The organism is Sphingobacterium sp. UBA5670 (assembly GCF_002420705.1).
Classification (GTDB): Bacteria; Bacteroidota; Bacteroidia; order Sphingobacteriales; family Sphingobacteriaceae; genus Sphingobacterium.
Genome location: NZ_DIIM01000021.1, coordinates 462,252 through 577,594 on the forward strand (window position 1 = coordinate 462,252; position 115,343 = coordinate 577,594).

The 115,343-nt window shown below is 40.9% G+C and carries 89 protein-coding genes and 1 pseudogene (2 of these 90 cut by a window edge); 35 read left to right on the forward strand and 55 right to left on the reverse strand.

What is annotated here, in order from left to right:
- Both B3C94_RS20030 and B3C94_RS20035 read right to left on the reverse strand, forming a co-directional pair.
- Positions 1-1,301: the 5' portion of a RagB/SusD family nutrient uptake outer membrane protein gene (locus B3C94_RS20030; protein ID WP_293907020.1), read on the reverse strand. It extends 442 nt beyond the left edge of the window; only the first 1,301 of its 1,743 coding nucleotides appear in the window; it begins with the start codon at positions 1,299-1,301; the stop codon falls past the left edge of the window.
- 4 nt (positions 1,302-1,305) lie between these two features.
- Positions 1,306-4,572, reverse strand: coding sequence for a SusC/RagA family TonB-linked outer membrane protein (locus B3C94_RS20035; protein WP_293907022.1), 3,267 nt, complete (start codon positions 4,570-4,572; stop codon positions 1,306-1,308).
- A 515-nt stretch (positions 4,573-5,087) separates the two neighbouring features.
- On the opposite strand from B3C94_RS20035, the gene B3C94_RS20040 reads away from it, so the two are divergent.
- The 3 genes from B3C94_RS20040 to B3C94_RS20050 all read left to right on the forward strand — a co-directional run bounded on the left by B3C94_RS20040 (position 5,088) and on the right by B3C94_RS20050 (position 7,870).
- The gene (locus B3C94_RS20040; RefSeq protein ID WP_293907024.1) at positions 5,088-5,930 is read left to right on the forward strand and encodes an SDR family NAD(P)-dependent oxidoreductase; all 843 of its coding nucleotides are present in this window, start codon (positions 5,088-5,090) and stop codon (positions 5,928-5,930) included.
- A 70-nt stretch (positions 5,931-6,000) separates the two neighbouring features.
- Positions 6,001-6,936 carry a helix-turn-helix domain-containing protein gene (locus B3C94_RS20045; RefSeq protein WP_293907026.1) on the forward strand — a complete coding sequence of 312 codons (936 nt, stop codon included), beginning with the start codon at positions 6,001-6,003 and terminating at the stop codon, positions 6,934-6,936.
- Positions 6,937-7,033: 97 nt separating this feature from the next.
- Positions 7,034-7,870, forward strand: a complete 837-nt coding sequence (locus B3C94_RS20050) for a cold-shock protein (RefSeq protein WP_293907028.1) — start codon at positions 7,034-7,036, stop codon at positions 7,868-7,870.
- Positions 7,871-8,014: 144 nt separating this feature from the next.
- Here the strand turns inward: B3C94_RS20050 and B3C94_RS20055 are convergent, their stop codons facing one another.
- A complete protein-coding gene (locus B3C94_RS20055; protein ID WP_293907030.1) occupies positions 8,015-8,764 on the reverse strand; it encodes an SDR family NAD(P)-dependent oxidoreductase in 750 nt (249 codons plus the stop codon).
- A 79-nt stretch (positions 8,765-8,843) separates the two neighbouring features.
- Between B3C94_RS20055 and B3C94_RS20060 the strand changes: the two genes are divergently transcribed.
- Entirely contained in the window at positions 8,844-9,185 is a 342-nt protein-coding gene (locus B3C94_RS20060) for a winged helix-turn-helix transcriptional regulator (protein WP_293907032.1), read from the forward strand.
- A 71-nt stretch (positions 9,186-9,256) separates the two neighbouring features.
- On the opposite strand, the gene B3C94_RS20065 is transcribed toward B3C94_RS20060, so the two are convergent.
- Complete coding sequence (locus B3C94_RS20065) at positions 9,257-10,540, reverse strand: Gfo/Idh/MocA family protein (protein WP_293907034.1); 1,284 nt, start codon at positions 10,538-10,540, stop codon at positions 9,257-9,259.
- A gap of 346 nt (positions 10,541-10,886) precedes the next feature.
- Between B3C94_RS20065 and B3C94_RS20070 the strand changes: the two genes are divergently transcribed.
- The gene (locus B3C94_RS20070; protein WP_293907036.1) at positions 10,887-11,756 is read left to right on the forward strand and encodes a DMT family transporter; all 870 of its coding nucleotides are present in this window, start codon (positions 10,887-10,889) and stop codon (positions 11,754-11,756) included.
- Positions 11,757-11,853: 97 nt separating this feature from the next.
- Here the strand turns inward: B3C94_RS20070 and B3C94_RS20075 are convergent, their stop codons facing one another.
- Complete coding sequence (locus tag B3C94_RS20075) at positions 11,854-13,512, reverse strand: FAD-binding dehydrogenase (protein ID WP_293907038.1); 1,659 nt, start codon at positions 13,510-13,512, stop codon at positions 11,854-11,856.
- 338 nt (positions 13,513-13,850) lie between these two features.
- Between B3C94_RS20075 and B3C94_RS20080 the strand changes: the two genes are divergently transcribed.
- Complete coding sequence (locus B3C94_RS20080) at positions 13,851-14,834, forward strand: aldo/keto reductase (protein WP_293907040.1); 984 nt, start codon at positions 13,851-13,853, stop codon at positions 14,832-14,834.
- Between the two features lie 61 nt (positions 14,835-14,895).
- On the opposite strand, the gene B3C94_RS20085 is transcribed toward B3C94_RS20080, so the two are convergent.
- The 3 genes from B3C94_RS20085 to mgrA form a co-directional block, all read right to left on the reverse strand.
- Entirely contained in the window at positions 14,896-15,882 is a 987-nt protein-coding gene (locus B3C94_RS20085; protein ID WP_293907042.1) for a Gfo/Idh/MocA family protein, read from the reverse strand.
- A 91-nt stretch (positions 15,883-15,973) separates the two neighbouring features.
- Positions 15,974-16,456, reverse strand: coding sequence for a YdeI/OmpD-associated family protein (locus tag B3C94_RS20090; protein WP_293907044.1), 483 nt, complete (start codon positions 16,454-16,456; stop codon positions 15,974-15,976).
- Between the two features lie 9 nt (positions 16,457-16,465).
- Positions 16,466-17,473: an L-glyceraldehyde 3-phosphate reductase gene (gene mgrA / locus B3C94_RS20095; RefSeq protein WP_293907363.1), complete on the reverse strand. Its 1,008-nt coding sequence runs from the start codon at positions 17,471-17,473 to the stop codon at positions 16,466-16,468.
- Positions 17,474-17,702: 229 nt separating this feature from the next.
- Here mgrA and B3C94_RS20100 point away from each other — a divergent pair, with 229 nt between their 5' ends.
- From B3C94_RS20100 to B3C94_RS20110, 3 genes are all read left to right on the forward strand, one after another.
- On the forward strand, positions 17,703-18,743 hold the full coding sequence (locus B3C94_RS20100; protein ID WP_293907046.1) for a sensor histidine kinase: 1,041 nt from the start codon (positions 17,703-17,705) through the stop codon (positions 18,741-18,743).
- Entirely contained in the window at positions 18,733-19,422 is a 690-nt protein-coding gene (locus B3C94_RS20105; protein WP_293907048.1) for a LytR/AlgR family response regulator transcription factor, read from the forward strand. Before B3C94_RS20100 ends, B3C94_RS20105 begins: the two co-directional genes overlap by 11 nt.
- A gap of 125 nt (positions 19,423-19,547) precedes the next feature.
- Positions 19,548-22,079, forward strand: a complete 2,532-nt coding sequence (locus B3C94_RS20110) for a TonB-dependent receptor domain-containing protein (RefSeq protein ID WP_293907050.1) — start codon at positions 19,548-19,550, stop codon at positions 22,077-22,079.
- Positions 22,080-22,155: 76 nt separating this feature from the next.
- On the opposite strand, the gene B3C94_RS20115 is transcribed toward B3C94_RS20110, so the two are convergent.
- From B3C94_RS20115 to B3C94_RS20125, 3 genes are all read right to left on the reverse strand, one after another.
- Positions 22,156-22,866 carry an HAD family hydrolase gene (locus B3C94_RS20115; protein WP_293907052.1) on the reverse strand — a complete coding sequence of 237 codons (711 nt, stop codon included), beginning with the start codon at positions 22,864-22,866 and terminating at the stop codon, positions 22,156-22,158.
- A gap of 99 nt (positions 22,867-22,965) precedes the next feature.
- Complete coding sequence (locus B3C94_RS20120) at positions 22,966-23,415, reverse strand: DoxX family protein (protein ID WP_293907054.1); 450 nt, start codon at positions 23,413-23,415, stop codon at positions 22,966-22,968.
- Between the two features lie 51 nt (positions 23,416-23,466).
- Positions 23,467-24,033 (reverse strand): Crp/Fnr family transcriptional regulator, encoded by a 567-nt coding sequence (locus tag B3C94_RS20125; protein ID WP_293907056.1) that lies wholly within the window; start codon positions 24,031-24,033, stop codon positions 23,467-23,469.
- A 145-nt stretch (positions 24,034-24,178) separates the two neighbouring features.
- Between B3C94_RS20125 and B3C94_RS20130 the strand changes: the two genes are divergently transcribed.
- Both B3C94_RS20130 and B3C94_RS20135 read left to right on the forward strand, forming a co-directional pair.
- Positions 24,179-25,435, forward strand: coding sequence for a hypothetical protein (locus B3C94_RS20130; RefSeq protein ID WP_293907058.1), 1,257 nt, complete (start codon positions 24,179-24,181; stop codon positions 25,433-25,435).
- A gap of 32 nt (positions 25,436-25,467) precedes the next feature.
- Entirely contained in the window at positions 25,468-26,328 is an 861-nt protein-coding gene (locus B3C94_RS20135) for a helix-turn-helix domain-containing protein (RefSeq protein ID WP_293907060.1), read from the forward strand.
- Positions 26,329-26,396: 68 nt separating this feature from the next.
- Here B3C94_RS20135 and B3C94_RS20140 read toward each other — a convergent pair whose 3' ends face one another.
- The 3 genes from B3C94_RS20140 to B3C94_RS20150 form a co-directional block, all read right to left on the reverse strand.
- Complete coding sequence (locus B3C94_RS20140) at positions 26,397-27,983, reverse strand: glycoside hydrolase family 16 protein (RefSeq protein ID WP_293907062.1); 1,587 nt, start codon at positions 27,981-27,983, stop codon at positions 26,397-26,399.
- Positions 27,984-28,364: 381 nt separating this feature from the next.
- Positions 28,365-29,198, reverse strand: a complete 834-nt coding sequence (locus B3C94_RS20145) for a universal stress protein (protein WP_293907064.1) — start codon at positions 29,196-29,198, stop codon at positions 28,365-28,367.
- 81 nt (positions 29,199-29,279) lie between these two features.
- Positions 29,280-30,680: an inorganic phosphate transporter gene (locus B3C94_RS20150; protein WP_293907065.1), complete on the reverse strand. Its 1,401-nt coding sequence runs from the start codon at positions 30,678-30,680 to the stop codon at positions 29,280-29,282.
- Between the two features lie 355 nt (positions 30,681-31,035).
- Here B3C94_RS20150 and B3C94_RS20155 point away from each other — a divergent pair, with 355 nt between their 5' ends.
- Complete coding sequence (locus B3C94_RS20155) at positions 31,036-31,674, forward strand: YIP1 family protein (protein ID WP_293907067.1); 639 nt, start codon at positions 31,036-31,038, stop codon at positions 31,672-31,674.
- A gap of 148 nt (positions 31,675-31,822) precedes the next feature.
- Positions 31,823-32,773, forward strand: coding sequence for an alpha/beta hydrolase family protein (locus tag B3C94_RS20160; RefSeq protein ID WP_293907069.1), 951 nt, complete (start codon positions 31,823-31,825; stop codon positions 32,771-32,773).
- Positions 32,774-32,868: 95 nt separating this feature from the next.
- Here B3C94_RS20160 and B3C94_RS20165 read toward each other — a convergent pair whose 3' ends face one another.
- The 7 genes from B3C94_RS20165 to B3C94_RS20195 all read right to left on the reverse strand — a co-directional run bounded on the left by B3C94_RS20165 (position 32,869) and on the right by B3C94_RS20195 (position 40,291).
- A complete protein-coding gene (locus B3C94_RS20165; protein ID WP_293907071.1) occupies positions 32,869-33,351 on the reverse strand; it encodes a hypothetical protein in 483 nt (160 codons plus the stop codon).
- A gap of 20 nt (positions 33,352-33,371) precedes the next feature.
- Entirely contained in the window at positions 33,372-33,527 is a 156-nt protein-coding gene (locus B3C94_RS20170) for a hypothetical protein (protein WP_293907073.1), read from the reverse strand.
- 169 nt (positions 33,528-33,696) lie between these two features.
- A complete protein-coding gene (locus B3C94_RS20175; RefSeq protein ID WP_293907075.1) occupies positions 33,697-34,689 on the reverse strand; it encodes a hypothetical protein in 993 nt (330 codons plus the stop codon).
- An 18-nt stretch (positions 34,690-34,707) separates the two neighbouring features.
- Positions 34,708-35,382, reverse strand: coding sequence for a hypothetical protein (locus tag B3C94_RS20180; protein WP_293907077.1), 675 nt, complete (start codon positions 35,380-35,382; stop codon positions 34,708-34,710).
- Positions 35,379-35,717 carry a PadR family transcriptional regulator gene (locus tag B3C94_RS20185; protein ID WP_293907079.1) on the reverse strand — a complete coding sequence of 113 codons (339 nt, stop codon included), beginning with the start codon at positions 35,715-35,717 and terminating at the stop codon, positions 35,379-35,381. The genes B3C94_RS20180 and B3C94_RS20185 overlap by 4 nt, the downstream gene beginning before the upstream one ends.
- A gap of 448 nt (positions 35,718-36,165) precedes the next feature.
- On the reverse strand, positions 36,166-36,933 hold the full coding sequence (locus tag B3C94_RS20190; RefSeq protein WP_293907081.1) for a pentapeptide repeat-containing protein: 768 nt from the start codon (positions 36,931-36,933) through the stop codon (positions 36,166-36,168).
- 2,005 nt (positions 36,934-38,938) lie between these two features.
- Positions 38,939-40,291, reverse strand: coding sequence for a MutS-related protein (locus B3C94_RS20195; protein ID WP_293907083.1), 1,353 nt, complete (start codon positions 40,289-40,291; stop codon positions 38,939-38,941).
- Between the two features lie 511 nt (positions 40,292-40,802).
- Between B3C94_RS20195 and B3C94_RS20200 the strand changes: the two genes are divergently transcribed.
- Together B3C94_RS20200 and B3C94_RS20205 are read left to right on the forward strand one after the other, a co-directional pair.
- Entirely contained in the window at positions 40,803-41,378 is a 576-nt protein-coding gene (locus B3C94_RS20200; RefSeq protein WP_293907085.1) for a Crp/Fnr family transcriptional regulator, read from the forward strand.
- Between the two features lie 189 nt (positions 41,379-41,567).
- Complete coding sequence (locus B3C94_RS20205) at positions 41,568-42,266, forward strand: type 1 glutamine amidotransferase domain-containing protein (RefSeq protein WP_293907087.1); 699 nt, start codon at positions 41,568-41,570, stop codon at positions 42,264-42,266.
- An 89-nt stretch (positions 42,267-42,355) separates the two neighbouring features.
- Here the strand turns inward: B3C94_RS20205 and B3C94_RS20210 are convergent, their stop codons facing one another.
- The 6 genes from B3C94_RS20210 to B3C94_RS20235 form a co-directional block, all read right to left on the reverse strand.
- Positions 42,356-44,854 carry a sugar-binding domain-containing protein gene (locus tag B3C94_RS20210; RefSeq protein ID WP_293907089.1) on the reverse strand — a complete coding sequence of 833 codons (2,499 nt, stop codon included), beginning with the start codon at positions 44,852-44,854 and terminating at the stop codon, positions 42,356-42,358.
- A gap of 26 nt (positions 44,855-44,880) precedes the next feature.
- Positions 44,881-46,794, reverse strand: coding sequence for a family 43 glycosylhydrolase (locus B3C94_RS20215; protein WP_293907091.1), 1,914 nt, complete (start codon positions 46,792-46,794; stop codon positions 44,881-44,883).
- A 107-nt stretch (positions 46,795-46,901) separates the two neighbouring features.
- Positions 46,902-47,579: a DUF3823 domain-containing protein gene (locus B3C94_RS20220; RefSeq protein WP_293907093.1), complete on the reverse strand. Its 678-nt coding sequence runs from the start codon at positions 47,577-47,579 to the stop codon at positions 46,902-46,904.
- Between the two features lie 12 nt (positions 47,580-47,591).
- Positions 47,592-49,442 (reverse strand): RagB/SusD family nutrient uptake outer membrane protein, encoded by a 1,851-nt coding sequence (locus B3C94_RS20225; protein ID WP_293907095.1) that lies wholly within the window; start codon positions 49,440-49,442, stop codon positions 47,592-47,594.
- A gap of 1 nt (position 49,443) precedes the next feature.
- Positions 49,444-52,566, reverse strand: a complete 3,123-nt coding sequence (locus B3C94_RS20230) for a SusC/RagA family TonB-linked outer membrane protein (RefSeq protein WP_293907097.1) — start codon at positions 52,564-52,566, stop codon at positions 49,444-49,446.
- Between the two features lie 362 nt (positions 52,567-52,928).
- Positions 52,929-57,029, reverse strand: a complete 4,101-nt coding sequence (locus tag B3C94_RS20235) for a hybrid sensor histidine kinase/response regulator transcription factor (RefSeq protein WP_293907099.1) — start codon at positions 57,027-57,029, stop codon at positions 52,929-52,931.
- A 260-nt stretch (positions 57,030-57,289) separates the two neighbouring features.
- Here B3C94_RS20235 and B3C94_RS20240 point away from each other — a divergent pair, with 260 nt between their 5' ends.
- Positions 57,290-59,581: a family 20 glycosylhydrolase gene (locus B3C94_RS20240; protein ID WP_293907101.1), complete on the forward strand. Its 2,292-nt coding sequence runs from the start codon at positions 57,290-57,292 to the stop codon at positions 59,579-59,581.
- 134 nt (positions 59,582-59,715) lie between these two features.
- Positions 59,716-60,483, forward strand: a complete 768-nt coding sequence (locus B3C94_RS20245) for a DUF4382 domain-containing protein (protein ID WP_293907103.1) — start codon at positions 59,716-59,718, stop codon at positions 60,481-60,483.
- A gap of 163 nt (positions 60,484-60,646) precedes the next feature.
- Here B3C94_RS20245 and B3C94_RS20250 read toward each other — a convergent pair whose 3' ends face one another.
- Positions 60,647-63,100, reverse strand: a complete 2,454-nt coding sequence (locus B3C94_RS20250; protein ID WP_293907105.1) for a PIG-L deacetylase family protein — start codon at positions 63,098-63,100, stop codon at positions 60,647-60,649.
- 418 nt (positions 63,101-63,518) lie between these two features.
- On the opposite strand from B3C94_RS20250, the gene B3C94_RS20255 reads away from it, so the two are divergent.
- Positions 63,519-63,758, forward strand: coding sequence for a hypothetical protein (locus B3C94_RS20255; protein ID WP_293907107.1), 240 nt, complete (start codon positions 63,519-63,521; stop codon positions 63,756-63,758).
- A 13-nt stretch (positions 63,759-63,771) separates the two neighbouring features.
- Here the strand turns inward: B3C94_RS20255 and B3C94_RS20260 are convergent, their stop codons facing one another.
- Positions 63,772-64,485, reverse strand: a complete 714-nt coding sequence (locus tag B3C94_RS20260) for a LytR/AlgR family response regulator transcription factor (protein WP_293907109.1) — start codon at positions 64,483-64,485, stop codon at positions 63,772-63,774.
- Entirely contained in the window at positions 64,482-65,543 is a 1,062-nt protein-coding gene (locus B3C94_RS20265; protein WP_293907111.1) for a sensor histidine kinase, read from the reverse strand. The genes B3C94_RS20260 and B3C94_RS20265 overlap by 4 nt, the downstream gene beginning before the upstream one ends.
- Before the next feature lie 235 nt (positions 65,544-65,778).
- On the opposite strand from B3C94_RS20265, the gene B3C94_RS20270 reads away from it, so the two are divergent.
- A complete protein-coding gene (locus B3C94_RS20270) occupies positions 65,779-66,756 on the forward strand; it encodes a hypothetical protein (RefSeq protein WP_293907113.1) in 978 nt (325 codons plus the stop codon).
- 29 nt (positions 66,757-66,785) lie between these two features.
- On the opposite strand, the gene B3C94_RS20275 is transcribed toward B3C94_RS20270, so the two are convergent.
- Positions 66,786-66,971: a hypothetical protein gene (locus B3C94_RS20275; protein WP_293907115.1), complete on the reverse strand. Its 186-nt coding sequence runs from the start codon at positions 66,969-66,971 to the stop codon at positions 66,786-66,788.
- 286 nt (positions 66,972-67,257) lie between these two features.
- Here B3C94_RS20275 and B3C94_RS20280 point away from each other — a divergent pair, with 286 nt between their 5' ends.
- From B3C94_RS20280 to B3C94_RS20290, 3 genes and pseudogenes are all read left to right on the forward strand, one after another.
- Positions 67,258-68,244 carry a helix-turn-helix domain-containing protein gene (locus tag B3C94_RS20280; RefSeq protein ID WP_293907120.1) on the forward strand — a complete coding sequence of 329 codons (987 nt, stop codon included), beginning with the start codon at positions 67,258-67,260 and terminating at the stop codon, positions 68,242-68,244.
- A gap of 281 nt (positions 68,245-68,525) precedes the next feature.
- Positions 68,526-69,182, forward strand: a pseudogene (locus tag B3C94_RS20285) (SDR family oxidoreductase); the annotation flags it as partial.
- 12 nt (positions 69,183-69,194) lie between these two features.
- On the forward strand, positions 69,195-69,947 hold the full coding sequence (locus tag B3C94_RS20290) for an SDR family oxidoreductase (RefSeq protein ID WP_293907122.1): 753 nt from the start codon (positions 69,195-69,197) through the stop codon (positions 69,945-69,947).
- A gap of 126 nt (positions 69,948-70,073) precedes the next feature.
- Here B3C94_RS20290 and B3C94_RS20295 read toward each other — a convergent pair whose 3' ends face one another.
- The 4 genes from B3C94_RS20295 to B3C94_RS20310 form a co-directional block, all read right to left on the reverse strand.
- On the reverse strand, positions 70,074-71,285 hold the full coding sequence (locus tag B3C94_RS20295; RefSeq protein ID WP_293907124.1) for a GTP-binding protein: 1,212 nt from the start codon (positions 71,283-71,285) through the stop codon (positions 70,074-70,076).
- Between the two features lie 170 nt (positions 71,286-71,455).
- Positions 71,456-74,170, reverse strand: coding sequence for a GH116 family glycosyl hydrolase (locus B3C94_RS20300; RefSeq protein ID WP_293907127.1), 2,715 nt, complete (start codon positions 74,168-74,170; stop codon positions 71,456-71,458).
- Positions 74,171-74,391: 221 nt separating this feature from the next.
- Entirely contained in the window at positions 74,392-74,982 is a 591-nt protein-coding gene (locus B3C94_RS20305; RefSeq protein ID WP_293907130.1) for an outer membrane beta-barrel protein, read from the reverse strand.
- A gap of 578 nt (positions 74,983-75,560) precedes the next feature.
- A complete protein-coding gene (locus tag B3C94_RS20310; protein ID WP_293907133.1) occupies positions 75,561-76,010 on the reverse strand; it encodes a protein-disulfide reductase DsbD domain-containing protein in 450 nt (149 codons plus the stop codon).
- 470 nt (positions 76,011-76,480) lie between these two features.
- On the opposite strand from B3C94_RS20310, the gene B3C94_RS20315 reads away from it, so the two are divergent.
- Positions 76,481-76,633 (forward strand): lmo0937 family membrane protein, encoded by a 153-nt coding sequence (locus B3C94_RS20315; RefSeq protein ID WP_293907136.1) that lies wholly within the window; start codon positions 76,481-76,483, stop codon positions 76,631-76,633.
- A gap of 84 nt (positions 76,634-76,717) precedes the next feature.
- Here the strand turns inward: B3C94_RS20315 and B3C94_RS20320 are convergent, their stop codons facing one another.
- The gene (locus B3C94_RS20320; protein ID WP_293907138.1) at positions 76,718-77,224 is read right to left on the reverse strand and encodes a pyridoxamine 5'-phosphate oxidase family protein; all 507 of its coding nucleotides are present in this window, start codon (positions 77,222-77,224) and stop codon (positions 76,718-76,720) included.
- Positions 77,225-77,405: 181 nt separating this feature from the next.
- Between B3C94_RS20320 and B3C94_RS20325 the strand changes: the two genes are divergently transcribed.
- Complete coding sequence (locus B3C94_RS20325) at positions 77,406-78,659, forward strand: putative DNA modification/repair radical SAM protein (protein ID WP_293907141.1); 1,254 nt, start codon at positions 77,406-77,408, stop codon at positions 78,657-78,659.
- Positions 78,659-79,417: a TIGR03915 family putative DNA repair protein gene (locus B3C94_RS20330; protein WP_293907144.1), complete on the forward strand. Its 759-nt coding sequence runs from the start codon at positions 78,659-78,661 to the stop codon at positions 79,415-79,417. Before B3C94_RS20325 ends, B3C94_RS20330 begins: the two co-directional genes overlap by 1 nt.
- A 33-nt stretch (positions 79,418-79,450) precedes the next feature.
- On the opposite strand, the gene B3C94_RS20335 is transcribed toward B3C94_RS20330, so the two are convergent.
- The 4 genes from B3C94_RS20335 to B3C94_RS20350 all read right to left on the reverse strand — a co-directional run bounded on the left by B3C94_RS20335 (position 79,451) and on the right by B3C94_RS20350 (position 81,910).
- Positions 79,451-79,624 carry a hypothetical protein gene (locus B3C94_RS20335; protein ID WP_167512259.1) on the reverse strand — a complete coding sequence of 58 codons (174 nt, stop codon included), beginning with the start codon at positions 79,622-79,624 and terminating at the stop codon, positions 79,451-79,453.
- A gap of 533 nt (positions 79,625-80,157) precedes the next feature.
- Positions 80,158-80,649, reverse strand: a complete 492-nt coding sequence (locus tag B3C94_RS20340; protein WP_293907147.1) for a helix-turn-helix domain-containing protein — start codon at positions 80,647-80,649, stop codon at positions 80,158-80,160.
- Entirely contained in the window at positions 80,576-81,448 is an 873-nt protein-coding gene (locus tag B3C94_RS20345) for a FixH family protein (RefSeq protein WP_293907149.1), read from the reverse strand. Before B3C94_RS20345 ends, B3C94_RS20340 begins: the two co-directional genes overlap by 74 nt.
- Before the next feature lie 84 nt (positions 81,449-81,532).
- Positions 81,533-81,910 carry a hypothetical protein gene (locus tag B3C94_RS20350; RefSeq protein ID WP_293907152.1) on the reverse strand — a complete coding sequence of 126 codons (378 nt, stop codon included), beginning with the start codon at positions 81,908-81,910 and terminating at the stop codon, positions 81,533-81,535.
- Positions 81,911-82,074: 164 nt separating this feature from the next.
- On the opposite strand from B3C94_RS20350, the gene B3C94_RS20355 reads away from it, so the two are divergent.
- From B3C94_RS20355 to B3C94_RS20375, 5 genes are all read left to right on the forward strand, one after another.
- On the forward strand, positions 82,075-82,779 hold the full coding sequence (locus tag B3C94_RS20355; RefSeq protein ID WP_293907154.1) for a hypothetical protein: 705 nt from the start codon (positions 82,075-82,077) through the stop codon (positions 82,777-82,779).
- A gap of 73 nt (positions 82,780-82,852) precedes the next feature.
- Entirely contained in the window at positions 82,853-83,224 is a 372-nt protein-coding gene (locus tag B3C94_RS20360; RefSeq protein ID WP_293907156.1) for a hypothetical protein, read from the forward strand.
- Positions 83,225-83,300: 76 nt separating this feature from the next.
- The gene (locus tag B3C94_RS20365) at positions 83,301-85,442 is read left to right on the forward strand and encodes a TonB-dependent siderophore receptor (protein WP_293907158.1); all 2,142 of its coding nucleotides are present in this window, start codon (positions 83,301-83,303) and stop codon (positions 85,440-85,442) included.
- A complete protein-coding gene (locus tag B3C94_RS20370) occupies positions 85,442-86,572 on the forward strand; it encodes a PepSY-associated TM helix domain-containing protein (RefSeq protein WP_293907160.1) in 1,131 nt (376 codons plus the stop codon). The genes B3C94_RS20365 and B3C94_RS20370 overlap by 1 nt, the downstream gene beginning before the upstream one ends.
- A 62-nt stretch (positions 86,573-86,634) precedes the next feature.
- A complete protein-coding gene (locus B3C94_RS20375) occupies positions 86,635-87,321 on the forward strand; it encodes a class I SAM-dependent methyltransferase (protein WP_293907162.1) in 687 nt (228 codons plus the stop codon).
- Positions 87,322-87,455: 134 nt separating this feature from the next.
- Here B3C94_RS20375 and B3C94_RS20380 read toward each other — a convergent pair whose 3' ends face one another.
- The 5 genes from B3C94_RS20380 to B3C94_RS20400 form a co-directional block, all read right to left on the reverse strand.
- A complete protein-coding gene (locus tag B3C94_RS20380; protein WP_293907164.1) occupies positions 87,456-89,657 on the reverse strand; it encodes a TonB-dependent siderophore receptor in 2,202 nt (733 codons plus the stop codon).
- A gap of 21 nt (positions 89,658-89,678) precedes the next feature.
- Complete coding sequence (locus B3C94_RS20385; RefSeq protein WP_293907166.1) at positions 89,679-89,843, reverse strand: hypothetical protein; 165 nt, start codon at positions 89,841-89,843, stop codon at positions 89,679-89,681.
- A 2-nt stretch (positions 89,844-89,845) separates the two neighbouring features.
- Complete coding sequence (locus B3C94_RS20390) at positions 89,846-90,283, reverse strand: PepSY-associated TM helix domain-containing protein (protein WP_293907168.1); 438 nt, start codon at positions 90,281-90,283, stop codon at positions 89,846-89,848.
- The gene (locus tag B3C94_RS20395) at positions 90,267-90,965 is read right to left on the reverse strand and encodes a PepSY-associated TM helix domain-containing protein (protein WP_293907170.1); all 699 of its coding nucleotides are present in this window, start codon (positions 90,963-90,965) and stop codon (positions 90,267-90,269) included. The genes B3C94_RS20390 and B3C94_RS20395 overlap by 17 nt, the downstream gene beginning before the upstream one ends.
- A 244-nt stretch (positions 90,966-91,209) precedes the next feature.
- Entirely contained in the window at positions 91,210-92,103 is an 894-nt protein-coding gene (locus B3C94_RS20400; protein ID WP_293907172.1) for a sensor histidine kinase, read from the reverse strand.
- A 188-nt stretch (positions 92,104-92,291) separates the two neighbouring features.
- Between B3C94_RS20400 and B3C94_RS20405 the strand changes: the two genes are divergently transcribed.
- Complete coding sequence (locus B3C94_RS20405; protein ID WP_293907174.1) at positions 92,292-92,492, forward strand: hypothetical protein; 201 nt, start codon at positions 92,292-92,294, stop codon at positions 92,490-92,492.
- 160 nt (positions 92,493-92,652) lie between these two features.
- On the opposite strand, the gene B3C94_RS20410 is transcribed toward B3C94_RS20405, so the two are convergent.
- The 5 genes from B3C94_RS20410 to B3C94_RS20430 all read right to left on the reverse strand — a co-directional run bounded on the left by B3C94_RS20410 (position 92,653) and on the right by B3C94_RS20430 (position 102,282).
- Positions 92,653-95,049, reverse strand: a complete 2,397-nt coding sequence (locus tag B3C94_RS20410; protein ID WP_293907176.1) for a PQQ-binding-like beta-propeller repeat protein — start codon at positions 95,047-95,049, stop codon at positions 92,653-92,655.
- A 92-nt stretch (positions 95,050-95,141) separates the two neighbouring features.
- Complete coding sequence (locus tag B3C94_RS20415; RefSeq protein ID WP_293907178.1) at positions 95,142-96,956, reverse strand: RagB/SusD family nutrient uptake outer membrane protein; 1,815 nt, start codon at positions 96,954-96,956, stop codon at positions 95,142-95,144.
- A gap of 13 nt (positions 96,957-96,969) precedes the next feature.
- Positions 96,970-100,332: a TonB-dependent receptor gene (locus B3C94_RS20420; protein WP_293907180.1), complete on the reverse strand. Its 3,363-nt coding sequence runs from the start codon at positions 100,330-100,332 to the stop codon at positions 96,970-96,972.
- 252 nt (positions 100,333-100,584) lie between these two features.
- Positions 100,585-101,685: a FecR family protein gene (locus tag B3C94_RS20425; RefSeq protein WP_293907182.1), complete on the reverse strand. Its 1,101-nt coding sequence runs from the start codon at positions 101,683-101,685 to the stop codon at positions 100,585-100,587.
- 51 nt (positions 101,686-101,736) lie between these two features.
- Complete coding sequence (locus B3C94_RS20430) at positions 101,737-102,282, reverse strand: RNA polymerase sigma factor (RefSeq protein ID WP_293907184.1); 546 nt, start codon at positions 102,280-102,282, stop codon at positions 101,737-101,739.
- A 283-nt stretch (positions 102,283-102,565) separates the two neighbouring features.
- Between B3C94_RS20430 and B3C94_RS20435 the strand changes: the two genes are divergently transcribed.
- From B3C94_RS20435 to B3C94_RS20445, 3 genes are read left to right on the forward strand one after another with little or no spacing between them, the layout of a single operon-like run.
- Positions 102,566-103,660 carry a zinc-binding dehydrogenase gene (locus B3C94_RS20435; RefSeq protein ID WP_293907186.1) on the forward strand — a complete coding sequence of 365 codons (1,095 nt, stop codon included), beginning with the start codon at positions 102,566-102,568 and terminating at the stop codon, positions 103,658-103,660.
- The gene (locus B3C94_RS20440) at positions 103,660-104,943 is read left to right on the forward strand and encodes an MFS transporter (RefSeq protein ID WP_293907188.1); all 1,284 of its coding nucleotides are present in this window, start codon (positions 103,660-103,662) and stop codon (positions 104,941-104,943) included. Before B3C94_RS20435 ends, B3C94_RS20440 begins: the two co-directional genes overlap by 1 nt.
- Positions 104,944-104,949: 6 nt before the next feature.
- Entirely contained in the window at positions 104,950-105,987 is a 1,038-nt protein-coding gene (locus B3C94_RS20445; RefSeq protein WP_293907190.1) for a metallophosphoesterase family protein, read from the forward strand.
- A gap of 518 nt (positions 105,988-106,505) precedes the next feature.
- Here B3C94_RS20445 and B3C94_RS20450 read toward each other — a convergent pair.
- The 4 genes from B3C94_RS20450 to B3C94_RS20465 all read right to left on the reverse strand — a co-directional run bounded on the left by B3C94_RS20450 (position 106,506) and on the right by B3C94_RS20465 (position 113,262).
- Positions 106,506-108,479, reverse strand: a complete 1,974-nt coding sequence (locus tag B3C94_RS20450) for a beta-N-acetylhexosaminidase family protein (RefSeq protein ID WP_293907192.1) — start codon at positions 108,477-108,479, stop codon at positions 106,506-106,508.
- Between the two features lie 132 nt (positions 108,480-108,611).
- A complete protein-coding gene (locus B3C94_RS20455) occupies positions 108,612-109,436 on the reverse strand; it encodes a hypothetical protein (protein WP_293907194.1) in 825 nt (274 codons plus the stop codon).
- Between the two features lie 17 nt (positions 109,437-109,453).
- Positions 109,454-111,892, reverse strand: a complete 2,439-nt coding sequence (locus B3C94_RS20460) for a mechanosensitive ion channel family protein (RefSeq protein WP_293907196.1) — start codon at positions 111,890-111,892, stop codon at positions 109,454-109,456.
- 353 nt (positions 111,893-112,245) lie between these two features.
- Entirely contained in the window at positions 112,246-113,262 is a 1,017-nt protein-coding gene (locus B3C94_RS20465; protein WP_293907198.1) for a zinc-binding alcohol dehydrogenase family protein, read from the reverse strand.
- A gap of 498 nt (positions 113,263-113,760) precedes the next feature.
- On the opposite strand from B3C94_RS20465, the gene B3C94_RS20470 reads away from it, so the two are divergent.
- Entirely contained in the window at positions 113,761-114,627 is an 867-nt protein-coding gene (locus tag B3C94_RS20470) for an AraC family transcriptional regulator (RefSeq protein WP_293907200.1), read from the forward strand.
- Between the two features lie 45 nt (positions 114,628-114,672).
- Here the strand turns inward: B3C94_RS20470 and B3C94_RS20475 are convergent, their stop codons facing one another.
- Positions 114,673-115,343, reverse strand: partial view of an alpha-glucuronidase gene (locus B3C94_RS20475; protein WP_293907202.1) — the 3' portion only. Its footprint extends 1,369 nt past the window's final position; the window shows 671 of its 2,040 coding nt (coding positions 1,370-2,040); its start codon lies off the right edge, out of view; its stop codon occupies positions 114,673-114,675.

Here is a 115,343-nt window from a genome sequence, read left to right on the forward strand (position 1 = left end):
TTTGAATTAGCCTGCAGCAGATTTATATTAGGCATCCCCACACGATCTCTTATGAGTTTGATCGACTTATCCAGATCAGCCTGACTTAATATGCCCAACTCAGCCTTCGCTTCAGCATAATTTAACAACACTTCAGCATACCTAAATATTGGCATATCATTCTCTGAACGATTATAATTATCATACTTAACGTCTCCAACAAATTTAATCAATTGATAACCCGTCACAGAATTGCCAAAATTTGGAGCAATTGGAGCTGCCCCACCAATACGCTTATATCCTGGCGTACGGATGGTCTGACTCAAGCGAGGATCACGATTTTGCACCTCCTCTTTAAAAGTCATCGTTTGATAATTGGATTTATCCGTAAACCTTGTCCCATCTTTCATTAGATAAGAATCAACCAAATTTTTATCTAATCCCGGCTTTCCGTAGGATGCTGTAATCGTATAATAGTTTACGTTGTGCCAAATCTGCAATGCATCCGAAAATTTACGCGCTAAAATCACCTCCTGCGGCAAACTATTGACGCTATAAAACAACGCGCCATATGAATCTGTTCCGGCAGCATTGTACAAGCTATATTGTGCTCCTTCCATGAGCTTATTCGCAGCGTCGGCAGCTTTCTCCAATAGGCTGTTCGCCTCAGGCAAATTAAATTCAGTATGATATTTACGAAATGTACCTTCAAAAAGGGCCACACGAGATTTTAATGCTAATGCAGTCCATTTCGTCACCTTTTCATCACTTTTTGTAGCCGAGAGATTGGCAATAGCATAATCCAAATCAGCAAGGATGTTCGATACCACTAAAGTTCGAGGATCACGAGGCCTCTTAAGCTGTTCTTCATCATTTTGATCTATTACCTTGTCATACCAAGGTACATCTCCAAAACGTTTCAGTTTATCGAAATAAAAATAAGCCCGAAAAAAACGTGCTTCGGCAGCATAAGGCGCAGCAGTTGCCTCCGAAACGGTATTAAAGCAGTTTGCCAAAAAGTAATTGATATTCCGAAGATTCCCCCAAGTCCATCCGCCGCCACTTATCGGAACCTGTCTTTTTCCTGTCAATTCATCATCCAGCGTTGTTTTAACAATATTATCAACAGACTCATTGTATACACCCTCGGCCGATGGAAGTGCGACATCGTAGAAAGACTTCGTAAATAAAGCCAGATCTTTTTCTGTCTTAAAAGAAGCTTCAGGAGTGACTGCTGACTCAGGAAGACGCTCCAGATAATCTTTGCTGCAAGCCATCACACCGCAGCTTAACAATGCATATATATATATTATTTTTTTCATGATATTAAAATGTTAAATCTAGACCAAATGAGAATGTTTTAGAGACCGGATAAGATCTTCCATTGGCCTCTTGAGCAGACTGCTCGGGATCAATATATTTTGACCGAAGTTTTGTTGCTGTCCAAATATTCTCACCAGAGACATAAACTCTGGCGTTGGCCAGTTTAATACGTTTCAACCAAGCTTGAGGAACAGTATAACCGACGGTAAGATTCTTTAGACGTATATACGCTAAATCTTGTAAATATCGGTCAGATTTAACATTTAAAGATCCTCGATCGTTCAAAGCAATATACCCTCTCAATAGTGGATAATAGGCATTCGTATTTTCAGGAGTCCAAATATCTTCCTCAAAATCCTTTGGCACAAAAGAATAATAAGGTCTAGAATATGGTCCCCAAAATTTGTCAGCATTTGCTCCTGGCCACCAATATTGTCGTCCTATGCCTTGAAAAAAGGCGGAAATATCAAATCCTTGCCAATTTGCACCAAGATTAAAACCAAATGTGTAACGCGGCCTATTATTACCTATAATAACCTGATCTCCAGGATTCATCAATGTATTATCTCCAGCATCCACCTTCCCATCAGGAATGCCGTCTTTTCCACCTATATCTACGAACTTCAAATCACCCGGATGAAGTTTAGACCAATCTCCGGGGGCTGCCAGCCGTTGTTTGTCTACATAATCTTGATTAACTTTCCAATTGTCTATTTCAGCTTGTGACTGAAAGAATCCATCGGTCTTATACCCCCAGATTTCCCCAAGAGTCTGACCGACATAATAGTTACTCAACAACATTTCTTTGTTGTCAAAACGTGTAATCTTCGCTTTGGAATCAGACAATCCCAAACCTACATTGTAACCAAAAGGTTTTCCATCCAATTCAAACTGATCACGCCAAGCTACCGAAAGCTCCCACCCCTTGTTTCTTAAATCGCCTGCATTAGTTTTCGGTGAAGCCGAACCGAACACTGCGGGTAATGTCTTGCCCGGTATTAACATATCCAAGGTGTTCCGTATAAAGTAATCCGCAGACACACTCAAGCGGCTTCTAAAAAACTCAAGATCAGTTCCGAAATTTAACGTATTCGTTCTTTCCCATGTTAAATCGGATGAAACTGGAGTTGGAGAACTTAAATACTGTGTTTTTGTACCATTGGTGATATAATTTGACAATCCCGCATTCAGCAATTGGATATAACCATATTCCGCCGCTTCCTGCGCATTTCCAAGTGCCCCATAAGAAACACGAATTTTAGCTTCATTCAAAATCGGTTTCAGATTCGCCATAAAAGATTCTTCTGAAATCCGCCATCCTCCTGAAAAAGAAGGAAAAAATCCATACCGTTGATTGGAAGGAAATTTAGAAGTTCCATCGTAGCGACCATTCACCTCTAAAAGATATTTCCCTTTATAATTGTAATTTAATCTACCAAAATATCCTCGTAATGCCCATGTATTTGCATTACCAAGTAATTGCATTTGACCAGTCCCTAGTGCAAAGTCGTTTAGATCCTCTGACAACAAGTTGTTATGTGTTCCACCGATCCTTTTATAACCTGTAGTCTCTTGATTAAATCCGACAGTAGCCCCCAACTGATGATCCCCAAATTGCTTATTGTAATTTGCAAAGAGATTAAGTGAATGTTTAGGTCTATTAATGATCGTTTCAGTATACGTATCATTTCCTAGATAATTGATCACCCCAGGAAAAACAGACCAAGGAGCTGCTGTCCTTCTATTCCAATTATGGATAGGATTATAAGTAAATGTATAATTTCCTGTTAGCGTTAGGTTAGGGGCTAGCTGAAATACTGTTTCAAACATATTGATGAACTCATATTTATCTTCGCCACCTTTAGATTTCCCATGTAGCAAGTCCGCATAGATACCATCTCCAATATTATAATTATTGAGTTCAGTTCGATAAGTAGCTGTACCATCCGGATTCATTGGCACATACGAAGGCAAAGCATGAACAGTAGTGGAAATAAAATTATTGTTATTATCGGGACTTGTAGCCCATCCCGGATAAGTATAGTTTTGATAATTGAGTTGGGTATTTGCACTTACTTTAAGCCATGGCGTTACCTGAGCATTTATTCTTGATCGAACATTATAAGCGTCAAATTTATCCTGATTAATTTTCATCAATCCCCCTTTTTCATAGAGGCGACCTGAAACGTAATAATCGATCTTTTCACTCCCGCCCGAGAAATTCAGCGAATGCTCCATGGATGCCTGCGTTTTTCGGTACATCTCGTTCCACCAATCAGTATTGCCATAATATACATACTGATCTTTTCCATTTCTATTCTGGACAACAACTGATGGTAAACTTGGATCTGTTTTTCTTTTCAACAATTCCGCATAGTCATCTTCTGTGTAGCCGGTGTAACTATTACCGGTAGCCCGAATAAACGCTTCATCATTCAATTTGGCAGCATCATAGCCACTGGTCATGAAATCTGTGCGAACAGTTAACCCCGACCAACCAAAATTGTTGCTATAATTAATATTCATTTTCCCTGCTTTTCCTTTTTTAGTTGTTACGAGCATAACACCAAAAGCCCCTCTAGCCCCGTATATGGCTGCTGCAGATGCATCTTTTAAAACGGATATCGACTCTATATCTCGAGGGTTGATCGTATTGATATTTCCAGGAACTCCATCAATGAGAATGAGAGGTTGTGCATTGGCAGAGTTTATTGAAGCAAAACCGCGAATATTGACATTTCCCTCGCCTCCTGGCCTTCCGTTGGTAAAGGTAATATTCAGATTTGGTATTGCTCCTTGTAATGCCTGGGTAGCATTGGCGACTGGACGATTTTCGAGTACTTTCGAGTCGATTTGTGTAACCGCACCCGTGAGGTTTACCTTTTTTTGCTTGCCATATCCGACAACAATCACTTCATCAAGCGATTGATCTGTCGACACAAGACTGATAGTCAACGATATTGATTCAACTTTAACTTGCTGGGTTTCAAATCCTATTGTCGACACCCGTAGTGTCTGTCCGATTTTCCCTTCAATGACGAATGCTCCATTAGCATCTGTCTGCGTGGTTTTACTTGTAGATGAATTAAAAATGGAAGCCCCGGAGATCGGTTCACCGGAAGCTGTTTTTACAAAGCCCCTGATAGGCTCCTGAAATTTGGCAGAAATTTTAACATCGGGAATAGATGTCAGAAAGACAGGTTTGCTCCGCGCCCAAGCGCTCAGAGACATCCCGATCATTACAGGAAGTAATACGTGTTTCGTTTTCATGAATTTGGTTTTGTTTTTCTTCGCTTACAAAGAAAGGTTATTTAATATTTGTAAATTATTAACAAAGCATTACTAAACAATTAAAAAACAATTGGTTAAATCAATATTAAGATAATATAATTTTAACACGAATACGAATACCTTTTTTAATATTTTAACAAAACAATTAGTTCTTAAATTAAGAATAAAAATATAAAACATTATAAAACAGTATTTTACACAAAAAATATTTCATATATTCAAATCATGAATTGACGAAATAAAATGTAACATATTTGAAACAAAAAGACAATACTAAACATAATATATAATAATATAAAGAAATCAATAAAGCACTACCAACTTATTGCTCTCTCCACATAAGAAAAGTATGTACTCTAAAAATCCATAGATGCTACTACTTTTTCTCGTCCTGTCATAGATTTATCAAAACTCGTTTCGGATACACATCCCCTTAATTGGGCTAATTTTTTTGATCGTGGTTTCTAGAAATTTGTGTTATCAAAAGAAAAATTATGGCACAACAATCTGAAAATAAAATCTGGTTTATAACCGGAAGCTCGCGTGGATTTGGGAAAATCTGGACAGAAGCAGCCCTTCAAAGAGGCGACAAGGTCATTGCAACAGCTCGGAAACTTTCGGCAATAGCACATCTCAACGAAAAATATGGCGATAATGTATTGACGCTGGAACTCGATGTGACGGATACTGAAAAGGTGAGGACCGCTGTACAACAAGGATATGATCATTTTGGCCGCTTAGATATTGTCCTTAATAATGCGGGCTATTCGCTAGTTGGGACGATCGAAGAGGCGAGCATGGATAACATCAGAAAACTATACGAGACCAATATCCTTGGTCCCGTAGCTGTTATCCAAGCGGTCTTACCCATTTTACGCAAACAAGGACATGGTCACATTCTAGGAACATCAAGTAACCTCGGACACGTCACATTACCCGTCATCGGTTACTATTGTTCTTCAAAATGGGCCTTTGAAGCCTTACACGAAAGCCTGGCACTGGAAGTCAAAGATTTTGGGATCAAAGTCACGATTATAGAACCTGGAGCCTATGCCACCGAATTTGGAAGTAAGGAGTCCTTACAATTCGCAGCAGAACTAGACATCTACCACGATTTCAAAAGTCAATTTTTCAATGAATTGGGTCAGATGCAAAAAGGCGATCCAAATGCAACACCTGCTGCAATCTTCAGTATAGTTGATACAGCAAATCCTCCGTTACGGCTCAATCTTGGAAATGGAAACTTATCTTGGGTACGTGACATCTACGCTCAAAGGATAAGCACCTGGGAAGAATGGGACGCGATTTCGGCCCAAGCACAAGGACTCTCTATATAATCTGTAAGTCAATTATTCATTCTCGTTTACGATAGATTTCATCGTAAACGAGAATTATGTAAATTCAAGAATGAAAAAAGAACAAAAAGCATTTCCAAAAATGGAGTCTTTATCCGATATCCACCGTGCTTTGGGCCTCCCCATGCCTGCGCACCCTTTGGTCAGTATTGTCAATGGAACAACTAATCAAGTTCTGTTAAATCGCATGCCTCAACCGCATGTGCTCAATTTTTATAAAATATCCTATAAACCGCCTGTTACAGGAAAACTGCTATATGGACAAGGTTATTACGATTTTGACCAAGGTGGCCTTCTTTTTGCAGCTCCAAATCAAATCATTGGAAACCACGGTACCAATGATGCTGAGGTATGCTCCCGATACACCCTGTTGATACACCCCGATTTCCTATGGAATTATCCCCTTGCAAAGAAAATAAAGTATTATGGCTTCTTTTCTTATTCAATAAATGAAGCCCTGCATTTATCCGATAAGGAAAAAGACAGCATCATTGCTATCTTCCAGCGTATTGAAGAGGAATTAGCAAACCGAATCGACGACTTTAGCCAAGATGTTATAATTTCGTATATAGAATTATTATTAAACTATGCCAATCGTTTTTATAAACGGCAATTTATTACTAGAAAAGCCGTTAATACTGAGCTCATTGCAAAACTCGAAGGGCTACTTGAAGAATATTTCTCAAGCAACAAATCAATCGAACAAGGCATTCCTACAGTACAGTATCTCGCTCAGCAGCTACATATTTCTGCCAGTTACCTAACAGATATGCTGCGTCTTCAGACTGGTGAAAACACCCAGCATTTTATACAGCAAAAGATCATTGAAAAAGCAAAAGAGCAACTGTCCGTCACCAACTTATCAGTTAGTGAGGTCGCCTATGGATTAGGATTTGGACATCCACAATCTTTTAACAAACTATTTAAAGCCAAAACAAATATGTCCCCCCTAGCCTTTCGAAAATCTTTTCCACAGCCCATGAAGTAGATAAATTTTTCGAAAAAGACAGTCTTTTACAACAAATAATTGCAAATATTTCATTTTCAATACCTAATAAAGGCATTTATTCATTACCTTTATACTATTGAAACAAAACTCAACTCCAGCCATGTTTATCGGCGCTGTCAAATGGTTCGACAATAACAAAGGATTTGGTACGCTTGCGTTACCTTCCGGAGAAGAACTTTTTGTACATATACGTAGGTTTAAAGTCCCTCCAGAACATATTATTCAACCTGGAGAAGTGATTGTCGGCGATAAAAAACCTGATCCCAAAAGGAATGGTTACCTCGCCCAAAACTGTAGGATTCTCAAAAGGCCTGAGGATTGGAAATACGTCATCTCGCTCCTCGACAAAGAACATACCGTACTCATCCCCGACAGTCACGGTAGAGAACAAAAGCACAACTTAACCTCATTGACCGCAAGACAACTCCTAAGAACCCAGCCCAAAGAACATATATTAGCAATGCTCACCGCTAATTTCGATACTCATTTCAACAGCTCAGTTTTTATTCCTTATGCCGAATTGATTGATAAAAGTGTCACTGGTATTTTCGAGAAAGAAATTGCTGCCGATCTACTTTCCAACGTGTACGAATACTTTGGAAAACATGTGTCCCATCAGATTTTATTTCGGGTATGGAAAGAAAAAATGTTCAGATATATTGGTTATCCGGGCGAAGGCGACTACGAAATACCTGAAGTCGTATTTAATCTGAATGCAACTGAAATAAATTGTGGGGATCTTGATAGAATCAACACCTACAGCTTTGGCAAATCTTTTTGCAATGATTTTGTCAATGCGCTATTTGAAGACATCGAAACAATGGACAAAAAGGATATTGAACCTTTGTTACCTTATGTTGAGTTTTTGGAAAATTCGGATTCTATCGAAAAAATACAAACGTTAATGCAATAATACGTACTCTACCGAATAGTATATTTTCAGTTCATGATCAAATCACAGAACAAAATAAGCTAGATTTTTATCCTTCATATGCTGCAGGACCATATGAAGGATAAATTTATTGCTTCAAGCTCTTTAATAGGCTATACCTGCCATTTACGAATGATTGATTCGCATTCCTCCATCCAAAACAAAATCGGCACCAGTGATATACGATGCTGCGTCACTGCTCAGATATACAACCATCTTAGCGACATCTTCTGCGGTTCCTATTTTTTGTAGCGGAGATGATGCTGCCAATTGAGTCCAAATGTCTTCAACAGTCTGCTGATCATAATTTTTGTTGAGCACCTCTGTACGCGTTGGACCAGGGCTGACCGTATTTACCCGAATTTTACGACCGGCAAGTTCCATCGCCGCAGTCCTGGCAATCGAGTTAACAGCAGCTTTGCTTGCCTGATAAATAGAGCTTTGCGGCATATTTAACGCAGCTACATTCGATGAAAGGATAACGACAGAACCACCGTCCCGAAGCAGCGGAATAAATCGACTCAATGTAAAATATGAACCTTTTAAATTAATATCCATAACAGCATCAAAATTCACTTCGGATGCTGTATCGATCAAACCTCCTTCACCGGTAATTCCAGCATTAATAAATAATATATCAATACTTCCAAATCGGCTCTTAATCTCCAAAGACAGGTTTTCTATATCCTGTAGAGAAGCCTGATCCGCAACATAACCTATTGCCCCGATCTCGTTAGCAGCTTGTGCAACAGCCTCCTTTCTTCTACCTGTAATAATAACCTTAGCACCACTTTCAATAAACTCCTTTGCCGTTGCAAAACCAATTCCACTATTTCCGCCTGTAATTAAGACGACTTTGTTTTCTAAATTTCTCATTGCTATAATTTTTTTTCAAATATATCGCATAATTGATATACATTTGTTACCAGTATAACAGAGTATATCAACATCCAGCATGGAAAGAGATCAAGTAGAAGAATTAAGAGCCTTACAAGACACCTTGTATTTTATAGGAGGGAAATGGCGTATTCCCATTATTAACTCGCTGTGTAACGGCAATAAAAGGTTTAGAGAAATTGAAAGAAGTATTCCCGGCATCACAACCCGAATGCTATCCAAAGAATTGAAAGATATGGAACTCAACAAACTAGTGAGTAGAAAAGTTTATCCAGATATTCCGGTACTCATCGAATATGTGCCGACAGCCTACTGCAGGACCTTTGGAAATATTATTCAAGAGATGATCAATTGGGGCCGGGAACATAGAAAAATAATTGTCGAAGCATCTGTAGAATAGACTACGATAGTCTATTCTACAGGCTTAAATCGAAGAGCGGAGAGGCTTATCTTGTTGCCGTCTCCCTCTATCTAAACTTTGGGTAGATTATAACCGTTGTGATAAACTTTAGCCAAGTACTGATCTGCATCCTTATCATTGAAACTGCGCTTTTGTTTATCCCAGAATAATTTCTTTTTGGTCCGATATGCAATATTTCCCATTTGTGAGAATATGGCGATATGTGCCCCAGCTTCTATTGGTGCATGCAGTCCCTCCACTGACTTTTGTCTGACTGCGGTGACAAAATTAACCATATGCTTGTCCAACCCATTGTCTTGAGAACGCTGAAAAGAGACTGCATCCATTCTTCCTTTCTCGGGAATTACTTCCCAGCCTTCACGATTGACAACCAGTGTACCATTGTTACCAATAAAGGCAACCCCGTGAGTCTTCTCATGAGGTCCCAGATCTATACCGGTTGCCTGCTCCCACTGCACATTAAATCCATCAAATTCGTATACCGTTGTCAAACTATCTGGTGTTTCCGCCGCATCATCTGGGTAAGCAAACTTACCTCCTGCTGCCATTACCGAGACCGGGTCGGATACTTTCATCCCAATTAGTGCATAATCCAACATATGAACGCCCCAATCGGTCATCAGACCACCTGCGTAATCCCAGTACCATCTAAAATTAAAGTGAAAACGATTGGGATTGAAAGCCCGCTTCGGAGCTGGCCCCAACCACTTGTCATAATGAACCCCAGTAGGAACAGGTGCATCCGCCTGTACCGGAATACTTTTCATCCAACCTTGGTAAGCCCAAGCCTTGACAAGACGTATTTTCCCCAATTTCCCGCTATGAACAAAATCCATCGCATCTCTAAAATGCTGCTGACTGCGTTGCCATTGTCCCACCTGCACAATACGTTTGTGTTTTTTTGCCGCAGCTACCATGATTTCGCATTCCCGAATGGAATTGCCAATAGGCTTTTCTACATATACATCTTTACCCGAGGCAACCGCATCAACCATCTGCATACAGTGCCAATGATCCGGCGTAGCAACAATCACAACGTCAACATCATTCGCTTTCAGAAGGTCTTTATAATCGATATAGGTCTTTACCTTGATATCCCGTTTCGCCAATTCCGCAACACGATTCTTCAAAACATTTTCATCAACATCACATAGTGCTGTACATACGACCCCCGGAACTTTTAAAATAGCATTGAGGTTAGACCAGCCCATGCCATTTGTGCCGATCAACCCAACACGCACCATATCAGATTGAAAACCGAAAACTTTTGTCTGGGCAAAAAGTGCAGACGCAGCCAAAAGACCTGTACTTTTGATAAACTCTTTTCTCTTCATTGTCTAGTTTGGTTTATATTGATATTTTGTATTTAACACTAGAAAGACGATTGTCATTGGTACACCCCTAGTGAGATTACTAATATAACATTTAGTCTTTAGGATGAAGAATTTAGTCCAAACAAAATACCTGAAATAAAGCACTTTGAATGCTGTAGATAATTTCTATATTTGTTAAAACAATCCGACAACCATGAATCGAAGAACTTGTCTTTCCCCTCCTGCAAAATAATATACATCAATGTCAAACGAATAACGGCATTCAGTCGAGCCAGATTCGAACGACCTAAGGAGTACATATTTATTTAGCTTTTAATTTTTCCTGTGCAGGAAAGACAACGTTTCTATGAAAAAATCATATTTAGTATTGCACACCGCCGTATTGCTTGCAGGCTTCACAGGTGTTTTTGGTAAACTTATTACCCTCAATCAGATACCCCTCGTGTGGTTTAGGGTATTGCTTTCAACACTCATTCTATTTGTTGTCCTCAAATTATTCAAGATTGAGCGATTAAAATCGACGAAAGACATCCTGAAAATTGCAAGAGTAGGGTTATTGATTACCATCCATTGGATATTTTTCTATGGCAGTATCAAGTTTTCCAATATTTCCATTGGAGTGGTATGCTATTGCCTCACCAGTTTCTTTACCGCCGTTCTCGAACCTGTCATCAATAAAAAAAGATTTAGTGCGGCACAGCTAATGTTAAGCATGCTGACCTTGATCGGTATCAGTTTAATCTTTCATTTTGACAGCTCCTATCAACTGGGTATTATCCTGGGCGTAATTTCAGCTATTTTCGCAGCCTTATACACCATTTACAATGAGCGGCTGGTCAAACAATATGACAGTAAATTGCTGAATTATTATCAGATGCTCAGCGGCACAGTGGTGCTGGGGCTGGCTTTACCTATTTTCTATTATTTCTTTCCTGAAGAGCGTTTCATACCGAGTGTCGCTGATGGTATCTATTTAATCCTATTGGCTTTATTCTGTACTGTTGGTCTGTATGTGCTCTTTGCCGAATCGCTGAAAAAGCTTTCTGCGTTCACCGTCAATCTGAGTTTCAATCTTGAGCCAATCTATTCCATTATTATCGCTTTTTTATTCTTCAACGAAGGTAAACAAGTAAACGCTTCCTTCTATTTTGGGCTTGCTTTTGTACTCATATCTGTACTCCTCCAAACGATGCTCTCCATTCGAAAAAAAGCATAACAGTCTCCACAGGCAGGTGACAAAACCGCTTGCTTGTGGAGATAATCTATAAAATCAATAGAAAGGCATTTCGATAGCTGTTATCTCAAAAAACGGACTAGGGCAAGCGGGCAATATACGTTCCGGCTTTCATTCCGGAAAAAATACATCCACCCAAAAAAGTCCCTTCCAAAGCACGGTAACCATGCATGCCTCCGCCTCCAAAACCTGCAACCTCACCGACAGCATACAAGCCCCGGATGACTTCTCCTTCTTTCGTCAGCACCTGCGCATTAAGATTCGTTTTAAGTCCGCCTAAAGTTTTACGCGTCAGCACATGAAGACGTACAGCAATTAGAGGCCCATTTTTGGGATCCAGTATTTTATGTAGCGGGGCTACCCGCCCTAGTTTATCACCAAGATAGTTTCGTGTATTCCGAATGTAATTGACCTGCGTATCCTTTGAAAATTTATTATCCAGTTCTCTATCCCTCGCCTCAATCTGTGTTTTGATGGATTCATAATTCAGCAGATGCTCCCCAGTCAGGCCATTCATACGCTCCACTAAATCGTATAGATTGTCCGATACAACAAAGTCGCCCCCCTTTTCCTTAAAGGCTTCAACAGGCGCAGGCGCATGTTTTCCAAAAATACGTTTCAGAAACAATTTATAATCCTTGTTGGTAATATCCGGATTCTGCTCTGAACCCGACAGCGCAAACTCCTTTTTGATAATCTTCTGCGTCAGAATAAACCAGGAATAAGAGAAACCGGTATCTCGCAGATACTTGAGTGTGCCTAAGGTATCGAATCCGGGCAAATAAGGAGCTGGAAGTCTGTTGCCAAGAGCGTCAAACCATAGGGAGGATGGCCCCGGCAAAATACGGATACCATGATTTGGCCATATTGGATTCCAATTTTCAATACCTTCTGTATAATGCCACATCCGATCCCGATTAATCATGTGAGCTCCTATTTCTTCAGCAATTCTGATCATTTTTCCGTCCACATAAGCCGGAACACCGGAGATCATCTGTTCAGGCGGAACACCCAATCTTTCCGGCCAATTTTCTCGTACCAATTCATGATTTGCACCGATCCCACCTGAAGCAATAACGACCTGCTTCGCAGCATATTCAAAATGAGCTATAACATCTCTATTGGTCGCAGCCCCTCTAGGTTTATTGTCTACTGCCAGCACATCGCCTTCGACTCCTCTAACTTCACCATGTTGAACGATCAATTTTGTGACGCGATGTCTAAAGCAAAATGCAAGCAAGCCCTTTTCTTTTGCGGCATATGCCTTCTCAACAAAAGGTCTTATGACGCCTGTTCCGGTTCCCCAGCTGACGTGAAATCTAGGAACCGAATTACCATGACCCGTCGGCGAACCGTCGCCCCGCTCCGCCCAACCAACCATAAACATCGGTTTAATGCCAAGCTTAGTGATATAAGCGTACTTCTCTTCGGCGGCAAATTTCAGGTAAGCTTCAGCCCATTGCTTTGGCCAGTAATCCTCCTCACGATCAAAAGCCGCCGTTCCCATCCAATCCTGCCGCGCCAATTCCAATGAATCCTTTATTCCCATACGACGCTGCTGTGGTGAGTTGACAAGAAAAAGCCCCCCAAAGGACCAGTATGCCTGTCCGCCTAGATTTTCCTCCGTTTCCTGATCCACCATAAGCACTCTCTTTCCAGCGTCTGTTACCTCCATAGCCGCTGTAAGTCCTGCTAGGCCAGTACCAATAATGATTACATCAGGCTTAAATTGTTCCATAAACTCCATCGCTGTTATGTTGTTGAATATGTTATCTTGAAAAATCCCCCTGAACCCCTGCTTTAAGCAGCTCCTACCTACCCTAAATTTACTAGTTTATACAGGAATGTACAAGCCTACCAACCTATATTATCATTCAAAAGACCATAGCTTATGTATCACTAAAATTATATAAAACTCCAATTCAAATTATTTTAATAATACAAAAAGCTGCTATAAATTTGCAATATCAATCATTCGAATAATAACAAGAGTCGCACTAAACAGAATTATTTCGCAAAGCCAAGCTCTTTTGGGATGATCAATTAATGCTCATAAGAAATATAAAAATCAAAAAAATGGAATACAGAAAATTAGGGAAAACAGACTTAGCTTTGTCCGCAATCACTTATGGCGCCTTTGCTATTGGCGGTAATATGTGGGGTGGAAATGAAAAAAAAGATTCTATTGAATCCGTCCAAGCATCCATTGATCATGGCGTCACCACACTAGATACAGCGCCATTTTATGGATTTGGCCTAAGTGAAGAAATGATCGGAGAAGCCATTCGAGGTTATGACCGAACCAAATTACAGCTACTGACAAAGTTCGGTTTAATATGGGACGGCAGTAATCAAGGGAAAGGTGAGTTTTTCTTTGACGCGGAAGAGTCTGGCAGGAAAATTCCAGTCTATAAATACGCGTCAAAAGCCAGCGTCATGAATGAAGTAGAAAACAGTTTAAAGCGTTTACGTACAGACTACATTGACCTGTTACAAATCCATTGGCCAGATCATACCACAACGATAGCTGAAACCATGGAAGCGCTGGAGCTTCTTATACAACAGGGAAAGATTCGTGCCGCTGGCGTCAGCAACTACACTGTTGAACAAGTAACCGAGGCGCGAGGGCACTTAAACATTGCAAGCAATCAGGTAGGCTATAGTATGCTTAATAAAAATATTGAAAAGGATCTTATTCCCTACGCAAAAGAGAATGAACTGGGCATCATTGTCTACAGTCCAATGGAACGCGGATTATTAACTGGAAAATATTTCAACGAAGGCAAACTAAAAGAAAATGATCACCGCAAAGGCTATTTTCAGCAATTTGATCTTGACAAAGTAAAAGTATTCCTAGACAGTATCAGTCCCATTGCCATCAATAAAGGGGTCACCCTTTCTCAACTTGTATTGCGCTGGACCAGTCTGCAACCAGCGATCACAGTTGTATTGGCAGGTGCACGCAATGCGTCTCAGGCAATTGAAAATGCAAAGGCTATCGATATCACACTTACGGTTGACGAGTTATCATATATTGATCAGGCATTGGCAAAAATCTAATATACAGCCCAGAAATTTAGTACGACAAATTGCACTCTTTGATGGAGTGCAATTTACCTGATTACAATCTTACTTTCGCAAATTCGTCGATAATCTTCATCAGAACCACGGCTTCTTCAATAGACGATGGATTAGGTCCCCTATCTAAAAAATAATCCACGGTACTTGAAATCATCGGTAATTGTATATGTTCAGGATGATCAAAAAATAATTCTTGTTCTTCGATCACTGTCTTAACAACAAGTGAATTTCCAAAAATAGAAAAAGTAATACTTCCTAAGCTTCCTATTATTTCACAACGATCTGCCTGATTTTCCGGACTTACATTAAAACACCAACTTCCATTGAAAACAACCTTATTTTCAAACACAATGGTCCCACTGGTCTGATCCGCAACCGTACTCTCTGAATCTTGAATTAAGCTAAAACCATGATAAGAAACAGGCGATCCAAAGAAATAGAGCATTAAGTCCAGTTGATGGGGAGCTAGATCAAAAAAATATCCTCCGCCTGAAACAGCAGGGTCGGTACGCCAGTTTCCTCCGCCCTGAGTTACAAGTTCCGGAGACCTACTTTGCCATAAACGCAATTGTACTGTCCTTATTTCACCAATTTCCCCCTTTTCAATGAGTTCCTTTACTTTGAGAAATAAAGGTAATCTGCGCCTATAATGGGCAACAACCAACTTTCCCCCTGTGTGGTTTACTACTGCCAATAATGATTCCGCTTCTGACGAATTCAAGGTGACAGGTTTTTCCACATACACAGACTTCCCGCTTCTTAATGCCGAAACTGCATATTCCAGATGAGAAGACGGCGGCGTAGCAACATAAACCGCATTCAGCTGGGTATTACACAGCAAGTCCTCAGCTTTTGAATACCACGTGGGTACTTGATGCCGATTTGCATAGTCGGCAGCTTTCACTGCGTCCCTTCGCATTACCGCCAATAACTGGCTGTCTTCGATGAGATTGAAGGCCGGTCCACTCTTTTTTTCCGTGACATCACCACAACCAATGATTCCCCAAACAATTTTATGATTCTCCATGCGATACTTAAAAAATTATAGTCTATATACCTATTTAAGCCCTTTCCTAAAATCTTGTTCATTTTAGTTTCAGTGCCACTGCAGCAATTGATCAGGGCTTTTTACGTCCCACAAAGCTATTTTTGCCTAATAGAAAACCAATTGCCTTCTCAATATTACTCCTCCTGCTTTCCGCTGTTTTTAAAGAAGAAATATAACGAATAATTTCTTTTTGTTTAGAAGGAGATAGTCCATCGAAGACCTGTTTTGCTTCAGCATCCAATGCAAAGGCGGCTTCGAGTTCCGGATGCATCGGGAGTGTTCTGTCTTCAGGGTCAAAAGCAACTGTTATATCCAATAGCTCCCCCACTCGTTTGGGTGAATTGGGCAACATTCCCGTATTGATATACAATCTCCATTCCCCTTTAAACCGCAATAATGTCTGGACGTATTCCCTGTCATTCACCCTTCCTTTCACAGGAATATAGCCTTTACTTATGCCCGCATCCTTAAATAAACTTTCCAGAATCGGAGCAGGAACAAAAACAAAAGGATTAATACCTATGATTTCTAATTGGGCTTTAAAAACGAACATCGCTCTATTTTATGAATTGGAAAACGAATTACTGTTGAGAATCCCCTCAATCTGCTCCAGTTCATCTGCACCGAAATTCAGATTATCCAAAGCCTTGAGCGAATCAAGCAATTGATCGCTGTTTCTCGCACCAACTAAAACTGAACTTACTCGTTCATCCTTCAACAGCCAGGCTATCGCCATTTGTGCCAATGTCTGCCCTCTTTGCGAAGCAAGATTATTTAAGCGGTCAATCTTATCTATCAATGCAGCGGTAATCATTTCACGTTTCAAAAAGTGTTCTTTCGATGCACGCGAATCCGCAGGAATGCCCCGGAGATACTTCCCAGTCAAAAGGCCTTGTGCCAAAGGAGAAAATGCTATAGCGCCAATTCCCTCTTCTTGAAGCACATCTAAAAGACCTTCTTCAGGCGTACGCACCAACATCGAATATTTTGGCTGATGGATGAGACAGGCTGTACCCATTGATTTCAATAGCGCAGCGGCTTTCTTTGCCAGGTCGGGCGGATAATTGGATAAACCTACATAAAGTGCCTTTCCCTGCTGAACAATATCCCGTAAGGTAGCCATTGTCTCCTCTAAAGGAGTATTCGGATCAGGCCGGTGATGGTAAAAGATATCCACATATTCAAGCTTCATCCGTTTTAAGCTTTGATGCAGGCTCGCCATCAGATATTTCCGGCTGCCCCAATCACCATATGGCCCTGGCCACATGGTATAGCCTGCTTTTGTTGAGATTAGTAGCTCATCACGATAGCCGACGAAATCCGAATGAAGAATATCGCCGAGGTTTTGTTCTGCACTTCCCGGAGGTGGCCCATAATTGTTAGCCAGATCAAAATGAGTGATCCCATGATCAAAAGCCGTTAGGAGAGTTTCACGAAATACTGATCGAGTATCGATTGCTCCAAAATTTTGCCACAGCCCGAGTGAGATTGCAGGTAAGAACACACCACTTTTCCCACAACGTCTGTAGGACATGTTTTGATATCGGTTTGGATTAAATGCCACGTTTATAAAGTTTATAGATGCAAAATACAAAACTATTTCCAACAGACAGCTTTGTCAACCCTTTTAATCCCATTAGGTCGAAGAAAAAATATTGCCGACGATCAAGCGGTTAATTTTTCAAAATGGGTGCCACCTGATAATTGTTTGCGCGCTGAAACGTATTTATATTGCATATAAAAAGCAATTTATCTAAGTTTGACAATATCCAAAATAACAGCAACTAATTCGATATAACATGGTCGGCAGATTTTTCAGAAAATTTTACTTACATATCGTCATCTGGACCATATTACTATTATTGCCATTTATCACCTATCTCTATCAACCTGATAAGATCGCGGATTTCAAACTCTATTCCGCCCTTTCTCACTTAGTAAATATATTATTCTTGGCCACACATTTTTACCTGCACTGCTACGTTGTCGCCCCCACCTACTTCTTCGGCCGCAGAAAGATTTTTATCCTGTTAATGGCTCTTGGATTTTCGACCTATGTAGCACTAAATTATATCATTGTTTATTTTAATCCTGATGGTGAGCTCGCACATCTGATGAAAGAAAATATCCTTTTTGTACGCCTCGTCATCGGACCGGGAATTATCTATTCGCTTTGCATGATCACCTCCTCCATGATTTTCCTTTATGATGAACAGGCCCGGCAAAAAGAACTCAACAAACAGATCGCCCTGGAAAAAACGACCGCAGAGCTAACGATATTAAAATTGCAGATAAGCCCCCATTTCTTGTTCAATACCCTCAATAATATCCGTTGGTTAATTCGCAAACAGTCGCCTGATTCTGAAGGTACAATTGTTAAGTTATCCGAAATGCTCCGCTACATCCTTTACGAAGTGGATGGACCTCAAGTTGAACTTTTCAAAGAAATCGATCACATGCGCAATTTCATAGCTTTACAGACACTGCGGCTACCCATTCAAGGTAATGTGACGCTCGACATCGAAAGCTCGGTCAAAAACAGGATGATCCCGCCTTTGCTATTTATCCATTTTGTGGAAAATGCTTTTAAATATGGTGTTGACAGTAAAACGGCTCCGCAGATAGCATTCCATTTCAAAGAAATTCCAGGCGGCATTGCATTCGTTTCCCGCAATGCCATCCTCCAGCATACCGAGCTAAAATCCAACGAAGGAATAGGGCTGACCAATGTACGCAGACGCCTGCAGTTATTGTATCCTAATAGACATGATCTCACGATCAGAAAAACCGATACAGGGGATTTTGAAGTAACTCTCAAACTGATGACAGATGAAGATTAAATGCATATTAATTGATGATGAACCATTTGCGCTCAATATCCTCGAAGATGACTTGTTGCATTTTGGGCAAATTGAGGTTTTACGCAAATTTAATGCAACAGCCGAAGCAGGCGATTATTTAAAAGAACACGCTGTCGACCTCATTTTCCTGGACATTCAGATGCCCGATCAATTGGGAACGCAATTTATCCGCGAGCTTAACCCACGGCCTTTGGTCATCTTCACGACCGCCTATCATCAATATGCCGTTGAAGGCTTTGAATTAAATGCGATAGATTATCTGCTGAAACCTATTTCGAAAGAACGCCTTGCCGCGGCTGTAAAAAAGGTGGAAGACAGCATGCTGCTCCGTACGAAACAGGTAACCGAACAAGACCATATTATCGTTAATGTGGAATACAAAAAAACAAAGATCTTTCTTCATGAAATCAGTTATATAGAAGGTTTAAAAGACTATGTTAAAATATTTCTGGTTGATCGCGAATCACCCCTACTTACTCGAAGCAATCTGCGTGGAATGGAAAAAATATTGCCCATCGTAGAATTCCTCCGTATCCATAATTCGTTTATTGTGAACAAAACCCGTATTGAGCAGGTCTCACAGACCAAACTCACATTACCCGAAACAACACTTCCCATTGGCAAAAAGTATCTTAAAAACATCGAACAGTTTATATAATTGATCATAGGTCTACACATTCGCCGCTTCGGTCTACAGATGATTGCATAGCTAAAAAATCCTTTTCAAATTTGTGTGCTATCAAATGGCTTTATACGCCATGACTATAGTATAACAAACAAAAAATGAAAAGATTTATAGCAATAGCTCTGATGGCAACTGCGGTTGCTTCCGTACACGCTCAATCCCCTGCAGGTGGTCGTCCTGCTTTCGCCATGTCCGAAGGCCAGCTCTCGGGCCAGATTGTAGACAATCAGGGCAAACCTATCGCACAAGCTTCAGTCAGCCTATTAAAAGTCACCAAAGACCAAGCGACAGGTAAAGAGCGGGAAATACTCGTAAAAAGCACAAGCTCATCGGAAAGTGGAAAATTCAACTTTTCCGCCATCTCTCCCAAAGACAAATGGAAATTAAAAATCAGTTCAGTCGGGTATGCTCCAGTGGATGTTGCTGTTGATTATAGCGACAGCAAAACAGTAAACAAAGACCTGGGAGCTATAAAGCTCGAAAATGAAAATCTTAAGCTCGATGAAGTTACCGTGACTGGCCGTAAGGCACTACTGGAAATGGACATCGACAAAAAAGTCTTCAACGTAGAAAAAAATATTGTAGCAGCCGGCGGTACAGCAATCGATGTTCTCCGCAATATGCCGTCTGTGCAGGTCGACATCGACGGGAATGTAAAACTTAGAAATGCAGCACCGACGATTTTTGTTGACGGAAAACCGACCACCCTTACACCGGATCAAATCCCGGCCGATGTCATTGATAAAATCGAGATCATCACAAATCCATCGGCCAAGTACGACGCTTCAGGAAGTATGGCTGGTATCTTAAATATTGTTCTTAAGAAAAACAAGAAGACAGGATACAACGGCATGGTTACATTAGGCGCGGACCGCTTTGGCGGAACCAACTTTATGGGTAGTTTAAATCTGCGTCAAAATAAATTCAATATCTCACTGACGGGAATGAATATGCGTATGCGGACCAATACCGAGGGTGACAGTCACCGAGAAAGTACAATTAATGGCATAGAATCGACAGTCGATCAAAATATCGAAGGCAAAACAAAAGGGATGATTACCTTTGGTCGGCTCGGTGTAGATTACGACTTAAGTCCCAAAACAACATTATCCGTTGCCGGAGTATTGGTTCAGGGCAAATTTAAGCCGAATGAAAACTCGTCGATCTCAACCACTACGGGCGCCAACAAATCACTTAGCGACCGGATTTCCGAATCTGAAAGAAGCTTTAAACCGCGTGGCTTGCAGGCAGGACTTGTCCAAAAATTCAAAACCGAGGGCGAAGAACTCTCTGTCGACTTTAATTATTTTGGTGGTTCGAATAAATCCAATGGATTATACACAACCAATTATCTTGATGCAAGCAGTGCAATCGCAGGAACACAGATCCAAAAAAACATAGGCTCAGGTGACAATAAATTCATGACTGTCCAGGCAGATTATGTTAAACCGTTCAAAAATGGAATGAAACTGGAAACCGGGGTACGTGCTCAGATCAATAAACTCAAAAATCTCAACAACAACTCCTTAAAAGCAGTGGGAGAAGATGACTTTGAAAATATTACCGCAGCCTCGGCCAACTATAACAATAAAAACAGCGTATATGCAGCCTATGCATCGCTAGGTGGCAATTTAAAAGATTGGGTATCCTATAAAGTTGGCTTGCGCGCAGAAAGCTCAACTTATGACGGCGAACTTTTGAATACAAACGAAAAGTTTCACAATAAGTATCCCCTTAGCTTATTTCCTTCTTTGTTCTTGAGCAAAAAGCTAAGCGAAAAAGATCAGATACAGATGAGCGTAACCCGCCGTGTCAACCGTCCTAATTTCTTTCAGCTCATCCCTTTTGTCGATTACACAGATAGCTTGAATATCACGCGCGGTAATCCTGATCTCGTTCCGGAATTCACCACTTCAGGCGAACTTTCCTATAGCCGGACTCACGGAAAAGGTACATTCTTGGCAACTGTATACTATAAACGTACAAATAACCTGATTACACGGTATCTAACACAGGAACTCAATCCAGTGACAGACAAAATGGATTTCATCAACACCTATATTAATGCGAATTCAAGTAAGAACTATGGTGCGGAATTTACCTACACGAATAATCTCAAAAAATGGTGGGATCTAACAGCAGACCTCAACTTCTATAATTCAAAAATCGAAGTTGATGACAAAACGCCATCGGAAGGTATGTGGACGGTATTTGGAAAACTCAATAATACCTTCAACCTACAGAAAAACTGGAATTTACAGTTAGCGTTTGAATATCAAGGCAAAACAAATATGCCAGTTACACAGGCGCAAACATTCGGGCCACCGATGAACCAGGCGCAAAGCTCTTCACAAGGCTATATCAAACCATTCTATGGTATCGACTTTGCCATCAAGAAAAGCTTCCTGAAAAATCAGGCAGCCTCCGCGACATTGGCTATCAATGATATCTTCAGAACACGAGGCAATACCATTGTTTCATCGGGAGAAGGATTTTCTCAGACGTATTATCGACTCTCCAATCCACAGTTGATCAAATTGAATCTTTCCTATCGTTTTGGAAAAATGGACATGAATATGTTTAAGAAAAACAAAAACCAGAATTCAATGGAAGGTATACAAATGCAATAGCAGTTGCGATATATTTCAACAAAAAGCGGGTGTTTCAAACAAGAAACACCCGCTTTTCGTTGAATAGATAATAACATCAGCCCACCTGGCTCGTTATCGTATATTTTTCGATAATCGGAACGATCTCCAATAGATCATTGATTACATAATCAGGATTTGCTGATGTGAGCTGAGCCACAGTATGTGCGCCCGTTGTGATACCGATACTCAAACCACAGCCTGCTTGCTGCCCCTCTTGTATATCGATAATAGAATCGCCAATTTTTACGACAGCACCTGGATCAGCAATTTCAAATTGCTGCATCGCTCGTTCAATCATATCTGGATAGGGTCTGTTTCGAGGCACATCAGATGCTGTAATTAATGCATCTACATCCTTCCCTACTTGCCAGTTAAGCTTTTTTAAAAGCGACTCGGCCGTTTTTCGGTCATATCCCGTATTAAGTACACGTAAGATATCACGGTCTTTCAAGACAGCAAAAAGCTGCTCTGCATTCGCATTAGGGTAAATTTCTTCCATTTCATAAGCATGTTCCAGCTCCGCTAAAAACAAAGTAAACATGCGCTGGGCTAATTCATCATCAACAAGTTTCAAGGTATTTTTAAGTACTGTTTTGATCGCTTGCAACTTTTCCTTACCCGCGCCATGCGCCAATACTTCCGTTAAAGTAAGTTCATACCCCCCTACTGTATTTATCGCATTTCTAAGCGTCTTATAGACTATATTATTTTCGTTCACTGTCGTACCTGCCATGTCAAATACGACCATCTTGATTGCTTCTTTCATTTTACTAAACCTAAAAGTTTAGCAAAGATAAAAAATTGTTAAATAAGACTAAACAATTCCATATTAATTTAATGCTATCTTTTAGTTAAGAAACCTGATTTAACGAATCACAAAATAGTAGGTCCAAGCGATCAGCAAGATTTGAAAAGGAATGCGAAACCACAGATAGTTTGGACCAGGTCCATCGAAAGTAGCCGTCTCATAATTCAGATGTTTCAAGTTTGCACGAATATTTGTGGGCAATATCAACAGAAAAAAAACGAACAAAAGTATCCCGGTCATGCGGCTTACCTGCGGAACAAATAACCCAATAGCTGCAAGGGCTTCCAACAATCCGGTAGCATAAATCATTTCCTTTTTAAATGGAATAAATTCCGGTAACATAAGCGTCATTCCTTTCGTATACAATACATGCCCCAATGAGGTAAACAGCAACATAACAGCCAATGCTATTTTGCCAGAAAGACAATAATCTACTGTGCCCTTTAGCAACAGCGCACCTAGATTGGAGATAACAAAGACAACGATCAATACAAAGAGTGGTTTCATGTTTTTATTTCAAAATTAGGTCTCTTTCCTTCCTTTATCAATGAACAATTGTTAATAAATTTCCTTCCGGATCCGACTTAACGACTGCGGTCTGATACCGATATAAGAAGCCAGATATTTTAAAGGAATATTCCGAATCAGTTCAGGTTGCTCCTGCATCAAATTCAGGTATCTTGTTTTTGCAGAATCTTCCAATAGCGTGAACTCACGTTTCATTTTTTTAAGGAAAATATCCTCAATTGCTTTCCGCCCAATAAAATTCCCCACTTGGGTCGTTTCGTAGATCAGGTGAAGATCCGAATAAGATATCCGCCACAGAATACAGTCGGTTATTGCCTCGAGATGATAAGATGAGGGCTGCTGCGTCAAGAAAGAATCGTAACCGCTCACAAAAGAGTTTTCGAACGCAAAGCCAAAAGTAAAATCATAATCGAGTTTCGGGATATTGAAACGTACAATTCCTTTTTCGATAAAAGATAGGTACTGCTCCGTTTTTCCAATTTCTAAAATCAGTGATTTTTTTGGAAACTCCATCTTAACAAGCTTAGCGGAAAAAAATTCCCAGTCCGTATCACTCATGACAACGAGCGAATCAAAATATTGTTTGATCTTATCCATGATTCATATTTCTTTAAGAACAAGATAAAAACTTCCGATCAAATAAATTACAATGATCATTTATTATTTAATCGATTATTTATTTTAATAAACATACCGTCTATTTTATCAAAAAATATTAACTTAAATACCGTAAACTTTAATTATGTATATTCTTAGCGAAAACAGTCCTGAAATATGGTCAGCATTTAGAAAATTGGCTTTTCGATTTTCATTTGTTTTTATTTTTTCTTTTATCCTTGTTTTCAATAATGGTACCTACCCTTTATATGGATATATCAGCATGCCGCTTACCCGTCTTATGCAAAGGTTCGTTCCATGGTTTTCCGAAAATATATTGTGCTATTCTTATGATCACAGCGTCTTCATCAACGGAAGCGGAGACACCTCCTATGCCTGGGTATCCTTATTGATCCTATTCCTCATCGCGTTAATCAGTGCCGTTATCTGGTCCATCTTGGATCGAAAAAGAACCAATTATACGTTCCTTTTGTATTGGTTAACGACAGCGATACGCTATTATGTTGCGTTTATGCTTATTAATTATGGAATGATCAAAATTTTCCATATGCAAATGCAGCCGCCCAGGTTAACACAGCTCCTGCAACCCTTGGGTGAGTATTCGCCCATGGGTCTGGCGTGGACTTATATAGGCTATTCCAAGGGCTACAACCTGCTTATTGGTCTGGTAGAAATATTGTCGGGCTTATTACTTTTCAGAAAAACGATGGTTGTGGGCGCCCTGATTACTGTTGCGACAAGTATCAATATTATGGCCGTCAATTATTTTTATGATGTCCCCGTTAAAATGGTCTCGACAGCACTTCTGCTATTTTCAATATTTCTGCTTCTTCCCTACCTAAATTCGCTGTTCACGTTTTTTATTACTGGAAGGCCTGCGCAATTACCCCCTCCTCAACAACCCTTATCCAATAGAAACTGGAAAAGAAAGAACTTATTTATTGCCAAATTAATCCTTTTGATCATATTTTCAATACAAGAGATTATGTCCTTATTTAACACCCAAAAATTGATTGCTGAATATCAAAAAAAATCCCCTTTGTATGGAATCTACCGTATTGTACAAACTCAAAAGCAGCACAAGTCAATCCCCCAAAATTGGCGGCTTATTGTTTTCGAATTTGACAGCTACAAAGTCTTAATACGCAATACGGATTATCGTCCACAAACAGAAAGCGTTGTTATCGATGCAGCCGGAAAGAAAATCACCCTAAACAATTACGAGTTTGATTATCGAATCACCCCCGACGGAAATATTCGCCTGACAAAAACCTTTGGCGACCATATGGAAGAAATTAAACTTGTGAAACAGGATCCACAAGCATTTGAATTGATGCGGCGTAAGTTCAACTGGATACAGGAATATCCTTATAGCCGCTAATAATAATCATAGAAAGCTAAATTAAACACGTCGTGCTTGGATACACCAAATTTAACGCCGGAAATATAGCAACATGCGGCGAACATGTCGAACATCTCGGTTTTTTATATCAAATGTGGAATGTCAGGAAATACACAAGTCCGCAGGTCCAAAACGAAGATCTAAGGCTTACCTTGATACATTCGAAAGGAGGTACCCATTATATTGATCAGGGGCAATATAACATGGAAGGTTATCAAATTCATCTGGTTTTTCCGGGACAGTCAAATTATTTTTATTTTCTTGAAGAAACCTCTGCTTATCAGATTAGAATTTCCTGGCAAAATTTTGAAAAACTATGTCACAACTTATCGATCAATATAAAACTCTTAAAAGATTATCCGATACTTCAGATCTCTCCAGCTAAATTTGAGACACTCCGGCATGAATTCAATAAGATCCGTATAGAACTCTGTCATTTGCAGCCGCCATTATTACTCATTGCAACACGTATTGCGACTATTTTACAGGAAATTAAGCGTTTAATAACCCGTCAAATCGATAATTTAGCAGCATACACTTATCCTCCCATGCTGATTAGTTTTCTCGAGTTGATTGAACAACATTACAAACAGCAACACCGGGTTAGCTATTATGCATCTACCCTAAATGTCACCTCAAATTATCTTTCTAAGCTAACGCGCCGACACATGCAAGTTAAGCCGCTCAAACTGATTCACGACCGCTTGATAAAGGAGGCGCAGCATCTACTGCGTTCGAGCTCCTGCCCTATCAAATCCATCATCATTGAATTAGGTTTTGAAGACTTCTCTACATTCTCTCATTTCTTCAAAAAACGGACAAATATGTCTCCATTAGCCTATCAAAAAAAAATGCAATCACTTAAAGCCTAAAATGAAAAAAAAGGCTCCTGCGTGATACACGTGGAGCCATCTCGATTCTAGGAAAAGCTTCTTATAGGCTATTTTTTCTTCAAAGTAATATTATCCAAAAAGGCTTTTTCCTTCCCTATATTGGTAAATGCAATCCTTACAATCTTTTTATTCGGGTGAATCTCCCGACCGGTAAGAAAATTTAATTCATGTTTTCCGCCTTTTTTAGTTTGATCAGTTACAAATGTCTTTAAATTCGACAATTCTCCGGTCACAACAGTGACATCATCCACATCCGCCCGAACTTGGTCACCTTTACCCCAATACATTAGTTTGAAGTCTTGTTGGGGATCCAAATAAACATATTGCTCTATTTTTTGACCCGGAGCAAGTACTACAGCTTTACTACCCTTTTCTCCACGCCCTTCTTCGATGACCGCTTCTCCTTCCCAGGGTGCAAGACCAGCTTTACCCTTAAAATCCGGATTAGGCAATTCGTTGCCATCTTTTAATGGCCAGTTATACGCCCGAATATAATCGACCTCCATATTCACTCCCCCTTCGGAACCATAAGCTCCAAGGAATACATTCAGAAAGTGATTTGGTGCGTAAATCTGATGTTTATTTGTATATTCTTTGATGAGGTCCCCATTGATGTAGTGCTTAATGCTTGTCGGTGTCCACAGTACACCGTGAGTCACCCATTGTCCCACATGCTCATAACCTTCTGCTATATGGGTAGCTAGATTACGCTGAAATACACCTTTTGAGTCAACATGGCCATGAATCACAAACTGGGCAGTGATGTACTCGAAAACGTCTATTTCAAAAAGTTGTCCCTTTGGACGGATACCTTTAATGCCATCGGCTTCCCCTCCTTCCTGTAAATAGTAGCGAATATCTGGTCCGGGTGAATCAAACCAAAAAGCGGTATTCGTTCCCTTTGGATTCCCTTGGCGGTTACGTCTTACTTTCACTTCAAAGTAGCCTCCCCTGCTGTTGTCCAGCAGATTTTCATTGGACTTCCAATCGTAAGTTTGGATGGATGAAATCTTTTGGTTGCCACCCTCCGTAAAGATCCGCTTGGGAATAGTATCATTGACAAACAGATTGATCGCTGATCCATTGAACGTATACGCAGGTTGTGACAAACGATCATGTAACATTTCATCCTTAGATTTTGCATTTAGATAGTTCAAGGACGAGAAATAATTGGTCGTCCATTTATTGCGGTTAAGTAATTGGTCATTAAACTCGTCCTGCCAATAGACTTCCATACCTAACGGTACCGCTCTTGAGCTTGGATTTTTCTGCACTTCATCCAGCTCGGCGCCATCCAACTGCCAGTTCTTGCTCGTATATGCTTTTCCTTTTGCCAACGATTTTCCCGTTGCAGATTCTACCCAGATATAATAGGTGGTTTCGGGATCCACCTGTTGAATATAATAACGTTTGTCCCCATCAGCCAATACCGCATTGGCTGTCTTCGGTTTCCTATTCGTTTTTGCCCAGAAGACTTTTGTCCCTGCCATATTCGATTGATTATCATTCAGATCCACACGGATCCAGCTTCGCGTCCCCAATAGCTGTAATGGTGCATTTGACTTTGTCTCTTGGGCCGATAGCCCTAGCGCTGACATTACCTGAATACCTGCAAGAAATAAATATTTTTTCACAATTTTCTTATTTTATTAGTCGAACAAGTTCTAGTCAATCTACTTATGAACAGACTACAACCTTACGATAATAACGAGAATTATCAGCATTGGCAACTCCGATCAAAACGCAACCGTTTGTTCAATATGGCGATTCCCAAAAATTGTTGGTCAATTAGGATTTATTCACCTTTTCGGCAGTTAAAACAGTTAAAGTATGTATGTTACTTTAAGCGATTTGATAATACAGTCAATACTGTATTATTTATTTTTAATACGGTATGGATAGTGTAGATAATTTTGATAAATCAGCAGATCCTGCCCAGCATTTGTCAAGAAAAAAGCCGCCTGGAAAATCCAAAACGGCTTGATATATAGCGTAAAAAAGTTTCTACTCAGTTTTTATTCGTGCAAGACTAAAATCGCTTTAACTGATCTATTCAGCACTTCATTAACCGTACTGCTAGCAAATAAACGGTAAATCATATTATGGTTGCGCTTAACCAGACAGAGAATATCGGTCTGGTTATTCTCAACAAAATCAACGATCGCATGCGATGGACGTGTATCGTCTTCATCCACATAATTAAAATTGATATCTACATTAGGAAGCAACTGACGCATTTTTTTCTCACCATTGCGCACTAGCTTTTCGTCCAATTCTCTTTCTGAGACGTGTAGAATTTCCAACTTCTTAGGGTCGGACAGTTTTAAAATACGATTAAGCGCTTTGACGTCACGTACAGACAACTTTGTTGTTTTATAATCCGTTGCCAATGTAATGACTGGAATAGCTGACAAATTACTTTCAGGGGGTACAATCAAGGTTGGAATACGCAATTTTGTCACGGCCATACTCGCATTACTACCGACAATTTCCTTAATGCCTGTAGCCCCGGTGATACCCATCACCAAAAAAGAAACATCTGTATATTCAACATACTTTGTCACTACATTACGCAGATAACCTACTTCAACAACAGTTCTCACTTTGAGGTCATTGTATTTATTTTCCTGAACCACCTGATCAGTCCATTCTTGCAAAGCAGCACGTTTTCTAGCGTAATAATCTTCTATAAAGATCGCGTTATAAGTACTGTTGTTGATCCCTTCTGTAGGGTGTATGGCATGCACAACAGCCACTTCCATATTTAAACGAGAAGCCAAAGACAAAGCATAACGCAAAGCATGACTTGCATTGATTGAAAAATCGGAGGCAACAAGAATTTGTTTCATATTTTAAGTTTTTAATATTAACCTGCCAATAGCCATGTGTAAAAAGTCACTGGATGACAAATACATTTAGATAACAATCAACTAAATAAAAAGATGGAAGAATACAAATAGTAATAATGCCAAGCCAATCGACACTGGTAAAGTAAGTACCCATGCAATACCAATACTTTTGAGTGTTCCTTTATTCAGATTGCTCTTTCCGCCCGAAGCAACCATTGAACCGGCAATACCACTTGAAAGCACATGCGTTGTACTAACAGGCAAACCCAATACAGTACTGATACCGATTGTCGAAGCTGCGACAATCTCACTAGATGCACCTTGAGCATAACTTAAATGTTCATTGCCAATTTTCTCACCAATCGTTACGACAATACGTTTCCAACCAATCATTGTTCCTAAACCCAGCGCTACCGAAATCGTTAAAACCACCCAGATCGGTGCAAAATCCGTAAGATGTTTCAGTTCGCCCAACTTACGTTTGAGCTCCAATCGATTTTCAGTATTGATATCGATCTGTTTATTGCTCTCCAATGTAGCGATGGATTTGACTAAACCTTCAACCTCTTTTCTGAATTTAAAAGTCCCGGCTTTGTCCGTTACACTTTTATCCATCAAATGTAGCTTGACTTGCTCAATCTCCTGTTGGACTTGCACAAACATCTTTCCCTGAGCAACATTACCAGAAGCAATTGTCTGTAACAAGATTTCCGTTTGATCGAGCGTTTTAATGACAGCCGCGTCTGGTACGGAATGGTTTATCGCAAAACGGGCAGGCAGAAAGGCAATTAAGATCAACATAAACAGCCCTACTCCTTTTTGTCCATCATTACTACCATGAAAAAAACTGACCAATGTACAGGTCAATATAAGAATCCCTCGTACTAAAAATGGAGGTCGATCATCTTCCCCTTGTGGGATGTGAAAAAGTGGTTTATAACGGACGACATGCTTCAAAAAGAGCATCAATAACACAGCTAGACCAAAACCAATCAAAGGTGATAGAATCAAAGAAAGACCAATCTCCTCGGCCTTATGCCAATTTACACCACTTCCGCCATAATACCAGGTGAAACCAATACCGGCCCCGATAAGGGCACCAATCAAGGTGTGTGAACTCGAACAGGGAATGCCAAAATACCAAGTCCCCAAATTCCAGATAATGGCAGCCAATAATACAGAAAGGACCAGACAAGCACCCACGGAAACCGGTAATGCCATTAAAGTATCCAGCGGTACTAATTTAAGTATTCCCATAGCCACTGCGATACCGCCTGCAAAAACACCTAGAAAATTCCAAAAACCAGACCAAGGAATGGCTACAATTGGTTTAAGTGCTTTGGTATAAATTACCGTTGCAACAGCATTCGCGGTATCATGAAAACCATTGACAAATTCAAAGGCCACAACGGCAAATAAACAAAGGGCGAAAACAATAAGAAGTCCAGTACTAAGGTCGGTCTCCCCTAAGAGAGGAATCATGTTGCAGAAAATTTGCATATTATTTTTTCATAAGATTTATGATTGTCCTTACTGAATTTTTCTTACCTGCTGGTTTTTCCTTAAGGAAAACTACCGCAAGAACAATCGCTTCATTCAGATCAAAAATAATTTTCACATATTAACTTTTGATGAAGGAAATATTACCTTATACAGCAAGAAAGAAAAACTTAAAATACTGTTAACGACATCTATTTATAAAATGACAGCAAATACGATCGTATCAAAGTCCAATTTTCCAATATTATTGGATTAAAAAAATATTATTGCAATCAAAGAGCATTAACAATAAATATAAATTATTATATTCAACTCATATACCAAAAAGTCCTATATTATGAATTCAGACCCATTTGAAACAAACTTTGAAACAAACAATGATTTAAAATTTATCTTAAAAAACCTGTACAGACGACCAAGCTGGTTTTTTAAATTCACACAAGAAAACTATTATGGCCGATACGCCTGGTATCTGCTTTATCTTGCAGCACTAGGGAGCCAATTAGGAAAAATAGCTAGCATGAAAACCAGTATAGTAAGCTGGTCAGGCCTATTTTTTCAGGTCATGGTTTTGGGTTCAGGATTAACGATCCTTTTTTACATTATAAGTGCCTATATTTTTTCGGCTACAAGTAAATTGTTTAAAGGAGAAGCTACGGCGGGAGATATCCTCCGTGTTATGTCTTATTCTTCACCGCCAGCCATAATTCCCTTAATTTTCTATTTAATTGGGGCCGCTCTTTACGGACTACCTTTCTTTACAAATTCATTTTGGCTTGCCGATGCCGATCTCGCTCAGACCATCTTCAAATATTGCGTAACAGTTGTAAATGCGCTCGCCGGTATCAACATTATGATCTTCCTCGTACTCGGGATTTCGGTTGTTAACAATTTTAGTCTATTGAAAGCGATTTTAACGATAGTTTCCCCAATGCTAATCCTAATGGCTATTATTTTCCTGCTGATATTATTATAATAAAAATCGCCAAACTAGTAAACCTAAATTAATTCACAGCGAAAATAGACCTATTTACCGATTCAGAACTACAGTCCACCGAAAAACATAAACTATCTAAAATTCAACTCCGTACATTAGACAAAATAAATTTAACACCAGATTAATTATGCCTAAAGCCTATCCATTAGACTGTTCTTCGATGTACTCTTCTCCCTTACAGCGTACTATATTGAATGCGCTAACTTTCCTCATCGCCATTTATTGCGTGCTCTTTGCTCAACATGCAGAAGCCCAATCTTTAAACTGGTCGACAAAAGACATTGTATTTAAAAGTGAGGGCATCACCCTCGCGGGCACTATGCTTGAGCCTCGCCATGCCCATGCAGCTATTGTCCTCGTGCATGGTTCTGGACAAGAAAAAAGGATGATAGAGTTTGCCTCATATCTAGCCAAAAACGGGATTTCAGTATTTACATATGATAAACGCGGGGTGGGAAAGTCTGAAGGAACTTATGCAGGACCTGAGGTCGGTACAAATAATATCGATTCTGCCAATCTGAATCTACTCGCCAAAGATGCACAAGCAGCTGTGAAAACATTCCGTCAGCAACTAGGAAATACGACTATTCCAGTTGGACTTTTGGGATTCAGCCAAGCGGGCTGGATCATTCCTTTAGCAACAAACAAAAACCCATTGATCGATTTTTTTGTCCTGTATAGTGGTGCAGTTATCCCTGCACGTGAACAACTCCGCTTCCAGTTCTTTACAAATGGGAAAAAAGACTTTTGGGATAAACATACAGAAGCCGAAGCCCGCCAGCATGTGGCGAATGATCCCGACCGCTATCAATTTGCAAATACAGATCCACTGACATCACTCAAAACGATTTCAGCACCAGGGCTCTGGCTTTTTGGATCCAAAGACATCCAAATACCTGTAGGTTTATCCATCGAACATCTCAATGCACTGAAAGCACAAGGAAAACCTTTCGATTATTGCCTGTTTCCGTCATTAGATCACAATACGAGCCTTTCGGCATCCAGTGAACCAAGTACTATTGTATTAAAATGGATAACAAACAACTTGCAACAAAAAAGTAAAGATCATAATAAATAGATCAAGAAAGTATTGAATTAGCGTTCAATGTAAAAAGCCCCAGCGACTACGTTGGGGCCAAATTTATTATCAATCTTTTAAGACGATAAAGGACATCAATCGGCTCGAACTATTTTCCCTTTATTCAAAGCTCGATTGGAGTAAATAATGTACAAGGTACCTATAATGGTCGGCATAATCCATACCATCGTTGATCCAAGCTGAATCCCCGCAACTAAAAATGCGGTGACCGATGCAATCAATGCCCCCACCATACGTCCTAGGTGACTGATAAGCCAAGCATTTTTCTTTTCTTTGAAACTTTTGAACAACTGAAAATCCCGAACACTCATAAAGGCGCCAAAACCACCAAAAAAGACATATAACACCGAATTAGCCACCTGCTGTACCAGTCCTATTGAACCAAGACATAACATTCCTGCCGATACAAGCAACATCGTCGCCGAAATGAGTTTATCTTTCCAATCTGCTTGTTGTTTAATCTTACTGCGTAAAGTCAACGCGCGATTACCAGCCAGAATAAGGTAAATCGTAAAAATTCCAATTAAAAATAGAAACGTATTCTCATGTCTCGGCATCCTTGCAATCAAAAGCGAAATTAAGGACTGATTACCATAGCATAGGAAAATATAATCCCCGTTTTCTTATGCCCCGTTCCACCTTTCTTTACAGCTACGCTCATCAGCCCTGTAACTAAACCTATTCCACCAAAAAATGCGTGAATGTAGATCAATGTCTTAATTGTTTCTTCCATAGTTCTTTTTCAATAATTGTTTATAGCTAATAATGGTATTGAAGCAAAAAGGCTAGTGGTGATGCCATGTTTAAAATAGATAGACAAGAAACAGCGCTATGATACCGTTTGCGACAATAGCCCAAATGTAAAAAATACTCTTTTAATTATCTATATATTTAAATAAAAATCACTCTTTTTCCTCACGCACGAGAAAATCATAAGAATACCAGAATTTAAGGTGCCCATAGGAATTGAGACCTCCTAGGCTATAGCTAATGGGATAATCAAAGCTATCCTGTTGTAGTTCAAGTTCATTTTTATAATCAACAACAAGTTTCTTAATTGCTTCGAGACCACTAGCGCGTCTTATAAAACTTGATTGACGTCCACCACGCAGGTAGACCAGCACATCAGAACCATTTAGCACGGTTTCGTCCGTTTTAGTCAAGGGCTGACTGTATAATAACTTTTCCAGGACGTTTTTAAGATCACCGCGAGGAAAATCACTTTCTCCCATCATAATGGAGTGGGTACCATAGTTGACGGAAGAAACATAATAAGGATTCAATCCTGTCTTTTTTAACTTCCCAAGTTCCTTATTAAAAGCCTTTGCATAATCTTCCAGGTCTATATGGAGACTAAATGTAATATGTTCTCGACGCAATAGCAGGCTATTAGCTCTTTTTATTGTGGTGGAATCGTGGTGACGAACCAATTTCAGTACACTATCAACGTCGGGGCTATTATTAAGATGGTAACGTATCGCCCTATAATCGAAAAATGCACCCACGGACGATTGCTCCAAAACAGCAGGCTCACCCTTGCTTTTCTTAGCAAAAGCACGCACCGCATCAAAGCCAGGAATAACACGAATACTGGATAAAGTTGGCTGGGTAGATGAAATTGCAGTTTTGAAAGGTTTATAGTAGTTACGAAGGGAGCTTAGTTTCAGTTCCGGTGTGGTATCTTTTAATCCCCAAACTGTTCCTAGATAGAAGTTCTTGTCTGTCGTACCATCAACGTAGATCTGACTAACAGAAAATCCTACGGAGCGTCCTACAAACTGATATCTTTTGGCCGTTGCTCCACCATCGATCGCTGTAGCATCAAAATCAGCATCTTCTTTGTCGCAGCTGGACAAAAAACAAATACTTAGCAACAACAGGAAAAGATATTTCATAATTTAAAAAATTAATCGTCACCTTTGGTGAAGCACTTCAATCTCATCTACCCGTCGGACAATGGCCTTTAGATTCTTCTCAAATATATACAAAATTCCTAATCCAACATACATAAAAACAAGAATAACAACACGATACAATGCTAAGGGAACATAATTGGCTATCCATTCCGAAGAAACCAACCCCATAATCAAAACCATAACGGGAATCGTTAAACCAAGATAATTCCGATAAACACAGTATTTGCTGCCCATGGGGCGATGCCGCAGTAAGTATACCGGAATATAAAGAATCAGTGTACCGACCATCCCTAATTTCAGGCCTGTCCAGAAAGCATCTGCCGTGAGTGGCACAAAATAGTAGAACAACGTAAAATATACGATATAAATTGCACTATGCCAATGCTTGGCGAATTGTAAAAAATCAACAGGAAATTTATTGATCTGTTTTCGTTGCAGATTCAATTCATAACTATGTGCAATAACGGCAAAACCCTCCGCTCCGAAACTAGCATAAGCAAAATCGATTGCCCGATTGAAACAAAGATCTGTATCTGAAGACATCAATTCTTCGACTTTACAGGCAAAGTGATCTAGAATTTCAAGCTGAACATCAACATAAGGATATCCTTTGGATCGGATAAAACCTATTAGAATACGTAATTCATCTTTGGTCAATTTTTTTTCTATCATGATATAATTGGCTTAGAGTTTAAGATGATCTGCAATTTCTCTACAAACGTCAACGCATCTTTCATTTTGCTTACCTGAGCTTTCTTCCCTTTCTCTGTTAAGGAGTAATACTTTCTTGCTCTTCCATCGACAACTTCTATTGCTGTATCCAGGAGCCCATCTGCTTCTAAATTATGCAATGCAGGATAGAGCGCCCCCTCTGTCAGAATAAACTCCCCTGCAGTCAGGTGTCTCACCTGTTGTGTGATTTCATAACCATACATTCTGTTCGTTTCCGACAAAAGTTTCAGAATAATTGTGTGCAACGTGCCTTTTAATAACTTCGTATCTTTCATTCGTTCCCAGTAAATAATGAATTAAATATACCTAATTTTCTTATATATACAAAAAAAAATAAAAAACTACTATAGAGCAAGTTGCGTTTCAATTTCTTGCAGTATCATTGGAGGTACCTTCGCTTGTCCATCGATAACATCTATTCGTCCAATGGAGAGTTCCAACCGCTCTTGTGTGTCGCAATTGCATTGCCTTTTGACCGGATTGCCTATGCCTTACCTATAGCCTGTTTTTGGGTTTGACCTAGCTAATACTGACGAATCTCCTAGTATTTACCTAGTGAACTAGGTAAATACTAGGTCCCAGCTAGGTGTTTACTAAGAACAAGGCCGAACAAAGGCAAAGGCAGGAGCGAATAAAGGTATAAGCAGGCAGGAAGCGAAAAAGCCGCTAGAGCTAGGAACTCTAAACGGCTTTGCACTAACAATTATATATAGAATAATATGACTATCCTGCTTTCAAGAGATCAATAATTACACGATCTCTATTTTCATTCAATGAGGAATAAAACTGATTTAAATCAACCAATATGATTGGCATCCCCCTATTTTCGGGCTTGTACAAGACATTATCGACCAAGTCCCGACAGAAAACCAACGATTCATTATCCGTGAATACTTCTCTAGACCTTTTGAGGAAACTATCGAAAAAACGTCTCGGATTATTGATAATTTTAAGATGTTCTTGAGTCGGAAAAACTGTACTGGAGAGATCTAATCCTCTTGAAAATATTACGTCCCTCAGCTCCGCGTGGCCAAAATTGACTAAAGGTGTCTTTAATGGTTTTGCTCTTTTTAGAACGAAAAAATTAATTGAGTACAGATCTTCCGTAAAAGGAATACCATAAAACCATGAAGAATTGATCTTTCCTTTAAAAACCACATGAACGAAAGCAGTCCCATCGAAGGTTGTTTTGTCAAATGTATTATAAAGAAACGATGACTTTTCAATTTTTAGATTTCCAATGACAGCTTTGGAGAAATCATTTACTTCGAATGTACATGCTGTCCAAACCCCAGATTCTTGAAAAACAACGGACTGAAAGTTACAGTCTACAAAGGTACAGCGGATAAACTTGCAGTCACGAAACATCGAGTTCATGAAATTTTTACCCTTTATCGTACAGTCGATGAATGAACAATTTTTTAAAACTTTGTGATTGAATTCAAAACTTTCAATCTCACTTTGCTGAAATATTTTATTAGTCAGTGCCATGCTAAAAATGATTAATAGGCTAAAATTTCATAAGTAGTTGCATTGCAAATGGATATTTAACGGTCAAAATCTCCATTTATACCATCATGACAACGGGAAGGACAAAACGTCCTAAAGAAATTGTGACTTTTTTTCTTTTTTTTTATCCTAGCCTTAAAAACAGCGTTAACAGGTAAAATCCCTAAATGATCTTTTACCGTAAATCAGCGATCGTTTTATTACATGAGCGCAGTCCTCTTCCTTTCTTCTCATTTTATTTTTAGATGCAGCAAGGGAAGATCAAGTGGTAATCAAATTCGGATTTTTGACAGTGCTTGTTCAGTGATCATTCAGTGATCATTCAGTGCTTGCTCAGTGCAGACTGAATAAATAGTGACTGATTACTGTCTAAACATAGATTAAACATTGCAATTAGATACAAATTGGTACGAGGATGTTTCCCTTTTAATTTATCTTGATCAATTATAATTATGGCAGTTGCGGCAATCATCAGAAAATGCTAGCCACCCCTTATTAAAACGACCAGTAGGCACAAAAAAGCCGCAAGAACGGGGAGTTCTTTACGGCTTACTACCTATGAAAAACATTCACCTTAGTATAAGGTACTATCTACTATGAAAATTTAAATGTTGCACATAAACCTATCGAACAATGAATTAGCGAATTGAGATCGGCCCATTTCTTGATTCAAAAAAACTCCAATCTATGTTTTGGCATTTCTTAAAACCAAATATAAAGTGCTCGATCAGAGATTCAACCCACCGTTTACAATTCGCCAAAAAAGATTTACGATTCGTTCGTTGTATTATTTTAATCGACCGGTTAATTAGTTCTTTACTGCTAAAAGAAAAAAAAGCATATTGATGGACACAATTAAAACTGTTTATGAAATTGATTAAAAATATTTTGACGATGCTTGTACCTCTTACCTTATTCAGTGGCACAGTCTTTTCCCAAACCAAAGGAGCTTTCTTCTTTCGTGATCTTATTCGACTGATTCTTAAAAGGCTCTCCAATGGAGCCGCAGTATATAACACCTGTGGTTGTCCTTTTTTATATTGGCATCGGGCACACCAATCTTCTGCCTACAATTGTATTTATTTACCGTCCTCCCCCTGAATTACACTACTGCACCAGTGATAATATTGGCCATCGATAAAAACTTGGCTGGTATCAATAGTCTGTGGAAGTTTTGCTCCAAGATTATAATTGTTCCGTGCTTTAGCAACATAGGCAGTTCCGGTATATTTCCCCCTAATAGAAAGGATCTATAATAATACTCTTTAAATAATTGATCAAAATGCTGTACTATCTGTTTCATTACATAACTCGGCGACAGGAAGGTCAAATACATTCCTATTTTTTATGTAAAGTTTCAAATATGACCGTGCTACAACTAGGTCAAATTTGACCAATATCGGTGTTTTATTTGCAAGCATTTAGGTTTGCGATGTGTCATTCAAATAAAACAATAGAGCACCAAAATATGCTTGCCCTATCCGCTTCGGTAAAGTTTCGGCATAGTTCCGTAAAAGCTTCGGGATAACGTCGTAACAGCTTAGATGTGCTAGCGACATGAATACGACATGAGTCCGTGTTGTCTCCGAGTTAGAGACGGAAGGAAGGCTAAAGCACGACGGTCGGAAGATGCACTGACATCGACGATGTTCAGACTCTGGGCCGAACAAGAGTCGAATAGGAGCCAATTAAAAGGGGAAGCTGCGCCGAATAATAGTCGGAAAAAAAATGATCGTCAACACATAGACATAGAATACACACGAATATCACTCGGAAAAAGGTACTAAATGCTTCAGAAAAAATCAATCGAGCAATATGACTATTACTCAAAGATTAACGTCAATACCAGTTTCGCATCAAAAGCAGCTAAAACCCGCGTATCACTACGTTAAGCACAAAAATCGGCTTAACTCATAGTCATTATTTACTGAAGATGGCTTTATTCTTGAAGCTGATCCGAACACAATCCGAATACCAACTAAAGAATTCAATTTTGTCCTGCCTCGAAATTGATTTTCCGAAGTATCTCAAATACGCCTTCTTTCCGCAGTAACCACATGCCTAACTTTTCTTCAGCAACACCATCCAAAAGTTGATAGGTAAAGATAAGACCCGCCTTTTCATCAAACTGGACTTCTAGATGCTTTTGAGCAACGCGTTCCTTCTGCAGGATGGGACATATTTCTGTAATATGTGATGACAATAAAAATACACTATTCTCATACTCTTTCAAACCGTTAACCAACTCCAAGGTTGCTTCACTGGCATCACGGTGGTTTGTTCCCTTGAATAGCTCATCCATCAAAACAAACATTCGCTTACCGGATGCCAGTAACTCCGCCAAATGTTTAACCCGTAATACCTCATTAAAAAAGTGGCTTGCTCCTGTGCTCAAATTATCACCTAAATTTATCGTCGCCATTATTCCGTCAAAAAGTACCGTCTTCATAGCATCCGCAGGAACCGGGAAACCAAGATGAGCCAGATATACACAGCTTCCAATTGTCTTCAACAAAGTAGATTTGCCCGTCATATTTGCTCCCGTCAGATACCATACATTATTTTCTCTTTTTATTTCGACATCATTTTTAATAGCCCCCTCAATAAATAAATTATAGGCACCATGTATGGAAATCATATCCGAATCAGAGATTTGTTCGTGAATCTCAGGAAAAACAAGATCTTTCCCTTTAATACATTTTGCTACACTGAACAAAGCGTCTAAGTGATATAAAACATGAAAGACTCCACGTATTGCGTTTCGCTTTATATTTCTAAAGAGATAATCGTATTTGATCATCAGTTCCTTGGAAAATTTATTTTTTATTAACTGTTTGAGCTCTCCCCGATCGATATCTTCTAATACACAATTTACCCGTTGACAATATTCTTCCAGAATAATCAATGTATGATCCTTTAATCTTGCAGATTCAAAAAAAACAATGAGCTCCTCAATTACCTTCGCTATTTCGTGAATAGAACGTTTGATAAGTATCTCCCGCTTTTTAAAATCCAGAGACAAAAAATTCGTTGACACCATTTCCAGATAATAAGTAGCCCGAGAAGGTGAATAGGGTTCTTGCGGCAGAGACAAATATTGCTCCAGATCCTGCATCATATACTTATCCAATAGATCCGAAATATCAACTTCTTGCATAAAAAGAATTAAATGCTGTCTGTTTTCTATTTCCAATTTGGAAGAAAGAGGTTCAAGAAAATAGCTATATAACATGTCCCGCCCACCTAGCGTAACTGTACAATCGAAAAAATCGATCATATCCTTATACCTATTGTTGGTAACATTTAAATCCGCTAAGGTTTGCTTGTCAACGATCGACATAATTTATTTATTGTGGCTCTTTATTTAAACTTACTCAAAGTCATTGTAATTAGCAAAACTGTATTAGAATAACCAAGCTATGTCCTCCATCTATGCAAAGGATAAGATGGCTAATGTATCTTCATATGAAAAGATAAAGATGAAGATTATAAATATTACTAAAAAAAACACCCGAAAGCATGGGGTACTCCGGGTGTTTTAGCCATATTATTAACCTATTTTATGAAAAGTGCCCTTGAATGGGCAACACTAAAATAGAAAAAAACTTTGTATAAACAAAATAAAATCGAAAAAAATCTTTTTTTCAAAAGCACTAAACCGGTTAAACATCAATTTGGCCATACAGCAGGTCACAAAGATTCCATATAATTCGCTAACTTGATAATAAAGAACCTGTTTAATCTTACATCAATTTGCGAGCCCACGATGGCAGACAAGAATCAAAGTACCGCAGCCATGCGCATTGATCACCGGATTTTGTTTAATTTTAATCGATCAAATAATATTAGCTATGACCGAACGGGAAATTCTGAGACAACATATCGACAAAACCGTCCAGTTGAACGACGAACAATTCGACTACTTCTTTTCTTTTTTTAAACCGGTCTCCTTTAAAAAGAAACAAATAATTATCCATCAAGGAGATCTTGTGGAACAAGAGTATTTTGTGCTAAATGGTTGTCTAAAGACCTACTTCACCAATGATGAACAAAAAATGCATATCTTACAGTTCGCCACAAAAACCTGGTGGGCTTCCGATTATAATGCATTGCATAACCACAACCATGCTAAGGTCAATTTAGATTGCGTCAGCGATGCAGACACGCTTTGCTTATCAAACGAGGATCGTGAAAAAGTATGTAGGGACATTCACGAAGTTGAAACCTTTTTTAGATGGCGCTCCAATAAAGGATACATTGGGCTACAAAAAAGAATCATGTCACTGCTGAACAGCAATGCTCGAAGCCGTTACGAAGAACTCATGCAGCAATATCCTGAACTTTACAATCTCGTTCCCAAGCATTTGATTGCAGCATATCTGGGCGTTTCTCGCGAAACACTGAGCAGACTGTACCAAGCCAAATAGTGTGATCTAGATCACAAAAGCAAAACCATTCTCCAAATTGTGATGTATATCACATAGGGCATTGGCAATTTATCCCCTACTTTGTATTATCGTTTTAAACAGTATTTTTTTTAGATGCTGCTATTTGATTGATTTAGATTGACCTGATGTAAATCTCCTAGCTTCATCACCACTAAAACAAATTAAGATATGAAAAAAGACAAATTAAAAGTATTGGTTGTATTGACATCACATGATGAATTAGGAAACACTGGAGAAAAGACCGGTTTTTGGGTTGAGGAATTTGCAGCACCTTACTATGTTTTGCAAGATTCAGGAGTGGACATTACGATCGCTTCACCAAAAGGAGGACAACCGCCAATCGATCCGAAAAGTGCACTCCCGGATTTCCAAACAGAAGCTACCAAACGATTTGATGCAGATAATGAACTTCAAACCAAATTAGCAAACAGCATTCCTTTGGACCATATCAATGAGCAGGATTATGATGCGGTTTTCTATCCTGGTGGCCATGGCCCTTTGTGGGATTTAAGCAACGATAAGACATCCATTGCATTGATCGAGTCATTTTGGGCACACAACAAACCCGTAGCCGCCGTATGCCATGCCCCAGCTGTATTTCGCTATGTCAAAGAAAGCAATGGTCATCCACTGGTCAAAGGCAGAAAAGTTACTGGTTTTTCCAATAGTGAGGAGGAAGCAGTTCAGCTAACGGATGTCGTCCCTTTTTTAGTAGAGGATGAGCTCATCAAATTGGGTGGGCAGTACAGCAAAGGAGAAGATTGGCACAGTTACGTTGTCAAAGACGGTAATTTAATTACTGGACAAAACCCGGGGTCTTCTGAAGAAACAGCAAAGGCTCTGTTCGCACTATTAACGAATGTATAACAAGTTATTAAAAAACTTTTTCATAAAAAAGCTAGACGGATAAAGTCTAGCTTTTTTATCGGATTTTTGCCCATGTCAAATCTGTCCGACTATTTTATTTGGCGTTCTAATGTTGCTGTTTTTAACCATGGCGAACTAAAACGTATCGCTATATTTTCTCCAGACTGACCAAGCGCTTGGAAATAGACGATCATTTTTCCATGATAAACGCGTTGTTTATTGTCTGTATAGTCACCCATATCGGCATTATTTCCGGCTTCCATTCCGAGCAAACGTGCGTTTCCGACGACGTCGCAAGTGATCTCATCTTCCGAAAGGATGACGGGAAGCCCCTTCTCATCCAGTATCTTCAAAGCAATCTGCAGCACATCGCCGGATTTTACTTGCTGATTCCCCAAAATGACGGCTTCTATAGTACTTGGTCTTTGGCTAGATTGAATGGACTCTCTAACAATTTCTTTTCCATTGGTAGCTAAGCCAATAACCTCCAGTTTACCCATGGCATAAGGAATATCCCAAAAGATAATACCGGTCTTTTGATCGTACTTTTTCTCCTGCCCGACGACCTGTCCATTTAGTTCCAATCGTGCGGCGACACTATTTGTATAACATACCACGCGGATTTGCTGGCCGGCCTGATAGTTCCAGATAGGCCAGGCATCCATGGAGGGCGCTTCGTTTTTTCGCTGTCCCTGCTCAGATTCCAATGCCGACCAGACATCAGTAACTGCGGCTCCCCCCTTCAATGGATAGGTTCCTAAGTAAGCCATCGGTTTGTCGGCCCAGAGGGATTGACGATAGTATCCCCTTGGTTTAATAAATCCTGCAAAGTCTAACAGTCCCGAATAAAATCCTCGCGAAGGCCAACGACCTGACTCACCGAGATAGTCAATACCTGTCCACAAAAACTGCCCAAAAATATGATTGTTGTCGCGTACGGCGAGCCATGCTGGAAAATCGTGCCGGTTCTCGCTTCCGAAAATTACGCGCTCCGGGTAGCGCTGATGATCCTGTTGATACCGACTTTCGGTATAATTGTAGCCGGCAATATCGAGTGCTCCTGGATAGGCTGTTTCGTTAGACATTGCCACACCAGCAAGCCCTGCTGTAACAGCCCTACTTTTATCATATTTTTTCACAACCGCAACCAAACGTTTAGCAATATCACCTAATCGCATCGCATCTGGTGCATCCTTTTTATAACCGCCATACGATGCCTGCGTAAAGCCCCCCTCCTTCTTCTCGCCGTTAAGGACAGGATGTGAATAAGGGTCATTTGGATAATCAACTTCGTTACCTATGCTCCATGCAAAAATCGACAGGTGATTGCGATCCCGCTTGACCATATCTGCCAGATCTTGCTCTCCCCAGGATTCAAAAAAATCGTATGATCCCTCAAATCCCGGTGTACCAACATTCCATCCCTGTAACCATTTTCTTTTGGGAAACTCCCATTCGTCAAAGGCTTCATCCATTACCAAAAGACCAAGCTCGTCACATAGGGTATAAAGTGAAGATGCTTGCGGATTATGGCTGGTACGTATCGCATTGACGCCCAAGGATTTTAAAGTCAACAGTCTACGGCGCCATACTTCGGTATACATTTCAGAACCGAGCACCCCTGCATCATGATGCAGGCAGACACCTTTGACTTTCATCCATACCTTGTTTAAAGCAAAACCCTTATTCGGGTCGAATGTAAAAGTCCTAAAGCCTGTTTTCACCTCTGACTGATCAATCTGCTTACCATTTTGGGTAACAATTGTCCGCAAGGTATACTGTACAGGCTGTTCCAAACTCCATAATCTTGGATTCGATACCGTTAATTGTTGCTGTACCGATGCCTTATCAGCAGCCCCCACTTGAACTTTCTGAAACTTTTTAGCAACAACCTTTCCCATTGGATCGAGCAGCTCTTGCTCCACCCTAATCGGGGCAGCAACCTGTGTACTGTTGACAAGAACGACTTCTGTATTTAAAATTCCTTTTTCTTGCTTTAGTTCTGGATAGGCATACACTCCCCATTGGTCAATATGCAGCGCATTAGCCCTTACAAGCCATACATCGCGATAGATTCCCGAACCTGTATACCATCTTGAATCTGCACTTTTACTGTGGTCGACCTTAACAGCGATGGTATTTTCCTTCCCAAACTCAATGTATGGTGTGATATCGTAGGAAAAGGAAATGTAGCCATTGGGCCGCTTTCCAACAGATTTACCATTGATAAAAACTTCGCTTCGGTTATAAACACCCTCGAAATATAAAAAGATCTTTTTACCCTGATCTTCCGCAGGTATAGCCAGCTTTTTTTGGTACCAGCCAATGCCACCGGGTAAAAAGCCTGTGGCACTCGCAAGCGTTGGGCTTAGGGGATATTTCACACCCCAATCATGGGGCAAACTAACCTGCTGCCAGCCGACGTGATTCTTTTCAGCACCTGCTGCTCCCCCGATATCGCCCAAATGGAAACGCCAATCCGAATTCACTCGTTCGGCGGTGCCAAATCCGGGCTGTGCATATAAGCTATGGATACCTATATACGCCGATGCAGCTAAAACTGCCAAAGCTTTCATTATTTTTTTCATTGCACTTCGTTCTTTAGATTTAGTAATTAGTGTGTAGGAATGACAGGCAATACATGGCCCTGATCATCAAAATACAACCGGTCCATGCATACCTCTCGATTAAATCCCGCAGCATCGCCCATATCGATACCTTTGGGATAATTAAAACGATGGTATACAATATACCATTCGTCTTTACCTGGAATCTGCAAAATAGAATTATGTCCTGTGCCATAAATGCCTTTAGCAGGGTCTTTTTGCAAGACTAAATTATTTTCTGGAACAGTGATCGGTCCATCTGGAGAAGTAGCGGTTCCATAACGTACGCGATAATTTTCACTTCGGGTATCGTCTTCCGACCAAAAGAAATAATAAAGGCCTTTTCGATAGACGACATAGGCGCCTTCCCGGAAAGTCTTATCGGGTGTCAACATCTTGATTGTATTTTTTTTAATCGAGATCATATCTTTATTGAGTTCAGCAACAGCCAGGTAGCCATTCCCCCAATACAAATAGCTTTTTCCAGATTTCGGATCATTAAAAACTGCTGGATCAATCTCTTGTCCTCTTTTTACACCTTCAGGTTTGAAATCTATCAGTGGCTTCCCCGAATCCCTGAAGGGACCCGTTGGCAAATCGGCCACCGCAACACCAATCTTTTGGGCCGCTGTAAAATAATAATAGTACTTATAATCGTTCTTGATTTTCTTTTCCGTAATGGTAGGTGCCCACGCATTTCGAGGTCCCCAAGCAACATCTTTTTTCAGATCCAAAATCACACCTTCATCTTTCCAATGACTTAAATCTGTGGAAGAAAAGGTTTTAAAATAATAGCCGCCCCAACCGTCAAAGCCATCACTCGTCGGATAGATATAGTATTTTTTTGTTTTATTGGAATAAAGAACATCCGGATCGGCATAATAACCATCCAATACCGGATTCTTTCTGAATGAAAATTCTACATCTTTTGGCTTCCCCCATTTGGAAGTCAAATCCAAAAGTTCTTGCCTTGAAATAGGAATGATGGTCCCATGACGCGGATGGAAATCCATGTCAATCTGATGGTCGATTACTTTAAACTGATCGAGGTCTTCGGAGGTACAAAATTGATACTTTCCTTTCCCATAGACATCATACATAAGAATGTATTTATTCGATTGATTGAGTTTGAAAACACTGGATCCCTCTACCGCATCCTTGGTTTGCTGTTTATAGCCCGGCTGTTCAATCCATTTTCCCGAAGTCAGCGAATCTGTTATCGCCAGCTTAATACCATTGCCATGTCCTTCGGTTTTGTAAAAAAGGTAGAACAAGCCATTCTTGGCAATAATATCGCCGTCGATACAAGATTTGCCATTTTTGGGAAGAAACAGCACTTTAGGTTCGGTTTCAAAATCCGTAAACTCCTTGTTAGCATAAGCATAGTAGATGATATCCGGACCATTTCCGTGCTGCATGGACCAGTACATCATGTATTTACCGACCGAAGGGTCATATATAGTCTGTGGTGCCCATACTCTTTTTAACGTTTCCTGACCTTTGAAACGCTGCTGAATATCGATTGCCTGATGAGACCAATGCACAAGGTCTTCGGTTTTTAGCAGGATCAAACCCCGATTAGAATCCCAGCCTTTGGAGGAGGTCATGTCGGTGAGCACCATATAAAATGTTTTGCCATCTTCGCCACGGAGAATATGGGGATCCCGTACACCGCCAGTCTTGCTGATCACCTTCGAATCCAGGATAGGCTGGTTTTCATTCAAGGCTCTGTAGGTATAGCCATCTGTGCTGATCGCAAAACAAACCGCCTCATCGGCGACAGCATTACCTTTGAAATAGGCAAATAAATAACCTGCGAAATCTTTGTCCGTAGGTCCGCTGCGATAAGTCTGAGCAAAAACACCGCATGTAGCATGTATTAAAAATAAGGTAACTAAGATTGAAATTTTGTTTTTTTTCATGAAGGTTTATTAGAATAAATAAGCATTAGACCATTTTTTTACCTCTAAAAGCCACGGGATATGATCCCGCGGCTTCGTAATGCGACAATTTTACTTGCTGTTACCACCTATTTTAAAGCTATTTTTTGAACTGCCGTATAGTAGTACTCTCCGGATACAGTAGCCTTCACCCCTATTCGGGCAAACACATAATCGAGGTTTTTCAAATTGTCCGGCAACTCTCCTACGATGCTCGTCGGTTGACCAAAAGCAACGTTAGCCAAGTTGGCATCTACCCGTAGCTCGCGTTGTACCTGATCTGTTAAGATAGATTTGCCGAGGTAAAGACGCACAAACTCCAAATTTGCCGTACCTACTATCCTGTTAACCGTAAAGTTAGCAGTAATACTGTTATTATTTTTTTGAAAAGACTCGTTTGTAACGGTGAAATATGGTGTTACAGGCACATCAATTGTCGTATTGCCCTTCACTTGCACCAAAACCGTATCGGTCGCCTGTTGTAGCCATGGTGAATCTCCTTTACGCACTAATTTGTATTCGCCATCAAAAAGACTGACAGAAAAAGAGCCGTCTTGGTCAAAATATATGGGTATTGCTGAGCGAAGCGGATACCCATCCTGCCACAGTTCCAATTGAGGACCATTATTCCGAACGCCAATCGCCTTTCCTTCATAAACAACACGTCCCGAAAGCGTTGATTTTGGGGCTTCAAAATTATCATATTCACAACCTACAACGAGTAGACTTGCAAAAGCTACTAATAAGCTTAAAAATTTTATATTCATGGTACAAGTAGATTAATGGAATGGATTTCTAACTATCTTAGGATTTTTATTAATTACATCCTGACTAATGGACGCATAATAGTTGGCCATACGGAAAAAGCGTGCCTTTCTGAAACGCGCAGGTCTCACCCGTTCATAGATATACTTACCGTCATCGGCATGCCCTGGACGCACGACGCGATAGGCATATAGTCCATATACAACAGCGTTGGGATCATTTTCAGATCCGTCCCACACCAAATGTGCAATACGCCATCTTTTAAGATCATAATAACGATGATCTTCGAAGGCAAGTTCGACACGGCGCTCATTGCGGATGATATCCATCGTTAGGTTACTAACGCTATTGGCCGGAAATCCTGCTCTTTCCCGTAATTTATTGACATAAGTTCTTGCGTCGACAGTTTGCCCCAGCTCAAATGCAGCTTCTGTCGCATTGAGATAAATTTCACCAAGACGAAACCACGGCCACCAGTTAGCTGCGGATGTACCGCGTGTACTGGCTGCCGGTGCATCACTGACAAATTTCCGAATATAGAAACCAGTATTACTAACGTCCTGCGCATCATACAACGGTCCATCAAAGCCGGTCCACAAACCGCCACTCGCATAATTTTGTCCCAATTGTGGTGCCGCCGTAAACTGGTAAGCTCCATTCGCCCCCCAAGTTGCTACTCCAGCTTGAATACTCACTGCACGTCCCCGGAATGAAGTTCCCGGATAAATCACTGTACCAAACAATCGGGCATCTTTATTCGCAAAAATATCATTGATATTTTGATAGGCTACGTAATTTCCTGCGCTGTTTTTATCATGTAGTGTACCTTTGCTACCATCTAAGTAATCAAAACTTTCCACGAGGCTCAAGGACGGTGAAATCGTCGATGACGACTCATTGTCTTCGGTCAGACTTCTGACAATATTGTCATAAGCAAAGCGGTGAACTTTCAGACTCGTTACAAAATCCTTTGCAAAGATGACCTCAGCACCAGTTTTCTTATTGAGCATATCGTAAAAATTGGCGCCTTTGTCCGCATTCTCATTGTAAAGCACATAGGGACCATTCATAATTTCCTTGGAAGCAGCCAGCGACTTGGTATAATACCCCGTAGCCATATTGGCAGGAATCCCCACTTCTCCACCTGCTGTCGTTATCGGTGAGGCCATTAGATTATTATATTTAGCAATGGATGCCGCATAAAGCATTGCCCGACTTTCCAACGCTAAAGCTGTATACTTGTTGGCCCTGGTCTTACTGGCATTATAGACGGCTAGATCTTCCTTGATCTCTTCCAGTTCTTTGTAAATAAAATCGTAGACTTCATACTCCTTGGCCCGCGCCACCTGCAATGGTGTTGGATCGCCGCTAAAGTCATAGAGAAGTTGTGTAGTGACAATCGGAACCCCACCCATGCGTTTGACGAGTTCGAAGTAAACGAAAGCGCGGATGAAGCGTAATTCGGCTTTATACTGCTTGCGTTGTGCATCAGACAATTGTGTACTGAACTGATCGATGTTTTCTAGGGAAAGGTTCAGGTCCCGAATAAGCCCATAGTCCCAATAGCGACCGTAATCGTCGCCAAATTGATAATCATTGCGCCAATTTTGATCGCGATGTCCAGACCACATCGCATCGTCCAACTCAGTCATTCCTCCTGTATTAAAAACACCATGTAGCGTTGGCATTCTATCGTAATAATTGGCGACGAGTGAGGTCAACAGCTTCGGATCGTTCCAAAGCTGCGCATCGGTGATCAACGACTTTGAATCCCGGTCAAACCAGTCGTCGTGATTGCAGCTGCTCAACGTGGACAAGGTCAATAAAGCAACTCCTATATAGGTAAGTTTAAATCGTAGTTTCATGTTAAAAAGTCATATTAAATCCAACCATAAATACCCTTTGCTGTGGATATACTACTGCAGCTCTGGCTTCGATCTCAGGATCAATCTGGTAGTCTTTGACATTGTCAAAGGATATCAAATTTGAAGCGTTGATATAGAACCGTATTTTTTCGGCCTTTATCTTTTGGATCCATGCTTTTGGTAAATTGTATCCAACTTCCAGGTTGCGGACACGGAGGTAACGTACATTGGTCAACCAAAAATCACTATTTTTACTATTTGGGCCCGAGTTGCCGTTACGAATCGCCGGATAGCGTCCCGGAATCCATTCGCTATTTGGATCATAAGGGTCTTTGCGATGCCACCTATCTTCAAGTAGGTAGGCTGGAGAATTACCCCCGCCATGAAAGGCATTACGTAATTCATAATCCTGAAACCAAGATTGCACTGCACCACCGGCTAGATCAATATTTAAGTTGATTCCCTTCCAGTCAAGTCCTATCCGACCACCAAAACTCATCATCGGTGCCCAACCCGTCGGATAACCGATCGGACGCTGATCCATATCATTGATAACCCCATCACCGTTTACATCTTTGTAAATCAAATCACCAGGGAGCTGTGTTCTGTTGTTCTGACCATCATTATTGATCGGATGGTTGCGGATCTCTTCTTCCGACTGGAATCTTCCGACCACCTGATACCCCCACCATACACCGCCCCAGCGGTCTTCAATCGAGTTACGGTATTCATTCCACGAATTACTGAAACGAGGCTTATAGGTTTCTAGATCACGATAACGTGAAAAAGTCATATTCCCACTGACAACGTAGTTAAGCTCACCGACCTTATCGGTATAGGTAATGATACCTTCGGCTCCATAATAGCCATTCTTACCGAGGTTTTCATTGGGAAGGTCATAACCGATTTCAGCTGGTAATAGGACATCGTATCGTTTGCCAGGATATCCAGTACGGATAATTTTAAAGATATCGGCCGTCAATGTCAGCTTATTTTTCAGCAGTGTCGCATCGATACCCATGTTATAATTGGTGTTTTTAACCCAGGAGAGGTTGCGAACTGGTAAACCTCTAGGCTGTACCCCGGGCACATAGGCTCCGTCTAAGACAGCACTTCCAGCCGCCCAATTATATCCGGCAAGGTAATCATGCATTCCCACACCCTCTTCAAGTCCTGTTTGTCCGATCGAACCACGGATTTTAAGGTCACTAACCACAGATTTTAAGGGTTTAAAGAATCCTTCATCCGAAATACGCCAACCTACCGATGCTCCTGGAAACAATCCCCAGCGTTTACCTTCATAATATTTAAAGGACCCATCATAACGGCCCAGTACCTCCAGAAGATACTTGCCCTTGTAGTTGTAATTGATACGGCCAATATATCCAGCCCGAGCCTCGTAAGCCCATTCATCGGCCAAACTATTGAGCTCCGACAGTCTTAACAACGGAATATAATTGTTTGAAGGATTTGCCCCCAATGCCTTCAAGGTACGGTCCCAATCCGAACGCTCATAACCTATCATTCCCGCAAAAGTGTGATCGCCGATCTGCTTGTTGTAGTCGATTTGGAACTGTGCAAAGCGAGAAACAATCTCCCTCGTGGTATCGTAACGCCAGCCAGCATCACTTCCACCAGTACGCTTATAGGCATTATTTTCGTACCGATATACATCATAGGTATATTGGAAGCCTTCAAATTTATTGTTGGTATAATTGTAAGAAACAGTTCCTTTTGCCGACAACCCAAAATTTGTCTTATAGGCCGCAAAGAGATTCACATTTCCAGCAAGGTATTTATTGTCTTTATAGCCGGCGATATCGCGACTAAAGAGAGCTGGGTTATAGGGAAAATCATTGGTATGATTGATATACGCTGGATTGTCATTTGCATAGGGCCCTACAGTCGGTCTATTTTTCATAATGGCCAAAATAGACGAGAAGTATCCATCCCCACCTGGTAAGCCAACATCCTGTGTGCCCTCATGTCTTCCTGAAATCTGCGTACCGACAGTAAGTCCTTTGAGTACCTCAGCTTCCATATTGGCCTGAAAATTGGTTCGCTTATAATTGAAGTCCTTGATCATTGCATCCTGATTAAGGTGGCCCAACGACAGGAAGTAATTGGATTTTTCATTTCCACCGGTGACATTCGCATTGATGTATCGCTGTGGAATATTCTTACGGATCACCATATCATAATAATCATAACCTTGGTAGCCAGGTTCTGTTCCAGCCTGCCATTTAGCCAATTCTTCAGGCGTATAAACCGTCCTCGGATCGCGGTTTTCATTCTGCGCAGCCTCCACCAATCCAAGCGTGTATTGTTTCGCGTTTGCCATGGTCGGAAAACGTGTCAAATTTTGCCAGCCTTGGTAGCCATTAATATTGATTTTTGCACTTTCTCCCTTTGCGCCTTTTTTGGTGGTAATCAATACAACACCTCTGGAAGCACGGAATCCATATACTGCCGCTGCGGCATCTTTCAGAATAGAGATACTCTCAATATCTTCGAGATTCAGCGAATTAAAGATATCTGCTCCAGAGCCATTCTGTGTACCAACCCAGTCAGTACCTTCCTGACCTCCATAAGCAACCCCATCAATTACATATAATGGCGAGCCCATATTGCGGATTTCGATCGCTGCACCACGACCGGGACGCGCATCTTTGGCACGCACGGAGATCCCCTGCACCTTCCCTGCCAAAGCCCCAGCAGTCGTCGTCGATGATGACCGTACAATATCCTCTGATTTGATATTGCTTACCGCCCCTGTAATATTACGTTTAGACTGTTTACCATAGCCCACAACGACGACATCCTCCAATACATTTTCATCTGCCTCGAGCTGGATTTTTAAATTTGTTGTTCCATCTAACGGAACTCGACGAGTTTTATACCCAACAAATGACACGACGAGCGTTCCTTTGCTAGCATTCAGCTCAAATTTCCCCGATTTGTCTGATGAGGTCCCCTTCCCCCCTTCCAGGATGAGTACACTCGCGCCAACGATAGGCTCGTTTGCTTTGTTGAAAACTTGTCCCGTAACCTTCTCCTGCGCATACAGCAATGTTGGCATCACGCTCAACATGGTGTAAAAAGAAGCAATCTTTAAGTTTTTCATAAATTTCAATACGAATTAAACAGTAAATAATACAATCTAGCTGGACAAGACAATATGATGGTAAACTACGGTCGACTTTGGTTATTTCTTTTGCATCGTTGCCACCCCTATCTAGATTTTATAATTGGATTAATACTTCAAACTTAGCCGATTTTACAGCATTCCATCGTACACAAATCCGTCAAAAAACATATAATTTTTAGTCAAAAACAGCTTTTACAATAAAAAAAAAAGCCTATTTTCTATTTTCAAAAAGCTGATCTTACTTTTATCGGACTGCCGTGAAAGGTTGATTAATGCAAATAAATATGCCCCTGTCCATGGAGAAATAACAGGGGCATAAATATCTTATGTGTATTCTTTTAATACGCTACCCGGACTTTGTTGTCGGACCGCTGGTATTCGGAAGGTAGCTGGCCAAACTCTTCCTTAAAGCACTGCCGAAAATAAATTGCACTATTGATTCCGACCATAAACGATACTTCAGTCACATTATATTTCCCCGTCCGAAGCAGATCCGCGGCCTTATGGATACGTATCTTGCGGACCAGCTGATTGATATTTTTACCTGTGATACCCTTCAACTTGCGGTATAAGGTAGACTGACTCATATTCATTCGATCAGCGAGGGCAGCAGCATCCAATACCTCATCCTGCATATGCTGCTCCACAATCTGCATAAAATCCTGAACAAATTCATTTTCTCGCCACAGCTCCTCACGAGGTTTTTGCTCAGTATCGGCGTCTGAATAAGATGATTTGGTGTTTAAACTTTCCAAAATCAATTCATTGATCTGTTTCTGCCGGCTCAGGAGGTTGTCGATTCGTTTGAAAAGCAAGGCCGCTGTAACGGGCTTGATCAGATAGGAGTCTATGCCCAGATCATAGCCCCGTTGTCGGTCTGCATCGGTGTTTTTCGCTGTCAATAGTAATAACGGAATATGACTTGTACTGCGTTCTTGTTTTAGCTGCTGTACAAGCTGAAAGCCATCCATATCAGGCATCATGATATCACTGATCACCAGATCAGGTATCCGTGCCATCGCCATTTTATAGCCCGCGGCTCCATTTTCAGCGAGCACGACATCATAATGTCTTTGCAGGGTACTTCCAAGATATCCACGAAGCTCTGAATCATCCTCGACCAATAAAATCAAGGGACGTTGCGAAGCTGTGGGCGGTTCGCTTTCCTGTGCGACAACTTGATTGACTTTTAGCTTGACCGTAAATGTGGTGCCTAGCCCTAAAGTACTGCTCACCTCCACCTTTCCATGATGTATTGCAACAAGTTCCTTGACCAATGCGAGGCCAATACCCGTTCCTTGCGTACCTGTTCCTGGAATCTGATAATACTTTTCAAAAATCCGCTCAATATCTTCTTCGGCAATACCAGGCCCAGTATCTTCTACAGACAATACGGCCCAGTGATTTAAATCTGTACCTTCGTAGCGCAAGTTTAGTTTAATATAGCCCGATGCCGTGTATTTATAAGCATTCGACAATAAATTGTCTACAATCAATTGCACGATTTCTGCATCAAACAACGTACGAATATCCTCTCCGGGGAGTTCAGACAACACGCGAAGGCCAGGCTTGTGATTCAATGTTTTATATTTATGCGTAAGATCTGCAAGCATTTCCCCCAAGGATCCAGCTTCGGGTACAAAGGGTTTAAATTGCGATTCCACCTTCCGAAACTCCAAAAGCTGGTTGACCAATGCGAAAAGCCGATTGGCACTTTTCTGAACCGTCTGAACCATTGCACGGTGTTTCTCATTAAGCTGTTTTTCTTGCGACAGATCCTCAAGCGGTCCTAGGATCAACGTTAGAGGTGTGCGTAATTCATGGGTGATATGCGTATAGAAGTTCATCCGCTCGACATGCAGCTGTTCGTCCTGTAGATGTTGTCGCTCTTTAAATTTTAGTTCCGATTCGGCTTTCATCCTTTTGAAATAAAAGGAAATGATCACATATCCAATCAGAAGTACGAGTAATATATAAAATACCTTAGCAGGTAAGCTTAAATAAAAAGGTGGCGTGATCTTAATAAGCAGCCGTTGGTACTCTTGTGACCACTGACCGTTTTTCATGCGTGTACGAATGAGCAGCTCGTGCTCACCATAGGGAATATTACGAAAATCGAGGTTTGTCTCATTGCCCAGAAAAATCCACTCATTATTGAATCCTTCCAGTTGGTACCCAAATTCAACCAATCCTTCCAAAGCAAAATCCATGACAGCAAGTTCGATGCGAAAACTATTTTCATCATAATTGAGCGCAATAGTTTTTGTGGCCGAGGGATATTTATCAACCTGCGCATTAGATTCGCCCGATCGAAAAACAATAAATCGGCTCACGCTTACTGGCGATGTGGGTAAATCGGATGGAATATCTGTGGGATTGAAATAACACATTCCTTCCTGCATCCCAAAATACAGTCGTCCTTCTGAATCCTTTCCCACGCTTCCATTGATAAAGCCTCCCAATGGTAAACCAAAGGATTGGTCGTAGAGGAGGAAACGTCTTTCTTGAGGAACATAGCGCAGCATACCCGATTTGGTTGCGCACCAAATATTTCCGGTCTGATCCTCCGCAAGGCCATTGACAAACAGCCAAGCGTTGCCTCCCGGCGGCAACAATACCGCGAGATCACCAATCTTCTTACCCGCATCCTGCATGGCCAATCCGTGGTTTGTAGCGATCCAAATATTATTACCGCTATCTCGTAGTAAATGATTAATTGTATTATTGCGCAATCCACTCTTATTGTCCATCTTACGAAGCAGTTTACGGTCAGAATTATACACATAGAGTCCTTGCCCATAAGTTCCTACCCACATATTGTGCTGACCATCTTCTACAAGCGTTCGTGGTGCGTAATCACCAAGCATAGGCTTATTGATCAGAAGCTTCTGAATATGATGTGTCACTCCATCGTATATAAAGAGCCCCTGATGGGCAGCAATCCAAATGTGCCCCAAATGATCCTCATATATCGCACGAACTTCGGTCACCGACTCACCTAAATCGACCCTATGCCAATGGGACGATCCAGCATATTGGACAACAATCCCACCCTTGCGCAATCCCATCCAGACATGCTGATGTTGGTCTTTAAAAGTCGTAAGAATAAAATCGTCGGGCAGTCCATTTTTTCGGGTAATCTGTCGTAACAATTGTCCTTCGGAATTCATTTCTACTATACCCGAGCCCTCCGTGACCAGTCGCATCGCCCGATTTTCACCACCTAATACATTACTTACGGTTGCCAATCGGTCAGGCAATATATTGTCTGAAGGAAAAACACTAAAAAAAGGAGCCATATGCGAGAAGACTCCTACACCTCCACCATATAATGCCAACCAAATATTTCCGAACTGATCCGGCGTTATATGTTGAACCATGGTATTATTACCTTTGCCAAGATCAAAAAGCTGTATATGCTGAACACCTTCAAAACCTTTATCATAAGTGTATTTTGGCTGCAATAAAAATAGTTGTGATGACTCGCCCCCTATCCATATGGTACTACCTATTTCCTTGATTGCGTAGACAAAAGGTTCATTGCCATTTTTTGCTACCCCTGTCAAAGGAATCTGCTGTAGTTTACCCGAAGCCGGATGGTATACAGCCAGCCCTTTACGGGTTCCAATCCACACATTCCCCCCCTGATCACAAAACAACGTTTTGATCTCATTATCGGGAAGTTTACCCAATGTATTCTGATGAGTCAATCGTTTCAGTGTTCGACGAACGGGATCCAAAATTGTCAAGCCCTCATTAACATGCCCGATGTATAGCCTATTACTCTGATCCTCGGCTAAAGACCAGATGCTATTTTCGGGAAGTCCGGGACAGTTTTTCTTATTGAAATGATTAAACTCTTTGGTTATTGGATCGAAATGCTGTAGACCTTGATGATAGGTCGCTAGCCACAGTTTTCCATCCTTACCTTCAATCATATCCGTAATATCATTTGTTGCGATGGATTTCGGATTGGCATCGTCATGCGTATAATAGCTAAAAGTATTTGTGTGTAAGTCAAGTACATTCAGGCCATTGGACCGCGTTCCGATATACACTTTCTTATCGGCATAAAGCAATGTATTGATTTCATTACTATTGACCGATAGCCCATCCTGCTTGTCTGTCGCGTAAAAGGATTTAAAAGACTTTCCTGCATACCGGTTCAATCCCAGCTCGCTGGCTATCCACATAAATCCGTCATCGTCGTGCACAATATCCAATACCTGCTGATTGGTCAGACCATCTTGAAGAGAAAAAAAATGGGCGCGATTGGGTTGTCCGAAAACCTGGGCCAACTGCCCCAAAAAAACAATGATAATTAGAAAATTTTTCATAGCTCCACCACCACCAAATAAGTTAACAACACCGAACCACTCGCTTGAATGGTATCTTTTGCGGAATATCACTCGCCCAAATCCCTCTGCAACTTTTCTCAAAATTGTACAGCACAGCAACAATTATACAATGAAAATATTTAGGGTATAAATACAACATAGGCCCATTCAATAAAGGTTATTTTCAAGTTAAAGATAAGAATAAATATATAAATGTCAAATAAACATTTATAAGAATACCAAGCGAAATAAGTCACATCATTCACGTAATACAGATCAATTAAAATTACCGGCCAATACCTGAAATATTGGTATATTGCAGCAAAATCTAAAACTACTTGTGAATCACAAAAAACACATTTATGAATAAAATCTTCTCAACCTTACTTGTATCCTGTGCCCTGTACCTGCCAACATTAAATTTTGCACAACAGAAAAATGTACTACCTCAACTTATTCCGTTTCCTCAGCAACTGGAAACCAGACCGGGGCTTTTTCAGCTAAATGGTCAAGAATTGGGTTATTATATTGATCCAGCACTTTCTTCTAAGTCACTGTCGGGATGGATAAACCATTCACTATTCGGGAAACTGAACAAGAAAAGCGTGAAGAAGACAAACGCCAGGCTGCAATTGATCAAGGGTAATGGACTCTTAAATGAGGCGTATGAATTGAAGATAGATCAGAAAGGTATACAAATCATTGCTTCTTCAGAAAAGGGGGCGTTTTATGGTTTGCAGACGATCCAGCAATTGTATCTACTTTCGGAAACAACGGCTCAGCTCGCTCTTCCTTACGTAACGATCAAAGATCAGCCTGCTTTCAAATGGCGTGGTGTCGAGCTCGATGTAGCCCGTCACTTCTTTCCAAAAGATTATATCTATAAATTTATTGACCTGCTTGCAACATACAAATTCAACAAATTTCACCTGCACCTGACGGACGATCAAGGCTGGCGTATAGAAATCAAGAAATACCCGAAATTAACCGAACAGGGGGCTTGGCGTACCTATAACAACCAAGATTCGGCCTGCTTTGTGAAAGCCAAAGAGAATCCCGACTTTAATCTACCGAAGGAATTGATCCGCACAACAAACGGAAAGGAAGAATACGGTGGTTTTTATACACAACAAGATATCAAGGACATTGTTGCCTATGCAGACAGTCGACAAATAGAAGTCATTCCAGAAATAGACATGCCCGGACATATGATGGTGGCTACCAAGGCCTATCCTGAACTTCTATTGGACAGCCAATCCGCGGGCTGGGGAAAACAATTTTCTGTACCTATCAGCCCCTGGAAGGAAAGCAGCTACACCTTCGTGGAGAACGTACTCGGTGAAATTGTTGACTTATTCCCTTCGCATTATATTCACATCGGAGCAGATGAAGTCGAAAAAGACTCCTGGTCAAAGTCAGCAGCGGCCCAAGCTTTTATGAAGGAAAAGCAAATAGCAAACTTACATGATCTTCAAAGTTATTTTGTCAAACGGGTGAACAGTTTCATTCGTTCAAAAAATAAACAGAGCATAGGCTGGGATGAAATATTAGACGGTAGTTCGGATACCAGCATGATGGTCATGTACTGGCGTGGCTGGGTAAAAAATGCACCTATGGAAGCTGTAAATCGTGGTCATCAGGTTATAATGACGCCGACTAATCCACTTTATTTTGATTATTTACCCAATAGCAGCAGCCTTGATGCCGTGTACAATATGAGTGTGATACCAACTGATATATCGAGTCAAAAAGCACAGTTGATCCAAGGTGCTCAAGCGAATATCTGGACAGAAATGATTCCTTCCACCGCTCGGTTGGAGTTTATGATTCTCCCGCGGTTAAGTGCGTTATCGGAACGTGTATGGACCAATAAACCGCTGTATGATAGCTATAGAAATCGAGTAATTGCGCACTTTGGACTTTGGAACAAAATGGGTTTACGCTATCGTATGCCAGATCTCACAGGATTCGCCGAAACACAGGTTATTGTTGACGGACAATCTGTTCTAAAGGTTGTAAATGAACTGCCACAGAATCAAATACACTATACAACAGATGGTAGCCTTCCAACGCAGCAGAGCCCAGTATTGAACGGTTCGCTCGGGGTTAAAAAAGAAGGGCCAATTCGTTTTGCAACCATCTCTTCTTCGGGTGCAAAAAGCGAACTTTATCAAGTTGATTTTAAAAATGACACCTGGAGAAAGAGCGTAAAACCCGATGAAAACAACCTGGCTCCAGGGCTTACGGCAACACTTTTCAACGGAACTTTTGCCAACACTTCTGCCATTAAGGGGCCTGAAGTACGCCGGGAAGTAATCAGCAATGTCGCCTTAAGCGATACTATCAAAATGCCTTCATTCGGTGCAAAAATAAGAGGGTATATCTATGTCAAGGAAAAAGGAATCTATAATTTCTACTTCACCTGTGATGATGGCGGCGTTCTACGGATACACGATCAGCTCGTTGTCAATAATGACGGGCAGCATGCTCCGATTATGAAAAGCGGGCAAATTGCTTTGGAAGCGGGATACCATCCAATTGCTGTAGATTTTATTGAGGCAGGAGGAGGTTTTACCCTAAAACTTCAATATAGTGTCAATGATTCAGAAATGATTGAAATTCCAAAAGAATCCTTTTTCCATAAAAAGGGTTAATGATCATTATGATATATAGAGATAACCCCAGTATGGTCAACATCATCTGGGGTTATTTTTTTGGGCCTAGGGACTTTGTTTTATTTATAGATTGGCATAAGTTTTGACTAGCTGTAACCATAATGTTACTAACTATGAAAAAGAACTTTATTCTCCTTGCTCTAGCGCCCCTAGTGTTGTTGAGCAGCTGCAGCAAAAATGATGGTCCTTCCTCACAAAAAACACCTGTCACAGTAAAAATTACGGATGCTCCAGGTTACTATGACGCCATCAATCTTCACATCGATGCGATCGAGATCCGAACTACTTCGGGCAGCACAACGATAGATGTCGCCGCCGATCCATTTAATATTTTGAATTATACAATGGGAAAAGATACCGTCATCGCAGGGCAGGATGTTCCTTCTGGTATGATCCAAGAAATTCGGCTCAAACTTAATGACTCAGGAAATGAAATTTGGGTCAATGGCGTTGTCCACCCACTAAAAACACCCAGTGGACAATCCTCCGGTGTTAAACTCAAAGTACAAGATGAATTAATTCCGGATGTAGCCTACACGCTTCTCCTGGATTTTGATGCTTCAAAATCGATTGTAAAGACGGGCAATGATCAGTATCTTCTTAAACCCGTTATTCGTGCTATTCCGGTAGCCACATCGGGTGCGATCACTGGAACTGTTAATCCGGCCGCCTCACTCGCCAATGTATTCGCTATCAATGGAGTTGATACCGTGGGTACTTTGGCAAATTCAGCTGGAAAATTTTACTTTCCTGGTATGCCTGAGGGCACGTACAAAATTGTTGTCGAACCTTCGGTAGCTGGTTACATCAACAAAAGCATTGAAGACGTGCAAGTCGTCAAAGGAAGTGTGAAAGATTTAGGAGTGATTACTGTACAATAACTTATCATCGGATTAAAGTATCTGATAAGTAACCTATTGTAAAATTGGACATGCCCCAACTAGTAACCACTATTTGGGGCATTTTAATCGTAGCGGTCTTTTAATCTATCCACAAAAATGTATTGATCAATTTTTGGATCATCTCGGCTGTAACACTGGTTGATCAATAATCTGAGATGGATGAAAGTGAAAGCATATTGGCAAAAAGGCGATATGCACCCGCTATCCCTGCCGGCAGCTGTCTAAAGAGAGACAGACTAGTATAGATATAATAACCCTTTCCATTTTTGCGAAGCAGCAATAAACCATCTTCATCCCCATTATCTCCATTGTGCCCGCGGAGGATCGGCTCGAAATCAGCAGTCCACTTTTGAGGGAGAAAAAGCGCTCGGTCCTGCACCCAATTTTGAAAATCATGCTGCCCGATGGCATTCGGATAATTCAGGATACGATGGGCCGGATTCAAAAATGAAATGTGGCTTTCAGTATCAGTCATTCTTTCTTGGGAGACGGCCAAAGGGTAAAGCCCAACCTCCTTCAAATGCAGGTCATACGGTGTATTATACTGCGTAATCAATACACCGCCTTGCTCAACATATTGATGAAAGAGCTGATGAAATCCCGTTATTAAGGGATGTGTATTGTATATGCGTATGCCCAGAACCACTGCATCAAAAGTGACAAGATCTACTTCCCCAATTTTCTCAATTGGAATAACCTCCAGCTGACCAGCGAGCTGGCGCAAGCTCCCCGCGAGTTCATCATTCATCCCCGAGATATAGGCAACTTTCTGTGCTGTAATATTCACCGGTAAGTTTAAAACCCGTAATAGGCCTTTTGGAAAATAGGTTATTTTATCAACATGCGGATAAACGATACTTTTAGATGTCAAAGCATATACACCGGTAATCGTCTCAATCTCAAATCCAATCTCTTGAATCTGTTCTTGTTGAGAAGATGAACTCAGCTCAAAATAAAGTCTTTCAGTCGAATTACCTGCGATATTAAGATTAATTTCCTTCGGAATTGCATTCAGCCCATCAGGAAGAGTCAACCTCACCCTTATCGGTAGCAATTCAGATACTGTCGATTGCAATTCCAGCGAAACTGAACTTTTGGCTGCATGAGATAGCACCACTATTTCCGAATCAAAAGTTGCTGTAACCGGAGGAGCCACCACAACAGGATTACCGGCATGCAACACAGGCCGTTTAACCGCGATTGACAGGCCTGCAAATTCTAGTTCCAGATCAACTTCCAATTCAGTTCCATAATCTGTCAATACAACATCCGCAGGCGATACAGGGGCATAATTGTGAGCATCACCATCTGAGCTCAACCAAGTTGGAAAAGAAGGTGAAATTGTATAAAGAAGCTGACCACTTAAATGAATCGCTTTCGATGCTGACAATGGATAGTCTATCTGTCCTGTTTCTTGAATAAATGGAACGTTCACTGCCGTTAATTGCAGATTGGACTCCACTGGAATATGTGCATGCAGGACCATGTTAATTTCCTTTCCTGGCACCCACAGTTCCTCCGATGCCTCTACTTCCAAGGAGACACCCGCACTATCAAGCAGAAGACGTTCCACCTCTACCCGCTTCTGCTGAATAATATGATCTTCGGGAACAATCTTCATCCAAAATAAAATCGCCGCAAGCTCCAATGTAAGCTCTGTCCTGTCTGCCCCATGTTTCGCCATAAGGTCATCCACCAATCGATTGAATACAATTGCGTAAGAATCTTGCGCCGAAGACTGCGTAAAAATAGTGTTCCCATCCTCTGAACTGGCCGGTTCACCTTTTAACGATTCAAAATATTCGATACTCGGATGATACTGCACTAGACTTCCCATGGCCTGAGAGCGATGCTTGTTACGGCTTTCTGCAGCAATTTCACCATAATGTAAACCCAAAGATCTATGCGTCACTGGGATTTCCAGAGAAAGATAGTCCGGCAAAGGCAGCACTTCTCCGCCGATATCTTTAACACCACTATGCTGATATACATTCCACAACAATTGCCTAGTATGCCAAGGCTCCAGTTCAGTCAACTGATCACTGAAAGCTGTTGGATCAGCGGCCAGATCAAATGCTTTTGTTGTTAAGATTGCTGAGGCTTGATGATGCCCATGTAAGTCGGTGACAGTCGGTGAAAATCGCGTTACAATAGCCGTGGGACGAAAATAACGGATGGTCCATACGATATCTGCCAGCACACCGTTCTCATCCCAACGCGCTAACGTTTCATCCACTGTTTTTGCAAAGCCAAAATCCTTAGCGCGTGTAAAAAACTGTCTTGTTCCTTCTATTTTACGTGCCGAAAGTGATTCCTGCACCCGAAGTACCCCTAGATCTACCCCCTTTTCTGTACCTATAAAATTCTGTCCGCCTTCACCCCGTGTCAGAGAAAGATAGGCCGTTTCGACCAATTGATGTTGCGCCAAAAAGGTCAACAACTTATTGTTTTCATCGTCCGGATGGGCACCGATATATAAAACACGATCAGATATTTTGAGCATACACAACGCTCGCATCATTACTTGTTCTTTATACGAAAAAGTCTGATCCAAATGCTGTGACTGCGCCTGCTGTGTTGAAAATTCCAATGCCATATCCTTCCTACTAAATAATTCTACGGCTCAAATATAGGAATAATTTCTATTAATCTAGTAAATAGATAGATTATATATTATAATAGATATAAAACATTAAAAAAAACATCTTAACAATAAAAATAAGACTTAAAATCAATTCAATCGTGTTAATAAACCTTCTTTATGAGAATAAAACTCGTAACTTGCTAAAAGATTTTCCAATTAATATTCCGTTTAAAAACGACTATTCTTGACACTGAACTGGTAAATGTAACGATAGTCAAATTCACGCTGCCTGCCCGACCTTGTTTTGTATAAAAACTAAATGCTTTCGTATAATATAGGTTTTGTGGAATAACCAAGAACCTAGATTTGCAACAATGTCTCTGATGAACAGATACAGCAATTGATTTTGAACATATATAAATTAGTAGTGATGAAAGTTAGGCAAGTGTTGATTTTTAAAAGTTCGGTAAAGACGAAAGACAAGAAAAATTTTTTGATGCAATTGGTCAAGACCCATCTCCCACAAATTCAGGATGCTACAGTCGATCTCGATGATGAGGATGCTATTTTCAGAGTCGAAACCGAAGAGTGTTCCATCGACTATCTGACAAATTTTCTACATGGTCACGGTATCCAAGTTGATTTCCTTGATCGGTTTGTGGTTGCCTAATGCAACAAATAACTTACAGCAGTCCTCCGGTATACTGCTTAAAGAAAGATTCCCGATAGATTTCTCCGATCGGAATTTCAAATTTGTCGATATAAACTGTATGGTTGTCGAAAGAATCAATGTACGACAAATTAATCAGATAAGATTTACTGGTACGCGCAAACAGCTCGGCTGGAAGTTTCTGATGGATTGTTTTCAAGTTCATCGCCGTAATCAATTTATTGTTGCGCGTATAAATGACCACATAATCTTTAAGTGCTTCTATAAAGCGAATATCCGTAAAAGCAATCTTATAGTATTTCCGATCTGATTTAATAAAAAGCGCATCATCACTAGCTTTTTCAACGGTACTTTGATTTTCTTTTAAAGCCAGTAATTTTTTATAAGCTATTGCTTTATCAATCGCTTTGGCCAAACGATCTTTCTTGATAGGTTTCAACAGATAATCTATGGCATCCAATTCATAACTTTTCAATGCGTACTGCGCATATGCTGTTGTTAGAATCACCAATTTATCATCGGGAAGAGACTGGGCAAAATCAAGGCCATTAACTGTCGGCATCTCGATATCCAAAAAAAGCAGGTCCACCGAGTTTGTTTTGATACATTCCAATGCTGATATGGCATTGGAAAAAGTGCCGACAATCTGAATGGATGAAATTTCTTCGATCAGATTTTTCATTTCTTCCCTTGCTAAGGGTTCATCATCTACAATAATGCAATTCATAATGGTATAGTAAGTTTAACCTTATAGAGCGCCTCAGTTGTTGATACCAAAAGTTCATAATCGTTTCGGTATAGGAGATCCAACCGTCTTTTCGCATTGGCCAATCCCAGTCCACTATATTTACTTTGCGAAAATGGACTGTCGGCATCTTTCGAATTTTCACATTCAAAACAAAGTTGTTGATCCAGCTCCGAAAAACGTATGCTGATGAAAGTATGCCCATCTCCGGCGCTGAGACTGTGTTTAATGGCATTTTCAACAAAAGCCGTAAAAAGATGTGGCGGTAAAAATACGCCCTTCTTTTCCAGTTCTGCCCCACAGGATATATGTGTAGTCAGGTTGTCTCGACGGATTTCTTCCAATTTCAGAAAATTGGATATAAAGTTGATCTCTGACTTTAACAGCGTCTTGTCATCGTTATTTTCGTATAGCTGATACCTCAAGAAGTCAGATAACTTGATGATGACTTCCGTTGCCATAATAGGATCTTTTCGAATCAATGCCTTCACATTGTTGAGCATGTTGAACAAAAAATGCGGCTGAATCTGATTCTTCAAGGAAATAAGTTCTGTAGTCAGAGCCAGGTTTTTCAGCTCAGAAATCCGCTTATTATCCTCCAGCCAACGTTTGAAAAGCTTAAATGTCGTGGTCGTCAAAATAATGGGCAAACAGATAAATAACGCGGCAATCAGCCCCATAGAATCCGACTCGGGCTTTTTTATAGCTGGTATATGGATCGCATAGATGTAATTGGCAATGTACATCACCACAAGTAGACTGGCGGTCACGAGCAGTATTAATGCCAGGATATATAGCTCATATTTCCCTTTAAAGAAAAATTTTGGTATAAGCACATACATGTTGACGTAAAACATACAGACAAATACAAACCAAAGGATAATGGAGAAATAAAACCGATAACTACCTTGAAAATGAGAACTCGAATTAGCATTTGCGAACAGTAACAACAAACCAATCAGAAAAAACACATGCCGTAATGGCCTGAATTTATTTTCTGTAAAGTATCTTAAGACAATGCTATTATTGAAGTCTTGCATGCATTAGAATAATTTTAACCTGAATAGCAAAAATAAGGGTTTTCTTCGCAACTATCGGATCTCTTATACAAAGGGCTCATTTTTTTATACCAAAAAGCAGTGTGCAAAAGTTGGGTATTCCTTTTCAATGTCCCAATGAATGGAGCTTTTGTATAATAACCAGACCTGTTGGTCTAAAAAAAAATTCCAGCCTATAAATTTCATTTATTCTTACAGCGATTTTAATCACACATTTATGCAAAAGATACTTTTCATGTTTATGCTGCTGCCCGGATTATCTACTTCCATCGCACAGACTAAAGATAGCGTACAACAAAAAGTCAAGGCTGTTGTCACCGACAAATTTCCGATTACACGGGTCCTCAACTTGACCTATGAATCAAATACAGGATACAGCTACTCATCAAGATACCAAGGCCATGATTTACCCAAAACAAAAGTGGAATCCATGTACCAAGCCGGGGGCAGTATTAACATTAACTTTTTAAAGAGCAGAACCTGGAACCTAGGAACCAATATCGGGTATCAGCTCACTTCCATCAACTCCAATCGTCTAGATCCCACAACGCAATCCATAACACATTCGACCCATCAATATCATTATCACTACGAATCGCTCAACCTTACCCGTTATTCACGCTTATGGGGTAAAATAGCATTCTATACCGCAACGGTCGCCGCTAATGGAAGTGAAAAAGCAATCGAACGTATTAATGGGATACTATCTGCTACGGTGGTACTAAAAGCCACACGGGATATTCAAATGGCTGTTGGTCTTATCGGTTTTATAGATCCTGCCGCAATTATTCCTGTTTTCCCGACCTTCGCCTACAAACAACAATATGCCAATGGCCTGATACTTGATGTAATCTTGCCAAAAGGAGCATATCTTCGGAAAGAGATCTTAAGGAATGGACGGGTTTCTATTGGTTCAGATCTAAATAGTACAATCTTTTACCTCCATGATTTCCAGGGCTCCGACAAAGTATACACCTTTAGCCAGATGGAAATCAATTCGGGTCTGACTTATGAGCATAATTTGGGACGATCTTTTATTGCCACCCTGAAGTCGGGTGTAAAAACAATTCCTCGTGCTCGGATATTTGAAAAAAATAAGCCCCAACGCGATTATGTATGGGAGGCGAGCCCCGGTCCCTCTTTTTATATGAATGCAGGACTTTCTTTCAACCCCTTTGCTAAGAAAAGAAGATAGACTATTAAGTGCTCATTTATTGAAATACTTTATCCTTCATCTCTTGTATTTTTGATTAACCCGATGCCTGAAAAGAAAAATAACAAGGATATCACCCCGACGACGATGAGTGTCATATTGGTTGTATCCCTATGAATCAACCCATTTCCTGTATAAATAAGTCCAACGATACCTAGTATCGTTAATACTGTTCCAAAAATTCGCTTTACATTCATAATGTATTATTCTTTGTAGTGGCACCGACTCTGTTGCACCAGAATTAGGCTGCACTGAATATGCCGCTGCAATAGTCGCGTGCGGCCTATTTTAAATCTTAACGATCGTTCTATCTTAACACAACGATAAAGCGAAAAAGGTTTTAAATTATTTATAAGAAGTTTAATCCAAAAACCTCATGCAGCAGAAAAATTTAAAATTGAAGCAAAGCTCCCATATGAACGATGAAACAAAATCCGCGAGACATCGTTGTTTACAATAAAAGAATAAAATCTTATTATATTCGTGTATTCCAGATCAGTCAAACCTGATAAACCTGGTTTAGAACAACAGATAAAAATGATTGAAGCAGGGAACATCGAGTCCAATTCACTGTTTGAGCTTTATACAGCTTTGCAACTACCCGTAGACTTATTTGATTTAACGGCAGGCTTTACAATATTCAATCTCAATGAAATTGGATTTAAGCTCCCCTTTGTATCCAGTTCTTACAGGCCCAATTTCTTTTCATTCCTTTTTGTCGGTGATGGAAAAGGCAGATACACCATAGACGACCAAACTTTTGAAGTCGTTCCTCATTCGATCTATTTTACAAATCCAAGCAATTATCGTACATTTAGCTGGAATGAGATTAATGATATCATCCTGATCACTTTTGATGAATCATTTTTAAAAAAATATATTGGTGAAGATGTCTACACAGATTTTCCATTTTTGCTGACTGAATTGGTCCGGCCAAAAGTAGTATCTGACGATTTTTTTCAGGACGTAAAATTAATTAATCAGCAACTATTGGACACGTACCTACGACATAGTCCTTCCAAATATAAAATCATTGGTCATCTGCTCGCAGTCATTCTATTTCAGATAAAAGAACACATCTGGCAGGACTACAATCCCATCTATGAGGGCAATCGGAGTTCGCAAATTGTGATTTCTTTCAAACGATTATTAGAACAACATTATCGCGACCTGAGCGCTGGTAAAGCGGAAATCGCGTTTCGTGTACAAGACTATGCGTTCGCCCAAAACTTGCATCCTAATTACCTAAGCAGTGTCATCAAGAGCAAAACTGGAAAAAATATTACCACCTGGATTTCTGAGAAATCTCTCATTGAAGCCCGGTCTTTACTCAAAAACAGTACACGCTCCATTAAAGAGATTACCTATAAACTTGGTTTCACTGAAACCGCCCATTTTAGTAATTTTTTCAAAAAACATACGGGCTTATCTCCCCTCCGGTACCGCCAGTCCATCCAGCAATCAAATTAGTACATTGCCAATTTCCTTTTTTATTTCCATGACCATACACTTCGTATTCCGTAAATCGACAACATCTATGTCGAATAACAAGTGGTGACAGCCCCTACCAGAGGAACTTTAAAATTTACAACAACTACTTTAATCTGCGCAACGCCCATCCATCCTATCTGCAATACCTTTGAACTAACAAAATTAAATCAAACTACATGAAAAATTTAGCGGATAAAGTAGCAGTTGTAACCGGATCATCAAAAGGAATTGGAGCTGCGATTGCATAGCAGTTTGCAGAAGCCGGCGCAAAATTAATTGTCAACTATAGCGGTAACGAAGAAGCAGCCAATGCAATTGTATCAGGCATCAGACTCAACGGCGGCGAGGCCATTGCCATCAAAGCTGATGTGAGCAAAAAAAGTGACATCACACGTCTATTTGACGAAAGTATCGCTCATTTTGGTCGGATAGATATCTGGGTGAATAATGCCGGTATCATGCAAAACTCCTTAATCAAAGAATTGAGTGAGGAGCAGTTTAACCGACAAATAGACGTCAACTTCAAAGGGGTTTTCTATTCATTACAGGAAGCTGCCAGTAAACTCGAAGATAACGGAAGCATTATCAATCTTTCTTCTACCGTTACTCGTACGATATTTCCAACCTATGGTGTTTATTCCGCTACAAAAGCAGCAGTAGAACAAATGAGCCGTGTCTTTGCCAAAGAGATCGGTGCAAGAGGAATTAATGTTAATTGCGTGCTGCCCGGGCCGACAGGAACGGATCTATTCTTAGCAGGAAAATCCGAAGAGCAAATCGCACAGCTTGCAGCAACCAACGCTTTCAAACGATTGGGCAGGCCTGAAGATATTGCGAGAGTCGTCGTGTTTTTGGCGACAGAGGAGGCCAAATGGATCTCTGGACAGTGTATAGGCGCCAATGGCGGCATGGCTTAAACTTTCACAAAAATGAACACATTAAACGATAAAGTAGCCTTAATAACAGGCTCAGCAAGAGGCTTGGGTAAAGCTATAGCCGAACGCTACGCGGCCTTAGGCGCCAGCATTGTACTTAATTATTCAAGAGATAAAACCTCTGCAGATGAGGTCGAAAGCAACATAAGAGCAATGGGCGCTAAAGTTATTTCCATTCGGGCCGACGTCAGCAAAGTAGATGACATCGAAAATCTGTTTGCAAAGGCAAAATCCACTTTTGGAAAAATAGATATTGTTGTTGCAAATGCAGGTATAGAAATGGTCGAAACTCCTGTTACGCAGTTTACTGAAGAACAATTTGATCGATTATTTTCGGTCAATACCAGGGGTTCTTATTTTACAATGCAGCAAGCAGCGTTACATGTAGAAAACAACGGTCGTATTATTTATGTCGCTTCCAGTACCACGGCATTTCCAGTACAGGGAATGGCCATATACGGCGGCAGCAAGATGTCTCCTCGCTATGTTGTCGATGTATTATCAAAAGAAATTGGACATCGTGGTGTCACGGTCAATTCCATTATTCCCTTTGCTGTAGATCATTCCGGAATATTTGCTGAGGAAGGAAGTTACCCCGAACTAAGAAAGTCACTCTTGGATAGCTGTCCAATGGGAAGACTAGCAGAAGTCGAAGATGTCGCTAATGTAGCCGAATTTTTTGCAAGCGATCTCTCCTCCTTTGTTAATGGACAACACCTGATAGTCAATGGTGGAGCTAATCAATAGTGAGCAAATGTCGGCCAGGCAACCTATTGAATAAGAAAGGCTAGGAAATTAATCCCTAGCCTTTGAAAAATACAATATCTAACCTACATTAACTATTGACTGGACCATTAAGGAACACAAATAGTTTTAAATATTTTCAGGAAATTCATCTTTCCACCAAGTAAAACGCCAATCATCGGCTTCTTCTTCTGTCAATAGGCATTCTTCCAATTCCGCCATATGCTTTTCTCTATCCAGATTCTGACCGATAAAGACCAATTCATTTTTTCGATCTTCCCACTCCGGATGCCAACGTTTGAGAAGCTCAGTTCTTATTTCAACATAACTAGGGTATTGATAACGCTGCTCTTCAGGCATGCTGCTCCACCAAGAACCCGCGCCTTCCAGCCTTACACTTCCACCCGCCTGACTAAAGCTGATTGCCAGGTCCGGACGAGAGGCCAACCAGAGGAGACCTTTAGCCCGTAAGATATTATGCGGATACCGTTCGTTGAGATATCGGTACAATCGCTGTGGATGGAATGGACGTTGTGACCGAAAGACAAAAGATGAAATCCCATACTCTTCTGTTTCGGGCTTATGTTCGTTTTCAAGCTCCTTGATCCAACCTGCCGAAGAGGAAGCTTCGTCAAAGTCAAACGAGCCGGTACCCATAATTTCTTTGGGATCAATACGCCCAAACTGTGTACGAAGAAGTTTAGCACCTGGATTAAGGCGCCCAATTGCCGCTTCCAAAGTGCCCAGAGTCTCCTCAGAGACCAGATCAGCTTTGTTCAGAAGGATAACATTTGCAAACTCGATCTGATCGGTCAACAGATTGACAATTGTCCTATTGTCATAGTCATCATCCGTCAGTTTTCTATCCAATAAGGTATCGGCACTTCCAAAATCTTTAGCGAAATTGAAACAGTCCACAACAGTTACCATGGTGTCAATGTAACTGAATGAAGACAGATCAATTGCATTTTCGGCACCAACATAACTGAATGTCTGTGCAACCGGGATAGGCTCCGAGATACCGGTACTCTCGATAAGAAGATAATCAAAGCGATTTTCTTTCGCCAATCGCTCCACTTCGACCATCAAATCCTCCCTTAATGTACAACAAATACATCCATTGCTCATTTCCACGAGCTTTTCCTCTGTGCGCGAAAGGACGTTTTCGCGCTCTACCGTCTGTACATCGATATTAACCTCACTCATATCATTGACAATAACGGCAACTTTCTTACCCTCTTTATTGTGCAAAATATGATTCAATAGTGTGGTTTTTCCTGCGCCTAAAAATCCACTCAAAACGGTGACCGGCAATTTAAATTTTGGGGAGATGCTGCTCATAGTAATTTCGTTTAAACAAATGTAAAAACAAAAAGACATAAATGCAACATCGTTGCTTTATTGATCAATCTAAGTTAAACAACTTCTCCCTTAAAAATCTTATGATTCAATAGGCCTCATTTAAAACCGTCAGTAATACGCTGCCGTAACATAAACATGTATCCATTTTTTCATATCCATTGTATAATTAATATGTCTCCTTTCTTAAGTAGAAGCTGGTCTTTAAAATTGACGACCAAACGTCTACTAGTACGTTTCAACCCTGCCAACTCTATCGACCTGTCATTTTGTTTCGCAACAAGATGCCTTTTGTCAAGCGAAAGGTCATCGGCATCACCTATATGAAATTCATGAAGCATCAATTCACCATATTTCAAGCTCAATGTACAACAGCATTCGCCTTCACTTTTTCGCCTTTGTGAATAAGTTCCCCATCCTTTTGCTGCCGTGAAAGGGGCCCTGAAATCTGCTGCTCCCACTTTAGGTGTAAAGCCGATCCGTCCCTTTGGTCCATGGTAACTGAAACCACAGACGCTGATAAAGGTTCCATAGCTTGCCATCGCGCGGGCATAATGATCACTGCATTCAATCTCGTTAAAAGGATTTCGTCTGGCTGCATGATGGCGGTCATGAATCATCCTTGTCAACACCAAACTTTCATCAACCATGCCTTCTGCCATCATATGTGCAGCGACCTGATGTTCAAAACCGCTCATGCATTCATGAAAATAGCCTAATTGCCAGGTTGTATGATCACCATAAGCCTTGTCTTCATTCTTTGGATTGGTATTCATTACCATTCCTCCCTCTCCCGCCAAGGCATATGGTCTTCCGCCAAGATGTGTTTTTATATAAGGCCCTACATCCGTAGTGAAGTTATACTTCCAGAGAGCTTTTAAAGCAGATACAACCTTCTCTTGGCTATTGATCCGTGGCATATCTACCTGCGCACACCAAGCCTGGCCATAAACCTGATCAATATGACAGGTATTGTAAGCCCCCAACTTCTTTCGGCCTTGTAGCATATCGGGCCGATGAATATAATATTCCCCGTTAAAGAGCTTGGTATCCATATTTTCAGATCCTTTTCTAACATATTCCAGACACAGTTGCTGAAATTTTTTGTCCCCCACTTCCTTCGCCATCAATGCGGCAGCTTGTATTGCAGCGAGACACAATCCGACGATCCAGGCGATTTCACCTTCCCAGACCGCATCCAGTGTATTTTCCATTGGCGTATCCGTCATACCATCGTTGTTTTTGTCCTGATCAAGTACAAACTGAATTGCCTTCTTAAGCTTAGGCCAGTTTCTTTCAAGGAATACATGATCACTACTCATCTGATGATCGCGATAGAACCGCAGAATAACGCCCGCCTGCCCATCGATCGCAGGTCTTTTTTCATATTCAGCTCGAAAGATGATGGCACCGGTATCGGGCTGAAAGCCCACGCCTAGATCCGTCACTTCGCGTAAATTACGTTCCAGATCCGGAAATATCCTGCCCATGGACTGCCCGTATTGCCAGACATGGGTACAAGTGCCGGCACATGCCCCAACGCCTTCCCAAGCCCAAAATCTTCCCGAAGCAAAACGCATGGTATTTGCTGTAGCTAGCGTTCCTATATTGACAAAAGTGCGGTCCATAAACCAGGTGGGCAGTGTCGTATCATTCCAGGTCTCCTGCCATAACATGGTTTCCCTATCAAGCTTTTCACGGTTGATCAAATAATAATTGACCACAGCCGCAGCGTCGCTAAATTTGGTACCATACCAATAACCCGATTGCGCTTCCTTTAGATGTTGTCTCAGTTTAGGATGCGGATTGTTAAAATGCCAAGAGATCGCATAAGAAATCTGACTGACCTCTTTTGGTTTGATTGTGCGTTGCACCGTAAAGGCACCTACCTGCATATTCGAAAAATCGATTACGGAATCACTTCTGTCTATTTTAATCTCTAGTGGTTTGACGGGCCATTCCTGTAATCGCGTCGTAGGTTGAGCCTGCAAGTCCATGCAAGTAAAAGCCATCGTTCCATAATCGCCAGCTTGCATGGCTTGATCTGGAACCTGATCACAGCTGTAAAGTAATACCTGACTACCTGCATATTCAGCGAGATGAGAACGTTTCTTAACAGAATCAAAATCCTTACGCCCTGTATGCACACCATTTTCCATCCAGCCAGTCAAAGTTACATCGATAGCCCTGTCATCTTTGTTTTGTAATTCAATATGTATGGTTGTAAGTGGCAATGAAGAGTTATCCTGATCCAAAGGAATAAATGGCGAATAGGCGATCAAGACGACATCCAATGGAAAGTCGGCACTGCTATAGGTAATCCGGCAGGTAGGATAAGTTGCTTCAAATACAATTTCATCCCAATGGTTTTCCCGAAGCTCCTTAATAACTTGCTTTTCATTGACCAGCGTCGAAATCGCAAAGCCCTGCTCCATACACCGCAGATTGTCTGCAATAGCAGGTTCGATATAAGCGGACCCATCCCTCGGGCGCACTGTAATCAATTCCTTCCCATTATTCCATAGTACATTTTTAGGCTCTATCCCCTCACATTCACCATCATAAGCCGTATTAAATATCTGCCATAGCCACAACCGACCGTCACCTCCGATATAGACGGTACCCGCATGCAAACCACCTACAGGCATTCCGATGTACCGCAGTTCATTTTTACTTTTTCGATAGACAATCTTCTCTCCCTTTTCATACAGCGAGTTAAGCCATCGCCTACTGATGCCTTTATCCTCTGGAATGTTGTGTATCGGTTTGTCCCGAGCAAATACACTATTTGACCATACAGGAAACTTACTGGCCAGTACACCGAGGCCAAATAAACCGGCTTTCTTAAAAAAACTCCTTCTATCCATTCGTTTATAATTGTTACCATCCGGGATTGAGCGGAAGTAAATATTGGTTTGTCTACGCAAGATATTGAAATATCCTTTATATCCAGCAATAAACGTACAAACAACAAATGGAGAATCAATAAAAAGTTAAAGCCGCCTGATGTAGCAAAATCACAGCGGCTCAGCTTACAGCACAGGAAAGTCTGTAAAGGTTACCTACCAGTGAAACTATTCGCTTAAGCTTAAAACAAACGCACTTTAAATCCCAGTTGATACTGGTCAATATGTGCATCCCAGTTGTCTACGATTTTATTATTCTTTTTGAATTGACGATATCTAAAATACAACGCCCCAAGGTCTATTCCCAAGGCGTAGCCTATACGTGTGCGGCTGTTGAACGCAGGTGAACCATTATTGAGTTTATAGGCATCGTCGTTAAGCAACAGATTAAAGTCCAGGCCCCCCAAGATTGAAAATTTTCTCGTAAAATTAACTTTAAGATATACCGGCGTGTTGAGATACTTCAGCGAGCGAGTCCCTTTGGATAAGCCACCGGAAAGGGAGGCTGTATTGTCATTGACACGTATTCGAGTTAAATTGTAGGTAGGTTCAACTTGGACATCCATCTTACTATTGAGCGGAAAAATCAAATCTCCCCCTAACTGATACCCCATTCTATTGGCGCCAAATGCATTGCCATTTGCGCGCGAAATATTACCACCAACCCGCATTCCAACCCCCATTTGCCCATAACATACGGACTTGAAACCAAACAATCCCATTATCAAAAAGCAAATTAACTTTGCACAGTGCATCAGCTTTAATCGATCCATCTTTATCATTTTTACAATACAACACATCAGTAGTTTAAACAAACAACTGTTTTCCGACAATTTATCTTTTCACAAAATAGGCGATATGGTTCTAAATAACCGATATCCTGAAAATAAGCCGCACAGTTGATCACCAAATTATCTTCTTCTGTCAAATTATACCTTTCACTCAGCGTGGCTACAGCATTAACAATATCACCAACCCTGTCCATGGTATGAAAGCAAAGCTGGGGATGGTGATTCTCCCCGATAACTATGCACAAAAAAATGATCTGCCTGCAGAAGTAAGTTGGGGTAATCCATTTAGACAAAGCTAAAATTCCCAAAAAAATAGACTTAACATATTATACCAAAGGGCTGATTTTTTATACCAAATGACCCTTTCCAACAAAACCTTCATGACTTCGTAGACGCAGACAGCAATGAAAGCAGACTAAAGGTTCATTCTAGCCAATAACAGCAGACACTTTCAAAAAAAGGCCAGGTACTCATACCTAGCCTTTATCCTTAATTTTTCCTTTTTCTATCAATTATCCGCAGCGCCATATCGCTTTAGATGCGTCATTGCAACCCTCAAACTATTTGATCGTTACAGCAAAAGCATATTCGTCTGGAGGAAGACATTGTGAAGCGTCGCAAGCTTGCCATTCCACAGTACCTTTTACTGTTGCAGTTCCTTTAGTGAGCGAAACCTTTTGCTGAAAGATCACCTCATTTGTGAAGTATCCGACATCCATTTTGAACACTTCCTCATGTTTGATCTTTGGTTTTGGTTCAGCTGTCTTGCCTACCAAAGCATAATCAGCAGCCTTAGCGAAATTAAAAGAAGTTGGTATTGGACCGCCATCTTTTACATTTTGAGAGTAAATATGCCAACCACCTTGGATAGTGGCCTTTACATAGACCATAGCCTCCTTGTTGTTTAGTTTTTTACTGGCTACAGTCCATTTAACTGGTTTATGAATCTGAGCAAACGCACCCGTAACGGCAAACATAACCATCGTCACTAAAAATAAAATTTTTTTCATCTTTGTATCAATTTTTCAGTTTATTGTTTCATCGGCAGCATATTTCATACAGCATTACCCTACAAAAGACACCGCACGAATACTTACAACAATAATCGCTATAAACAGAACAAATCACAACATCATCATTAAAAAACAATAAATTTTATTAAAAAACATCTATAAAACCATATTTTTTACGATTTAAGACTCGCTGCCGGTTCAATTGCAATAATATATTCAAAAGCCTAGTTATTCAGCTAAAACAAAGGAGCTTGCCAAATACAGTTGCTCAAATTCTCGGGGGACCTGGGGGACAGTTATAATAACTAGTCGTAAAATTTCCACTACTCCAATCAATAAGGCTAATACTATTGCACACTGCTATAGATTGAAACAGCCTCCATATTTGTCTCATCTTCAAAAAAACAAAAAAATAGTAAACCATCTTCAAGGAAATATTGTTATTCAATAAACATATATTCATTGCTATGGGAAATCTATTGTATACTATCGCTGTTATTTTGGTCCTGATATGGGCAATCAGTTTTTTTGGTGGCTTTGTCAGTGGTGGGATAATTCATATTCTTTTGGTAATTGCTATTATCGCTGTACTTTTACGCGTAATAAAGGGCAATGCGTAACAGTTAATCGCAACAAATTTAGCTCTATATAAAAGCTCCACTGCTTCGAAACAGGGGAGCTTTTGTTTTCTGCTTTCTTAATCGCTAAATATTCAGATCTCCTTCTTTACCTATGTCCTCAGTTTCGCCGGTTACAGTAGCTTTTAGCATCTTAAACAGATTAACGATCATATTGGAGTTAGAATCCCAATAATGTGCATCTTTAGGCGTCACCTGTAGCAACCTGATATTGGGATCTTCCTTACCTTTTTCAAACCAACCCTCCATCATTTTGTTCCAATAGCGATCTATCCTTTCCTGATCCCGCGAAAGGTCCGCTGTACCATTAATACTCAAAAAAGTGTAGTTTTTTGGGTCAGCATAAAATAGGGAAACTCTCGGATCCTGTGAAATATTTTTAAACGTCTCACTTTCCGCCGAACAAATATACCATATAGTACCCTCATCATCCACCTCCTGTCTACTCATCGGTACACCATGGGGATAATTCGCATCTGATGGAAATGAACAGACTGTCCCAACATCAATTTGGTCAACGATTACTTTTAGCTTGTCTAAAGCCTCTTTATTACTTAAATTATTCTCTGCCATAATATGTAGTTTATGAATGAACAGTATCCTATCACAAATCGTTTATTTTTTTAATAAATTCAAGCAATCGGCGGTGAACAAAAGGAAAAATACGGTTATAAAAAAGCAAATCAAGTAATTTTACGCCCTTAAAATACTAATAATATTAGTATTTTTACAATCAAATACTGAAGGATAAATCATGTTTGGATTTGATGATAAACTGCAGATATTGGCTGATGCCGCAAAATATGATGTAAGCTGTAGTTCGAGTGGAAGTAAACGAAAGAATAATGGTGGTATTGGCGATTCGTCAGCTAGTGGTATTTGTCATACCTACACCGAAGATGGCCGCTGTGTCTCCCTCTTAAAAATCCTAATGACCAATTATTGCATCTACGATTGTTCCTTTTGTGTTAGCAGGCGTAGCAATGATGTGCAACGTGCCGCATTTTCGGTCAAGGAAATTGTCGAATTGACCATGAACTTTTACCGCCGTAATTACATCGAAGGCCTTTTTTTAAGTTCGGGTATTTTCAAATCCGCAGACTACACCATGGAACGCTTGATGTTAGTCGTTAAGAAACTTCGGACCGAAGAACGTTTTAATGGTTATATCCATCTGAAAGCCATTCCTGGCGCCAGTGAATTGTTATTAAAAGAAGCTGGGCTGTATGTTGACCGAATGAGTGTGAATCTCGAAATTCCCACGGAGGAAGGACTCAAGTTGGTTGCTCCTGAAAAGGATCATCAATCCGTTCGCGAGCCGCTGGCGATTGTTAAAAATGAAATTCTAAACCTACGACAGGATCGAAAAATCAATAAGAAAACGCCTTTATTTGTACCGGCAGGCCAAAGTACCCAAATGGTTATTGGCGCTACGCCAGAAAGTGATCTACAGATTATGCAGACTGCCAATGCATTTTATAAAGATTACAATCTCAAACGGGTTTATTATTCAGGATATATACCCATCAACGCGACCGACTCCAATCTCCCTCAGATTGGAACATCACCGCCTCTTGTACGTGAAAACAGACTTTATCAGACAGATTGGTTACTCAGGTTTTATGGCTTTTCACTCCATGAAATACTCAACAGCACCCATCAGCAGCTCGACCTGGAAATAGATCCAAAGCTTGCTTGGGCGCTGCGCAATCCTCAATTCTTTCCTATCGACATCAACACTGCTAGTTACGAATGGATTATTCGAATTCCGGGAGTTGGAAGACAGTCCGCAAACAAAATTGTGCAGGCGCGCAAATATGGAAAACTAAAAGAACAGCAGCTTCGAAAAATGGGAATTGCCTATAACCGCGCCAAATATTTTATGGTTTGCCAGGATACATTGATAGCCGCGGGCTTCCACTACCCCGAAAATATCAGAAAGTCCATTCTTGAACGCAACCCTCGGGCACAAATCGAGGCTCCCAATAGCCAGTTAAGCTTATTCTAATGGATTATATTTTTGATGGAAGTTATTCTGGGTACCTTTGTTGTGTATTTGAAGCCTTTGAACGAAAAGAATTTGATAGTATTCCTGCTACAATGGAAACTATGGAAATTAATATTTTTTCGGAGAAGCGTCAAATTAATACGGATGCTAAAAAAGCTAATCGCATTCTTGCTGGAATAGAAAAAATACTCGGGAAACAAGAATCAAAAATTTTCTACCACAACTTTCTATCCGATACCCTATCTGAATGGCTCAATGGATTTCGACTAATCATTGAACTCTTTCGTAAAGGAAAGCTGGATATACATAATTATGGTCATCCAGCTATATTGCGTATGCATCAGACGGTCAAAAAGATCAGCCGTGAACGACACCGTATGAAAGCATTTATTCGATTTGTAAAATCTAACGATCACCTTTACACAGCCATCGTTGAACCTGATTTCAATGTGATCCCTTTAGTTGTGGACTTCTTTAAAAACCGATTCGCCGACCAAAACTGGCTAATCTATGATATACGGAGAAACTATGGATTCCACTATGATTGCCAAAACGTCGTGGAGGTATCCAATAATGATAATAGCGAGATTCGAGATCCATATCAATTAGAAGTGGATCTCGATCCTCAGGAAAAGGAATATCAGCATCTTTGGAAGACTTATTTTAAAAGTACCAATATTGAATCACGTAAGAACTTAAAGCTCCATTTAAGACATGTTCCCAGACGCTACTGGAAATATCTGGTCGAAAAAACATAACGGTCTAAGTTCTGGAACTCCCGCTCCATATAATCATTTTGATCCACCAAACAATTTGCTCACTAACCAAATGACGATAGCTACTACGACTACAACCAATAGAATACCTGACCATACACCGGCCTTAAAAATACCTTCAATTGCTGCACAGCTCGATACGAGCACCAATAAGCTCGACATAAGTGCAAATGGAATTATCTTTTTCATAAATACCTGTTTTAATTATTAATCGGAAGTATGACAATACTGACGTTAAAAATGTTTTGATTCAAAGATGTTCATGTATTTTTAACACCTTGGTTCCGCTCTATCCGATATTTTATTGCATTAAATACTCAAGTGGTCCGTATTTTTTTTGTATAAAATAAAATCACTACGTTATTTCCACTCTAAAAATACGGTTATGAGTCCGAAAGAAGTTTTTGGGTATAGCATTTGATTCAGTTTACATAAATTATAAAATAATATTTAAACAATAATCGAATAAAGATATGGAAACTATAAACCAAAAAGCACAAAAAATGGGATTGGAAAAAGGCTATTATTTGTTATTGATGGCTATATTAGATCTGCCTGCCGAAGGCGACAAAAAAATGAAAAAGAAAAAGTAAGGTTGGTACCATCAGCAATAGGGAATATCCCGTGCTTGAAAAAGCTTTCGCCAAGCAAGATACAGGAATACTCCGCAATTAAAATGTGCCTTTTCCATGTAGGTGGAAAAGGCACCAATACGATGCATGTCACAGATTCTTCCGATACTCTTCAGGACTCATTCCTTTATTTGCTTTAAAAAATGTGCTGAAATAAGGTACATTTTCAAACCCGAGTTCAAAAGCAATTTCTTTTACTGTTTTAAAAGTGTGGTAAAGCAAACGTTCTGCCTCCAGTAAAATACGTCCACGGATAATCGTACCACAACTTGCTGCTCTTTTTTCTTGGCAGATCCGATTGAGATAATTGATTGATATATTTAATTGCTCTGCATAAAATGAAGGGTAACGCTTTTGAGCATAATAGTTATCGACCAGCAATTCGAAGCTTCGGATCTTATCGTCTCCTTCATCTACTCGTGCAGCGACTCCCTCGACTCCGAGATACCGCCCCAACATCTGTAAAAGCATAAACAAGTAGCGTTTCAATACATCCTTAGCGCTCAATTTAAATGAATTGTATGCCGTCAGCATGAGGTTTACGACTTCCAGACAACTCGTCCTTTCTTCTTTCGATGCCATCTTTCCATAGTTCGACAAGAACTTCCCAGGAACCAGCCATGGAAAAATTAACGGTACCCTCATAATAACCACGACCCATGCTCTCCGCCGCTACATTACCCGAAGAACCATGGCCCATGGACGGCATGTTGGTTTTTAATTTAATGACATAATGATCTAATACCGGAAAATGATGTCCATCCATTTTATTCATTAAAAATTGAATCTGATGCTTTCCGTGTTTTACGTTGTCGGGCAATAAACAGGATATAAATACACGGCTATCGTCTCTTGTCCCTGAGCTCATGGTGCGCATGCTTGCTGCCGCTGCAACTGGAATCTTAATGGCCAATGTGTCTTTTTTCCCCTCATGACTACGTATGGTATGCAATTGCCAGCCTATTCCCATTTGCGGGATATCCGCCATAATGAAAACCATAGGACTTCTATACCATCCTTCACCAAGTGCAAGAGGATGTTCATAAGGCCCGCCATGCTTCATGCGTCCCATACTCATCTCGGGATAGAAATCTAAGGTTTTGTCATTGATTGGATTTCCGGACTTATCTTTTACATGGAGGTAAACAGTGTGATATTTATTGTTGAGTTTGGCATCTGCGTATACGGTATAGCTGTTGTTACGCCAGGTCGTATCCGTTATGCGGACCAGATCAGACTCTTTGGGCGGGATGAGATCTGTTTCATCCCTCTTATTTTTTGCAGGATCAGTCGTACATGATGAAATTGAAAAAGTAATTAAAAAGGCAAATAGAGAGTATAACAATCCCTCGATAGTCCCTATACGGGAATAGATATTCATATGAATTGATTTAAAACTTTTGAAAATAGACAGTACCGGCTATCAGACAATAAGCCTATAGCACGTACTAAAAAACAAAATGATCTAAATCAAGGGTGGGTGAAAAATAGAAAAGATTGGTCTATAGGTATAATTTGCCTGATATTCCGGAAGTAGTGTTTCTACCGCTGCTTCTTCAAAAAAAGCGATATCAAGGTTAAAATTCTGCTGATTATTGATAAATACAACATCGATTATACGCGATTCGAGGTTCTTCTGTTCCTTCTCCTCATGTTCACGCATTTTCTTCATCAACACACACTGTCCTCGACAGGAAAGTGCCTTTTCGTTGAATCGATTGATACACTCGTTCTTAGCGATATAATCTCTATTTAGCTCAAAAACAGTCCATAGCCACACCGACGAGAAGCTCTGCAAGAGCATCAGCGGCAGTATTATCCATATCAATTGTTTTGCTTTCATGTATCGACAGTGCCACAAATATAATAATTATTGCTATTTGCCCCAAGACTTTAGCCCCTTCTGTAGCAGGCCTGTGTCGCCCTTCTCTTTTCAAAGTGATTAGCTCTTCCATAAAAACCAACAACTTTTAGTATATTTAGCTAGAAACCCCTGGCTTTGAGTAAATGAAATTTAACCCTTTTTTAGTTATTAAATTATTTCTTGGACTATTTATTTGCATTGGAATAGGTTTGACCATATTTATGATTATTCATGGCAGCAAAGTTGTGGGGGCCTATTTCGTTTCAGGACTTTTTATTCTTTTTCCAGGTATTATCCTATACGGTTTGACCGTTGGTTTTCGAGTATCTGAGAAAACGATCGAACGACAAACAGCACTACAGGAAAGTGTAACAGCCAATCACAAAGGCCTATCTCATCACGTCCCATTGCTAAATACAACACAATTTATTCCTTGGAATACCATCGAAACCGTTGTCTACCGCAACCACCACAGCGACGATAAGGCACAGTTCAGTTTCTATCTGACACAGCCCGCAGATCAAATCAAGTCGAAACAACCCGGCTGGATAGCCAAAGTACTTTTGCCTTTGATCACAAAAAGCAAAACGGTTATTATCGACGAGGATTGCATCAGTTTTCGCGAAATCCCCAAAATGCTAGAAAAATTCTTTGTCCCCATAAACTCCGTTAACATGAACGAAGTCCACGGAAAAGGAAGGTTGATAAGCTCAAATACCATCGTCAAAAACAATATAATTCGGGTCGAAGAATATTGGAAGCCAAATCCAGATTTTGAATCTGAAAAAGTCATTTATGACCGATATAACAGAACATTTGACCAACTAAAACAGTCAAAAAAAAACTAATATTTACAGAAGACATAAGAGCACAGCCAAATTTAAATTGCATATAAAAAACTATTTATCTAAGTTTGGCCCAATGAAAAAAATGCTCCTGTATTTTCTGACCTTATCATTGCTCGTCCAAGCGGGATGGGGTTATATTGTGATAGGAGCTTTTTATGCCAATAAGGACTATATCACCAAATACCTTTGTGTAAATCGGGATAAACCCCAATTGCATTGTAACGGTAACTGCGTGTTAATGAAAAAGATCAGAAAGGCACAAGAAAAAGAAAAGGAGAATCCAAGCGTCAAGCTTAAAGCTGAAGTTTACGATATTGTTGATTCCAATACTTTGTTTTCATTCACTCCTACTTCAATTGAAATTACCGTACTTCCCATTCCTATAAATGTTTCCAAATCCATCCGTAGAAATCCAAATAGATTACTACGTCCCCCTATTGCCTAATTAACCTTCGCTCAATGGGAGATCCATCCATTGAAAAATAATTTTAGACAAATTGATAATTAGGTAAAACCATTTCATGAAATACTCATTTTCAGTATTGCTTGTGTTATCAGGCAGTATTGTATATGCTCAGCATCCTTTACGGGATACAACTTCCGCACTTCGCGATAGTATTCGCCTGGAAGAGGCAATTGTCACTTCCAAATATTATAGAAAATACAAGTTAGACGCTGCTTCCAATACCCTAAAACTGCAGGTACCGCTTCTACGGCTACCACAAAACATCCAGGAAGTCGACCATAGTATCATCGTCGACCAGCAGGCCATCAATATAAACGAAAGCATCAGCAGGAATGTGAGTGGTGCAATGCGCAACAACACAGCAGACTTCTATGGTCCTTTTCTTTTTATGCGCGGTGCAGGTATCAACACGCTTCGAAACGGGGTAGATCTTTCTATGATCTATTATGGTCCTATGCCCGAAGATGCCAATATGATCGATCGGCTGGAATTTATCAAGGGGCCTTCTGGTTTTATGAATGCTGTTGGCGATCCCGCGGGATCCTTCAACCTCGTCACCAAAAAACCGACGGGTATACCTTCCAATCAGGTGTTCTTTCAGACAGGCAGCTGGGACCTCTATCGCGCTGGAGCAGATCTGGAAGGCCATTTTGATCAACAAAAAAAATGGCTATATAGAGTCAATGCCGTCGGACAGAAATCCCGCTCTTTTCAGCATTTTGCATTTAACGATAAGGTTGTGGTCAATCCGAGCCTGACCTACCGCATAGACACAACATCTTCTTTGACTGCAGAATATAGCTTTCAGCAGCAGTCTTTTCTACAGTACCTGCTCACGGTATTTTCACCCTACGGATTTGCATCCCTTCCTCGGGATTTTAGTATTGCCGATCCCACAAAAGACCCAGTTCAGGCTCAAGAACATACTGCTTTTCTGACCTACACAAAAAAAATCGGCCGAAATTGGAATCTCACTGCGAAAACGGCCTATGCCAACAGCCAGATGGATGGAAATTACTTTTTTGTGTCTGCATACGATAAAAACCGTCCGGACGAAATCAAACGACGTGTCACTTACGAACGATTTAAAACAGATGTTACTTCCGTTCAGATCTATTTGAATGGTATATTAAATACCGGCAACCTTGCACATCATATCCTGGCAAGTATTGATGGCAACCGAAAATCTTTACTGGGTTATTCGGGTTATAACGACAAAAATGCGAACCCGACCTTATATCCCTTAGATGTCAATAATCCGCAATATGGAGTCCCATTCTATGATAATAAAAAGACAGGCTCATTAGACAGCATAGCGACTAACAAGCAGCAGATCAAATATGTCGCCTTTTATCTCCAAGATGAACTGGCGTTCCTGCAGGACCGTTTACATTTGACCTTAGCGGCCCGGCTAACGCGATCGACAAGCCATATCGATATCCCTACCCCCTCTACAGTCTCAGATCTGGTGATTACCCCCCGAGTGGGCTTAAATTATGCGCTGACAGAAAGTGCATCGGCTTACGCCCTTTATGATCGTACGTTTACCACCCAGAGTGGTCTAAGCGCTGATGGTAAAACATTCTCGCCACTACGTGGCAAAAACTATGAGCTTGGTCTAAAAAAAGACTGGCGGGAAGGCAAATGGAACAGTACCTTATCGCTTTATCATATCACGAGAGACAATATTCTGGTAAGCGATCCTGCGACCAACCTGCAGTCACAGATCGGCCAGACGACATCCAAAGGAATTGAATTCGACCTCAAAGGTGAAGTTGTTCCGGGCCTCAATACAGTGATCAACTATGCCTATACAGATAGTTATATTTCTGCCGACGCCAATCCAGCACTGGTTGGCAAAGCAAGTCCCTACCGGGTACGACATATACAAAATACCTGGCTGAATTACCGGCTTCCATTCAAAAATGTAACAGGAATGAGTGTATCGGCAGGTTACCAGTATCAAGCAGGTAGAGCCGGACGTTATTCGCAGGACGATATCCCTTCGCTAGCACCGATCTTTCGATTGGATGCTGGTATCGGCTGGACGAATGGTAAGATCGCCATCAATGGACTTATCAATAACATCACCAACCGGTTCAATTATGGAAGTGCCTGGACACGCCCCACAGGCCTCTATGCCTACGTCCCTTATGCCCCGCGCGAATTTCGCATGAATGTTTCCTATAATTTCTAATGATGAAAACAATCACCAAATGGGCATTCCGCGTACACGGGTTCCTCGGACTGAGCACAGGGCTATTCTTTCTTATCTTGGGACTGACAGGCGCAGTACTGCTATTTCGCCATGATCTTGATCGCGCACTAAATCCCGATATTTATCACAGGCCCGCAAATGGACCTGTGATTTCTGCCGATAGCGCCTATCGGATTATCGCCACTGCCTTTCCCAATTTAGAAAAAATTGTACTCCATGATTTTCCTTTATCTTCCCATGAACCGTACGAATTTATGCTCTATCGAAAGATCAATGGTCCGGCAGACAATCATCTTAGCTTTGCATTTGTCGACGCCCACACAGGAGCAATTCTCCGGAAAGGCAATTATGAATCACTCGGCAGCTCATTTTTCAGATGGACATATGCGCTCCATTATAGCTTTTTACTGGGACGATTAGGCCAGACCTTTGTCGCAGCGCTGGGGATCCTGCTGTTGTTTACTATTTTCTCTGGCCTGATCGTTTATCGAAAACATCTTCTCAGCGTCTTGCTATTTAAAGTACCACTTTATAAGAATGGACGCAAATTGTATTCGTCCTGGCATCGCGTAGTCGGTGTCTGGTCTGCTTTGCTCAATCTAATTTTACTGGTTACCGGAGTTTGGATGAATCTCCCTGCTTTTCAGGAATTGTTTTCTGCAGAGACCGCCGCCCCGCATGTGCATGGGTCTTTCGCTTCAAAAACAGATTTGGACAAATTATTGGATTATTGCAAAACGACGTCGCCCGGTTTTCACCCTATTGCCATCAATATCCCAAAGAACACTGATTCCCCAATCTTGGTTCGCGGACAACTATCGAGTACCTCTTTCCCGTTATTTGGTGGAAAAGCAAGTCATTTTTCATTCGACGCTTCGACCGGTGCATGCCTCAATATACTGGACATCGACAGAGCCGATTCATCTAAAAAGGTCTCCTGGGCAATTTACCAACTCCATATTGGTGCCTTCGGCGGTTATGCATTACGGCTTTTTTATGCTTTGATTGGATTGACTCCCGCCCTCCTTGCACTAACAGGCTTTGTCCTTTGGACCCTGCGCAGTAAACGACAAAAAACAAAGCTGCAAAATAAGCGCTTGGAGATATGACATAAATTCCATCATTTGTTCCTGATAAAATAGATAAATTTGTTTCTCTTAAAATTATTACGATGATTAACAGAATAACAGCCTACTGGAATGATCGGAGCGCTTCTTGGCGCAAGGAACGGGATGAGGCTTGGTCCCGTCCGGAGACCGAACGCTGGCTTGACTTCTTTAAGTCTGTACGTAGCCAGGTTGCGGGCAACAAAGTCCTTGAGGTCGGTACTGCTACAGGATATTTTGCCAACATTATGACCCTGGCAGGTTTCGAGGTTACTGCCGTTGACCTCTCCCCCCAGATGATTGAATACGCAAACCTCGTCAGCCAGGAACTGGAACTCAACGTAGCTTATCAGGTCATGGATGCACATGCGCTGCAATTTGAGGCTAACACCTTCGATTTAGTCTTCACCAGATTGATGACATGGACCATTCCTGACCTTAAAAAATGTTACAGCGAGATGGAACGTGTGCTCAAACCCGGCGGAAAGCTGATCAATCTGGATGCCGATTTCGGAAAAACAGTTTTTAGTACCGAAAGACACGATGAATGCCCGTCCGGTGCTATCGATCAGATCAATGACATCAAATCGGCTCTCGAGATTAGCGCACACCAACGTCCGGCCAAAGACGTCGAACTATTAGAAGCTGTTGGATTTGATTCCATTGAAATCGATATGGACGCCCAAAATCGCATTCTGAAACTTCCTTTGGAAACGGAAGGCCTTTTTATGCTGGAAGCCGTTAAAAAATAAAATAGAGCTGCATCCAGTTAAGGCTTTTCACAGCCCTATATGGATAAGATACGATAGCGAGAACAAACAAAGTACCCCCAAAAAGTAGCTAACTTTTTGGGGATACTACAAAAATGGGAGTCTCCCATAACGGATTAAAACTTATAGCTAAAACTTCCCGCTACATTCAGCAGCTTCTGTGCATTAGCTGTGGTATAACCGATCCAATAATGTTCGTTGGTCAGGTTATCCGCTTTTACTCCAATTCTGAATTTCTTCGCATCATAGAATACATTGGCATTGAGGACTACATATTTGGGTAATTCAAAGGTTCCATTTGTCGTGTTGATAATTTTGTTGGCGCTGGCATAATTTCCTCCAAAGGCCAGGCCAAGTCCTTTTAGGTTATCCTCCGTAAACTGATAGGTCGCATTGAAATTTACTAACCATGGCGAAGAAGCCGTATTCGGCCTTTTACCCAAAACAGTAGCATCTGTCGTTTCCGTAAATTTGGAGTCATTGTAGCTCAATCCTGCGATCAATGAAAAACCTTTAACCAGATAAGCATTTACTTCCAGTTCAATACCTTTGCTGTTACGTTTTCCCATTTGCTGTTCGATCGCTCTTCCCTGCGGTGTGTAACCAATTGTCTGTAAGGTATTCTTGACATTGATGTTGTAGTAATTAAGTGTAGCATTGACTTTTCCGTGCCACAGATCGGCTTTAAATCCACCCTCCCACTGATTGGCTTTTTCAGGATCAGAAAGAGAAAGGTTAGAAGCCGTGTCTGAAACAAAATAACCATTACTGGTAAAGCTATTCTGATAGTTCCCAAACACCGAAAATTTTTCTTTCACAAGTTCATAAACTAAACCCAGTTTAGGTGACCACGCATGCTGTGTATATGCCGGAGTTTCATTGGAACCTTTCACGCCTCCATTGAATTTTACACTTTCATAGCGAATGGCCGTCATCAAATTTAAGCCCTCTACAGGTGTGATCATATTGGAAACGTACGCGCTGTAGGTATTTGATTTATTTTTCAATGGCCAGATAGAGCTATCCCATGCCGGCGTATTGCGGATTGAATTATAATAATTTGTTACATAGTCGGCATTGAAATTTGTATAATCCGTATTGCCTGTAAAGGGCACGAAGTCAATGACCCCAAAATAAAAGAATTGATCATTGCGTGTGCGTAAATAATCTCCACCCACCACGGTCCGGTTGCGCATACTACCTATATGAAAGTCAAAATTAAAGTTTTGCTGTACCTGTAGGTAACGTTGTTTGCTATCTGCAGTAGACTGGTCACCACGGTATAAACCAACTTCCTTGTCATTGGGATCGGCACCATAGGATTTTGTCGTGATGTAGAAATATGGGTTGAAACCATTCGAATAGCTATAAGCACTATTGATCGAAGTTGACGACCGGATATGTTCATTGATTTTATAATTGACCTGCCCGAACAAGTTACGCGTACGACCTGTATTGTATAAGCCCGATCCCACATACGGTTTTTTGTAATCGAGGCCGGCCTTCTCCAAGTCTTTCATTCCCGAAAAACCAAAAGCCGACAAAGGGCCGATGAAAAAGAAGTTCTGCTCAGACTGCGCCTTATTATCAAACATCTCATATTCTAGATTGATATCCACTTTATCATTTACCTTCCACGTTAGGCTGGGCGTAAACGCAAAATACTTATTGTGCACCTTGGGATTTTGAAAATTTCCCTCTGTTGTATAGGCCGTGTTAACACGAAACAAAACGCTTTTATCCTTTGTTAAGGGGGCATTGAGATCGGCTTGAGCACGATAGTAATCATATCTTCCGGCCGAGACCAAAACATTTCCAGCTAGACTATCGTAAGGCTTCTTGGTGACACGATTGATCACACCTCCATAAGAAGTCACATTACTTCCGTATAAGGTAGCTGACGGCCCTTTTAACACCTCTATTTTTTCGATATTCACGGCATCTACCGTACCACTTACTGGCGCTACCAAACCATTTCTCAGCGAATTATTTGAGATAAATCCACGCAAGTTGACATACGCTCCGCCATCACCGGCTCGCCCTGTTGCATTCCACATTTTTTGCAAACCAGTCACATTTCGATAGGCCTCATCGACGGTAAAAATCATTTGGTTTTCTAAAGCAACACGGTCAATTGAGGAGTAGACCTGCGGATTTTCAATCGCTCGAAGCGGCATTTTATTCGTGTATTCACTGTCTTTTTTGATGTAAGCATTAATAATAACCTCATCCATTTTATTCATTTTGACAGTGTCCTTTTGTTGCCCATGGGCAGCGATACTTGATAATACAGAAGCACTTAAGATCAACTTCTTCATGTTATGGTAATTTATTTGTAGTTATTTGTAATAGTGTCGAATCACGAGAAAGAGCGGAACAGAAAGCGCGAGCCAGCCCAAATAGTCCCATAGACCATCGCCCAATAATGCAGCAATTAGCCCAAATAGTGATAAAGCCGCTAATAGCATAGGCATGCCCCAAAGTTTTAGGAAGGTATTTTTCATGGTTAATATTCTTTTGCGATAAATAACTGCTGTTTTTCTGCGCGTCGTCGGGCAATCCATAAGTAGAGTCCCGTTACCAGAACGAGAATGGTGAAAATATCAAACACAGCCCAAACAATTTTAAGAACCGGACCACCATAATTTCCAAAATGCAGCGGTTCGGAAAAGAAAAGTGTATTGACATACCAGGGCATTTCCCGGCTATCGGTTACCAATCCAGTTTTCGCGTCAATCAGAACAGGCTTGAGTAACTTCGATGTCAGCTCCGTATTGCCGCGCATAAATACAGCATAATGATGCTTGCTCGTAAAAGGTGTCCCCGGATAGGCTATGACCGCAGCTTTCATGTCTTTCACTTTGTTTTCAGCCGCTACCTTTGCCTGCTCCAATGAACTATAATTGCCCTTGAGCGGCTCTTGATTTTTATAAGGTGCAGTCATTTCGGCCAGCTGCCCCCTGCTGCCAGAGACCGAGGATCACATCAGAGAGCGTATTGATGATGCCTGTAAAACCAACCACCACCATCCATGCTGTTAAAGCGATACCCAATAAATTATGTGTATCCAACCATTGCAGTCTTTTGGATCGATTCTTCCGTACCATTCCAAAATCATACTTTTTCATAATGGGTCCATAAAGTACAATCCCGGAGACAATAGAAATCATAAATAATATCCCCATCAGACCGAGGAACAATTTGCCGGGGATACCCAAAAACATATCGGTATGCAGTTTAAGGATAATATTCATCAGGCCATCGGTCTTGGGAGCCCCAAGCACCTCACCTGTATATTCATTGAGGACCAGATACTTACTTTTTTCATAAGGCGCATCAGGTTTGTCCACGACATCAAAAAGCACCTTATTCTTTTCATTTTCATCCCAGAACGCATACCGCACTTGCTCCCCAGGATACCTGGATGCCGCAATTTCTGCCAGCTTATCCAGACTCAATTTATGTTCTGTGATTACAGCCTCTTTATTTTCCTCCAATATATGTTCGATCTCTTCATGAAAGATCAACGGTAGTCCCGTAATGCAGAGGTAGAGAAGAAAAATGGTACAAATTAGACTTGTCCATTTATGCCAGTTGAACCAACGTTTTGCAGCCTTCAGTTTCATCGGTAGTTTTTTGCAAATGTATTATTTTTAATCAATCTAAATAATAAAAATAAATATTTATACTAAACCACTTATTTGAAGGCAGAAAACAGCACGATTGCCAACTTATATTGTAACAAAGCCGTCGATAGTCCCCCCTATCGACGTTTAAACATCAACATTTATGCAGTGACAAAAAGAATCTTTCTTATTCCAAAAAAAAGCCCGATATATGACCGGGCTTTTTATAAAAAATTAATTGCTATCAGGAGACAGCTTGATAAACTTTCCGCGGAAACGAAATGCGTACAGATACCCCCTTGCCATTCGTATTCTCGAACTTCACAGTTCCATCAATCCGCTTGATCAAATCTTTGCAGAGCGAAATTCCCAGTCCTGCACCTTGGTTGTTTTCAGCTTTCTTGCGATCCCAGCTATTGACAAAATTTAGGTTATGGAGGACTTCTAACGAAAGTTCTTCCCCTTCATTGCTGACGATGAGTTCCCATCGATCGTGTTGATCATCGATCAATTGCAGCGCAATGGTACCACCGACTCGCCCATATTTAATGGCATTGCTGATCACATTTCTAAGCACAAAAGCAAAGATTCCTTTATGGGTATCTACCCAAAAATCTGGATTTACCGAATTAAAGATCTGTATATTGAAACGTTGAATTTCTAGCGAATAGATCCCCAATACAGCTTCAATCTGATCACAAATATTACAGTTCTCGGTATTTTCAAGCTTATCCCGGAGCTGTGATTCTGTCCACAAAAGGACTTCCTCCAACATTGTTCGCGATCTGGCCACCTGTCCTTTTAAGTTTAAAAAGATAAGTTTAAGCTCTTCCTTATCGACCAAAGAAATATCATCGATGGCCAATAAAATTTCAACCGAAGCAAACGGAGCCCGGAGATCATGCGAGGCGATAGAAAGGACTTTAGTCTTAAAACTTTCGGCTATTTTTAATTCTTCATTATAATGTTGAATACGAATAGCCTGATCACTGAGGATGCTGTTGGCAGTTGTCAATTTGAGCTGCTCTACTTTTAGCTGGCGGTTTTTTCGGATTAAAAAGTAGATCAGCACTCCGATAAGCGTCTTACTGATGACTATTCCAACAATAAGTAAGGTAATAATAGTTTGGCTTTGCACAATTTTAGGTAATAAATTAACAATAATGACTAATGGAATTTCAAAACTAATCAATCACTTGCTAATTAAAAAATTTACCTTAAAAAAAATCACGGGTATTTCCATCCATGTTGAAATCTGCTCGACACCCTGGAAGCTAATTCATCAACGGTGTCGTTTCAACTCCCAAAGACACCTATCAAGTTTTTATGCTCGAGGGAAAATTTCAAGGTATACATAACGGAGATTCCCGCAACGGAAAATGGAAACTGTCCGATGATAATAAAACACTCACGATTAAAATAAGTATCATCTCCATCAAATTTAAGATAGAGTCTTTTGATGAGAAGAAACGTGTTATCAGCAGTGATAAAACCGGTACGTTGGAATATGAAAAAGTGGAGGAATAATTCAGTTTCTCACAACTTATTAAAAGAGCTAAGACCTATCGGTCAAAACTGAATTCCATTTCATTAAGCTACAAGAGAAACCACATCAACTACTATTGATGTGGTTTCTTTTTTCCTTCTTTCGTTTGATAGAGAGATGGGCGCGTTTAGCTTTATCTGTTTAGATCTTAGACATGCTAAAACAATAAATATTACCGCCAAAATCCGCGACATAGATTTCATTTCCTTGAATAGTGACTTCTGCCAAAATAGGCGTACCCAAGTTAATTTTTTGCACCAATGTCCCATCCAAATTCAACACATACAAATAACCATCCGATCCACCAAAAAATAGTTTTCCTGCCGCATAACGAATACTCGACTCAACAGTACCTACTTTCTGATGAAGATCAGGAGTCGAATAAGCAGAAGTATAGATGAGGGCTTCTCCGGTCTGAAAATTCCATTTTTCAGCTAAACTGTTACGATCGAAGGCTTTTATTCCATTTGTTGCTGTCGGCATGATCAGCAATTTCTCCGTTAAGAGTGGCGAAGCCATCACTTTAAAATCATCTTCGCTCTGTGTCTTATTAATTATGGTTCCTGTTTTTTGATCCAGTTGAAAAAGATTGTTCAACCCAGCTACATAAAAAGAGGTAGCATCAGCACCGGCCCCTCCAGTTCTAAACCGCAAGCCATCTTCATTTTTCTTCCACAGGAGTTTTCCGGTCTTGCAATCATGAACGAATAAGCTATTCCAATTTGCTCCTGTAATTAAATATCCATTTGTGACAAGCAGTTCCCCGGGCATCCCTTCCCCCCCATTCCAATCACGATTTTGCCATACCATGGTACCGTCATCGGCTTTTATTGCCGATAGATAGTTCCCGGCTCCTGTATAATAAATACCATCTTGAACAACACCAGCACTCACATATCCCGGAAGACGTCCCCCACTGAGATCCTTCTTCCATACAAGTTTACCATCCTTTTCATTAATCGCATAAACTGTTCCGCCCATATCAGTCGCTAATACTAAGCCATTGCAATAGGCTAATTTCTGTTTAACAGAGTTTTGAGTCCCGAAGGTCCAGATGATTTCTCCCGACTGCTTTGTCAACGCCTGAATTTTACTTTTACCGCCAAGGGCATCATCCATACTGGCAACATAAATCCGTTGCCCCTGTACAAGTGGTGAACTTTTCCATACATTTGCGCCAATATTTTTTGACCATTTCAACTTTAATAAATTTACTGGGGTAGGTTCATTATTCCATGCAAATTTCTTCAATGCCTGTGTACCGTCGCCGTAATTAACCTCCAGCATGACTTCTTGTTTCTGATTCAGATGACTTCTCCCAGCAATAGTTCCGCGCCAGTTCCAGTCGCTTGCCGGATTCAACTCAGCTGTTTTAAGTACAGTCCCTTCTTGATTTAACAGTTTAGCATATACCGAAAGAATACGCTTTTCGGTATGGTATACGCTGGCGCTAATTTCTATTTCTTGTGTCTTTGAAATCTGCATCTGTTTGCTTTGCGGATAAATCAACGAAATATGTTCAGCCAGATAAGGGTAAGTCGGAGTTATTTTGCTAACCCCGTTCTTATCTACATCAATGACCATGAATTGCGCTACAGAATTGTCTATTCCGCCTTTATTAGGTGCATTTGTGGATATAACTGCTACGCCATTCCTACTTCCAAAACTATAGTTATTATGCCAATGTCCATACAGAAAGGCTTTTAGATTATACCGTTTTAAATCAATAGAATCTGTTTTACCTTTCATCACGAAATCTTTACCAACAATCAGATCATGATTGATAAAAACAAGTGGTTTATCGTTCGCTTTCAGAGCAAGATCTTTTTTGAGCCAGGCGATGACCTGATCCTGATTATAACTCGGAGCATAGTCTCCGCTGGGCATAGGAGTTACCACAAAATATGCCGGTCCGGCCTCAAATGAATAGTAAGCGGGGCCAAATAAATCTTCAAATAGCTTCTCCCCATATTCGCCTTTGACAAGATCATGGTTGCCTACCGTATAATAGGTTGGAACTCCCATGAGCTCGGTATTGACCTGACGGGCATGAAACTGCATGCCCGGTTCATAGCAGATATCGCCCGTGTGCATAATCAGTGCGGCATGTTGTTGCTGTGAAAACTTACGTACATTATCAATCCATTCTCCATATAGAGGTGTTTCTGTATCCGTAATCTGGATAAACCGAAGCTTATCGCCAGACTGTTTTTCATCCTTGATTAAGCCAAAATCATAATTTTCTAATTTAGGGTCAATTTTTAAGTAATGAGTACCGCTCGCTTTATGACCAGCAGGGATACGCACAAAAAGAAATCTTGCATTTCCACTCTTTTTCAAGTTGAAGCTTCCATCAGCAGCGGTCGGTACGACGTCATAGCCATCGGATACTACAACATCTTGCATTCCTTTTTCATTTCCATCCATCTTCTTGTTCCTATTATCATCCAAAAAGACACGGCCCTTATACTGGGCAAACATGGCATTACTGCACAATAATAAGAACGGAAGAATAAGTTTCTGTAGAAGTTGTCTCATGTCAATATTCTAAATTAAAGGGCAAAGATAAAATCGTTCCGCTAGTGGATTAACCTATCTTTACCCTTATGCTTTGTAAAAAATAATTATTTTTACCAGAAGTTCGTTTGAACCAATTTGCTACCATCCAGTACCATTTGGCTATTGGCAACTGGATAATAATAATATTTAGGTTTTTCAAAGGTCTTCTTCTTATCTCTTGCTACCGTAAACATAATATGTCCATTATTTCCATTTTCAAGATAAATAGATGTATTATTGCCATTGGCATCCTTCAAATAATAGAGGGAAATATTTTTCTTTTCCTCTTCTGTCAAATCTTTGATCGGACCGGTATCTTTTGCAGATTCGAGTATGGCAATATCAACTTTTCCATCACCGGTCACATCCATTGCACCCAAGGCCTTTACATACATCCCTTGTTGTTGATCAGCCAGCCGTTCGCCAACTTCCCAACGGAAGACGTCTCTGTATCGCTGCCCCTCACAAGCCAGTTCTACACGTCTTTCTCTTCTAATTTCCAAAATAAGTCCTACGTTGCCACCTTTTACATTTGGGTAGTAAGCTTGCATGATAGGATCCACATTAGCATTTGCTTCTCCCAGCTGCATACTCGGCATTCCTACACGCATACGCAGCAGATTGATTGATTTGTCAAGATCAGCCTGACTCGTGAGGATTCCCAGCTCAGCTTTAGCTTCGGCAAAAATTAATAAGATTTCAGCGTAGCGAAATACAAAGGCATCTGTATAAGCAGCTTCCCAGCTAATCATATCCGCTATTTCAGGATAAAACTTGATCTGGTTGTATCCGCCCAAAGTAGGTTTAAGACGCTGTGGCGTTGAAGCATTGACAGCCTGAAATCCAGGTTTCATAAAAGTCTGTTCAAGACGTGGATCGCGGTTCACAAAAACCTGATCAATATTCTTCGTTTTATAATCGGCCTGTTGCGTAAAACGCTTTCCATCTTTCATCAGATAACTTTCCATGAGCGTTTGGCTCAGCGCCCATTCGTAATCCAATACAGTATGGGCATTACGTCTTCTTCCCAAATCCTTATCATAATCTATAAATAGGATGGTTTCGGGATTTGCCTGCAGATTCAGGCTGATAAATAGATCCCGATAGGCACGATTGACACCGCCTGCGTTGCTGATCGAAAATTTAGCCGATTTCATTATTTCTTCAGCAGCGGAAACTGCACGCTGCAGAAAGGTATTAGCCGATCCGCTCAGATTCAGATAGGTGTGATATTTACGAAAAGTTCCTTCCTGTAAAGCGAACTGGGCCAATTGCGCCAGCGCTCCCCACTTTGTGACCGTCGACTTGTGACCGTCGGGTTTGATATTGGCAGCCGCAAATTCGAGATCCGCCATAATAGAATCTACCACAAGTGTTCGGCTATCTTGCTTTTTGTTCAATAGGTCAAGATCCGAGGTTCCCATGGTCTTTCCATACCAGGGCACATCACTATACTGATTGACCTTATCGATATAGAATCGTGCACGGAAGAACCTTGCAATTCCAATATAATGATTCACATCAATGGCACTAGCACCCTTCACACGACCAGCGTTTTCGAGGAAGAAATTAATATTTCGCAGGGCAGACCAGCTCCATACAGCAGCATTCTGAGCTGTCACCCCACCACGCATGATCTCATCAATGGTACTACCGGAATTATGATGTGCCAGGTTATCTGTTCCAAGATCCGCTATAGGGGCACTCAAACTACCGTAAAAACCATCAGTATATGTCTTCAGATCGTTTACATTACTGAAAAACACTTCCGGTGTAACCGATGTGGTCGGATACCGGTCCATAAAATCATCGTTACAGCCCATGATGAGGAACAGTACCCCCAACAGCGCTCCAACCTTGATTAGTTGTCTTTTTATATTTTGCATGATAATAGTCATTTTAGAAATTAAAGTTTAAGCCAAACGAATAAGTCCTTTGAAAAGGATATGCCGTTCTATCGCCAACAATCTCAGGATCAAGATAATCCATGAGCTTCGTAAACTCAAGTAGGTTCTCACCGCTGACAAATAGACGTAATCGGTCTATCCCCCATTTGTCAGTTATCAGTTTAGGAAGTGTATATCCTAAAGTCACATTTTTAACCCGCAGATAACCGGCATTCTGCAAATATTTCGTCTGTGTGGCAGCCAATTCAATTCCGCTCTGCTCAGCTACATAAGATTTTGGCCTTGGTAAATACGCATTTGGATTTTCAGGTGTCCAATGGTCCAGATTAAACTTGGTCAAACTTGCCCAGGGCTGCGCATAGATTCCCCAGAAGTAATGGTCACCACCTGGAGGGTAATAATTACGTTTTCCAACCCCCTGTAAGAAGACACGCAGGTCAATTCCATTCCAGCTTGAATTTAAGTCTATCCCGTAGCTGTAACGCTGTCTCGAATTACCGATGATCTTATAATCGCCGTGATTGTCTAAGGTCCAGTCCCCGCGGTTTATTTTGCCATCGCCGTTGATATCGGCAAACTTGAGATCACCCGGTTCCAATCCCCGTGTACCAGGATAAGAAGTGACATCATTTTGATTGGCATGTGCCTTGATCTCTTCTTGCGACTGGAAGAACCCTAATGTAGTCAGTCCCCACATTTCACCTAATTCCTGACCGACGTAATAATCGTTTAAGTTATTTTTCGGATTGCTGTATTTGGTTATATAGGCTCTGCTATCCGCTAGATTGACTCTTGCGGAGAATGAAAATGGCTTACTCGCCACCATAAATTCTTTATTATAGCCGAGTGTCAGCTCCCATCCATTCGTTTTTAAGTTGGCAGCATTTTCTAGTGGCACACCAGTACCCAGTACAATCGGCAAGGTACGGCCTGCGGTTAGCATATCTTTTGTATCGCGACGATAGATATCAAACGAGCCAAAAAACTGATTCTTAAACAAGCCAATGTCCACTCCAAAATTGGACTGCGTAATAGTTTCCCATGTCAGGGTCGATGATACTAATCCCGGACTACCCACGATAGGTACGATCTTGCCATCCAAAATAGCTCCGCTACCTTTGGACATATTGGCAATATAAGGGTAATAGTTGTCCCTGAGATCCTGGTTTGCCAATGAGCCGTATGATCCCCTTAATTTAAAATTGGATACGGTTTCCTTAATCGGCTGAAAGAAGTTTTCCTGCGAAACTACCCAAGCCGCCGATACCGAAGGATTAAATGCGAATCGATCTTTTTTAGGAAACCTTGAAGAACCATCGTAGCGTAAATTAGACTCGAGGATATACTTGTCTTTGTAGGTATAGTTCAATCTGGCAAAAGCCCCGCGTACTGACCAAGCATAATCTGAAGCACCAACAGAAGGAGTTTGACCGGTCGCAAGTCCGATTGTCGGCAGCGAATTGGAAATCAATTGATCCCGGGATGCCGAAAAAGATTCATAGATCCGTTCTTCCTGATTGAAACCTAGCATGACGGAAAAATAGTGATCTTTAAGTGTCCGTTGGTATTGCGAATAGATGTTGTACACATTATAACGTGTTTCAGCACTTCCATTGGAGGCATAACTGTTAAAGTTCTGCTTGTTCATCACGTTAGGCCCCGTACTGTAGGCAAGCGGTAACTGAAAGAAATGCGATTTTCCTGAAATCCGTCTAAAAGTTGCATCCCCATTTAAGGTCCATACATTTTTGATGAAGTCGATTTTTGCACCAAAACTGGTCTGAAAATCATTATTTCTACTAATACTGCGGCCACCTTCAGCGACAGCACCAATCATATTTACCCCCGCTTCGGTATAGGTGCCATCTGGATTGTAAACCGTATTTAGCGAAGGCTGGCGGTTTACGTTATGCCAATAGAGATAACCCTGATCGATTGCCGACGGCTGATCATATTTGTCGTTTGTAAAGGTGGTGTTATTGGATAAGGTAAACCAATCCGTAATTTTATAATCGCCTTTTGCCCTAAAGTTATATCGGTCATACGTATCTGGGCTTATCCGTAACATTCCATTTTGTCTATAATACTCGCCCGAAAGATAAAATGAAGAACGTTCATTTTTTTGAGCAATACTGATATTGTTGGTATAAGAAGGCTGGATATCTTTGTAAACTTCTTTAAACCAATCAGTAGACCCCAGGTAGATATAAGCATTTGGATTTTGCGGGTCGACAATCACACGTGGTAATGATGGATTTTCGCTCAGCTGTTTACCATATTCAAGCATTTTCTCATCGTAAAGATTGTACCAGGGAGCAGACATAATATTTCTGTATTTCATGACCTCGTAGGGATCATCTTCTATCTCCACTGTCCGTGTAATTGCCTTCGCTCCAAAAATCGAATTGGCGGTCACCTTGATATCCTTCGTCGTACCCGATTTTGTGGTCACTAAAACAACACCGAAAGCAGCACGACTACCGTAGATTGCTGCTGATGCAGCATCTTTTAACACTGTCACACTAGCGATATCCATCGGATTCATCCTATTTAGCTCATCGTTGGTCGCAGGCACTCCATCAATAACAATCAGTGGACCTCCACCTGAAAGCGATGTGTATCCACGCACATTAATGCCCGGAGAACTATTTGCTCTTCCCGATGTAGGTGTAATATTAAGATTGGCCATCGCTCCTTGCAAAGCTGTCCCAACGTTAGTAATAGGCCTACTTTCCAGAAACTTTTCACCGATCTGATCGACAGCTCCAGAAAGGTTGATCTTTTTCTGTGTACCATAACCAACCACGATAACTTCGTCGAGGTGAGATTCGGCAGTTTCCATTAACACATCGGCACTTCTCTTATCTGATACATTAATTTCGACATCTTTATACCCCATGAAACGAAATAAAAGGATTGCTTTCTCAGGAACACGTATGCTGTATCGACCGTCCTTATCCGTTTTTGTTGATATTCCCGAGACACCCAATACTGTGACAGTTACTCCGGGCATTGGTCCCGTTGCATCCTTTACGACACCCGAAACCTCACGATCTGTCTGTTTTTTTTCTTTGATAACAATGGTACTTCCCATAATGTCAAAGATCAGATTACGTCCGCGTAATGTCTTTGCAAGGGCTTCTCTCACATCAGATCCTGCTACTGAGATATCTACGCGCGAAGCATTTTCAAATAGCCGTTCGTCGTAAAACAGACGCAACTTGGTCTGTATAGAAATTTCTTTCAGAACAGTTTCAATCGTCGCATTTTTCAAGGATAGATTTACTTCTTGGGCATATCCTGATGCCCGGGCACCAAATGTAAATGCCAGCAGCAGTATACAAATCAACTTCATAGTCAGTATGACTTTAATGCTTAGGGTATAAGAATGACTTCTCCGGTCCCCCCATGCTATTAATGGAGAAAAAAATTTCATAACTTTGAATTGTTAAGGGTTTAATAATCTATAGAATTCGTACTTCAATAAATTTGGCTCTTTACAACAGGGGATGCGTCAACATCCCCTTTTCTATTGTATTTGACCTGTTGGTTAATTCGTCCGGTTATATCATATTTTATAAATTTTAATAGGTAAAGAATAATTGTATTAACGAATAAATATATGCCGACCATCGATCTCAAACTTTCGATTTGTAGTATACGACAGAATTTTTAATACCTCCGAAAGTCTGGATTCCCTGCTGAGGGTTCCACTAAACCGATTGTCTAGCGCCATTTCCTCTACATTGACAAAATCCACATTATACCAGCGAGAAATCTGGTTGATAATCTCTTTGAAGCTACTGCCGTCAAGCAGAAGTTCACCACGTTGCCAAGCGGTATTCTTCTGTATGTCTGCTGGCTGTACATGTATTTTATCGGAACTGATGATCGCTTCGTTGCCCGGAGAAAGATAAGCTTCGCGCCCTTGGCTCATAATTTTGACTTTGCCTTCCACCAATGAAGTATTGACTTCTTTTTGATAGGCATTCACATTAAAACTGGTACCAAGCACTTCGATCACAGAGCTTTCAACTTCGATACGAAAAGGTTTGCTGGCATCTTTGGCTACCTGAAAAAAGGCTTCTCCCGTCAACTTCACCCGGCGTTCATCACCGGCAAATTGATCAGGATATTCTAATTTAGAAGCTGCATTTAACCAGACTGTTGTTCCGTCGCTCAGTACAATACTATAAGTTCCTGCCAGGGGTACTTCCAATGTAAGCTTCCCTTTAAGTTCAGTAGGCGTTTTACTTTCGGCCTGATTTTTCTTTCCTAACAGCTGAGTTTCTCCACTTTCACTGGAGAGCTTTGCAAAGCGTTCGCCCGGAAGAATATCATTTTTAAACATGCCTGAGGTATCCGCTGTGATTGCAGCGAGCTGTGGAGCAGTACTCGTCGCTTTGTTTTTTAGAAAAAAAACAGTTGTCGTTAATATAAAGAGGATTGAAGCTGCAATAGCCATCCGTTTTAACGTAAAGATTTTCCTTATGGGTATTACTGGAGTGATATCCGCTTCGAATTTGCTCAGTAGTGCATTTTTGGACCGTCCCAGCACTTCCTCTCTTTCCTCCTTTGGTAGTGTCGGGACGTCATCAAATGAAAGAAACCATTTGGTCACAATCCGCTCTTCCTCTGGATTGCATTCTCCCTTGAGATATTTCTTCAGCAATTTCTGCGCCTGTTCTCTTTGATTATCTTCTGTCATACATATATATAACCTCAGATAACCTTCAGAGGTACCGAAAAAAAATAACTTTTATTTAGTTTTAAGCTTTAATCTACTCAAAGCCAGAGAGATATTATTTTTCACGGTCTGCTCAGATATGGACAATCGAAAAGCGATTTCTTTGATACTTAGCCCCTCTACGCGACTGAGATTGAATGCGGAGCGCATGGTTGTAGGCATCTTGGCGATTTCATTATCGAGCAAAAATGTCAATTCTTTAACCATCAGTTTCTCATCGCTGTTACTTGCACCAACGGGTTCATGCTCCAGAGGAAATACCAGTCGTTCAAAATGGGTGATACGCTTTTGATCTTGCGTCATCCAATCAATTACTTCATATTTGGCTGCTTTGAAGAGGTAAGGATAGATCGAATCCTCAACTTCAATTTTATCACGTCTATTCCAAAAAGAAGCAAAAACATCCTGAAGGATATCTTCGGAATCTCTGACCGAACCGATTCGTTTAAAGATAAAGTTTAATAAGATATGGCCATAGCGATCAAACAATACCGAAAATGCCTGTGTATTGCTTTCTTTCACAAGATAAAACAGATCTTTATCAGACAGCTCTTTCATGACTCATTGATTATATTTACGCTATTCGGATTTCCAGAGGATCTTTACAAAGGTATAATTGTGATGTTAATATAACATTAAATTGCACATCGTGCAAGGTCAATAAAAAATATCTTGGATCAAATCAATAAATACCAATTCAATCAGCCAAATTATTACCTAGTGAAAAGCCAAAGCTAAATATGCTATAACTCACCTATTCTTCACAAAAATTTAATGATTTAAAAATACAGTATAAATAAACATTGTTTAGTATTACAAAACTTATGTATTTTTATATAAAATGAAAAACCTAGCAACATATTATGTATTTGACCGTGCCAATACAGCGCTTATTAAAGTGAATAAACCGATTCGATCCCTGCGCGATGGCGAAATTTTGGTCAACATACAGTACACGACCCTGTGTGGGAGTGATCTCCATACCTATAGTGGCCTGCGCAATGAACCATGCCCAACCATTTTAGGTCATGAGATTGTGGGAATCATCGAAGCAATCTCCTTAGAACATAGCGGACTTGACGCACGGGGCAATCAGCTTCATATTGGCGACCGAATCACCTGGACTGTTTTCTCAAGCGATCCCAGTAACGTCAATTATCAGCCCGAAATACCGCAAAAAAATGATAAGCTCTACAAATATGGCCATCGTCAGATTACCGAAGAGGACGATCTACATGGTGGTTTGGCAACTCATATTATCTTACGGCCAAATACCTGTATACGTATGCTTCCGAAAGATCTCTCCCTTGGAGTAGCGGCGACGATCAATTGTGCTATAGCTACTTCTGCAGGAGCGCTGCGCCTAGCAGAAACCATCACAGGGAAAAATGTTCATATCGCAGGTATGGGATTATTGGGCTTAGTCAGTCTTGCCATGTGTAAGGAAATGGGAGCCAACCGGATTATTGCCTCCGACATCAGCCCTGTTCGTCTGGAACTAGCCAAAAAATTTGGAGCTACCGATACTATCAACCTAAATGATGTGAATGCACACACCGCATTGCAAGCATTCACCATCGACAGATTTATCGATATGAGCGGTTCGCCCGATGCCATGGAACTCGGTATTGATACCTTGGGGCTTCATGGTAAAGCCATACTCGTAGGCGCAGTATTTAAACAACGGACTACTGGAATAGATGCTGAAAAGGTTATACGAAAAATGCTCACCATTAAAGGGCTGCATAATTACAATTATAGCGATTTTTCCACTGCCGTAGATTTTATCATCGACAATTGGCAAAAATATCCCTTTGAGACATTGATAGAACGTGAGTTCCCATTGGAACAAGTCAATGAAGCAATAAGCTATGCTTTACAGCACAAACCTATCCGGGCGGGTATATTCGTTCACTCTTCACCGAAAAAGCAATAATGGAAAGAACGTTTAGAAAAGATCAGTGGAAAATGCTGTTTGTCACGATGTTTTGCTACCTATTCTTTTACACAGGCAGACACAATTTTGGGTGGGCAGCAAGAGGCATTGCCCAAGAACTTGACATCAGTTTTCAGCAAGTCGGCTGGATCAGCTTTGCCATGCTCATGGGCTATGCCATAGGTCAGCTCATCAACGGGAATCTCGCAGATCGCTGGAGTCCCAAAATTATGATTATTACCGGTGGCGGTCTGTCCATTCTTTGCAACCTCTCTATTAGCTTTGCCAGCTCCTATAGTGCCATTTTAGTGCTATGGACATTAAATGGTTATTTCCAGTCCATGGCCTGGGGTTCGGGCGGTAAGCTTATTTCCAATTGGTGGAACAGTTCCGAACGCGGCAAAGCCTTCGGTTTTTACACCATGGCTGCGGGCAGTTCTTCCGTTTTGACCTTTCTAATGGCCTTGGTACTCGTACAGCAGGAACAGAGCTGGCGCACGCTATTTCGTTATCCCATCTTATTTCTCGCCGGAGCACTACTGATCTTTTTGTATGTCGCTTATAGCGATCCCAAAAGAAAAGGCTATACTCCCGCTGAAGAAAAAGAAGGAATAGCGGAGCAGAAAGGCCCACAAGAAAAGGTTGCAGCATCAGAAAAAAAAGGAAACTGGAAACAGTCCTATATTCATGTATTTCAGAACCGCAACTTTATGCTCGCTTCTCTGGCGATTGGTTTTCAAAGTATGGCACGTTATGGCTTAATCTTTTGGGTTCCGATCCACTTCTTGGGAAACAATTACAAAGAGTCTACGGGCAACATGTGGCTGACATTGCTTATTCCTATTGGGATGGCTCTAGGCGCTCTTTCTTTTGGATACATCTCAGATTTCATTTTTAACAAAAACAGAAGCAAATCCATAGGCGTCGGTATGGCGATCAGTTGCGTTATTGCCCTGCTCATTTATTGGGTACCTATCCACAATCACCTTCTGATCGGCATGCTAATGTTTAGTTCTGGCTTCTTTGTATATGGGCCGCAAGCTAATTTCTGGACTTTAAGTCCAGACCTACTTGGTACCAAACTCGTCGGAACAGGCATTGGTGTAATGAATATGTTTGCTTATGTATTTGCGGCTATCGGTGAACCTCTGTTTGGTAAACTGATTGATTACACGGGTAATACCGCAAATATATTTCTTTTTGTTGCACTGATATGTGCCATTTGTGCAACAATCATTAGTTTTGTCCAAAACCCCCAAACCATCATTAATAATAACCCTTAAAAAATCATGATAGACCGAAAAAAATTCCTAAAAATTGGCACACTGGGCCTCTCGAGCATGTTTGTTCCTGCTGCATTTACCCATGCAAAAACGATAGCGAGCCTAAATCCAATAACCGCTGAAGACGCTGTATCCGCTGCACCGAAGGAGTCCGGAACGAAACAGCAAAGTCTGACATTTGGTATTATCGCCGACCTACATTATGACCTTATGCATGATGGAGACCGGCGTGCCCAGCTCTTTATTGATGCAATGAACAAAGAACAGCCCGACTTTATAATTTCTCTGGGGGACTTCTGTATGCCCAAACCTGCCAACACGAAGCTGATGGCCATCTGGACGCAGTTTAAGGGCAAAAAATATTATGTGCTGGGCAACCACGATACCGATGGCGGGTTTACTAAACAACAAGCTTTGACATTCTGGGGAGCAGAAAAACCATATTATTCCTTTGATGACAAAGGTCTCCATTTTGTGGTACTGGACGGTAATGAAAAGGATCCCAACAATAAGGTTGAAGGTTACCCGCGTACGATCGGACAAGAGCAACTTTATTGGCTAAAGCAGGACCTTCAACAGACGAAACTGAGAACGGTTATTTTTTGCCATCAGGGACTTGAAAATACCATGGGCGGTATAGAAAACGGTATGCAGGTACGCTATCTTCTTGAACAGATTAATATAGAAGCAGGCTCCAACAAAGTTATTCTCGTGCTTACCGGGCACCATCATCTCAATTACCACAACGAAATAAATGGCATCCATTACGTACAGATCAATAGTTCGTCTTACTATTGGGCAGGCGAAACTTTTGAAAGTAAAGCTTTTGACGAAGTATTCTATAAAAACCATGGCATCTTAAAACGCACACTCGTCTACCAGGATCCGATTTGGGCTTCGGTAACTATTGGCAAGAAAGACATTACAATTCGAGGAACAGAAACTGTAATGGCCGGTATCCCCCTTAACCAAACCGGAATTGATGTTTATCAGGATGTTTATCCCATTTCTTCCAAAATTGATTCAAGACATTTAAGCTATTAACCATGAAAAGAGTCACCAAAAGCAAATTCATAATATGTTATCAATAAGATATCATAAATGCAATCGTAGGTAAACCTAAACAGTTATAAAAAAATCGATTACGCCATTAAACAAAGAACGCCTATCATTACCTTGACGATTCAAATATACACCCGAAATCAAGTAATGTCAATAGCCACGGGGAGACGCGAGGAAATACGGTGAAATCCGGTAAAAAACGTTTGAAAACGACCCTATTCTTGTGTCATCCCTGAGCTTAACAAGGGCTTAGATAGGGTGATGCTTGTGTCAAGCTAGGGTGATTCTTGTGTCAAGCTAGGGTGATTCTTGTGCCAAGCTAGGGTGAAGCATAAAATTTTGTCTACTCCCCATTTTCCATCGTCGACTGCGTATCCGATTTCGGAAAACATCGGTATCTGGACGCTCACAAAAAAACACTAAAATCCACGAGTTAGATTGCAAGGAGATATTAAAAAACAAAGCGGCAATTACATTTGCAAAAGCCGCTTTTAAATCATTTAAAATACGATCAATTTCGGAGCCTTATTGATAAACTGATCCAGTACACCATCAGCAATCATGACCGGTCCATCAAAACGGGTGGCACCTGGTATGGATTGAATCGCCGCAGCCTCTTGGGAAAACTTGGCCGCTTGCTCAAAATATTGGCCAGCTTTGACGTCTGCCTCGTTTGCTGCTTGAAGTCCAGCCACTGTTGATTCAAGTGCTTTACCCCACAGATACATGGCATCCAACCATGGTTTTGCTTCAGCGAGAAATGCTTTATCAACTTTTCCATTACGGATCATGGCGGGGGCACCAACAAAACTTGCAGCTGTTTTTGAAAGCTCAGCGAGTACCTGCTTACGGTTTTCTGTATCACCATTTGCGATCACATCCTGCACATTGTCGAGTATAGATTTCAATCTCGGCGCTTGCGCTTGCCAAGGGTGCGACCCAAATATAGGCGCTAGACGCTGGGTATCAAAGAAAGTCAACAAAGCTTCAGTTGCTTGCTTGTCCCATCCTGCAAGTTCACGTGCGGCAAACTTCCAAGTCGGTTCTGCATCGTACCCTTTATCGTTCCATGCAAAAGCAACCAAGCCTGTCACAGCAATTCGGCCCGCCATCTCCTGATTCATTGGATTAGATACAATACCCGAAAGCTCTCCCGACAAACCAGCTTCACGGCGGGTATAAGGAGCCAGAAGTAATCTTCCTCTCGATTGATAAAAATCATTTACAGGATAGTTATCCCATAAAAATGTCTTACGGCCGAATGCTTTTGTTGCCGCGCGGGCATCTGATATAGAAATCGCAGGCGGTACGACATCGGTTCCTGTCCACTGGACAACAATAGTTGAATCAAGATGCTTGCGCAGTGCCGCTTTATACGGGCTTTCTTTGGCGTCATAGTATTCGGTAGGCACCATAATCAATGGCGGTGCTGTCGGATCAACCGCTTTCATATTCGCTTGCACCGCGTTTAGCAGATGTGCTTGTGCCATTGCCGCTGCTTCCGCACCGGAAGGTCCAAACGTAAGTGAATCCAATTCACAATTCCACTTTGTATATTCAATATCGTCAAGCGCAACATAAAAACTATGGATACCCACAGCCTGCAGCGCAGCAAATTTGCTTAACAATGTTCGGAGATCATTCGAATCTGCAAAACAAACCGTTGGCCCCGGTGAAATGGCATACACAAAGTTGATATGATTTGTAGCAGCAATACCTGCTAGCTTCTCAAGCGACTTCAATGTTTCCTGGGGATAAGGCTCGCGCCAGCGATCCCTTGCATAAGGATCGTCTTTTGGACTGTAAATAAAGGTATTGGCTTTTATCGTCGATAGAAAGTTCAAGTGCCGTTCACGCTCTTCCATCGACCATGGTTTGCCATAGAAACCTTCAATGGTACCCCTTATTGGTAAGGCAGGATGATCATTGACAACAATTTCCGGAAAAATAGGCCGATTTGCCAGCTGACGCAAGGTTTGTACTGCATAGTATAATCCATTAGCATCTTTAGCGGTTAAGGTGACAACTGATCCCTTATCGATTAACTTACTTGCGAGCGTGTAACCGCTTGCATTTGTATCCAAAGTAGATGTAATTTTCTTCAAACCATCAAGTACGTAAGGAGCTGCATGCGTACCGATCAGGATATAGTTACCATCGATTACCTTCGGAAGCTTTTTAGCATGTTTTATACTTTTGACCCCTGCATCTGCCAACACTTTTGATACCAAGGACCGAGTACCTTGGTCAACAGTACCAGAATAAATCAGGGTGACAGATGTCCCCATTTTAAAGTTTCCTTTCCCAATTTCCATCGATACCGGAGCAGGAAAAATCGCTGGCATTGTGGAAGGAATTGATGCAGAAATATAATCCGCCGGAGGTGCTTGAACAGACTGTCCGTGGCTTATGCCTATATTCAAAAGCGAAACGGCAAACAAACAGACTTTTAGAATCTTAAAGTTACTTATCATGGGCTTAAAAATATGAAAATTATAATTATCAAAACCTAATTAGCAACAATGATACAATTCAAGGCTTACCTTAAGTTGATTAGTAACGAGATTTTTATCATCACGGATATTAAACCCTGTGACCAACAATTTCTAATTCTTCAACGGTACTTTCTTGGCCAAGGTTTTCAAGGCCCCTTTATAAGAATCTAACGTTCCAAACAGCGGTGATTTACTATCCGAAAACAGCTGACGACCAGTCCCATCGTAAATCGTCATATGGACTTTTGTGTTATAATTGGTCGTTGTATATGAATTGTTTGTTGTGACCGAAGATCCTTTTTCCTTGTCTCCGATTTGCTTGTTGCCATAAGACGAAGATGAAGAACCATAGGTTGAAGCTCCTTTATTCTCAATATCATAAACACCCATCACCACATAATCCACCTGGAGTAACTTGGCCAGTTCATCCGGTGTATGATCATCGATCTCTGAAAAATTGATCCCATTTTTGATCAATAGCGCATTTGTTGTTCTTGGATCCTGAAATTGAACAGCCAGTTTTTGCCCTTGCATGGCTTCGACACAGGCCTCCTGGATCTTCTTTCGCATCACATCGGTCATAATGCTCTGGTCATTACTGGCTATCTCAAAAGGAATTACCGCCAATAAATTCCCCGCCGATCGTTCCTCGGCCCTATTTAATGACTTTTCAGTGCTGCTGTTTTGCCCGAATATTTCTTCCCGGCCATTGGCAAAGACAATCTTGCTGATTTTGTCTTTCTTCAATTCATACAGCACAGTCTCGCCCGTATACGAAAACTTAATCAGGTCATCACTTATCGATACGATTTTCCCTTTCTTCTGGCTACCGTCCGCAAGGTAGATCACATCCTCTTTTTGCTGAGCAACAGCTGCATGTTTAGCACCTATGCATAGGAACATAAACAGGATTAAAAATAATTTGATTGGTCCCATAATTTTATTCTTAACAATTAATGATCAGATTCTTCTTTTGTACCGTTATCCGTTTGATTGAAAATAACCTCTTGAATCGGTAAGGCCAAGGCGATACCCTCATCTGTGAAGCGTCTATAAATCTGAGCCAGCAATCCACTTTTAACGCCCCCACTATCCTTGGAAGTCCTGACCCAAAAGTAGAGTTCGACAACCACTGCCTGCGAGGTGACCTGTACAAACTGGACTGATATACCGCTTGAAGAAAGTAGCTGTTCGTCCTCCTCCAATATCTTTTTGAGCAGCTGCGTTACCCGCTCCAGATCTACACCATATTTTACCTCGAGACGTATACTCAGACGTTTTTTCGCTCCCCCCTGGCTCCAGTTCATCACATGCGCATTGAGCAGATCGCCATTGGGCATAATCAGATCCGCTCCTTCGGCCGTGGCAATGACACTGCTACGAAATCCTATTGATTTTACTTTACCCGATTTTCCACCGATCTCGATCAGATCATCTACATTCACAGGTTTTTCAAAAGCAATAATTAAACCGCTCACCAAGTTGTTGACCAAAGTCTGAAGGCCAAAACCTATACCCACCCCCAGTGCGCCAACGATAATACCGATCTGCTGAACGGGAATTCCAAGTGCCGAAAAGGCCAGAAAAAATCCGATGACAATTATCGTGATCCGAACAAGCAAAATCCAGCTCCCCAATCGGAATCTATTTTGGGCTGTCCCTTCCTTTTTCTCCCATTGGGAATCCGCAGCAAAATAGGAAACGATCTTCGAAAGTACAGTTGCGCAGACCATGATCAATAAAAATACCACGAGATTATTGACTGAAAACTGATAGTTGCCCAAGCGATGCCCGGTTTCCAGAAAATCTTTCAACGGGTCTGCAAGAAATCTGAATTCGTAGAAATTTCGGCCGAAAAGCACAAACCAACCAACGATCAATACGGCATAAAAAAATGCAGGTGCCCGTTTGCCCACGCGGTTATAATTAATATAAAACAGCCTTCTTTCCTGCTTCTGATAAACCGAAGAAGCCAATTGTAATCCCTCATTAACCAATCGGATCACCCACAAAAACAAAATAAAAACCACGGCATTTGTTAATCCCGCCACCAAAAGCACCTTACTGAGATTAAATCGGCCAAACAAGTTTAATATTATAGATGCGAGTTCCAATAGTACCATAAATGCGATCGGGAAAAGTATCCAGCGTTCTTTTATCTCATCGCGGCGTTTCTTATTAAAAACAGCAAGCAGGCCAACCAGACAGGCAGCGACTGCTATGAAAAGAATCAGCCAGCGTTCCATCCGCGAAGGCTGAAGGACGAGGTTATCCAATCCGGCGAGAATAAACAGCGTTAATATTGCTAGCCAGACCCCCATCCAATACTTCGTGATTGCCGGTCTAAAAACAAGAGACAAAAAGATCGAAGCAATAGTTAATATCGTAATCGTAAACACAAATGGTGGTGCGGGAAATATAAATTGCACCACACACAAGCCAATCACCAATCCACTCAAAAGTGGCCTATGCAGCAACAGACTTGCCTGAACCACATTTTTATCATTGATCTGCCGGCGCAGGACATGGACATAGACCACGACTACCAAACTTGCCAAAAAGAAGAAAAAGAGTGTTCCCAGATGCGCCCTTAAATAATAGAAATAAAGCAATTTGGCCTTTACGCATGAGAAATATAGGATTTCATCCAAGGGCCGTTCAAACTTACTGGGTACCCATATATTGACAAAATTGCGCGCAATAGTACGATCTGAGAGCTGATTTTGGTAATACTGTACTTCCTCCATATCCGATTCCAGACGTGCCAGTTCAATATTAATTTTATTCTCTAATTCCTGTACAACATTGATCCGCTCGGCAAGTTTCAAGGTAATGGGTGAGATCTCCATCGCAATCAACCGAATCCGACCCATATAACGAGCCACATTAGCAGAGTCTTTCGAAACAACAAAAAGTGCAGGATCATTGCTCAGCGAATCAAGCTGCAGCTGATAATTTGTAAGCCTATCCTGATAGCGGTCCATTTCGCGCTTCAGGCTCCTCACCTCTATCGAAAGTGCATTCAGGATATTAAACGTTACGGTAAGATTACGCGAAGATTGGGCAGAGCCCTTATTTTCAAAAACACCATCTTTGGCCATATCATGTAAGACAGTCAACTCCTTCAACCCGCGATCCACACGCATAGAATCGAAATCTTTTCGCAGAAAAGATCGGGATTGACTCGCCAACAATTTAATATCTTCCAGTACACGATTTTGTCGGATGGTAGCACGGTCCATCTCCAGATCCTGAATACTTCTCTTAGCAGATTCCTTAAAAAATTGCTCCATCTTGGCCACAAATCCCACCTGGACCGAATCCTGGGAATTGCTCAAAAGCACTTTTGAAAACAACATGATTAAGAAACACGCTAAAACTTTCCTGCTCATTGATTTTAAGTCTATTTTCCTTTTAGGTACTATCTATACAGATAATACACTAAATGTACATATATTACTTCAAAAAACATACGCTGATCTCATCAGCTTTGTTGCATCGGCAGCTCCCTAGAATCACAGGCGTCAGGCTTTATCGTTACCTATTGTTTCATGAACCATTCGATATTGCTTCGTAACAGGTACGGCCTTTCTCCCTCAATTACCTACAGAGGGCCTACTGCCTGCCTTGCCACAGGCAGCTAATCTATAGAGAAACGATAAAAAAAAATAGCTCATTTCCGAACAAGAGGCGAATAAAGGGCGAAGTAGATGTAATGCAGAGGCGAATAAATAACAACCAGTGTTTAAAACTCAATCAATAGCCTAAAGACATGCCCCGGATCCTTTAGCCACGACTCGAGCGCCAATTGTGCCTTTTCTACAGGATAGATCGCTGTAATCAGTTCCTCTATCGGACAGGTTTTCATGTTGAGGTACTTCATCACCGCAGCGAAGTCCTTTGGTGTCGCATTGCGCGATCCCCTGATATCCAGTTCCTTTTTTACAAAAAATTGCGTATCAAAAGGAATAGCTTCTTTTGCATAACCGATATAAACAACTCTGCCAGTATATGCAGCGGCGGCAATTGCGGCTAGGTAGGTTTCTTTGCGCCCAACGGCCTCAATGACCACATCTGCACCCATAGACTGGGTTAACGCACTCAGCTTCACCTCAAGATCTTCCTCAGCACTGTTAATTGTAAACTTAGCGCCAAGCTTTTTCGCAAGCTCAAGTTTTTCAGTACTCACATCGACAGCAATCACCGTAGCACCCCGCAAAGCTGCACGAACGATTGCCCCCACCCCGATCATTCCGCATCCAAATACCAGAACAATATCACTATCAGTTACCAAAGCTCGATCAACGGCATGAAAGCCGACACTCATCGGCTCCACTAAAGCCAATTCTTTAGATGATAGTTGTCCACCTTCGATAATCTTTTCTACAGGCACCACGATATATTCGGCCATCGCGCCGTCGCGCTGCACACCCATTGTCTCGTTATAACGGCAGGCATTGGATCTGTTATTCTTGCAGGCCGTACACACACCACAATTGGAATAAGGATTTACGGTAACTCTTGCACCAATCTTCAGATCAGTAGCGACATGATTTCCCAGTTCCACTAACGTAGCCCCGATTTCATGCCCCGGTATCACAGGCAACTTGACCAAGGGGTTCAACCCGCGAAAGGTATTCAGATCCGAACCGCAGAATCCAACATAATCAACCTTTAGCAAGGCATATCCATCTTTAACAGTCGGCTGAGGAATATGCGTGATTTCCACGCTTCCTTCTTTCACAATGTTTATTGCTTTCATTTATTAAGGATACTAAGATTTAAACAGTTATTGCTCTTATCATTTAGAATGATATCAAAGATAAATATAAGAAATCCAGAATCTTCCCACCTCCGGATCTTTGATTTCAACGTATAGCCAAAAATAATTGGATATGAGGGAGAAAGAAACTACATTAACGATCAAAAATAATACAATATCGACCTCTTCCCTACAGCGCTCTTGCAAGGTATCTCTTCCAAAGATCTTTCATTAGCATAGATTCTTACCGATCAGCGGCATCGTTTTATACATAGGCAAGCATTTGTAAAATCGCTACAGTAGGCAAATAGCTCAATTTATGACGTCTCCACATTTTAAGAAAGCAATGTTATGAATCATTATTCCAAAAAAGAGTTTAATAGCATCATAACGTCTCCCAGATCGGGTCAAAATAACAGATTGTCGATATTAGTACTTAAAAAACTATTTTTTCTAAAGAAAACAATTTATATTGTATTGTACTATGCTCCACTTCGCATGATGATAAATAATGAAAAGAATAAACTAGATTTTACACTATTGAATGTTGGCTATGCAGAACATCAGGCAGATTGGAATTTTAAAGATATCAAGAGTCCATTTGCCCGAATACATTATGTGTGCGAAGGAGAAGCGTCTATTATTTTGAAGGACGAAGTCATTAAACTTCGGCCCGGTCACCTCTACCTTACCCCGGCTTATGTCCAGCATAGCTATGCCTGTTCTGCCAAATTTTCGCTCTATTATATTCATATCTATGAAAACCCCGAATTAATATCGAGTATTTTTGACCGATATGCTTTTCCGAAGGAAATCAAATCTGACCCTTTATTGGAAACACTCATTCAACATCTATATGGCATAAATCCAGAGCGCGAGCTGACAATTTATGATCCTAAGAGCTACGACAACTCGACAGAATTAATGAAAAACATGGCGCTGCAGACAGCCTCTCCTTTTGCCCGGGCATCCGAAAACCAAGCTATTATCCATTTACTAATGAGCCGATTTTTGGCGGAAGCAATCAACAAAATTCCGCATGGCGAAAAACGCCTGCTGCGCGTACTTGATTACATAGACGAAAATATCCATCAACCGATTTCCATCGAACAGCTTGCCAATTTGATCTTTATTTCCAAAGATCACCTGATCCGGCTATTCAAAAAACAGATGAATACGACGCCAGTGCTTTATATCAATCAGAAGAAAATCGAAAAAGCACAATTGATGATGCTCGTTGATGAAGACACTATTCAGCAGCTCAGCTTCAAATTGGGCTTCGAAAACATATCCTACTTTAATAGATTGTTTAAAAAAATAACAGGCGAAACTCCCATGGCCTACAAACGTAGAATTCCCAGATAGAATAATTCTTTTAGGAATAGACTTAGCTGGGAATTTCTTTATCTTCTAGTTGTGATGCCCCATGGGTAACCTTATTTTCTTTAGGTCATCCAATTCATAGATTGGTCTTTCCAGTTGGTAAGGTATCGGCTGCCGTGAAAAAAGTTGAAAGTATTGTACGCAAGCATCTCTCCACCAAATAGCATCTCTGGCCTGAATTTTAAGTTTAGCCTGGATTTCCGAGAAACGGGATTGATCCATATAGCTTTCCATACGATCCCAGACTCTTTGGAATTCTCTTACTTTTTGAACACCATGATCATAACGGAAACATAATTCATCCCAGAGCGTACGGCCGTTATTCATCCGATAAGTCCAAGGAACATGGTGGAACCACAATAAAAGATTTTCTGGACAAGTTAATAGCGTTCCATAAATTTTGTCCAAAGGCGGATGATATTGTGCTACCGCATTACTTCCGTTGACAGTGCGATCAAATCCCAATCCGAGGCTATCAGCATGATGATAATACCATGGCATCCAGTCAGGACGTCCTCCTGGAATGTCTCCCCAAGGTTCGGGACCATAATGGTGGTCAAAAGCAAATAAATGATGTAAGCCCAAAGGCATCATATAATCTACTGCTGCTTCCCGTGATTCCAGCATCATCTTCTTGACAGGCTCTACAAAGGCCTGAGTACCTGTAAAGGTCATTCGTATCCACTCATCCGCGATCT

Bases quoted from the DNA above. Each gene is read 5' to 3' on its own strand.
- B3C94_RS20420 (WP_293907180.1), bottom strand. From the start codon at position 100,332: ATGAAGTTGATTTGTATACTGCTGCTGGCATTTACATTTGGTGCCCGG.
- B3C94_RS20120 (WP_293907054.1), bottom strand. From the start codon at position 23,415: ATGAAACCACTCTTTGTATTGATCGTTGTCTTTGTTATCTCCAATCTA.
- B3C94_RS20110 (WP_293907050.1), top strand. From the start codon at position 19,548: ATGAAAAGATTTATAGCAATAGCTCTGATGGCAACTGCGGTTGCTTCC.
- B3C94_RS20360 (WP_293907156.1), top strand. From the start codon at position 82,853: ATGAAAAAAATGCTCCTGTATTTTCTGACCTTATCATTGCTCGTCCAA.
- B3C94_RS20325 (WP_293907141.1), top strand. From the start codon at position 77,406: ATGTTTGGATTTGATGATAAACTGCAGATATTGGCTGATGCCGCAAAA.
- B3C94_RS20305 (WP_293907130.1), bottom strand. From the start codon at position 74,982: ATGGATCGATTAAAGCTGATGCACTGTGCAAAGTTAATTTGCTTTTTG.
- B3C94_RS20290 (WP_293907122.1), top strand. From the start codon at position 69,195: ATGAACACATTAAACGATAAAGTAGCCTTAATAACAGGCTCAGCAAGA.
- B3C94_RS20160 (WP_293907069.1), top strand. From the start codon at position 31,823: ATGCCTAAAGCCTATCCATTAGACTGTTCTTCGATGTACTCTTCTCCC.
- B3C94_RS20380 (WP_293907164.1), bottom strand. From the start codon at position 89,657: ATGAAGAAGTTGATCTTAAGTGCTTCTGTATTATCAAGTATCGCTGCC.
- B3C94_RS20410 (WP_293907176.1), bottom strand. From the start codon at position 95,049: ATGAGACAACTTCTACAGAAACTTATTCTTCCGTTCTTATTATTGTGC.
- B3C94_RS20075 (WP_293907038.1), bottom strand. From the start codon at position 13,512: ATGGAACAATTTAAGCCTGATGTAATCATTATTGGTACTGGCCTAGCA.
- B3C94_RS20065 (WP_293907034.1), bottom strand. From the start codon at position 10,540: ATGAAGAGAAAAGAGTTTATCAAAAGTACAGGTCTTTTGGCTGCGTCT.
- B3C94_RS20170 (WP_293907073.1), bottom strand. From the start codon at position 33,527: ATGGAAGAAACAATTAAGACATTGATCTACATTCACGCATTTTTTGGT.
- B3C94_RS20265 (WP_293907111.1), bottom strand. From the start codon at position 65,543: ATGCAAGACTTCAATAATAGCATTGTCTTAAGATACTTTACAGAAAAT.
- B3C94_RS20080 (WP_293907040.1), top strand. From the start codon at position 13,851: ATGGAATACAGAAAATTAGGGAAAACAGACTTAGCTTTGTCCGCAATC.
- B3C94_RS20465 (WP_293907198.1), bottom strand. From the start codon at position 113,262: ATGAAAGCAATAAACATTGTGAAAGAAGGAAGCGTGGAAATCACGCAT.
- B3C94_RS20385 (WP_293907166.1), bottom strand. From the start codon at position 89,843: ATGAAAAATACCTTCCTAAAACTTTGGGGCATGCCTATGCTATTAGCG.
- B3C94_RS20180 (WP_293907077.1), bottom strand. From the start codon at position 35,382: ATGATAGAAAAAAAATTGACCAAAGATGAATTACGTATTCTAATAGGT.
- B3C94_RS20330 (WP_293907144.1), top strand. From the start codon at position 78,659: ATGGATTATATTTTTGATGGAAGTTATTCTGGGTACCTTTGTTGTGTA.
- B3C94_RS20335 (WP_167512259.1), bottom strand. From the start codon at position 79,624: ATGAAAAAGATAATTCCATTTGCACTTATGTCGAGCTTATTGGTGCTC.
- B3C94_RS20310 (WP_293907133.1), bottom strand. From the start codon at position 76,010: ATGAAAAAAATTTTATTTTTAGTGACGATGGTTATGTTTGCCGTTACG.
- B3C94_RS20370 (WP_293907160.1), top strand. From the start codon at position 85,442: ATGATGAAAACAATCACCAAATGGGCATTCCGCGTACACGGGTTCCTC.
- B3C94_RS20320 (WP_293907138.1), bottom strand. From the start codon at position 77,224: ATGGCAGAGAATAATTTAAGTAATAAAGAGGCTTTAGACAAGCTAAAA.
- B3C94_RS20115 (WP_293907052.1), bottom strand. From the start codon at position 22,866: ATGAAAGAAGCAATCAAGATGGTCGTATTTGACATGGCAGGTACGACA.
- B3C94_RS20455 (WP_293907194.1), bottom strand. From the start codon at position 109,436: ATGGGACCAATCAAATTATTTTTAATCCTGTTTATGTTCCTATGCATA.
- B3C94_RS20195 (WP_293907083.1), bottom strand. From the start codon at position 40,291: ATGTCGATCGTTGACAAGCAAACCTTAGCGGATTTAAATGTTACCAAC.
- B3C94_RS20430 (WP_293907184.1), bottom strand. From the start codon at position 102,282: ATGAAAGAGCTGTCTGATAAAGATCTGTTTTATCTTGTGAAAGAAAGC.
- B3C94_RS20165 (WP_293907071.1), bottom strand. From the start codon at position 33,351: ATGCCGAGACATGAGAATACGTTTCTATTTTTAATTGGAATTTTTACG.
- B3C94_RS20200 (WP_293907085.1), top strand. From the start codon at position 40,803: ATGACCGAACGGGAAATTCTGAGACAACATATCGACAAAACCGTCCAG.
- B3C94_RS20450 (WP_293907192.1), bottom strand. From the start codon at position 108,479: ATGATAAGTAACTTTAAGATTCTAAAAGTCTGTTTGTTTGCCGTTTCG.
- B3C94_RS20460 (WP_293907196.1), bottom strand. From the start codon at position 111,892: ATGAGCAGGAAAGTTTTAGCGTGTTTCTTAATCATGTTGTTTTCAAAA.
- B3C94_RS20260 (WP_293907109.1), bottom strand. From the start codon at position 64,485: ATGAATTGCATTATTGTAGATGATGAACCCTTAGCAAGGGAAGAAATG.
- B3C94_RS20275 (WP_293907115.1), bottom strand. From the start codon at position 66,971: ATGAATGTAAAGCGAATTTTTGGAACAGTATTAACGATACTAGGTATC.
- B3C94_RS20175 (WP_293907075.1), bottom strand. From the start codon at position 34,689: ATGAAATATCTTTTCCTGTTGTTGCTAAGTATTTGTTTTTTGTCCAGC.
- B3C94_RS20390 (WP_293907168.1), bottom strand. From the start codon at position 90,283: ATGACTGCACCTTATAAAAATCAAGAGCCGCTCAAGGGCAATTATAGT.
- B3C94_RS20100 (WP_293907046.1), top strand. From the start codon at position 17,703: ATGGTCGGCAGATTTTTCAGAAAATTTTACTTACATATCGTCATCTGG.
- B3C94_RS20105 (WP_293907048.1), top strand. From the start codon at position 18,733: ATGAAGATTAAATGCATATTAATTGATGATGAACCATTTGCGCTCAAT.
- B3C94_RS20295 (WP_293907124.1), bottom strand. From the start codon at position 71,285: ATGAGCAGCATCTCCCCAAAATTTAAATTGCCGGTCACCGTTTTGAGT.
- B3C94_RS20145 (WP_293907064.1), bottom strand. From the start codon at position 29,198: ATGAAACAAATTCTTGTTGCCTCCGATTTTTCAATCAATGCAAGTCAT.
- B3C94_RS20355 (WP_293907154.1), top strand. From the start codon at position 82,075: ATGAAATTTAACCCTTTTTTAGTTATTAAATTATTTCTTGGACTATTT.
- B3C94_RS20470 (WP_293907200.1), top strand. From the start codon at position 113,761: ATGATGATAAATAATGAAAAGAATAAACTAGATTTTACACTATTGAAT.
- B3C94_RS20435 (WP_293907186.1), top strand. From the start codon at position 102,566: ATGAAAAACCTAGCAACATATTATGTATTTGACCGTGCCAATACAGCG.
- B3C94_RS20055 (WP_293907030.1), bottom strand. From the start codon at position 8,764: ATGAGAAATTTAGAAAACAAAGTCGTCTTAATTACAGGCGGAAATAGT.
- B3C94_RS20395 (WP_293907170.1), bottom strand. From the start codon at position 90,965: ATGAAACTGAAGGCTGCAAAACGTTGGTTCAACTGGCATAAATGGACA.
- B3C94_RS20035 (WP_293907022.1), bottom strand. From the start codon at position 4,572: ATGAAAACGAAACACGTATTACTTCCTGTAATGATCGGGATGTCTCTG.
- B3C94_RS20315 (WP_293907136.1), top strand. From the start codon at position 76,481: ATGGGAAATCTATTGTATACTATCGCTGTTATTTTGGTCCTGATATGG.
- B3C94_RS20240 (WP_293907101.1), top strand. From the start codon at position 57,290: ATGAATAAAATCTTCTCAACCTTACTTGTATCCTGTGCCCTGTACCTG.
- B3C94_RS20440 (WP_293907188.1), top strand. From the start codon at position 103,660: ATGGAAAGAACGTTTAGAAAAGATCAGTGGAAAATGCTGTTTGTCACG.
- B3C94_RS20300 (WP_293907127.1), bottom strand. From the start codon at position 74,170: ATGGATAGAAGGAGTTTTTTTAAGAAAGCCGGTTTATTTGGCCTCGGT.
- B3C94_RS20070 (WP_293907036.1), top strand. From the start codon at position 10,887: ATGAAAAAATCATATTTAGTATTGCACACCGCCGTATTGCTTGCAGGC.
- B3C94_RS20045 (WP_293907026.1), top strand. From the start codon at position 6,001: ATGAAAAAAGAACAAAAAGCATTTCCAAAAATGGAGTCTTTATCCGAT.
- B3C94_RS20130 (WP_293907058.1), top strand. From the start codon at position 24,179: ATGTATATTCTTAGCGAAAACAGTCCTGAAATATGGTCAGCATTTAGA.
- B3C94_RS20250 (WP_293907105.1), bottom strand. From the start codon at position 63,100: ATGGCATTGGAATTTTCAACACAGCAGGCGCAGTCACAGCATTTGGAT.
- B3C94_RS20090 (WP_293907044.1), bottom strand. From the start codon at position 16,456: ATGTTCGTTTTTAAAGCCCAATTAGAAATCATAGGTATTAATCCTTTT.
- B3C94_RS20150 (WP_293907065.1), bottom strand. From the start codon at position 30,680: ATGATTCCTCTCTTAGGGGAGACCGACCTTAGTACTGGACTTCTTATT.
- B3C94_RS20365 (WP_293907158.1), top strand. From the start codon at position 83,301: ATGAAATACTCATTTTCAGTATTGCTTGTGTTATCAGGCAGTATTGTA.
- B3C94_RS20185 (WP_293907079.1), bottom strand. From the start codon at position 35,717: ATGAAAGATACGAAGTTATTAAAAGGCACGTTGCACACAATTATTCTG.
- B3C94_RS20225 (WP_293907095.1), bottom strand. From the start codon at position 49,442: ATGAAACTACGATTTAAACTTACCTATATAGGAGTTGCTTTATTGACC.
- B3C94_RS20345 (WP_293907149.1), bottom strand. From the start codon at position 81,448: ATGAATATCTATTCCCGTATAGGGACTATCGAGGGATTGTTATACTCT.
- B3C94_RS20125 (WP_293907056.1), bottom strand. From the start codon at position 24,033: ATGGATAAGATCAAACAATATTTTGATTCGCTCGTTGTCATGAGTGAT.
- B3C94_RS20210 (WP_293907089.1), bottom strand. From the start codon at position 44,854: ATGAAAAAAATAATGAAAGCTTTGGCAGTTTTAGCTGCATCGGCGTAT.
- B3C94_RS20340 (WP_293907147.1), bottom strand. From the start codon at position 80,649: ATGGCATCGAAAGAAGAAAGGACGAGTTGTCTGGAAGTCGTAAACCTC.
- B3C94_RS20230 (WP_293907097.1), bottom strand. From the start codon at position 52,566: ATGAAAAACTTAAAGATTGCTTCTTTTTACACCATGTTGAGCGTGATG.
- B3C94_RS20375 (WP_293907162.1), top strand. From the start codon at position 86,635: ATGATTAACAGAATAACAGCCTACTGGAATGATCGGAGCGCTTCTTGG.
- B3C94_RS20220 (WP_293907093.1), bottom strand. From the start codon at position 47,579: ATGAATATAAAATTTTTAAGCTTATTAGTAGCTTTTGCAAGTCTACTC.
- B3C94_RS20405 (WP_293907174.1), top strand. From the start codon at position 92,292: ATGCTCGAGGGAAAATTTCAAGGTATACATAACGGAGATTCCCGCAAC.
- B3C94_RS20215 (WP_293907091.1), bottom strand. From the start codon at position 46,794: ATGAAAAAAAACAAAATTTCAATCTTAGTTACCTTATTTTTAATACAT.
- B3C94_RS20255 (WP_293907107.1), top strand. From the start codon at position 63,519: ATGAAAGTTAGGCAAGTGTTGATTTTTAAAAGTTCGGTAAAGACGAAA.
- B3C94_RS20245 (WP_293907103.1), top strand. From the start codon at position 59,716: ATGAAAAAGAACTTTATTCTCCTTGCTCTAGCGCCCCTAGTGTTGTTG.
- B3C94_RS20350 (WP_293907152.1), bottom strand. From the start codon at position 81,910: ATGAAAGCAAAACAATTGATATGGATAATACTGCCGCTGATGCTCTTG.
- B3C94_RS20445 (WP_293907190.1), top strand. From the start codon at position 104,950: ATGATAGACCGAAAAAAATTCCTAAAAATTGGCACACTGGGCCTCTCG.
- B3C94_RS20205 (WP_293907087.1), top strand. From the start codon at position 41,568: ATGAAAAAAGACAAATTAAAAGTATTGGTTGTATTGACATCACATGAT.
- B3C94_RS20085 (WP_293907042.1), bottom strand. From the start codon at position 15,882: ATGGAGAATCATAAAATTGTTTGGGGAATCATTGGTTGTGGTGATGTC.
- B3C94_RS20040 (WP_293907024.1), top strand. From the start codon at position 5,088: ATGGCACAACAATCTGAAAATAAAATCTGGTTTATAACCGGAAGCTCG.
- B3C94_RS20270 (WP_293907113.1), top strand. From the start codon at position 65,779: ATGCAAAAGATACTTTTCATGTTTATGCTGCTGCCCGGATTATCTACT.
- B3C94_RS20155 (WP_293907067.1), top strand. From the start codon at position 31,036: ATGAATTCAGACCCATTTGAAACAAACTTTGAAACAAACAATGATTTA.
- B3C94_RS20060 (WP_293907032.1), top strand. From the start codon at position 8,844: ATGGAAAGAGATCAAGTAGAAGAATTAAGAGCCTTACAAGACACCTTG.
- B3C94_RS20415 (WP_293907178.1), bottom strand. From the start codon at position 96,956: ATGCAAAATATAAAAAGACAACTAATCAAGGTTGGAGCGCTGTTGGGG.
- B3C94_RS20190 (WP_293907081.1), bottom strand. From the start codon at position 36,933: ATGGCACTGACTAATAAAATATTTCAGCAAAGTGAGATTGAAAGTTTT.
- B3C94_RS20425 (WP_293907182.1), bottom strand. From the start codon at position 101,685: ATGACAGAAGATAATCAAAGAGAACAGGCGCAGAAATTGCTGAAGAAA.